We start from the raw sequence: 100,961 nt of genomic DNA, 5'->3' as shown, positions 1-100,961 counted from the left end.
ACCTGGTGATCGCGGTCAACAAGATGGACCTGGTCGACTACTCCCAGGCGCGCTTCGACGAGATCGTCGCCGAGTACCGCGAATTCGCCGCCAAGCTCAACGCCCGGGACATCCACTTCGTGCCGCTGTCCGCGCTGGAAGGCGACAACGTCGTCAACAAGAGCGAGGCCATGAGCTGGTACGAGGGCCCGGCGCTGCTCCATCTGCTGGAGACCGTCGAGGTCACGCACGACAAGAACCTCACGGACCTGCGGCTGCCGGTGCAGTACGTCAACCGCCCGCATCTGGACTTCCGCGGCTACTGCGGCACGCTCGAGGCCGGCATCCTGCGGCCCGGCCAGCGCGTCAAGGTGCTGCCCTCGGGCAAGGCCTCCACGGTGGCTCGCATCGTCACCTTCGACGGCGACCTCGAGGAGGCCTATCCGGGGCAGGCGATCACCGTCACGCTCGACGACGAGATCGACATCTCGCGGGGGGACTGGCTGGTCGCCGAGGACGCCGAGGTACCGCTGGCCGACGCCTTCGAGGCGGACATCGTGTGGATGCACGACACCGCGCTGGAGCCCGGCCGGCTGTACGACCTCAAGCTCGCCACGCGGGACCTGGCGGGCAAGATCACGCGGATCGACTACCAGACCGACGTCAACACGCTCGAGCACCACGCCGCCGAACGGCTGGCGCTCAACGCCATCGGCCGCTGCCGCGTCGAGGTGGCGGGCACGCTGCCGGTGGACGACTACCGCGTGAGCCCGGGCACCGGCAGCTTCATCGTCATCGACCGCATGACCAACGTGACCGTGGGTGCGGGCATGGTGCATCGCATGCTGGAAAGCGAGCCGCCCTATGAATACCGCACCCACGACAGCAAAGCCGAGGTGGTGTGGAACCGCTCCAGCGTGACGCCCGAGATGCGCGCGCATATCAAGGGGCATGCCGGCAAGTGCATCTGGTTCACCGGGCTTTCCGGCTCGGGGAAATCTACCCTGGCCAACGCACTGGAAGTCGAGCTCAACCGGCGTGGCTACCACACCATGCTGCTGGACGGCGACAACATTCGCCACGGGCTGTGCAAAGACCTCGCCATGAGCGAAGCCGACCGCACCGAGAACATCCGCCGGGTGGGGGAGATCGCCAAGCTGTTCGCCGATGCCGGCATCATCGTGATTACCGCCTTCATTTCGCCGTTTCGTTCCGACCGGGCGGCCGCACGCGAACTGTTCGCAGAGGGCGACTTCATCGAGGTGCACGTCGACACACCGCTGGCGATCTGCGAGCAGCGTGATCCCAAGGGACTTTACGAGAAGGCTCGCCAAGGCAAGATCAAGGATTTCACGGGGATCAACAGTCCTTACGAGGCCCCGTCGAATGCTGAAATCACCGTGGATAGCACGAGCCACAGCCAGCAGGAACTGGTCACCCAGATACTGAAAGCGGTCATCTGATGGGCGGACTCGTGCATTAAGCGTTATGGTGAAACTAACGTCGTGCCGGCCAGGAAGCCGGCAGCCACATCACTGCCCATTGGCTCTCTTGTATGAGTGGAGAACAGGGCAGGACGTGCCTGACAGAGAAGGATGAGATGATGGGCCAAAGACGAATGCACCAATCAATTGCGGGTTTGAGCCGTGCCAAGAAGCGCTTGATCATGGTGACAGCGGACCTCGTGGTATTGCCATTGGCCCTCTGGTCCGCCTATGCGTTGCGTTTTGCCGAATGGTGGCCGGCGCGCTACATAGAACCCTTTTGGTGGCTGTTCCTCGTCGTGCCACCCGTTGGCGTGTTCATTTTTGCCCGCTTGGGGCTTTACCGCGCCGTGGTGCGCTTCATGGGCCCTCAGGCGCTATGGGCCGTGGTCAAGGGGGCGCTACTCCTGGCGCTATTGATGTGGGCCTCGGCGTTTTTCTATCGCTGGCAGACATTCCCCCGTTCGGTACCGGTGAACTTTGCCCTGGTGACCCTGGTATACGTGGGCGGTACCCGGTTGTTGGTACGCAGCTATTACCAATGGCTGCTTAAGCACTATACCCAGAAGGAGCCAGTAGCTATCTATGGGGCCGGGGGGGCCGGCGCGCAGTTGACCCTCGCACTGGCCAATAGTCGAGAGTTCTACACGGCGGCCTTCATGGACGATGACCCGGCTCTCTGGAATTGCACCATCAAGGGTGTGAAAGTGCACAATCCTGCCCGATTCGAGACGGTGGCGGAGGAACTCGGCATCAAGCGTGTGCTGTTGGCCATGCCCAGCGCCACTAAGGCGCAGCGTAAGCAGGCGCTGGACAAACTCGGCGATGTTGCGGTGCGGGTACAAACGGTACCTTCCATGCCGGAGATCGTTTCCGGTTTGGCGAGCGTCGATCAACTGCGCGAGGTGGAGCTGGAAGATTTGTTGGGACGTGACCCGGTTCCGCCACAGCTCGAGCTGGTGGATGCCAGCATTCGTGACAAGGTGGTCATGGTGACGGGCGCCGGGGGCTCCATCGGTAGCGAGATGTGTCGTCAGGTGGTTCGCGGTAGCCCCCAGGCGTTGATCCTGTTCGAGGTGAGCGAGTTCGGGCTGTACGCCATCAACCAGGAGCTGGAAGCCATGCGCCTGGAGATGGGCGAGAGCTTTCCTATCGTGCCGCTGCTGGGTAGCGTGTGCGATCGCAATCGCGTGGAAGTGGCGATTCGCCACTACGGTGTGCAAACGCTTTACCACGCAGCGGCCTACAAGCATGTGCCCATTGTCGAGAACAACGTGCTGGAAGGTGTGCGCAACAACGTGCATGGTTCGCGCGTGGTCGCGGAAAGTGCTGCCTTGCTGGGCGTGGAGCGCTGCGTGTTGATCTCCACCGACAAGGCGGTGCGCCCCACCAATGTGATGGGGGCGACCAAGCGCATGGCGGAATTGGTGCTGCAAGACCTGGCGACGCGCTATGCCCTGAAGGATGGGCATCGCACCATTTTCTCGATGGTACGCTTTGGCAACGTGCTGGGCTCCAGTGGTTCGGTAGTGCCGCTGTTTCGGCGCCAGATTGCCCAGGGTGGGCCGATTACCGTGACCCACCCCGAGATCACCCGCTTTTTCATGACCATTCCCGAAGCGGCGCTGCTCGTGATTCAGGCGGGCTCCATGGCCGAGGGCGGCGATGTGTTCGTGCTGGACATGGGCGAGTCGGTGAAGATCATCGACCTGGCGCGTCGCATGATCCAACTGAGCGGGCTGGAGCTGAAAGATGAAGAAAACCCCGATGGCGACATCGAGATCGTCTACACGGGGCTGCGCTCAGGCGAGAAGCTGTACGAAGAGCTGCTGATCGGTGACAACGTGATTGGCACCAAGCACCCCAAGATTCTCCGCGCCCAGGAGGAAACCCTGCCGCATCAGGAATTGATCGCGTTGCTTGGAGAACTGCAGGATGCGGAGTGTACTCTCGACAGCCAGCGAGCATGCAGATTGCTGAAACGGGGAGTCAACGGTTTCGCGCACAGTGGTGATATGGTCGACCTGTTGCCCAAGACGTCGGCAGGGGCGTCGAGTATTTCGGTACCGACGGGGACGGCCAAGCACTAGCAAGGCCTTCTGGCGCTATCTGCAAGCTGACCAGTTGGCTCTTTTGTCGTATGACCCAGTTCCATCATTGGGGCTTGAATGAGGCGCCCGGTCCATCACAGGGTCGGGCGTCGCTGTGTCTGGGCTTCTGTGAATTGGATTCCAGGCGTGGTTGGCGGATGTGCGGTTTTATGAATTTTCCCGGGTATGCGGCATCTGGTACTCTTTTGCGCCTTTGAACAGACTGGCATGGCCGCTCTTCGCTGTAGCGTATAAACCAGGTGGAACTTGACGTAGAGGTGAGTCGTTGGATGGATAGTCGCAGGTGGATGCCACGGGCCGACTGGCGGAAGGTGAATCGAGCGGTTGGTTGGGTGGCCTTATCCATCTATGCCTTCTTCTGGTTGATCAATTTTGACCTCTCCCGGGCGGGTGAGTCTGTCTTCATTCTTTGCTTCGTGATCGCTTGGTGCATGGAACCGGAGCCGTCGATCAAACGGCACCGGGTCTTTCTACTGCTGCTGTCGTTCATCGTGTTGCAGGTCGGCGTGTATTTCTTTGCAGTAGAGCGCTTCCCGGACTTTGCCGACGAGCAGGTAAAGGCCGCCCGACACTTCAGCAAGCTGTTCTTATGCATCGCGGTGGCCTGGTGGCTGCGGGGTTCCAAGCGGGCCACCAGGTATCTGCTGGGTGTCTTGCTGGTGGGCTTCCTCGTATCCTTGCCACTTCATTCCACCACTGCCGAGTGGTTGAGGGCCCTGTCTGGGCGCCGGGTGGATTTCGGCTATACGAACGCCCAACACACCGCCTTCTTCATGGGCCTCGTAGTGATCGTGGGTGGCAGTTGGCTTGCTCGGTGCTTACAGCGCCCCGTTCGAGGCATCGAGTGGGGGCTGGCATTGTGCTTGGCGATGCTCGGTTTAGTGGGCGTCGCCGTGACCCAGACACGCGCGGTCTGGTTGGCTATGGCGATTGTGTCGGCTGGCTTGCTGCTCGCGGGATTGTTTTATCTGTGCAAGCAACGCCATTACAAAGTGTTGAGCGCCAAGGGCGTAGGAGCCGGTATCGTCGTGGCTGGTATATTGGCGATGGTTGGCTATGCGCTGGCGCCGGCCTTCGAGAAGCGGCTACAAGCCTCGCAAGCAACCTTCCAAGCGCTCGAAGTGGGCGATGTCGAAGATATCCAGTACAATAGCGTCGGTATTCGCCTCCATACTTGGCTATATGCAGTGGACAAGATAGCCGAGCGCCCCTTGACGGGATGGGGGGCGGAAAGCCGCAAGCCATTGATCGATGAAGGCCCTTTCCCGGAATCGGTAAAGCATCGCTTTGGGCATTTCCATAACTCCTACCTGGAAATCCTGCTGGCGTACGGTGCCTTGGGGATGTTGGCGTTGGCGGCTCTCACCTGGATGATCCTCAAGGGAACCGCTCGACTGCTTCGCTCCGATCATCGTTATTGGGGCGTGGGGCTATTATCGGCCTGGGCGTTCTTTTTCATCATCAACATGTTCGAGTCATACCTGATTTTCAATTCCGGCATGTACTTCTACATCATCGTCGGCGGCGTAGGCATGTCTTACTACCTGTTCGGTGAGCGCGATGAGAAAGAGGTGGTGTCGACATGAACGTGGTGCTGTGTGCCGATGAGGGCTATGCGCGCTTCGGTGCCGTGGTCATGGCATCGGCCATTGCCAACGCTTCCCACCCCGAGCGGCTGCGTTTTTACGTGCTTACTCCGGGTCTGGAAGACGACACTGCAAAACGCTTGCGGGAGATGGTGAGCAATAGCGGTGCTGCCCTGCATATCATCGACGTCGATGTGCAGGCGCTCCATGGGCTCCCGGCTGGCCGTTTCGGGATCGCGTCCTTGCTGCCCTTGTTGATGCACCGCTACCTGCCAGAGGATTGCGAGCGTATCATCTATCTGGATTGCGACGTGTTGGTGCTCGGTGATCTCGAGAGCTTGTGGGAATTGCCGCTGGAAGGCCACGTCGTCGCGGCAGCCATGGATCTTTGCAACCCCTCCAGCAAGCATACCCGGCGAGATCCCGATAACTACTTCAATTCAGGTATGATGCTGGTGGACCTGCAGGCCTGGCGTCGCGAGAGCGTCGCAGAAAGGGCGCTGGAATATCTGCAAGTGAGTGAGGCGGCTCGTTATCCGGACCAGGATGCCTTGAACGAGGTGCTGGAAGGCAAGTGGTACCGGCTTGAGCCGGAATGGAATTTTCAGCCCACCGCCTATTCGGCCGTGGAGAAGCGGTACGCCCACCTGACCGAGTATCTGCCGGCCCTGAAGGCCGCCATTCGGTACCCTCGCATCGTGCATTTCATCGGGGCGGTGAAGCCATGGCATGCACGCTGCGTTCATCCCTTTCAGGATGACTTTATCGTTTACTCGACGCTTACCCCCTGGCCTATCGAAAAGTCCGCGTTGAGGTCGACATTGCCGTGGGGTAGGCGTATTCGTATGTTATTGAAACAGCCCAAGATTCGGCGTCGCCGCCGGTTGGCGCGCTCATAGGCTAGGCATTATTTCGGAGTGCAATTGATGCTCATCTTTTATCGTTTCGTCATGTCCTCGACCCCCGGCGCTGGCTCCATTAACGCCATCTCATTGGAGTCCTGATGCGCACGCTGGTAGTCGTGCGCTCCCTGAAGATGGGGGGCATGGAACGGGTGGCGATCAACCTGGCCGACGCCTTTGCCGAGGCGGGGCACGAGAGCCATCTGGTGGCGCTCCGCCGTGTGGATGATCCGTTGACCTCTTCCCACAGCCGGGTGCGGCAGCATCAGCTGGCGTTGAGCCGCTGGGCCCGGCTGACCGTTGTCGGACTGCTCGCGGAGTTAGTGGCGCGCTGGTTGCTGAACCCCCTTCTCAAGCGGGCGTTGTTCCTGGGCACGGGGTTGATGGGCGGCGTGGTGTTCCGCCTGTGGCTCAAGCGTTTTGAGCGTCGCTACGGTCGGGTGGATCGCATCGTCTTTAGAGGGATCGGCACCTTCGAGCTCGTGTGGACGTTTCGCGATGAGCGGGCCTGCTACGTACTGGAAAACATTTTCCACCCGAGGGGACCTTGCTGGCGTCGGCGCTTGTTCGCGCGCTGCCTGTACCAGGGGCGGGAATTGGTAGCGGTCTCCCAGGGCGTGGCGGAAAGCGTCAAAAAGGCGATGCCTCATTGGCGGTTCATGCCCGGCAGCTTGCGGGTCATTGCCAACCCATGCCCGATTCCGGGAATACGCGAGGCGATGCAAGCGCCCGAGCCGGATCTGCCGGCGGGGCCGTATATCGTCAACGTGGCACGCATGGTGCCCGCCAAGGATCACGCCTTGCTGCTGCGTGCCTATGCGCGCTCGGGCGTGACCTTGCCGCTGGTTCTGGTCGGGGACGGCCGGGAGCGCGAACGCCTGGAGGCGCTGGCGGGGGAGCTGGGTATCGCCGAGCGGGTGATCTTCGCGGGGCAGCGGCAGAACCCGTACCCATGGATGCATCATGCGCGGCTGTTCGTGCTCAGCTCACGCTTCGAGGGCATGGGCATCGTGCTGTTCGAGGCGTTGGCCTGCGATACGCCGGTGTTGTGCGTGGATTGCCCCGGCGGCATTCGCAGCATCCTCAAGGGCGGGCTCGAGGGCAGTGTCGTTCCCCATGACGAGGAAAGTCTGGCGCGCGGCCTGCAAGCCGCATTGGAGGGAGAGCCGCCGCCGGTGCAGGAGTCGTGGCTGGATGACTTCAAGCCCGAGACGGTGGCCGCACGTTTCATGCACAAACCCGAAAGGAGGTCGGCGTTTTCTTCATGAGCGTGTAAGACGTTAGTACTACGTTTCTCAGGCGTTAATTGATACCATGCTAATTATTTAACCGGCATGTTGCTGAACGAGGTGAACGCATGGGACCAATGCCAGCGGGAAACGTCCCTGAGCCGACATCAAGGGGCGTGAAGCAAAACAAGCATGACATGTGGCGGATGCAAGGGCAGCGGGTGTGATCTTTGGCCGACGTAAAGAATGGCGCTTGCCCAAGGCCCCTGCCGGCGACCCAGCCTTCGCGCCCTTGGAAGACCCTCGCATGTACTGGCCCGTGCAGCGTGCCAGGCTGGAAAAGCTGGGGCGCGAGGGGCTGGAACGTCTGCTCGGCGTGCCGGTCGAACGTGGGCTCATGCAATTGTGGCGTCATGAGTTGCCAGGCTCGGCCTGGGTGGAACGTATCGGGCTGCCACGGCGTGCCGTGGAATGGCAGCTCGGGCAGGGGCTGGTGCTGCACGTCGACCCGTGCCGGTTGATTTGCGGCACCAACTGGAAGGGGTACCCGCATAAACTGCGGCCCACATCCTCGGCCTTCATCTGGGATGGCGAATGGGATTTGCTACGCGGTGATCTACGCGTGAGATCCCGTGCGCTTTTCATCGCGGATCTCGCGGCCCACCGAGACGATCTCACCCAATCCGATGCCTTTGCCACGTATATGACCCGCCTGAAGGCCGGCAAGCCCTGGAAGTCGCATCAGCAAGGCATCCTGCTGGATAGCGAGGCCCGCATTCTGACCTTCCTGCGCGTCTACCTGAGTTTCATGGACGACATGGCCGTGCGCGGGTTCGATTCCACCCGGGGCAAGGACATGCTGGGCGTCGCCGTCAGCCGCGAGGGCACGCTGATCAAGATCAATCGCGGCCTGCATCGCCTGGCCATGGCGCAGCATCTGGGCCTGCCGAGCGTGCCCGTGGCGGTCAAGGCCGTGCATCGGCAGTGGTGGGAGCGCGTGACCCAGGGCGCGCGTGGCAAGCATGCCCTGGCGATGGTGAAGAAGAACCTCGCCGATTGTATTCCGGAAACAACGGTTTCTTAGCTTGGCGAGCGAGTGGATGACACTCCCGGTTACTGAATATCGAGTCGAAACATGCAGATCAATACGATAACCCTCCCCGAGGGCCTGGCCCTGGAACGGCTCTCGAGCCCTCGCAGTAGCCTGGAAGAGGACGAGAAGCCCTTTTTCGATGCCAGGACCGTCTTTTACGACGTGTTCGTCGACAAGCAGGCCGGTTGCCTGGTGGCCGTGGGGCCGCCGGCACTGAACCTGGAAAGCTATTTGCAGCGGCTCGTGCTTCGGGTCAATGGCACCGCCACCCCGTTTCAATTCCACGAGTACGGCGAGTACAAGCTGTCGATCCTGAAGGCGCCCATCCCCGAGAGCGACGAGTACGATGTCGAGTTCGCGTTTCCGGATTTCACGCCGACGTTCAAGCTGACGGCCCTTGAGCTGCCGAAGCGCAAGCGCGTGCTGGCTGCCATCTCGAAGAACAACGATATCGAGTGGATAGTGTACTGGGTCGACTTCTACAAAAGCCGCTACGGCGTCGAGGATGTCTACATCTACGACAACGGAAGCGACAACGTCGTCGAACTTGAGCAGGCCCTGGCGGGCAAGGCCCATGTCATTCGCTGGAACTTCCCCTTCGGCCCGTCTCGCAAGACGGTGAACATGTTCGCCCAGGTTGGAGCGCTCAATCACTGCCTGCACCGTTTCGCTAAACACGGTGTGCTGTTCAATTTCGATATCGACGAGTTGCTGATCGCGGATAGCGCGGCCATCGATGCGCGTTTGCAGAAGAAGGGCGTCGTCTATTTCAACAGCTTTCTCGTGCCGTACCGCAACCCCGGCAAGGCGCGGTTCACGCACGCGGACTTCCTTTATCGCTCGCCGAAGGTGAAGGAGACTGCGCGCAAGTTCGTGTGCCGGGCGGATGCCGTCGATGTGATCTCCTATCACAACACCTGGGCGTGGTGGCGCGTGCCGTTCTTGAACAAGCTGCGTCGCAACAAGGCGGAGAAGCTGCTGTTGGAGGATGCATACTTCCTGCACTTCATGGGGATCAGCAACAAGCAGGAGCCCGGCCTGCAGCGGTTCAAGGAAGAGTCGACGGAAGGCCTCGTGTATGATGACGCGCATGTCATGACGCCGCAGACGGCGCATTGAAGGGCGCTGACCGGTGGCGGTGCCATATGGCCAAGGGATCGAACGAAAAGGGGTTGAATGAAGATGGAGCGAGCGGTTGACGGTTGAACGCAAGGGGACCTTTCTATTCGTGTCCGACCACCTGGGTGGCGGCGGCGCACCGATCTCCATCCTGAACCTGGCCAGGGCGCTGGCGGAACGCGGCCATGAGGTCACCATCGCCGTGCTCAGCGACAAGGTATGGCATGACATACCCGAAGGCGTGACGGTCAAGACGCTTCCCTTCCAGTACGCGAATGCCTGGCAAAAGCTGCGGCGCTTTCGCTTGCACGCCGAGAAACTCGATGCCTGGTTGCACGACGAGGCGAGAACGTACGATGTCGTCATCGCGAACCTGTATTACGCGCACCGGGTCGTCACCGAGTCCTCGCTGGCGGCGCGGGCGTGGCTGTGCATTCGCACCGACCCTACGGAAGCCTTGCTGGGCAAGCGTGGCTCGCGGGCCAGGGCGATACGCAAGATCCGCAGGCTGTACGGCGGCCGGCGGGTCATCGCCATTTCCCACGGCATCCTGGCATCGCTGGATGCCTACGGGGCGACGCCGGCCCATGGCGAGGTGATTCACAACATCATCGATGCGGACGACATCGAGCGTCGCATGCATCAGGACGTCGAGGTAAGCGATTATATCGTCAGCGTGGGGCGCCTGGGGCTGCGGCAGAAGCGCTATGACCGCCTGCTGCGCGCCTACAAGGCGAGCGGCATCGCGCAGAAGCTGGTCTTCGTCGGCGAGGGTGAGCTGGAAAACGCCCAGGCGCTGGTCCGTGAGCTGGGGCTCGAGTCGCGCGTGGTGTTCCTCGGTCAGAAGGCCAACCCCTATCCGTACATTCGTCACGCCGACCTGCTGGTACTGGCCTCCGACTACGAGGGCTTCGGTCGCGTGATCGCAGAGTCGCTGATCTGCGGTACGCCGGTGGTGAGCACCGATTGTCCCTCGGGGCCGCGGGATATCCTGACGGGAGAGCTGGCGAACTATCTGGTGGCCTGCGACGACGAAGCTGCCCTGGCCGAGAAGATCGCCAGTGCCGTCGCGGCCCCCCCACGTATCGACCCGAGCCATTATCGGAGCTTCTCGCCGCGCGCCATCGCCGAGCGCTACGAGGCACTGCTATGAGCTTTGTATAGGGCGCAATGAGTCGCCATGAGCCCCAACAGGTCATGATCGAAAAAGCCCCGGTTCGGGGCTTTTTTCATTTCACTGACCCGTCCTGAATAGAGTTGACACGTTTCCCTTCTCACTTTGGGAGAATGTGATGAACCAACGAGTTAAACGCACCCAGCGCGATTACACCCTGGCCTTTAAGCAGACAGTGGTAGACCAGGTGGAAAGCGGCGAACTGACTTATAAGCAGGCTCAGGCCCGCTATGGTATCCAGGGACGATCGACGGTACTACAGTGGCTACGTCGCTACGGTCATCAGGACTGGAGCCCCGGCGCCACAGAGCGTCCTACCAGGAGCCCCGTCATGCCGACGTCACCTCCGACCCCGGAGCAACGCATCAAGGAGCTTGAGGAGAAGCTGCGGCTGGCTGAGCAGAAAGCCCAATTCTTCGAAGCTGTTGTCGATGTGATGGAGAAGGATCACGGGGTTTTGGTAAAAAAGCGGTCCGGCAAGTCCTCACGCAGGAACGCGTTACCGGATTGACCATCAGCAGGGCATGCCGCTTTCTGGGTATCAGCCGCCAGGCTTGGTATCAGGCGGAGCGGGCGATGCAAAAGCGCGCTGACCGGGATCAGCGAGTGATCGACTTTGTCCGTAAGATTCGCCTTTGCCAGCCCCGGCTCGGTGTGCGCAAGCTCCATTATCTGTTGCACGAGCAGGCTGACGTGAGCCTGCACCTGGGGCGTGATGGTCTGTTCCAGCTACTGCGCACCCACCGGCTGCTGGTGCCACGTCGCCGGGCTTACCACAAGACCACCCACAGTCATCATCGGTTCCGGCGCCACCCCAACCTGCTCAAGCCTGGCGCGCACCAAGTGGTGGCCAGTCGCCCCAACCAAGTCTGGGTGGCGGACATCACTTACCTGCCGACCCGCTCGGGCATGAGCTACGTGAGCCTGATCACTGACGCTTACTCGCGCAAGATCGTAGGCCATCATGTGCATGAGAGCTTGCGTAGCGAAGACGTGGAGCAAGCCTTGCGCAAGGCGTTACGCCAGCGGCCGGATCAGCAACCGCTGATTCATCATTCAGACCGCGGCATCCAGTATTGCTGTGATCGCTACCAGCGACTGCACGCGCGTCACGGTATCCAGTGCTCGATGACCGATGGCTATGACTGCTACCAGAATGCCTTGGCAGAACGGGTGAACGGTATTCTGAAGACGGAGTTCCTGCTCACGCGCCCTCAGGACTTGGATCAAGCACGCACGATGGTCAACGAATCGGTCGAGATCTATAACCGGGACCGGCCTCACCTGGCCCTGACATACAAAACGCCCGATGCCGTGCACCGGGCGCTTTAAACGCGAAATAAGTGTCAACCTATTTCAGGACTAGACACACGGCGTCGTGTGCTTGTTACGCCCCAGGGCCGCACGCACGTATTTCGACATGCTCCGCAACAGCCGCTTGCGGTCCCCGGTTTTCAGGGCGTGTTTCAGGGTATCGGCGAGCAGCGGGAAGGGGATGCGGCAACCGTTCTTGAATAGGGCGTCGAGTCGCTTGTAGCGGCGTGCCGACAACAACCGTTCCCGCTCCGCCGGGCGCAACTGGCGCCGAAGTTCGGCTTCTTCCTCGTCGATGATCGCGTAGATGCGGTCGATCTCGTCGCACGCGAACCGCTTCTTGGAGAGCCGGAAGCCAGGGTGTACCCGATAATTGAAGAGGGGCTGCGGTATCGAGCCGATGGCGGCGCCGTGACTGAGTGCCCGTGTCACCAGCATGAGGTCTTCCCGGTAGGCCAGCGATTCGTTGAAGCCGCCTATGCGCTGGAAGAATGCCCGCTCGATCATGATGGTGGGTGCATGCGGGGAGGGATCGCCGAAGAGCACATCCTGGGCGCATGTCAGGGGGGGCTGGATGGCACTCGCCGGTTGCGTCTCGCCGTCCGTGTCGAACCGGTCGAAGGAGCAGATGCTGATATCCAGCTTGTGGTCCAGCATGTGCTGCAACTGATGAGCGACCTTGTGCTCGTAATACAGATCGTCATCGTCCAGAAAGGTGACGTACTCGCCCCGGGCCAGTTCAACGCCTCTGTTGCGCGTCGCGGAGACGCCGACATTGGTGGGGTTCGCCCAGTAGCAGACGTTGGGCCCCAGGAAGGGCGCGATCTGCTCGTGCGTCGCCAACTGGTTGGCGGAGCCTTCTCCGTTGTCGTCGACCAGTATCGTCTCGACCCGGGGATGCGTCTGGGCGATGACGCTGCGCAGTGCCGCTTCGATGAAGTGGGATCGCCCATGCATGGGAATGATAACGGAAACAAGCGGCACGTCGGTCATAGGGGAAGCGGGTCGGTGATGTCGTGTGAAGCCGGATGGTAGCATGGCGGCTTCTCCGGTTTGTATGACGCCTGCCTTTTTTCCGCCGGCCCCGCCGGCGCCTCCAGACAAGCACCATCTGCCTCATTTCGACGACGCCTTATCTCTACGACGCGCCGCTCGGCCCCGGATCATCGGCGACGCAGGACCCCAGAATTTTGTAACGACAGCGATAGCTGTATAGGGTGGGTGCTCATTTCGTGTCGAACGTCGATGCCGGCGATGGGGCTCGGCGCCTCGGCAACGCCTGACAATCTGACACACAACTTCAATATTATAGGGTGATCGAATTGAGCAACCAGCTACTGACCGGACGCAGCGCCCTGATGTGCAGCACGGCCTTGGCCGCATTGCTTCTGGCAGCGCCTTCCTTGTCGGCCAGTGAGGCCGAGCAGGAAGCGTCGGCCAGCAAGCACGGGCCGGAAACCATCGCCAACCAGTTCGTGTTCGGCTCCGGCAAGGAGTGTCCTCATGAGCCGTACTGCCTGCCCGCGCTCGAAGAAGAGTACGGCTTGCGCTTCGCCGATTTCGTGGTCACCGACCCCGGGGGGCCGCGCACGCGCGAGGCGCTTCTGAACGGAGACATTCAGATCGGCGTGCTCTTCACCACCAATGGGTATCTTGCCACTGACCGCTTCGTCCTGCTGGAGGACGATCGTAACGCCCAGCCGGCGGAAAACGTCATTCCGGTGGCCCACCAGGCCATCGGCGACGCCTACCCCGAGCTCGGCGAGGTGCTCGATCCACTCAGCGCCGCCCTGACGACCCCGGAGCTGACCGAGATGAACCGACGCTTCGCGCTCGACGGGGTGGACGCGGAGACCATCGCCCGGGAGTGGCTCAAGGAGCACGGCGCGCCCGCGCCTGCGGAGAGTGCGCCGGAAAAAGAGGGCCCCACCATCGTGGTCGGCTCCGGTAACTTCGCCGAGAGCATCATCCTGGCGGAAATGTACCACCAGGCGCTCGACCAGGCGGGATATCCCACCCGGCATCGGCAGGAAATCGGCAACCGTGCCACTTATCTGCCTCTGCTCGAAAGTGGCGAGATCGACCTGTTCCCGGAATACACCGGCAGTCTGGGTGGCTGGCTGAACACGCTCGCCGACACGAGCGGACAACCCCTGTCGGCATTGCTGCCCGAACACGACCTGGTGGGCTTCGAACCAGCCCCTGCGCAAGACAAGAACGGCTTCGTGGTCACCGCCGAGACCGCGCAGCGCTACGATCTCGAAAAGATCAGCGATCTGGCGAAGCCCGCTCCCTGAAGCCTGTTCTCTCCTGAAGTACGTTCTCTAGAGGAACGCTGCATAAAGCCCGCTGCAGCGCACTAACGTCACGATAGGGCGTTGCGCTAGTAGCCACGTTCACCGACCATTGATCAACGCGGCGAGGCATGGCGCCCACCCAGGTTGTGAGAATGTATTAGTAGGAGCGAATTTATTCGCGATAGCCCCTGTCCCAGGTGCCCGCAACGCGGTAAGCTTCCAGCATTGGGACAGGAGCACGTATGGCGAGTCAACCCCACCACCCTCACGACCACAGCTATAAGTTGCTGTTCTCACACCCTGAGATGGTGAGAGATCTATTGACCGGGTTCGTCAAGGAAGCCTGGGTGGAACAACTCGACTTCTCGACACTGGAGAAGGTCAGCGGCTCCTATATCACCGAAGATCTGCGAGATCGCGAGGACGACGTCATCTGGCGAGTGCGCTGGGGCGACGACTGGCTCTATGTTTATTTGCTGCTCGAGTTTCAGTCGAGCGTCGATAGATTCATGGCCGTGCGAGTCATGACCTACCTGGGGTTGCTCTATCAGGACTTGATTCGTCAGGAGGCCTTTACCCCCAACGGCAAGCTACCGCCGGTATTGCCAATTGTGCTCTACAATGGGGAGAAGCGCTGGACGGCGGCACAAAACGTGGCGAACCTGGTCGAACAGGTACCCGGAGGGCTCGAACGCTATCGGCCGGACTTGGCCTATCTGCTTCTCGACGAAGGAGCGGTCATCAGCGATCCTGAGTGGTCGGATCACATGCGCAACGTGGCTGCTGCGCTCTTTCGATTGGAGCACAATCGCGACGAGCAAGACATGCTGGAGGTGCTGGGCACGCTGGTCGAGTGGCTCAAGGCGCCCGAGCAAACCGGGCTACGACGGGCCTTCGTGGTGTGGATACGCCGCGTACTGCTGCCCAACCGGGCGCCGGGGATGGAACTGCCCGAGTTCAACGAGTTGCAGGATTTACACGAGGTACACGACATGCTGGCAGAACGCATCAAGCAATGGCCTGAACGGTGGGAAGAGAAAGGCCGTCAGGAAGGCCGTCAAGAAGGGCGTAAAGAAGGGCGTCAGGAAGGCGAACAACGGGGCATCGAGAAGACCGCCCGCAACCTGATCAAGCTGGGTGTACTCAGTGATGAACAGATCGCCGAGGCCACGGGGCTGACGGTGGCCGAGGTGGAAGGGCTGCGCGAAGAAGACACGCAGTGATCGCGCGACGCTTGCGTTAACACAATCATGACTGAAGGCCCTCTGGCAAGAGCACTCCGCAAGGCATCCCGCATTACTCGACCCCACCAATGATTACGTCTTCAAGCGGCGGTAGACCTGCGGGATCGCGCGCACCGAGATGGACGCACAACTGATTGCGGAGATGACGGGGCCGGCCGTTTTCGTTGGCGGCCGCGACATGAGCGTGGCCATGCCTGATGGGCGAGACTTTTCATCTTTCCGGCGGGGGCGTGGGGCCGCATCATGGGGCATTGAATCCTGTCGCGGGAGCGTGTGTTTGTCATGTTCGAGCGTATTCTAGTGGTGTGCACCGGAAACATCTGCCGAAGCCCGGTGGCGGCGGCGTTGCTGCAGGCGAGCATGCCCGGCAAGTCGATTGCCACGGCCGGGTTGGGCGCTCGCGAGGGCGAGGGTGTCTCGCCGCGCGCGCGTGAACTGGCGGGGGGGGAAGGGCGCGATGTGGCGAATATCCTGTCGCGTCATGTGGCACGCCAGCTCGACAAGGTCATGCTCCGCGAGGCGGATCTGGTGCTGGTCATGACGGAAGGCCAGCGGCGCGCGGTGGGCGAGATGCTGCCCGCGGCCCTGGGCAAGACCATGCTGTTCGGCCGCTGGCTCGACAACCCCGAGATCGGCGACCCCTACGGCAAGAGCGTCGAGGCGTATACCCACGTGCATGCGCAGTTGGTGAAAGCAGCGCGGGCGTGGGAAGGCAAGTTGTGATCTTGTAGTGAACAGAGCATGACACGTCAATGCTGACGGCCCCTTTCTGGGGCCGTTTGCGTTTCTGGGGTTTTTTCGTCGCGGATGGGACACGTCATTCGCCTCGAGTCTTCAGAGGAACGAACAGCATCAGGGGATTGTCAGGGCTTCCGACGAAGCCATGCTTCTTATAGAAAGCCGCCACGTCCTCGTCGAGGGCGTCGACGACCAGGGCACGCGCTGCAACATGTCCAGCCGCGAGCAAGGATCGCTCGATAGCTTCGGCCAGCAAGTCCTTACCGAGCCCCGTCCCCTGGCAAGGATGGTCTACCGCCAGCCTTCCCAGCTTGATGACAGGGAGTTCGGTGGGCATGTTGCGCCGCATGCTCTTGGGGGCTTCTTCCCGCAGCACCGATCCCGTCGCCAACGAGATATAGCCCGCCACTTGGTTCGTTCCCGCGTAACAAACGACATATGTCGTCGTGGCTTGGCGCTTGGTGTTTTTCAGGCCCCGAGCCTTCAAGAAATCGTTGAGGCTGTTACGGCCACAGTCAAATTTATCGACGTCGTGATGCTCATTGATAACGACGGGAGGCTCAATATCCGCCACCTCGATTACGTCTTGTCCCAGCGCTTCTTGCGATTCATCAGTTTCATGACACACGGATTTTCCTCGATAGGGGTCTCTAGTGCTCTCTCGAAGGCCTCAAACGAGCGGTCATCCATCACATACATGCGCCGATCCATTAGAATTTCCTCGGCTCGACGGCATGCAGCATCCAGCACGAAGCTGGTCCGATCACCGCCACATTCTGCAACGGCCCTGTCGATGAGGGCGCGTTTTCTACTCTCAACGCGCATATTGAGAGGCAACAATTTAGTGCGCGCCTCTACAACTTGGCTCATGTTCATTACCTGTATGATGAAGATATGAATTACTGCCTGAACAAGCACATTCTGGCATGGTGTAACGCCCCTGTCTACACTGTAACGCTATAAGCTATACATGGGGCGAAAGGCTCGTTCTTGGTCGTATGAATGCACATAGGGGGCTAGCATGTATTTCAGCCTTAGACCGCTTCCCGTCGCTGATCCTCAGGTTGCTCACGCGTGGGCACGAAATCTGCCGTGACGCCAGGTTCGTCGAACCAGCTATCCCATGATTCTCCTACCGGGGTGATGATGCGTGTCCGGCCGACGGAGATGACCTCGACACGCTTTACCCCTTTGGGGAAGGCGCTTTCCCTGGGTAGTCGTATGGTTTGATGGCGTTGGGAGTGAAAGACGGAACCTTGTGGCATGACAGTCACCGTAGGGTGTTTTGTATGTATATTTGATCATTTAAGTCTAGCCTACCTGCCAACCCGAATGAATCGCGGCCCCTTTCTGGGGCCGTTTGCGTTTCTGGGGCGGGCGTCGGTGCCAGCGTGGCGGTGACGGCGATGCCTGACACTGAGATACTGTCGTTTGCGTTCTGTCAGGCAACCGATCGGGCTGTGAGCAATGGATATCCCCCACCAGCGGCTAGTGTACTTCCAGGTAACGATCGAGGCGGGCTCGGTGCGTCAGGCGGCAGTGCGGCTGGACATTGCGCCGTCGGCGGTCAGTCGTCAGCTTTCCTTGATCGAGGAGGCGCTGGGTGCGCCGCTGCTGGAGCGTTCGCGACAAGGCGTGGTGCCGACACCGGTGGGGGAGATGCTGCTGGATTACTGCCGCAAGCGCGCGGCACTCGACGATCGTTTCAGCGAGACGCTGGATGCCTACCAGCGGCTGGAAACCGGTCATCTCTCGCTGACGGTCGGGGAAGGCTTCGTCGGGGATCTGCTCGATACGCCGCTGCGCACCTTTACCGAGCGCTATCGTGGGGGGCGTCTGGATGTGAATACCGGCAGTACCAGCGACATCATCGAGGCAGTGGTCGAAGACGAGGCCCATATCGGCTTGATGTACCACGAGCGGCTGCATCCGCAACTGCGTTTCTGGCATTCCAGCCGTCAGCCGCTGGTGGCGTTGATGTCGCCCTCGCATCCCCTGGCGGCTGTCGAGAACGAACTGCCTCTCGCCACGCTCAGCGAACATCCCATGGCGTTGTGGCGCACCGGCCACGGGGTGCGTCAGCTGGTCGACGAGGGCTTTCGCGAGGCGGGGCTGGGGCAGCACGTCACGATGCAGACCAACTCGCTTGCGGTGCTGCTGCATGCGGCCAGGTCGGAACTCACCCTCACGCTGCTGCCGGCCTTCGCGGCCGCCCGGGAGCTGGAGGACGGGGCGCTGGTGGCGCGGGCCGTCGATTGCGCACGCTTTCGCCAGGCGCATGCGCACATCATCACCCGGGTGGGGCGGCGCATGCCGAAGGCGGGGCTGCAGCTGTTGCGCCACCTGGAGCGCTGGATGCGGGCGTTCAATTCACGGCACGGCACCAGTCAGTGAGGCCGGCCGCCGCCCAGGCGAATGGGCGGCAGCCGGTTCGTCGGCGTCAGCCCACGCTGCTGCCATAGCCCATGGCGACGCTGGCGGTGGGGGCGGTTTCCACCCAGACGCTCTGGGCCACGGTGTATTCCTTGAGTCCTTCCAGGCCGCTGGAGCGCCCGAAGCCGCTGTCGCCGAAGCCGCCGAACGGCGACATGACATTGATCGCCTTGTAGCTGTTGATCCATACCGTGCCCGCCCGCAAGCGCGCGGCGACGCGATGGGCGCGTGCCGGGTCCTGGGTCCAGACGGCGCCGGCCAGGCCGAAGCGCGTGGCGTTGGCCAGGCGCACGGCGTCTTCTTCGCTGTCGAATGGCATGACCACCACCACCGGGCCGAACACTTCCTCGCGGGCGATCGCCATCTCTTCGGTGACATCCGCCAGCACTGTGGGCGCCAGGAAATAGCCCTCGGCGTCCGCCGGCAAATCCGCCGGGCGCTGGCCGCCACACAAGAGACGCGCGCCGTGCTGGCGGGCCGTGTCGATCATCGCGGTGATGTGCCGGTACTGCTTGGCGTTCTGTATCGGGCCCATCTGGGTCGCCTCGTCGCTGGGCAGCCCCACGCGGATCTCGCTGGCGGCGCGTGCCAGCCGCTCGCAGACCACCTCGAACATCTCGCGCTGCACCAGCAGGCGCGACCCCGCGACGCAACTCTGCCCGGCGGCGGCGAAGATCGCGGCCTGCGCGCCGGCCACGGCATCGTCGAGCCGGGCGTCGTCGAACACGATGTTGGCCGACTTGCCGCCCAGCTCCAGCACGCTGGGCACCAGACGCTCGGCGCCGGCCTGGGCGATGCGGCGGCCGCTCTCGGGGGAGCCGACGAACACCAGCTTGCTGATGCCGTCATGCCCGGTGAGTGCCGCGCCCGTGGTGGGGCCGACGCCATTGACGATGTTGATCAGCCCCTTGGGCAAGCCGCTGCGCTCCAGCAGCATGGCGATGGCCACCGACGAGAAGGGCGTCATTTCCGAGGGCTTGAGCACGACCCCGTTGCCGGCGGCGATCGCCGGGGCCAGTTGCCAGGCGCAGGTGAACATGGGGGCGTTCCATGGGGTGATCTGACCGACCACGCCATAGGGCACATGACGCACATAGTTGAGGTGCGAGGTGGGGACGGGAATTACGTCGCCGTGCTGCTTGTCGCACCAGCCGGCATAGTATTCGAACATCTCGCGGACCTTGTTCACCTCGCCCCGGCAGTCGCGAATGGGCTTGCCCGCGACCACGCTTTCCAGCTGGGCGAGAGTCTCTTCGTGGCCGCGTAGCGCCCAGGCCGCCGTGGTCATGCGGCGGCCGCGCTCGCTGGCCGTCAGCGACATCCATTCCTGCTGGGCGAGGGTGGCCGCTTCCACGGCGCTGGCCACCCGCTCGGCGCCGGCATCGCGATACTCGATCAGCGGCAGCCCGGTCACGGGATCGAGCAGTTCGATGCGCTCGCCCTGGCCGGGTGCGAGTTCCCCCCCGACCCAGTTGCTCAGGGGGGTATTAATATTCATGCCGGCCTGCATGCCCAGCGTGGCCAGCAGCTCGGTGAGGCGATCGACGGCCGTGGTGTTGAGGGCATTCATTGCGTTTCCTCCTGATTCGGGAAGGGGGCATCCGTCCGTGCCTGGGCCAGGATGGTGTCGGTGATGCGATTGAAGTCGGCGGCGTCGGGCAGGTTGACGGAGTCGTCATGCCAGCGCGTCACGACCCGTTCCAGCAGTTCCAGCGGCAGCCCCATGTTGCTGGCGGCGTCGCGCGCCAGGCGCAGGTCCTTGCGCATCAGGCCGGTGGTGAATCCCGAGTCGAAGGCGTCGGAGAGAATCCACTTGGGGAAGTTGACCTCGCTGACGGCACTGCGCCCGGAGCCACTGTTCAGCCCGGCCAGGCAGGCAGCCGGGTCGACGCCGGCGCGGGCCGCCAGGGTCACGGCCTCGGCCGTGGTCAGAAGATGGGCCGCGCAGAGATAGTTGTTGGCCAGCTTGACCACATGGCCGCTGCCCGCCGGGCCGACGTGGGTATGGCGTGCCGACATCGCCTCGAGCATGGGAGCGAGCCGTTCGATGGTGGCCGACTCACCGCCCAGCAGCATGCCGAGGGTGCCGGATGCCGCGCCCGCCGGGCCACCGCTCACCGGCGCGTCGAGCCATTCGAGGCTGGCCTCGACCACCTTTCCGGCCAGCTCGCGGGTGACGGCCGGGTCGCTGGTCGAGGTATCGACGATGACGCTGCCCTTCGGGGCCCGCTGCAGGAGCCCGGGCGAGGCTTCGATGACCTCGCGGACATGAGCCGAGGTGGGCAGCGAGAGCAGGTAGACGTCAGCCTCGGGCAGGGCGTCCAGGGGCGCGACGGAAAGCCCACGGGCTGCCAGATTGTCCCGCGCCGCGTCGGTGACGTCCGTCCCCGTGACGGTGAAACCGGCGGCATGCAGGGTCATCGCCATGTTGCCGCCCATTTGTCCTAAACCGATCACGACGATGTTCATGTCATCTGTGTTCATGCCAACTTTGTTCATGCCAGCTCCAGGTTTGTCGTTGTTGCGAATGGGTTGCTCGCGTTGTTGTTGATTGCATAGCGGTCGTTCGTATCGTGCTCGTTCGCGCCGCCGGCGCCGAAAACCGGCATCGGGGCGCCGGGCCATGCCTCGGGAGGCACGGCAAATGGCATGGAAAACGTGGTGTTCGCTGGGTATGGACGCCTCGTCAGGGCGCGTCTCGTTCACCGTTGCCGAGCAGTGTTCTCGCCAGCGCCGCCCAATACGCCACCCCGATGGGCGCCAGGGCATCGTTGAAGTCGTAATGCGGGTTGTGCAGCGACGCGCTGTTCTCGCCGTTGCCCAGCCAGATATAGGCGCCGGGGCGCTGCTGGAGCATGAAGGCGAAGTCCTCCGATGCCATGGAGGGTGGCAGGTCGCGATGAACCCGGCGAATGTCCGGCAGCGTTTCCAGCACCTCGGCACAGCGCGCGGCGTGCGCGGGGGTGTTGAAGGTGGCCGGGTAGCGCGATTGGTAGTCGATGTCGGCCTCCAGGCCATGGAAGGTGGCCATGGCCGCGATCGCCTGCCGAAAACGCGTTTCGAGGTGGTCGCGCAGCTCGGGGTCGAAGCAGCGCACGGTGCCGCACAGCTCCACGGTTTCGGGCATGACGTTGTAGGCATCCCCGGCATGGAACTGGGTCACGCTCATCACGGCGGTCTGGTGCGCCGGGGTTTCCCGGCTGACGATGCCCTGCAGCTGATTGACCAGTTGGCAGGCCGCCAGTACCACGTCCTTGCCCAGGTGCGGCATGGCGGCATGGCAGCCGTGCCCCATGAGTTTCACGCGGAAGACATCGAAGGCCGCCATGACCGCCGTGTCATGGACGGCGGCTTCGCCGACCGCCAGGCCCGGCCAGTTGTGCACGCCGTAGACGGCTTCCATCGGGAAACGCGTGAACAGGCCTTCCTCGACCATGACGCGTCCGCCGCCTTCGTTTTCTTCCGCCGGCTGGAAGATGAAGTACACCCGGCCGGCAAAGTCGGGCGCCTCGGCGAGGGCACAGGCCGCGCCCAGCAGCATGGTGGTATGGCCGTCGTGCCCGCAGGCGTGCATCTTGCCGGGCGTCGTCGAGGCATGGGGAACGTCATTGGCTTCGAGCACGTCCAGGGCGTCGATATCGGCGCGCAGCCCGATGGCGCGCTCGCCGCCATGGCGACCGTCCACCCAGGCGACGACACCGGTGCCGCCGCCGAGGCCGGTGACCTTCTCGATACCGGCGTCCTCGAGAACCTCGACGATGCGCGCGCTGGTGCGATGTTCCTCGAAGGCGGTTTCCGGCCGGCGATGAAATTCATGGCGCCATTCGCGCAGCAATGTGGGGGTGACGGTCGTCATAAGGGCCTCCTTGTCTTCCTTCATGCCGTTACAAAAGCGCCTGGGCCACGACCGCCGAGCCAATGAAGGTGCCCGTGAACACCAGCAGTGACACGATGATCAGCTTCCAGCCCACCTGGCGGAACATGGTGAACTCGCGGGGCGAGAGCGCCAAGCCGGCATAGGCGAGTACCGGCGTCACGATGGCCAGGAAACTCACGGATTGAAGCTGCGCCACGATCCAGGCGTTGCCCGGGAACCAGGGCAGGGTCACGGCGATGCTGACCAGCGACACCCAGGCCACGCCGGGCAGGTAGAAGGGCGCGAAGCGCGTGATGAGCAGCCCCAGCATGGTCATGGCATACAGGATCACCATGCCCGGCAAGGCTTCCAGGAGGGAGCCACCGTTGATGGTGTTGCTGACCCAGGCCACCGCGCATACCACGGCCATCACGATGGCGGTCTGGCCGAGATGGCGCTCGGGGCGCTCTTCCGCGCTCGGGGGCGTGGCAAGGTCCGGCTCCACCGTCGCCTTGGCACCCGCGGATTGCGCCACGCGTCGGCCGGAGCACCATTTGAAGATGCGCTCCGCCAGCGGCAGGGCGATGAACAGCGAGATATACAGGCCGGTGGCGTAGGTCAGCAGGTTGCTGGCGCCGGCGAAGGCCAGCAGCTCATCCCGCATGGCCGGCAAGGCCCCGGCGATGGCGCCCGAGCAGGCCGCTACCATGCTGCCGCTGCCCACGCCGCAGGCCATGGCCAGGGCGCGGGGATCGAAGATGTCGAGCGTCGTCAGATACCCGGCCATGAGGGCGAACCACAGGGTGCCGAACATGGTGCCCACGACATAGACGCCCATGACCCCGATGCCCTCGGGGCCCTTGAGCCCGTATTTGTCGGAGATGATGGCGATGTTGGGCTCGCGTGCGATGGAATACGTCGCGCCGATGGCCTCGCGTCCCATCTTCAGGACGAGCACTGCGAACGGCATGGCGATCAGCATGGTGCCCAGGTTCCCCAGTTCCTGAAGGATCAGGGCGGGGCCCGCGCTGAGAATCTGTTCGATGGCCGGGCCGATCGTGGAGCCGAACCGGGCGATGAACGGCATGATCGACAGCAGGATGATCGGCGCCGCCGCCTCGCTCAGTTTCACCGGCACCACTCTTGAGGTCGCCGAAAAGAGGTGAGGGTTGACCAGCAGGCCGATGATGAAGGCGTAGAACAGCGGCAACAGCAGCAAACTGCCGGGTCCGAGAGGGATCTTGATGATGCCGATGGCTTCCGAGATCAGGGAGGCCACCGCCACCAGGACGTGCAAGCGCCAGTCGAGGAGCAGGGAGAGTTTCATGGTGTTGTCCTGTTGTTGTAATAAATGAGGTTTCAATGAACCAGGTTTTCATGAACGCCGTTGTCATGGCGGGCATGATGAACAATCGCCACCGGGGACTGTTCATCTCCGTCATCTGGAGTATCGAAGCGGGTAGTGTTCGAATAAAAGAAGAAAAGCGTTCTAAATAACAGATCATGCAAGGCGGCCCCTGTCGGGGCCGTTTGCGTTTCCGGGGCTGGTGCGTCGCGGTGTTAGCCGTCGGCCATGAGGCCGTCGTCGAGTTCGAAGGCGGTCAGAGCGCCGATGGCGGCGTTCTTGCGATTGCCGTGCCCGGTCAGCGAGGCCTGTGGTGGGCGTTGCAAGGTTTGTATTGCGGGGGTATCGGTGGCGCTGCCGGTGTTCTCGAAGGTGCAGTTGTGGAAGGTGAGGTAGTTGCTCTCATCGGCCATGAAGACACCGGGCGCTGCGTCCAGAGTGATCATGCTGCCGTGCCGGGCAAGGTCTTTCTTGAAACGGCACTGCTCGAAGTGCACCACATGTCGTGAATTGCGCTTGTCGCTGTTGTGCAGGTAGAGGTGCCCGCCGCCGGGCGTGAAGTCGAACCGACAGTGACGGTAACGATGATGCTGTGTGGTATCGAAGATGTCGAAGCGGGGTACGCCGTCGCCGAGCCGGCAGGCATCCACGTCTAGCGCGTTGAAGGCTTTGACCCAGCCGCTGGGAATCTCGCAGTCGTGCAGGCTGATGCGCTCGGCGGGGACATGAAAGAGCTGTGCATGGGTGCCGCTCAGCGTGAAATCGCGCAGGTGCGATTGGCCAATGAGCTTGAAGCCTACGGCGGCGGGCTCATCGGTCTCGCCGTGTCGGCTCTGGAAATGGGCGAGATGCAAATCTCCTTTGAAGCCGTCGGCCGCGACGACCGATGCGTAGCTGGCCCGAATGCTCTCATGGCGACGAGGGTGGAACGTTTGCCAGGTTTCATCGAGATGGCGGATATCGATGTGCCCATCGCCGGTGAGCGACAGCGTGTTGCCACTGCGGCGTCTTCCGCGCAGGTGTGTGGTCAGGCGTTGCCCTGTGAAACGGCTGGCTGCGAGCCCCATTTCGATGCAGAACCCCCTGGCGACGTCGCGTGCGAGGCAGTCGTCGACGGTGTGACGCACGGGAATGCTGCGCAAATCGCTGAGGACGTATCCATCGCCCGTGGTCTCGGCGATGCAGCCGCGCAGGGTAAAGTGTCCGAAACCCAGCGTCGGAACGCGCCCGGTGGTGGCGACGAAGCCGTAATGCGTCGTATTGCGTGAGCGGCAATTGATAAAGCGCACGTTATCGCTGTTTTCGGCCCAGAAGCCGGCGTTGTATTCGTCATCGCCGTAATCGATGCTGGCGTGGTGGCCGTTCTCGGCAAGACAGTCGATGAAGTCGATGCGCTCGCTGAGGATGTACTCCGGGCTATTGCCATAGGTGTCGGAAACGAATCCGATCCGCGTGAAGTCGCGTGCCTGGCAGCGCTCGACCAGACCGTCGTGGGCGTCGACGATGAAGAAACCGTCCCCATAGTTGCCGCGCGCATGTTCTGCGACGACATCGCGAAGCACGAAATTCCGCGCCCCCGCACGGAGACAGGCAAGGGGAGAGCGGCGACAAACCACGTCGTGGACGGTGACGTCATGGCCAATGAGGTCCAGTGGCAAGGCGCCGGTAAAGGCGTCGTGGTTGGAGGTACTCCAGTGAGCGGGATCATCGCTGACATTGCCATCCAGCGTCATGCCGGACAGGGTGGCTCCGTCGTTGATTTCGACCAGCGAACCTCGAGTGTCGCGGGTGTAACGCACGGTCGTCCGCGTGGGGCCTGCGCCGGTCACGCGGATGCCTGTAAAGCGTAAGCCGGTCCCCGAAGAGGCATAGTCTCCCGCTGGAAAGACGACATCGCGCTGTTGGGCGCTTGCGGTGTCGGCAAGTTGCTTCAAGGCGGTGTATTGGTCGCTGCCATCCCCTAGAGCGCCGAACATGCCGGGCGTGAGTGGACCATCGAGGTCACGAAGAAAGCGCCCACTGGCCTGGTCGTGGGCACGAAAACAGGTGCCGCCGTCTTCCTCGCGCTGTTCATGGGCAAACCAGGTGAAATGCCCTCCACCCAATGTATTCCCCGCGTAGTAGCCGGCCACTTCGATGCGCTGCCCGTCCTGAAGACGGGCGACATCCAGCGCTTGCATGTGGGTGATGGCCTCGACACGTAGCATGCCTTCCTGTCCTGTAGCTTCCCTGCCTTCCCGTATTGAATGAGTGCCGGCGCCCGTGTCTTGCGCATGGCTGGGCAGCACGTGCGAAATCGTCAGAAACGCGCTGCCCTGCAGTAGGCGAGTCAAGAGTCGTCTTCTCGAAGTGCCCATTACATTCTCCCCGATATAATCGTTTAGCGTAGAGAGATTCGCTCGGGCGTTAAGCTGAAAGTTGCCCGACTGTGTGTCTTAATTTTCTCATTTTATTGTTTTTTGTGGTTGTTGTAGAAGTATTGTAAGGGGCAGTTGATGCGCACTGATGATATTTGGTGAAAATCCTGGTGCTAGTGGCTGAGAGTGCATTGCGCGTATTTTATGACTGGTTTTTTACCTGCGATTTTGTCTTCTTTTGTATGAATAATATGGGGCGTATTTACTATTAAAATCGTCTGGCTATAAATATGAACGCTTTGTAACTTGTTTGGCGAATACCCGGTTGCTTCATGCTCTTTGAAGGGCATTTCGGGACCCTAAAAAAGGTGGCGTCAATCATGTTAAATAAGCATAAAGTGTTCGAGAAGCTGGATCGTTCTGCCTGGGGGGGCGGTGAGTCGTTGGCGGCGAGTGGCCAAGCGCTAGACACGCGTTACGAACGTCGCCACTCACGCTGGTACGAGCAGTGCCTGATGGGCATGCCGTTTCACTTCATCGTGGGCTTGCCATCGGTCGTGATGGTGCCGCCGTTGGTGGTGCACGGCGAGGGCTTCTGGCGCGACCTCCCGCCGGGCCTTGCCACGACGCTATGGGCGGTGGGGGCGGCATTCCTGATCACATTGTTCGTCTTGAATCGCATGACGCGTTTCCCCGGGACGCAGGCAGCTGTCTATGTCGTGCCGCTGGTCAGTGCAGTATTTGCGTTGACCTGGGCGTTGCTGCTTGGCGTGGCGCCTGTCGACGAACGTGTGCTGTTGGGCGGCTACGCGGCAAGCCTGCTGTGGTTCCTGGTCGGCTATGCGGCGGCACAGCGATTAAGGCGCCCGCGCTTTGCCGTGGTTCCGCTGGGCGAGGCGCGCGACCTCACCGAGACCGAGGAGAGCCGACTGTACCGGCTTGAAGTACCGCGCCTGGGCGCACAGCGTATCGACGGCATCATCGCCGACCTGCGCAGCGATGAACTCAATCAGGAGTGGGTGCGGTTTCTCACCAAGTGCACCTTGCACGGCATTCCCGTGTACCAGATCAAGCAGATCGATGAGTCGCGCACCGGCCGCGTGAAGTACGAACACCTGGCGGATACGGAGCTGGTCTCCTGGTTGCCCTCGCCCTTTTATAGCGCCTGCAAGCGGGGTCTTGATATCTGCGGTGCCATGCTGCTGTTGCCGTTGCTGGCGCCCATCATGCTCGCCACGGCATGGGCGATCCGCCGCGACAGCCCGGGGCCGGTGTTTTTCTTGCAATGGCGGATGGGACATCGCGGCCGGCCGTTTCGAATCTACAAGTTCCGCAGCATGTACTGTGACATGAAGGGAAAGGAGTTCGCCTCCGGTGAGGATGATCCGCGCATCACGCCAGTGGGCAGGGTGATCCGCAAGTACCGCCTGGACGAGCTGCCGCAACTGCTCAACGTGCTCAAGGGCGACATGAGTTTCATTGGTCCGCGTCCCGAGCCGGTGGATCTCTCTCAGTGGTACGAGCAGGACATACCGCTTTTTAGCTACCGGCGTGTCGTCAGGCCGGGGATTTCGGGCTGGGCGCAGGTCGAGCAGGGCTATGCGGCGGAAGTCGATGACATGGCCATCAAGTTGCAGTACGACTTCTATTACATCAAGCATTTCTCGCTTTGGCTCGACGTGCTGATCTTGCTGCGCACGTTGAAGACGATCAGCACCGGGTTCGGGGCTCGCTGAGGCGTGCCCGCACGATAATCGAAAAGGGTTTCTCGCCTCCGTCTTACGCGGAGGCGTTTTAATTTGAGAATGAGTTTTCTCATTCTCGTGCGAGGTTGATTATTCGTACTTGATGATGGGTTTGGTGGTTAAAAGGCACGGTCCGGCAACCAGTAAAATCCATTGTAAACATTGTGTAAATTCAGACTATACAGAGTTACACAGTGAATAGAATGAAAATCAGGAAACGCGCAATGTCTTTCCGGTAAATGCCCCCTTTTTTAAAGGGAAGTACCTGTAAAAGCAGTGCGGTTTTCTTTCGGTGCACCCTTTTTGGATTGTAGTGAGTGCGCCGCGCCGAAACGTTTTGTAAAGGCGCTTTTCGGCGGGAAGCGTTTTGGCAACAAGCGGTTTAAAAGAAGCGTCGAGTGCGAGAAGCGTTTTCCTGAAAAAGCGTGTTCAAGAGAGCGCGTTTTACAACGAAAAGCGTTTCGACAAGACGTTTCGACAATTGACGGTTATGGCCCAGGAGATTCGGTGTCGCTCCAGGGCGGTAGCGTGGCCAAAACAATTATCTGATCACATTGAGTGAGGGAATCGGCATGACTGTACGCCGCAACGAGTCTCGTTCGGGATGGAGAAAGCCGCTGCTGGGGCTTTCTTTCATGGTGGCGCTCTCGGGCTGTGCGTTCGCACCCGGTGGGCATATCGATTATGACACGCAGGGGGAGGACCTTTCCGAGAACATCGAGGTCAAGCCGATCACGCCGAGCCTGGTCAAGACGCTGGCCGCGACGGAGGATGAGCTGAGTGAATCACTGCGCGAATACACCGAGAATGCCGTGCCTGAAAGCATTCCAGGCTATGACTATATGATCGGTCGTGGCGATGTGCTCAGTGTGGTGGTGTACGATCACCCAGAGTTGACCATTCCGGCCGGTAGTGAACGCAGTGCGGAAGAATCCGGCAACGTGGTGCACTCGGACGGCACCATCTTCTATCCCTACATCGGCACCGTGGATGTCGCGGGACGCACCGTGCGTGATGTCCGCAGCGAGATTCAGCGCCGCCTCGAAGGCTATATCGCTCAGCCCCAGGTGGACGTGAAGGTCGCCGCCTTCAATGCGCAGAAGGCGTACGTCACCGGCCAGGTCGAGCGTGCCGGTGCCCAGCCGATCACCAACATTCCGCTCACCGTGCTGGATGCCTTGAGCAATGTCGGTGGCCTGACCCAGGGCGGCGATTGGCACGACGTCGTGCTGACGCGTGATGGGCAGGAAATCCACCTGTCGGTATACGACATGCTGGTCAACGGCAATCTCGAGCAGAACCTGTTGCTCCAGGACGGCGACGTGCTGCATGTGCCAGTGGTCGGCAACCAGCAGGTTTACGTGATGGGCGAGGTCAATACACCGACCGCGGTACCGATGCCGAGCGAGCGCCTGTCGTTGACCAATGCCTTGGCCCAGGCCGGCGGCATCAACGAGAACAGCGCCGACGCCTCGGGGATCTTCGTGATTCGCCGCAATCACGATGTCGAAAGCGACACCTTCGCCACCGTCTACCAGCTCAACGCCAAGAACGCGATCTCCTTCGTGCTGGGGTCGGAATTCATCCTGCAGCCCACCGATGTGGTGTATGTCACCGCCGCACCGATCGCTCGCTGGAACCGCGTCATCAGCCAGATCCTGCCCAGCGTGACGGCGATCTACCAGCTGACGCAGGCCACGCGTGACATCCAGGACATCGAAAACAACGAGTAAGTCGTCATTGTTTCGAGGCCACCGCTTGTCGCTAGGCGCCAGCGGTGGTCCTCGATACCCACATTCTCATGGAGTGGGAATTCTATGAATCTCAATGTACCTGCCCCACAAACCAGCAAGTCCGACAACGACATGGAACTGGGACGCATCCTGGGCCTGTTGTTCGACGCCAAGGGAATGGTGATCAGTCTGATCGTGCTGTTCGCGCTCGTGGGGACGGCGTATGCCTTCTTCTCGAAGCCAATTTTCCAAGCCAAGTCGCTGGTCCAGGTGGAAACCAAGACCCCCAAGAATCCGCTCGCGGACGCCACGGCGTCCGCCATGATGCCACAGCTGCCGCCCTCGCGCGCGGAAATGGAAATCATGAAATCGCGCATGGTACTTGGCCGCGCGGTGGATTTGCTCAATCTCGACATCCGCGTCGAACCGGTGCGCGTACCGGTCATCGGCGGGTTCCTGCAGCGCCATCAGATCGCCGCGCCCGCGTTCGCCGAGGATTGGGGCTACGCCTGGGGCGACGACAGTATCAAGCTCGCCGGCATGCCGGTGGCCGATGAGTATCTGGGCAAGACCTTTACCCTCGAAGTGCTCGACGAGACCCGCTTTGCCCTGCATTACCGCGGCGAGCGCCTGGGCGAGGGCGTCGTCGGCGAGGAGACGAGTTTTCTCGGTGGGTCGGTGGGCGTGGAAGTCGAGTCGATCTCGGCGGCACCGGGGGCGACCTTCAAGTTGACCCATGCCCAGCGCGTGGTGGCCGTCGATCAATTGCGCAACAACTTCGGCGTCGCCGAGCAGGGCAACGGCACCGGCATCATCGCCTGGAGCCTGACTGACCCGTCGCCGGCCCTGGCCGAGCGAGTGCTGGCCACCATCGGCGACATCTATGTCACACAGAACATCCAGCGCCAGTCCGAGGAGGCGCGCAAGAGCCTGGAGTTTCTGAGCAAGCAGGTACCCGAGGTGCGTGGCGAGCTCGCCGCGGCCGAGCAGCAGCTCAATGCCTATCGCTCCGAAAACGATAGCGTGGACATTTCCATGGAGACCCAGTCGGTGCTCGACCGCGTGGTCAATCTGGAAAGCCAGCTCAACGAACTCGAATTTTCCGAAGCCGAGATTTCACGGCGCTTCACGCCCAGCCACCCGACCTACGCGGCCCTGCTGGAGAAGAAAGCGCAGCTCCAGGGAGAGCTGAACACGCTGGAAGAGCGTATCAACAGCATGCCGGAAACCCAGCAGGAAGTGCTGCGCATGCAGCGCGATGTCTCGGTCAATCAAGAGATCTACGTGCAGTTGCGCAACAAGGTTCAGGAAATGCAGATCGCCGAGGCCAGCACGGTGGGCAACGTGCGGGTGCTGGACGACTCCGAGTCGTTCCCGCGGCCGGTCGCGCCCAACAAGATCATGATCATCGCCTTGGCGACGGTGTTGGGCGCGGCCTTCGCGGTGGCGGTGGTGATGCTGCGCGCGATGTTCAATCGCGGTCTGGAAAGCCCCGACCAGCTCGAGCAACTGGGCCTGCCGGTCTACGCCATCGTGCCCAAATCCGACGACCAGAGCCGTCTCAGCCGTCGCATTCGTCGCGGCGGGCGTTCGCAGAGCGTGCCGGCCGGGCTTTTGGCCTGGCATCGCCCGCTGGATGTCTCCGTCGAGGCGCTGCGCAGCCTGCGTACCAGTCTGCACTTCGCGATGCTGGACAGTACCGACAACCGCTTGATGATCACCGGCCCCAGCCCGGCGGTGGGCAAGAGCTTCATCACCGCCAACCTGGCGGCGGTGTGCGCCCAGAACGGCCAGCGCGTGCTGGTGATCGACGGCGACATGCGCAAGGGTCAGATGCACAAGATCTTCAAGGGCCCCTCCGAGGATGGCCTGAGCGAGATTCTTGCCGGCCGCCATACGCTGGAAGAAATGGTGCGCCCGGTGGAGAGCATCGAGGGTCTCGAGTATCTGGCACGCGGCGTGGTACCGCCGAATGCCTCGGAACTGCTGGCCTCAGAGCGTTTCACCGAGCTTCTGGCCAAGGCCAGCGAGCGCTATGACCTGGTGATCGTCGATTCGCCGCCGGTGCTGGCGGTGACGGATGCCACGGTCATCGGCAAGCGTGTGGGCACGACGCTGATGGTGGCACGCTTCCAGCTCAATCCTCCCAAGGAAATCGAGCTGGCGATGCGGCGGCTGGATACCGGCGGGGTGCGCGTCAAGGGCGCGATCCTCAATGGCCTGGAGCGCAAGGCGGCCACGGCGTACACCTATGGTTATTACAACTATTCCTACCGCTAATTCTTTCCTGACGCTGACCCTGCGTTCCGCCGATCGGCCCTTGAGGGCCGTGAGGCATGCGAGACGCGTTCGAGGAGTAAACCTTGCTGATTCGCTATACCGCTTATTACGGCTTGGCGCGGGGTGTGCCGGGGTTGCTGAATTTCCTGGCGATCGCGATCTACACCCGGCTGCTGTCGCCCAGCGATTACGGGATCTACGCCCTGGTCGTGGTGTGGGTGGGGCTGGTCAATGTGGTGTGTTTCCAGTGGATCCGCTTGTCGTTGCTGCGGTTCTTCCCGGCCAACCTGGACGATCCTCGGCGTTTGCTGAGCACGTTATTGCTGGCATATGCCAGTGTGGCGTCGCTGACCGGGGTAGCCGGCGTGACGGTCTGGCTGGCGCTGTCGGACGAGGCGCTGAGAACCCTGGTGCTGATCGCGGTGCCGCTGATCTGGGTGCAGGCGGGCTTCGAGCTCAGCCTCGAACTGATGCGCAGCCAGCTCAACCCGCTGCGTTATGGCCTGATGACAGGTCTGAGAGCGGTCATCGCATTGGGCCTTGGGGTGTTGCTGATCACCTGGGGGTTCGGGGCCTTCGGGCCTCTAGTAGCGATGCTGGTGGGCATGCTTGCCGCCGTGGTCGTACTGGGAGCCTCCATGTGGCGGGGAACGCGCGTTTCGCTGGGGCTGATACCGGACTTGAAGCCGCTGCTGGTCTACGGGCTGCCGTTGACCGCGACCTTCGCGCTGGAGTTCGTGGTCTCCAGCTCGGACCGCTTTCTGCTCGCGGCACTGCTGAACAACGAGGCGGTGGGGGTCTACACCGCCGGCTACGACCTGGTCGCGCAGGTCATCAGTCTCTTGCTGGTGACGGTGAACCTGGCGGCGTATCCGCTGGTGGTGCGCGCTTTCGAGCAGCACGGACGCGAGGCGGCCCGCGAACAGCTCGACCGCAACGGCAGTCTGCTGTTGTTGATCGCGATCCCGGTGACGCTGGGCTTTGTGGTGCTGGCGCCGCAGATCGTCGCTCTGATGCTGGGCGAGGCGTTCCATGCCGGAGCTACACCGCTGGTGCCGTGGGTCGCGCTGGCGATCTTCATGTGCGGCATTCGCGCCTTCCATTTCGATCTCGCCTTCCAGTTGAGCGAGAAGACCTTCTATCAGGTGTGGATCAGCGGCGGGGCGGCGCTGGTCAACGTGGCACTCAACCTGTTGCTGATTCCGGCATTCGGCCTGGTGGGGGCGGCCTACGCCACGGTGATCGCGTACGGCGTGGCGCTGGCGCTGAGCGTGTTGCTGGGGCGGCGGCTGTTCGCGATCTCCCTGATCACGCGTGACAACCTCAAGGTGCTGCTGAGCGGCGCCATCATGGTGGCCTGCCTGTGGCCGCTGCGCGAGGCGAGCGGTGCCTTGGCCCTGGCGGAGCAGGTCCTGTGGGGAGCAACGGTTTATACCGTTAGCGTGTTTTCGATGAACGTGGCGAACGTGCGCGATCGTGTTTTCGCCAAGCGACGGACGGCCAAATGAAAGATGACGACAAGCGTATTGCAGTGTTTTTGCCTTCGCTGGCGGGCGGCGGCGCGGAACGCGTGATGGTGACGCTCGCCAACGGGTTCGCCGCAAGCGGTGTGTCGGTGGACCTCGTCGTGGTCGCCGCCGAAGGCGCGTATCTGGAGGATGTCTCGCCGCGCGTGCGCTTGGTGGAACTCGGGGCTTCTCGCGTGTTGTTCAGCCTGCCGGCGCTGGTACGTTACCTGCGTCGCGAGCGTCCCCACGCCTTGTTGTCGGCGCTCAATCACGCCAACATCATCGCACTTTGGGCGCGCAAGCTGGCGTGCACACGCACCCGGCTGGTGGTCTCGGAGCGCAATACGCTGTCGCGCGATCTGTCGAGCGACCGGTACGAACGGGTAGTGCCGTGGCTGATGCGTCTGAGCTATCCCACGGCGGACGCCATCGTCGCGGTCTCCGGCGGGGTGGCAGATGATCTTGCACAGACGGTGCGTCTCCCCCGGGAGCGCATCGATGTGGTCTACAACCCGATCAACTCCAATCTGCCCCGGTTGGCCGAGGCGCCGATCGTGCATCCCTGGCTGGCCGAGGGCGAGCCGCCGGTGATCGTCGCGGCGGGGCGGCTCACCGTGCAGAAGGACTTCGCCACCCTGGTCGAGGCCTTCGCGAGAGTGCGTCGAACTCACCGCGCCCGGCTGGTGATCCTTGGCGAGGGTGAACTGCGCGCCACGCTCGAGGCACGTATCGCGGAACTAGGCATCGCCGAGGACGTGGCCTTGCCCGGCTTCGTCGACAACCCCTATTCGTGGATGCGCCAGGCGTCGCTGTTCGTGCTGTCATCGGCCTGGGAGGGGTTCTGCAACGTGCTGGCCGAAGCCATGGCTTGCGGTACGCCGGTGGTGAGCACCGATTGTCCCAGCGGCTCGGCGGAAATTCTCGAGAACGGCAAGTGGGGCCGCCTGGTGCCGGTGGGTGATGCCCCGGCATTGGCACGGGCCATTGCCGCGACGCTCGATGACGAGACGCATCCCGACGTGCGCCAGCGCGCACGAAGCTTCGATCTGCATCAGGCACTGCGCGGCTATCTTCGCGCGTTGCGCGTTCCCATGCCCATCTCTCGGAAACAACACCTTGGTTAGTCTGCTGCAGCAACGACTCGCGCGTCGCGTGGATGCCCGTGACGACGAGAGGCCGGGCGACGTGGCGATCACGCTGTTCTTGCCGTCGCTTGAAGGCGGCGGGGCCGAGATCGTGATGGTGACGCTGGCCAACGGGCTCGCCGCGCAAGGCTGGCGGGTGGACCTGGTGGTGGCGAATGCCACCGGCGCCTACGTGAGCCGCGTCTCGCCAGCGGTGCGTTTGGTCGATCTGCACGCCCCGCGCGTGCTCTACAGCGTGCCGGCGCTGGTGCGTTACCTGCGCCGCGAGCGCCCGCCGGTACTGTTATCGGCTCTCAACTACGCCAATGTGGTCGCGCTGTGGGCCAACCGGCTGGCGGGCGTGGGCACGCGGGTGGTGATCTCCGAGCACAATAACGTGACGCGTGACATGAGTGCCGAGCCCATGGGGCGTTCATGGTTCATCCCGTTACTGATGCGTCGTTGCTATCCCTGGGCGAGCGGCATCGTCGCTGTCTCCAACGGCGTGGCGGATGAGCTGGCCAAATCCTTGGCTTTGCCACGTGAGCATATCGATGTGATCTACAACCCGGTGGTCACCGAGCGCCTGCGCGAGCTGAGCGTCCTGCAACTGACGCATCCTTGGCTCGCGCCGGGCGAGCCGCCGGTGATCCTTGCCGTGGGACGGCTGACCGCCCAGAAGGATTACCCCACCTTGATCCAGGCCTTCGCCGCCTTGCGCACGCATCGCGATGCACGGCTGGTGATTCTCGGCGAGGGCGAGTTGCGCGGCACGCTGGAGGCGATGGCCGCACGGCTGGGCCTGGCGGATGTCATCGCCTTTCCAGGCTTCGTCGACAACCCCTATGCCTGGATGCGCCAGGCCGCGCTGTTCGTGTTGTCGTCCGCCTGGGAAGGCTTCGGCAACGTGCTGGCCGAGGCCATGGCCTGTGGAACGCCGGTGATCAGCACCGATTGTCCCAGCGGGCCGGCGGAGATTCTGGAAAACGGCGCCTGGGGTCGGCTGGTGCCGGTGGCCGATGTCGAGGCATTGCATGAGGCGATGGCCACGGCCTTGCAGGGGAGCGAGCGTCCCGACGTTGAACGTCGTGCACGCGCCTTCGAGCTCGACCAGGCCGTTCAATCCTATTTACGTGTCATGCAGCGCCGATCCCTTTGAGTTCATGCGCACCACATCGAGGCGAACGATGAAAATACTGATTCCCACTGATGGCTCGTTTGGTTACAAGGTGATGTGCCTGGTGTTGGCCGGACTTTATGCCTGGTTCCTGATGGGGCTGGATATCGACGGCTATATCGACCGTGCCAATTATCTCATCTATGCCCAGCATTCTGATGAGATTTTCGTCATGTACGCAGCCAGTAGCCTCAAGACGATTCTCACCAATGAACCGGTCTGGCTGTTGTTCAATATCTGGGCGTCGCGGCATTTTACGCCTGAAGACACGCTGCGCATCATTATTTTCTTTTCGTCGTTTGTGGTTACGTTTCTCGTATTGCGGAGCTACCCGAAATACGCCTTTTTGTTGATTCTTTTCATTCTTATGCCGCAAGTCATGAAAAACAATATTATCCATTTGCGACAGGGAGTGGGGATTACGCTTTTCTTCCTGGGGTGGTGGTGCCGTTATTTACCGCTGCGTGTTTTCTTTATCGGACTGGCGCCGTTCGTGCATGCGTCGTTCTTTTTCATCGATGCTTTGCTGCTGCTCAATATTGCCTTTTCGACGTTCAAGATTTCGACCATCTGGCGCATGGTATACATGGTGGGTATTGGCGTCGTGCTGGGGGCGCTGGGGATATGGCTGGCCGGCGCGCTTGGTGCAAGACAGGGGGAAAGTGACGAGTACAGTGCCATGGGCTCGGGTGGATCGGGGCTAGGATTTGTGTTCTGGGTCGTATTTACCGTGGTTTTTTCCATGGAAGGAAAGGAGTTTCTTCGTAACAACTTTTTTGCGGCCTCTATTCTGGTCTTTTACTTGTCGACTTACTTTCTGCTTCCCGTGACGGCACGCGTTTTTGAAAGCGGCATGCTGGTGGTGTTACTGGCCTCGCTGGGATTGACCGATTGGCGGCGCTACGCGGCTTATTCGCTCTACGCCTTTTATTTCTGCATGCAGTGGTACCCGGTATTGGGATTGCCGGGTTTTGGATGGGCCACCGAAAACACGCTATGACGTCGTGACAAGGTAACGTCATACCCGGCGCCGGTGGACCGGATTTCAAGGCGTTTCAGGGTTCGAGGGAGGGAGAAATGCAGCGCAATGTCTCGTTGGATGTACTCAAGTTGACACTGGCCGTAATCGTGGTCATCTCGCATGCCGGTGTGCTCTGGGGGTACAGCGATCTGGGCTATCAGCTGACCGTGCAGGGTCTGTTTCGCATCGTGGTGCCCATTTTCATGATGGTCAGCGGATACTTTTTCATCAGCGTGATTCGCTCGCGTTCATTGATGATATGGCTCAAGAAGGTCGTGGCGATGTACGCCTTCTGGATGCTGGTATACGCCTATTTCTGGATCGACGTACCGGCGTTGACGCCTTATGAGCTGCTCAAGATGCTGCGTGTCGCGGTCATGGGGTATCACCATCTGTGGTTCCTGTCGGCGCTGATCGGTGCCGCGATCATGCTGTATGCGTTGCGCCACCTGCCCCTTAAGGTGCTGTTCGGCCTGGCGTTGAGCCTGTACGGCATGGGCATGTTCTTCATCTACGCCGGTCATTATCACTTGTTTGCCGGTACACGGCTGGATGCGCTGTTCGGCGAAATCTGGTTCTACCGCAACTTCCTGTTCTTCGGCTTTCCCTTCTTCTGTACCGGCTATCTGCTGCGGCAGTGGGAGGCCGGCCGCGGCGACTCTGAATCTCGCCACTACTATCGCCGCTACTACGCGATCTGGAGCCTGCTGGGCGCGCTCCTGCTGCTGGGAGAGTCCTATCTCAACTACGTCGGGCTCGAGGGGCTGCCGGCGTTCGACATGTACCTGAGCCTGCTGGTCTTTTGCCCGGGCCTGTTCCTGTGGGTGTCGTCGATGCATGTCCCCGGGGACAGCACGTCGCTGGCGTATTACGCCACGGCGTTGTACTTCATCCATCCGCTTTTCATCTCGCTGTTCGAGGCGCTTTCGTATCGCCAGGGCAACATGCTGGCGTTGCTGGCGCTGACCTCGTCGCTGGCGGCCGTGGTGCTGCTCAAGGGAAGCCGCAAGCGCCTGGGCTTTGCTTTCGGGGGATGAAGACCTTCGGACAGCTGACACTTTTTCAAGCTCATATCCGCTGCTCCGGCGTTGTCGGGTCGCGGCCAATAGAGGGGATGCAACCACTTATGTTATCCAAACCGCTGAATGTTCTGCATGTCATCACCGGCTTGACCGATGGCGGCGCCGAGGACTCGCTCTATCAGCTTTGCCATAACGATCGCCGCAACGTGCATCGCGTGGTGTGCATGATGGATGCCGGGCAATACGGTCCACGTTTCGCTGCGTCTGGGATCGAGGTCGTGTATCTGAACATGCCGCCTGGCCGTGTCACCTTTGCAGGTCTGTGGCGCCTGTGGCGGACCATTCGCGACCTTCGGCCGGATGTGGTGCAGACCTGGATGTATCACGCCAACCTGGTTGGCGGTGTCATGGCGCGGCTGGCGGGCGTCAAGGCTATTTGCTGGGGGATTCACAACAGCAACCTGATGCCGGGGGTTACCAAGCGCAGCACGATCTGGGTCGCCAAGGCCTGCGGGACGTTATCTCGGGTGGTGCCGAGCCGCATCGTGAGTTGTTCGCAACATGCGGTAGAAGTCCATCGCAAGCTGCGTTATGCAGCCATGAAATTCGTGGTGGTGCCCAACGGCTACAATCTGGCGCTGTTGACGCCGGACGCCGAGGCGCGGACGCGGGTACGTGACGAATGGGGAGTCGATGCCGACATGCCTCTGTTCGGCATGGTGGCACGCTTCGACCCGCAGAAAGACCATGCCAATCTGATCGCTGCCCTGGCGCAGCTCAAGGGCCTGGGGTGGGATTTTCGTTGTGCGCTGATCGGTGCAGGTCTGGATACCGACAACACCGAGCTGGTTCACCTGCTCGAAGACCATGGCGTGCGTGATCGAGTGCTGCTGGTGGGGCGGCGCAGCGACATTCCAGCGGTAATGAACGCGCTCGACGTTCATGTGCTGTCGTCCAGTTTCGGTGAGGCGTTTCCCAATGTGCTGTCCGAGGCGATGGCGTGCGGCACGCCGTGCGTCTCCACCGATGTGGGCGATGCGGCCTTCATCGTCGGCGATACCGGCTGGATCGTCCCGCCCAGCGACCCGCGAGCGCTGGCCGATCAACTGGCCATGGTACTCGGCGAGCACGCTGATGCCACGACCTGGCAGGCTCGCAAGCATCGTGCACAGCAACGTGTCGTCGACTCCTTCAGCGTGCAGCGCATGATCGACGGTTATAGCGACTCTTGGCATCAGGCGTACCACGTATGAACGCAAACTGGATGACGCACCTGGCTCGCGCCGAGGGCGAGCCGCTGCGGCCGCCGGCCTTCGTGATCTCCCTGGATTTCGAGCTGCACTGGGGGATGTCGGATATCGTGACCACGCCCGAGCACCCCTATGTACGTCGTTTGCTCGGGGCGCGACGCGCGGTGCCGGCGATGCTCGATCTGTTTCGCGAACGCCATATCCACGCCACCTGGGCTACGGTGGGCTATCTGTTCGCCGAGAATCGCGAGACGCTGACACGTTTCTCGCCACGGCGGCGGCCGCGCTATACCAATCCGGCACGTGACAATTACCGGCTGGAGATCGGTGACGATGAAGCCAGCGATCCTCTGCATTATGCCCGTTCACTGATCGATTTGATCGCGCGGACGCCGGGACAGGAAATCGCCTCGCATACCTTCTCGCATTACTACTGTCACGAGGACGGTCAGACACCGGAGGACTTCAAAGCCGATCTCGAGGCGGCGAAGGCGATCGCCGAGCACGCCGGGCACCAGGTGACCTCATTGGTGCTGCCGCGCAACCAGGTCGATGAGGCCTATCTGGCCCCCATGCGAGAAGCAGGCTTCCGCTGCTATCGCGGCAATCCGCAGCGAGCGGGCTTCCAGAGTAAATATCACAATGCCGCGCCGACCCGTGCACTGCGCCTGCTGGATAGCTATATCGATTTGACAGGTCATCACGGAACCAAATGGCGTGATCTCGAGGGTGATCCTCTGAATATCCCGGCCAGCATGTTCCTGCGACCGCGCTGGGGGGTGGCGCAATTGGACGCGCTACGGCTGCGCCGTATCAAGATGGCCATGCGCCGTGCCGCCAAGCGTGGCGAGATCTTCCACCTGTGGTGGCACCCGCACAACTTCGGCGGCGATACCGACGCCAACCTGCGCGATCTTGCCGTCATCATCGGATATTTTCAGGCGCTTTCCATCGAATACGGCATGCGCTCGATGTCGATGGGAGAAGTTTTGATGCGCCATGAACAGGCCAGGGCGACCCCCTCGACGACCTAGCCCACACCGTTGATCGGATAGCGGCGCCGACTTCAAGACACTCGATCAAGGCTTGCCAACGCGCTCTGACGCGAGGGCCAGGGGGCTTTGTCTTCAAAAAACGGGCTTTCAACAACGGGTCTTCAAGAGCGGATCTTAAAAACGCGCCCCACAGACGATCTCCACCGTAGAGGAGTTGTTTCCATGAACGATAAAACGATCGTGTTGGTCTCCAACACGTCCTGGTCTCTCTATAACTTCTGCCAAGGGTTTTTGAGGGCGCTCGAGCGACGCGGTTTTCGTGTGGTTTGCCTGGTACCCGACGACGATTATTCGCAGCGCTTGATCGATGAGTTCGATGTCACGCTTTACAGCATGCCCATGGATGGCAAGAGCACCGGCCCCGCGCGCGAGGGTAAGTGTCTCTTCTGGCTATATGGACAGCTACGCGCCTTGCGTCCCGCCTTTGTCTTCAACTTTACGATCAAGGCCAATATCTACTCGGGGCTGGCCTGTCGCGCGCTGAGAATTCCGTATGCCAATACCGTTACAGGCCTTGGGACAGCCTTCCTGCATGACAGTCATTTGTTTCGCCAAGTGCGACGGCTTTACGGCTTCGCCAATGCCGGCGCGAGAAGGATATTTTTCCTCAATCCCGACGACCGCGAGGTCTTCGAGCGTCAGGGCATGCTGCAGAAGGTCGATTGGGACATGTTGCCCGGCGCGGGAGTGGATGTAACGCGCTTTGCCTTCACGCCTTTGCCTCAGGAGGGGCCTTTCACCTTTGTGTTGATTGCCCGGCTGCTGGGCGACAAGGGCGTGCGCGAGTACGTGGCCGCAGCCGAGCAAGTGCGTCTGGACAATCCTGAAACACGCTTTTTGATCGTCGGCCCCAAAGGGGTCAGCAATCGCACGGCGATCGGTGAAGACGAAATCGAGATATGGCATGCGCGAGGCGTCGTCGAGTACGTCGGTGCCCAGGACGATGTGCGGCCCTGGCTCGCCCAGGCGCATGTGCTGGTACTGCCGTCCTATCGCGAGGGACTGCCGACCACCGTATTGGAGGCGAGTGCGATGGGCCGACCGACCATTGCCACTGATGTACCGGGATGCCGGCATGCCGTGACCGATGGCGAAACCGGCTGGTTGTGTCGCGTCAAGGATGCCGAGTCGCTGGCGGCACGTATGCGTGCATGTCTGGTAATGACGCCGTGGGCGCTGTCCCGCGTGGGAGTCGCGGCGCGTCGGCGTGCGGAAAAAGAGTTCTCGCAGGACATCGTCGTGACGGGATACCTGGCCTGCCTGGAAAGCGGCCTGATGAGTCACCAACGTGTGAAAATGGAGGCATGATGACGATTTTAGTGACAGGTGGCGCCGGTTACATCGGCTCGCATATGGTGCTGCGGCTCATCGAAGCCGGCCACGAGGTGGTCGTGATCGACAACCTTTGCAATGCTTCGCGGGAATCGCTGGAGCGCGTCTCGGAGCTGACCGGCAAGGAGGTGACCTTCATCGAGGGCGACATCCGCGACCGTTCGCTGCTGGATTACGTGTTCGCGGACTTCGAAATCACCGATGTGCTGCATTTCGCGGGCCTCAAGTCGGTGGGCGAGAGCGTCAATGAGCCGCTGGCGTATTTCGAGAATAACGTGGCGGGTACCATCACGCTGTGCCAGGCGATGACGGCGGCGGGCGTGCACCGCCTGGTGTTCAGTTCCTCGGCGACTGTGTATGGCGACGCCACGCGCATGCCGTTGAGCGAAAACGCGCCCACCGGGCAACCGACCAACGCCTACGGGCATTCCAAGCTGATGGTCGAGGAGGTGCTGCGCAAGCTGGCGCGGTCCGACCCACGCTGGTCGATCGCCTTGTTGCGGTATTTCAACCCTGTGGGAGCGCACCCCAGTGGCATGATCGGCGAGGATCCTGCGGGCACGCCCAACAATCTGCTGCCGTTCATCTCGCAGGTGGCGATCGGTCGGCTACCGGCGCTTTCGGTCTTCGGCGACGACTATCCGACGCCCGATGGCACCGGGGTGCGCGATTACATCCATGTGATGGATCTGGTCGAGGGACACCTGGCGGCGATGCGCGTGCTGGCGGATCGTGCGGGCGTGAACGTCTGGAACCTGGGTACGGGGCAAGGCTACTCGGTGCTTGAGATGGTGCGTGCCTTCGAGCATGTCGCTCAGCGCGACGTGCCGTATCGCATCGTGCCGCGCCGCGACGGCGATATCGCCGCGTGCTGGGCGGATGCCTCGCTGGCCGCGCACGAGTTGGGCTGGAAAGCTCAGCGCGGCCTGATGGACATGATCGCCGACACCTGGCGCTGGCAGTCGCGCAACCCCGAAGGCTACCCGCGCAAGCGCGTCATCCGGCGCGAGACCGCCGGGGCCGCGCGTGCCGTGGGCGCCGGCTTGCCGCGGATCTATCTGATCGATACTGCGCGGGCCAATCGCGCTGCTTCATGACGGCTTGACCAGAGAAGGTTTGGTACGTTTAGCCACCCTCTGTGCCACCAGATAGCGGAAGGAAGGTCTGCCTCGGCTTCTTGGTTGCCCTGCCGCATTCATCGGGGCGTTGCACCTGATACGTCTGGTGGCTTTCTTTATAACGCTGTACTGAAAGCACGCTTGCTTTATATCGGGCCGGCAGTGACTGTTGCTCACTGTTCACCAAAAATAAAAACCAGGAGGAGGTATGACGTTCAGGGAATATAAGTTTCTCGTGTTCTCGGACTTATACAGAATTACAGGTAGCGCCAAGACGGCAACTCTCTTGCGGTATATTGTAATGGGTGGGACGTTCAAGTATAACTTCTGGATGCGCACCTGTTGTTATGCTAGAAGTAATTTTCCTTTGAAATACGTGGTTTATCCGCTTGCCAAGGTATTTTTGTATCGGCTTACTTATAAGTTTGGCATATCGGTCCCACCAGGGACGAAAATAGGAAGCGGCTTTTACATCGGGCATTTCGGCGGCATCATCGTCAACGAAGGAAGTGTGATTGGAAAGAATTGCAATATTTCCCAAGGAGTGACTTTGGGTCAGGCCAACAGGGGGAGAAATAAGGGGTGCCCAGTGCTTGGAGATAATATCTATATTGGCCCAGGAGCAAAGATCGTCGGTGCAGTCAAGATTGGAAACAATGTAGCGATTGGTGCCAACTGTGTCGTGACGAAAGATATACCTTGCGACTCTGTAGTCGTAGGCGTTCCGGGAAAGGTCATATCCCAGGAAGGGGCGAAAGGCTATGTCAATAAAACGGATTATGAGTAGAATGGGATATGAGTAGAATATAGCGGGTTATCGGGCCCCTCGTCATTGACGTCTTTGACGGCGAGGGGCACATGGCAGTCCTGCTGCACTTTACCCTGACGCCGGTGCTTCGTGCACCGGCGTTTTTTTATGCCCTCGCGTCGGCGCGGTACGAGTGAATGCCAGTCACGACGCCCGTGCAACGAGACGAATCGGGGCACGGGGTTTGCTCGCGACAGTCGCTGGGATAGGCTTGTCACTTTTACATTCCTGACCTACCCCGGCGCCGCACAATGCGAAGATGGCCCTATCGTGCAAGACGGTTCTCCACGCTACTGCCCAAGACATTGCCCAGGGCGCTGCTTCCGGACACGCTCTTCGGTCGTCTTGTCATGGGCATCGGCCTGGGCTGGCTCGTGCTGGTGGCCGCCATTCTCTGGGTATCGCTGCGCGGCGGCAGCGAGCTGGCGGACGAGATCAACCGCTCTCATCTGGACTACGAAGCCTCGCTGATCGCGCGCGACATTCGACAATCGATCACGCTTCGGCTCGATACGCTGGAAACCCTCGCGACTGCCCAGGCCGGGCGATTGCGGGCACGCGGTGAATCGCTCGACGAGGCGGATGTCGAGGATGTGCAACGGCGTCTGAGCCGTCATTCGGCCTTGCTCGAGCTGTTCGATTCCGCTTTCGTGACCGACGCGCAAGGCGAGGTCAAGGCTTTCATGCCGTCGTTGTCGGGCGCCGTGGGCCTGAATGTCGCCGAGCGTGAGTATTTTCGTTTCCTCCATGAGGTCGGGCGCCCCTTCGTGGGGCGTCCGATCATCAGCAAACTGCACGATCGGCGCCCCCTGGTGGTGATGGGCGTGCCCCTGCGCGACGCCGAAGGCGACTTCGCCGGCATGCTGGGGGGCGTGGTCAACCTGCGCGATGGCCGCTTCTTTCTCGATCTGCGCAGCCTGCGTATCGGCGAGCAGGGCTATGCGGTGTTGATGACCAGTGACGGGACGATACTCAGTCACCCCGATCAGAACCGGGTCATGCAGCAAACGCCGACGGCATGGGAGGGGCCGTTGCTCGAGAAGGCGCTGGACGGCTGGCAGGGCACGGGTATCGGGCGGCTGGTCAACGGCGAGCCTGCGCTGATGAGTTTCCATCAGGTCTGGCAGCCGGGTTGGGTCGTAGGCGTCTTCCTGCCGGAAGGTCAGGTGCGCCAGCCGATCCTGGATTACGTGCGTCGCCAGGGGTGGGTGGCCGCGGTGGTGGTGCTGTCGATGCTGCCGCTGTTGTGGTGGCTACTGCGCCTGGGATTGTCGCCCTTGCGGCGCCTGGCACGGCAGATTGCGCTGGTGGGGCAGGGCGAGATCCCGCGCATCACCCTGGATACGTCGCTGGATGAGTTGCGCCGTATCGCACGGACGTTCAACGATGTCGAGCATGAGCGAGGCCTCGAGCGTGCCGAGCGCCATCGTCGGCAGGCGTATCTCGACGCGGTGCTGCGTTCCTCGCCGCTGCCGATGTTCCTGGCGAGCCTCGATGGCCGCATCACCTATGTCAATCCGGCCCTGGAGAGCTTGACGGGGCTGTCGACGCCGGCCTTCCAGCGTCGCGAATGGCTGCGCCGTCTGCATCCCGAGGATCGCCCGGTGCTGTTCGCGCTGTGGCGCGATGCGGTGAACGGCGGTCACGAGCTGCACCGACAGATGCGCTTCGCCTGCGGCGAACGCGGCATGATGTGGCTTGAGCTCTACACCAGCCAGGTCATGAACGACGGCCGGCCCCAGGGCGTGGTGGGCTTCGTCAAGGACATCACCCACCTGCGTGAACAGCAGAAACGCCAGCTCTGGGAGGCCGAGCACGATCCACTGACGGGGCTGCTCAACCGCCGCGGCTTCGACCGGCGCCTGGACGATACCTTCATGGCCTTCAAGGAGCGCGGCGATGTGGCAGCGTTGATCCTGTTCGACCTGGACAGCTTCAAGCCCATCAACGACGACGGCGGTCACGCCCTGGGCGACGAGATGCTCGATGCCATCGCCCGTTGCCTGGAAGGCTGCGTGCGTCGCGACGACCACCTGGCCCGGCTCGGCGGCGACGAATTCGCGATTCTGCTCCCCGGCTGCGGCCACGAGCAGGCCGTGCGTATCGCCGACAAGGTGCGCCATGCGGTGAGCGAGCTTTCCGTGATGCACGATGGCAAGCGTTATCGCGTCACGGCGAGCCTGGGAGTCTCGTGCCTGGGGAGCGACGATGACGAGGCCCAGGCCGTGGTCAAGCGCGCCGACGCGGCGAGCTACGAGGCCAAGGCGCAGGGCAAGAACCGGATGGTGGCCGATGCGCGCTGCGGATGATGCCACCGGCCGTCGAGGCGACAGCGCCCGGCGACATCATGGGGAAGCACGATGACACAGGATACCCTGGTACTCGGGGCCGGCATGGTCGGCGTGGGCGTGGCCTATCATCTGGCGCGTCGTGGTCGCCGGGTGGCACTGCTGGACCGCCGCGAGCCGGGCCGTGAAACCTCCTACGGCAATGCCGGTATCATCCAGCGCGAGGCGGTAGCGCCGCATGCCTTTCCGCGCGAGATGGGCGAGCTGTGGCGCGTGCTGGGCAACCGGGGCGTCGATGTGCGTTACACCCCGCGCGGCATCGCCCAGGCGGGGCGGGCGTTGTGGCAGTACTGGCGACATAGCGCACCCGAGGCCTATGCCCGCATCGTGCCCGAGTATGCCTCGCTGATCGCGTTGTCGGTCGATGCGCATGCCGAGATGATCGAGGCGGCGGGGGCCGAGGCCTTGATACGCCGTGAAGGCTGGCTGGAGGTGTATCGGACGCCGGCGGCGCTGGAGGCGCGCCAGGCCGAGGCTCGAGCGCTGGCCGAGCGCTACGGACTGACCTTTGACGCCCTGGATGCCATGGCGCTGCGAGCGCGCGAGCCGCATCTCGACGCCCAGGCCCTGGGCGCGGTGCACTGGCGCGATCCGTGGACGGCGGCGGATCCCGGCGCCCTGGTGGCGGCCTACGCGCGCGCCTTCGAGGCCGAGGGCGGCGAGTGCCTGCGTGGCGACATTCGCGACATCGCCCGCCACGGCGAGGGCTGGCGGGTGACCACCGCGGAGGGAACATTCGAGGCACGCGACGTGGTGCTCGCGCTGGGGCCCTGGGCGGATCATTGGCTGGGTACGCTGGGGTATCGGCTACCGCTGTTCGTCAAGCGGGGCTATCACATGCACTACGCCCCCCGCGAGCAGGCGCCGTTGCATCACTGGTTGCTCGATGCCGAGACCGGCTACCTGTTGTCGCCCATGCAGGCAGGCATTCGTCTGACCACGGGGGCGGAGCTGGCGCCGCGCGACGCACCGCCCGGCCACGCACAGCTGGAGGCGGCGGAGCGCGTGGCACGGGGCCTGTTCCCGCTCGGCGAGCGTCTGGAGTCGCGTCCCTGGAAGGGTGCGCGCCCGTGCACCCCGGACATGAAGCCCATCATCGGCCCGGCGCCGCGCCACGCGGGATTGTGGTTCGCCCTCGGCCACGCCCACCAGGGGGTCACGCTGGGCCCGGCGACCGGCCAACTGCTCGCGGCGATGATGGCGGGCGAGGTGCCGGCCATCGACATGGCGCCGTTCCGTGCCGAGCGCTTCCTGTGAGATGACGCTGCCATCCCGGTGATCTGCCCGCCGGGTTTCTCGATTCAACTTTTCTGATTGACTGCCGATAGTGGTTCCAACGGCGTCGCGGGTTCTCCCCGCGACAGCGCGAATCACGTCTGAGCGCGGCTAACGATAACGCGCGAATCACGATAAAGAGGTAGGGATCATGAAGATTCAACGCAGGTGGCTGGCGGGCGCATTGACGCTTGCCCTGGTCGCCATGCCGGCCTGGGCGGAGATCAAGGTCGGGATGGTGGCTCCGTTCAGTGGGGCTGCATCGTCATTGGGCGAAGGCATGAAGCGGGGCATCGAGGCGCGTTTCGCCGAGGTCAACGAGGCAGGAGGCGTGCATGGCGAATCGCTGACTCTGGTGACCCGCGACGACGGCTACGAGCCGCTGCGCTCGGCCAAGGCGACACGCGAGCTGCTGGACGACGACGAGGTGCTGGCCATGCTGGGCAACGTCGGCACGCCCACGGCCATCGTCAACCTGCCGATCCTTCTGGAACACGAGATGCCGCTGATCGGGGCGCTCACCGGCAGCGGCGTGCTGCGTCAGTCTCCACCGGATCGTTATGTCTTCAATTATCGCGCCAGCTATGCCCAGGAAACCGCGACGATGATCGAGGGCCTGCTGCTGGCGGGCATCGCGCCCGAGGAAATCGCATTCTTCACCCAGGCCGACGGCTATGGCGATGCCGGCTACCGGGGCGCACTGCGTTCCCTGGCCAATCATGGCTATTCCCACCCCGAGCGTCTGGCCCACGGCCGCTACACAAGGGGCACGCGCAACGTGCATCGGGGGGTGGCCACCATCCTGCAGGCGCCGGTCACCCCCAAGGCGGTGATCATCGTGGGCACCTACGGGCCGGCGGCGGATTTCATCCGCGAGGCACGCAAGGACCTGCCCGACGCGCTGTTTCTCAACGTCTCCTTCGTGGGCAGCCAGGCGCTGCTCGACGAGCTGGGGGATGCCGCCGAGGGCGTGATCGTCACCCAGGTGGTGCCGCCTCATACCTCGGATCTGCCGGGTGTCGAGGCGTATCGCGCCGCCTTGCAGGCCAATGATGCCGACAGCGGCGGCGATTTCGTGTCGCTGGAGGGCTACATGGCGGCCTCGCTGTTCGTCGAAGGGCTCCAGGCGGCGGGCGCCGACCCTGACCGCGAGGCGCTCGTCGACGGGCTCGAGGGCCTCGGCAAAGTCGATCTCGGCCTGGGCGAGCCCCTGACGCTGGGGCCGAAGGATCATCAGGCGAACGATGCCGTGTGGGCGACACGGATTCATGACGGCCGCTTCGAGCCCGTCGATTGGTTCACCCTGCTCGATGAGCGCACGGCCGAGGAGTAATTCCATGAAGAAGAGTTTGAGCCTGCGGGCGATGCTGATCGGGCTGTTCGTGGCCGCCGTGCTGGGGGCGTTGATTCCGGCCGCGGCGGGGTTTCTCTCCAACCAGCGGTTGATCGAGGCGCAGAGCCTGTTCACCGATGAAATACTGCCGCAGCAAGCGGCCAGTCGTGCCATGAGCGATGCACTGACGCGCTACCGCGAGCGCCAGACGGACCTGCTCGCCGCCGAGAGCGAGGCGGCGCTGGAGGCCGCGCCCACCCAGGCCAGTGCCGACGAGCGCTTCATGGCAGGCCGCGAGCGTCTGGCATCGTTGATGCCGGACGACGATCAGGCGCTGCTGGACGCCCTGGAGGCGGACTACGCCGACCTGAAGCAGGCCGATGCCGCCCTGGAAACGGTGCGCCGCGAGGACGTCGACTTGACCGCCTCCATGCGCACGCGCATCGCCGAGATGCAGGAAAAGATCGCCGAGGTGTTGACCGACGCCGAGTCCATGGCCGGGCGTGCGACGCTCGCCGAGGTACGCCAGCAGCGGGCCCTGGCGCAGCGTATCCAGCGCATGCAGGAGCAAGGGCTGTCGATGGTGCCGATGTCGATGCTCGACTCGTTGATGGGGGAGCGCACCAATGTCGCGAGCCTGAGCGGCGACGTGCAGATGCTGGTGGCGCAGCTGGCCGACCAGGGGCGTCAGCTGATGCAGGTGGACAGCCACGATGCGCTGGTCGATCTGCGTTACAACCAGATCGCCCAGCAGATCTCGCGGATCGATCAGGCGCTGGCCGGCATCGAGGACGCGATGAGCGCGACACCTGCCCAGCAGGAAAGCGCGGCGCAGCTCGGCGAGGTAATCGAGGAACTCGACGCCTTGATGCTGACCGACGACAACGCCGTCTATGCCCTGCGCGACCGTCAGCTGGCCTTGCGCGAACGCTCGAAGGAGGCGCTGGCCGGTGTCTCCCAGGCGATGGATGGCATGCGCGAGAGTCTCGGACGCGTCGAAGCCTATGCCACCCAGCGTGCCGACGCGGCGGCCGAACAGGCCACGGCCACGGCCCAGGCGGGACGCGTGCTGCAATTGGTGGTGCTGCTGATCGTCATCGTGATCCTGGCGGCCGTCGGCTGGCGCGTGATGACGCGGGTACTCAAGCCCATCGGTGAAATGCGCCGCCAGATGGAAAGCATCAGCGGGGCCGCCGGCCAGACCGGTGATCTGTCGATGCGCCTGAAGGTGCGCCATGGCGACGAGATCGGCCATACCGCGCAGGCCTTCAACCAGATGATGATCACCTTCGAACGGCTCATCGCGCAGATCCGCGACGGCGCCGAGTCGGTGGCCTCGAGCAGCCGTCAGATCGCCTCCGGCAATCAGGACCTGGCGCAACGCACCGACCAGCAGTCCTCGTCGCTGGCGGAAACGGCGGCGAGTCTCGAGCAGATCACGGCGACCGTGAAACAGACCGCCGACTATGCGCATCAGGCCCGCGACATGAGCCAGCAGGTCGGGCAGCGTGCCCGCGATGCCGGGGACGTGGGCGAGCGGACGCAGCGTGCGATGCAGGAGATCCGCGAGTCCAGCGACAAGATCTCCACCATCGTGGAGGCCATCGATGCCATCGCCTTCCAGACCAATCTGCTGGCCCTCAACGCCTCGGTCGAAGCGGCACGGGCCGGCGAGCACGGGCGCGGTTTCGCGGTGGTCGCCGACGAGGTGCGCCGTCTCGCCAGTCGCAGTGCCGATGAAGCCGAGCAGATTCGTGATCTGGTCAAGGACAGCATGACCAAGGTCGGCGAGGGCGCCGAGCTGGTCGAGGAAACCGGCGGGCATCTGCGCGAGATCGTCGGCAGCGTCGACAAGGTGACGCAGTTCGTCTCCGAGATCGCCGAAGCCACGCAGGAGCAGTCCTCGGGGATCGACCAGATCAACCAGGCCATCGCGCAGCTCGATCAGGTCACGCAGCAGAACGCTTCCCTGGTGCAGGACGCCTCGTCGGCCAGTCAGTCGCTGGACGCGCGCGCCAACGACATGCACGTACTGGTGGGACGCTTCAAGGTGAGCGAGGCGGCGTACGACGACGAGGACGAGACCCCGCCGCGAGCGTTGCCCGCCACCTGAGCGTGGCTTGCGGGGCGCGAGAGGCGCGCGCCCCGATGATGCATAAAAAGACGGCCCCGCGGCCAAGGCAAGATGCCTTGGCCGCGGGGCCGTCTTTTTTGGTGATGTCGTCTCCTGGAGAGAACCGCTTCGGGCTTGCGACAAGCGCCGTCTCAGGCGGGTGATGCGAAGGTCGGGGCAGGCGCGCCGTGGGTCAGGGTGTCGAGCGCGAACAGGGCGCCGGCCTCGGGTTGCTCGGCCAGGGCGTCATCGTCGAGGCCCTTGCGGGCGGTGGTGATGTACAGCGTGGCAAGCTCGGGGCCGCCGAAGGTGCAGCTGGTGATGTTGGCGACGGGCATGGGGATTTCCTGACGCAGGCGTCCACGGGGATCGAACACGCTGATGCGCCAGCCGCCGAACTGACAGACCCACAGGTTGCCCTCGCGGTCGGTGGTCATGCCGTCGGGAAAGCCTTGATCCGTGGGCAGCCGCGTGAAGAGCTCGCGTTCGCCGAGCTGGCCCTGTTCGTCCACGGCGAACCGGTAAATGCAGCGTGCCAGGGTATCGGTGTGGTAGAGCACGTCGCCCTGAGGCGAAAAGACCGGGCCGTTGGTGATGATGTAGCCGCGATCCTGCTGCCGGCAGTCGCCGTCGGGACGCACGCGATACAGCGCACCGCTGGCCTGGCGCTCGGCGTCGTCCATGGTGCCGCACCAGAGATGTCCGCGCGTGTCGACGACGGCATCGTTGAAGCGGTTGCCGGGACGATCCGGCTCGGGGGTCAGCCATTTTTCCAGTGAGCCCTCGGGCAGGTGCAGGCGCGCGATGGCATGGCGAAGCGTCACCACGAAGCCACCCTGGGCGTGGCGGTGGATGCTGGTGATCTCTTCGTCGAATTGCCAGTACCGGGTGCCGTCGCCGGCCAGCCGGTAGAGGCGGTGGCGCTTGATGTCCACCCAGTAGAGGGCGTTTTCCAGCGTGTCCCACAACGGGCCTTCACCCAGCAGGTTGTCGGCGAGATACACGGGACGCGGAACGGCGTCGGCGGGAATGAGGGATGACATCGTGCTTGACCTCTTGTGTGGCGGGCGCTGGCGCCGGGGGAGCCCCGGCGCCGATGACGCGATCATACGTAGGCCATGTCCTCGAGTTCACGGCCGTTCGTTTCGCGGACGAATTTGATGACGAAGAAGATCGAGATGACCGCACAGATGGCGTAGAAGCCATAGGCGCCGGTCAGGCCGATCGAGGCGAGCATGATGGGGAAGGTCATGGTGATGGCGAAGTTGGCGACCCACTGGAACAGGCCGGCGACGGCGAGCCCCGAACCGCGCACCTGGTTGGGGAACATTTCCCCGAGCATGACCCACATCACCGGGCCCCAGGAGCTGTTGAAGAAGAACACGTAGGCGTTGGCGGCGATCAGTGCGAGCACGCCGTTGCTGTCGGACAGTTGCAGGCTGCCATCGACCATCTCGGCGGTGGAGAAGGCGTAGACCAGAATCGCCAGTGTCACGGCCATGCCCAAGGAGCCGCCCCACAGCAGCGGCTTGCGGCCGATGCGGTCGATCAGGGCGATGGCGCCCAGGCAGGCAGCGATGCTCACCGCGCCGCTGATGACGTTGATCAGCAGGGCATCACCCTCGGAGAAGCCCACGGCCTGCCAGAGCACGGCCCCGTAGTAGAAGACCACGTTGATGCCGACCAACTGCTGGAAGACCGCAAGGCCGATCCCGACCCACACCAGGCTGAGCACCTTGCCGGTCTTGGGATTGATCAGGTCGCTGAAGCGCGGCTTGCGCTGCTCCGAGAGAGAGTCGCGGATCTGGGCCAGGCGCTCCTTGGCATCGCTTTCGTTGTAGATCATGTGCAGCACGCGTTCGGCACGCTCGTCGCGACGCGCGCTGACCAGGTAGCGCGGGCTTTCCGGAATGAACAGCAGGGCGATCAGGAAGATACCGGCGGGGATCAGTTCCATCCAGAACATCCAGCGCCAGGCGGTCACGCCGAACCACAGCTCGGAGGTGGAACCGCCGGCGAGGTTGGCCAGGATGTAGTTGTTCAAAAACGAGAAGAACAGCCCCGAGATGATCGCCACCTGCTGGATGGTGGCGAGTCGGCCGCGCAGGTGCGCCGGAGCGATTTCACTGATGTAGGCCGGCGCCATGACGCTCGCCGCCCCCACGGCCAGGCCGCCGAGAATCCGGTAGATGACGAATTCCAGCGAGCCGTCGGCGATGCCCGAGCCCCAGGCGCTGACGATGAAGAAGACGGCGGCGACCAGCAGCAGGGTGCGACGACCGTACTTGTCGGCCAGGCGGCCGGCGAAGAAAGCCCCCACTGCACACCCCAGCAGCATGGACGCGACATTGAAGCCGGTGCCGACGCTGTCGGAGTTGAACGAGGACTGCAGGCCGTCGACCGTGCCGTTGATGACACCGCTGTCGAACCCGAAGAGGAAGCCGCCGATGGCGGCGACGCAGCAAGTGAGGAAAACGATCAGGGACCGTTGCGAATCGCTATAGGTTGGCATGGTGTGCTCCGTTGTTGTTGGTGGCGGCGGGCGCCGGAGGCTTTGGCTTACAGCCAGCCGGCATCGACCCAGTAGTTGTGAGCGGTACAGGCAGCGGCATCGTCCGAGGCCAGGAACAGCGCCATCGCGGCCACGTGATGCGGATGGATGCGTACCTTGAGTTTTTGCTCGTCGACGATCTGCGCTTCGTCCTCGGGGCTGTACCAACGCGATTGACGCGGCGTCTTGACGTTGCCGGGGATGATGCAGTTCACGCGAATGCCGTCGCTGCCCAGGTCGCTCGCGAGGGCCCGGGTCAGGCCCTCGATACCGGCCTTGGCGGTTTCGTAGAGCAGCATGTCGGGCTGCCCCAGGTGCCAGCTGATCGAGCCGAGATTGATGATCGCCCCCTGACCCTGTCGGCGCATGCTCGGGGCGACCTCACGGGCGGCGAGCACCAGGTGGCGCAGGTTGACGTTCATGCGGTCTTCCCAGTACTCGGGCGTGACGTCCTCGAGCTTGTGGCGGTCGTCGTTGGCGGCGTTGTTGATCAGCACGTCCACGTGGCCGATCTCGCCCAGCGTGGCGCGCAGCTGGTCGGGCTGGGTCAGGTCGCAGTGGTGAAACGTCGGGGCACCGTCACAGCGCTCGACCAGCTCGTTCGCGAGCGTCTCGGCGACATCGAGGAAGTGGACGTTCGCGCCCTGGGCGACGAAGGCCTCGACCAGCCCGGCGCCGATGCCGGAGCCGCCGCCGGTGATGACGACCGTCTTGTCCTTGAGGCTGGGATAAATCGCTGTGCTCATGCAGAACCTCTGTTGCCGAGTGAGGTATCCGAGCGGATACGCTGCTTTAGTTAATAGATTTTACTAAGCGAATGATTCTTCAGATGGCTGGCTTTTTCCATGCGACGATAGTCACACACGCTTGCACATGCCTGTCCGAGGGCGCCAGGGCGCAACGTGAGCGACGCCTGCCGGGGTCGCGTGACGCCAGGTGTCTCGCGGGCGGTGGGGCGCGGAATAGGTTCAGCGCGTTTATTAACTCACTCCGCGGAACGCACGACGAGCCGTCACGGCGCAGAGAGGCGTTGAATAATTTGATATATTGGCCGACTCGACACGACGCACAGCGAGGCACCCCGAATCGCCATGGTCAGCACCTTTGCCCCTCAAGCCGCCGGTGATCTCAACTTTCTCAAGAAGCTCAACCGCAGCTCCATCCTGGCGACCGTACGCCGCTATCCCGGCGCCACGCGTGCCGACATCGCCTCGCGCACGCAGCTGACCAAGGCCACGGTGGGAGGCGTCGTCCAGGCGCTGCTGGAGCGCGGCTGGCTACGCGAGGGCGAGTTGCAGCCCCGTGGCGGCGGCCGTCCCGGCCGGGCGCTGTATCTCGACGACTCCCACCATGTCCTGCTGGGGGCGGATATCGGGGTGCGCGGCTTGCGCGTGGTGGCATGTACCCTGGGGGGCGAGGTGCTGCTCCAGCGTTACGTCACCGAGCCGCCCACCACGCCCGAGGCCACGGCGGTGCGTCTGGCCGCCATGCTGCGTACCCTGCGTGACGATCCGGCCATCGCCGGGCGCCATTGCCTGGGGTTGGGCGTGACGGTGCCGGGGCCGGTCTCGCCGGTGGATCCCATCCTGCGCCTGGCGCCGAACCTGGGCTGGGTGGATGTCGCGTTTCTGGACGTGCTGCGCGAGCATCTGACGGATCTGGACGGTATCTGGCTGCTCGACAACGAGGCCAACGCCGCGGCTTTCGGGGAGTTCTACTTCCACGACGGCATCCCGCCCGAGTCCATCGTCTATATCAGTGCCGCCAGCGGTATCGGCAGCGGCCTGGTCACGGGAGACAACTTCCCGCTGGTGCCGCGTGGCGGACAGGGCCTGGTGGGCGAGATCGGTCACACCATCGTGCAGCCGGGCGGCCTGTACTGCCATTGCGGCAACCGGGGGTGCGCCGAGACGCTGGTCAGCGGCTGGGCGATTCGTGCCGCCCTGGGCATCGCCGACGACGAGAACCTCGAGGCGGCGATCGTGGCTCGGGGCAACGATGCCGAGGTCGATGTCACGCTGCGGCGCGCCGGCGAGGCGCTGGGGATTCTCATGCTCAACCTGCACCACACGCTCAATCCCGCCACGCTGGTACTCGGCGGGTCGTTGATGCGGCTCGGCGAGCGGCTGATCGAACCGGCGCTGTCGTACTTCGAGGCGCATCAGAACGATCTGCTGCGGGGCACGCAGCGGGTTCCCGTCAAGGTCATTCACGACAGTACCTTCACCGCCGCGCGGGGAGCCGCCGCCCAGGTCATGGCCAAGGCGGCGTTGGAGGCGTGAGGCGGCGGTGCCGGTGTCAAGACGGGGGTAAGAGAAGCGCCGGTGTTCAGAAAATCAGGTCGGGCAGTGTCATCGACACGGCGGGCACGAAGGTCACCACCAGCAGCAGGCCGACCAGCAACAGCCAGTAGGGCATGATGGCGCGGATGAAGTCGGGCACCTTCACGCCGGTGATGCTGCAGGTGGTGAACATCACCGTTCCCAGGGGCGGGGTGATCGTGCCGATGGAGGCATTGAGGATGAAGATGATCCCGAAATGCACCGGGTCGATGCCGAACTGGGCCGCCACCGGCGCCAGCAGGGGCGACAGTACGATGAGAATGGCGTTGCCTTCCAGGAACATGCCCAGGGCCAGCAGGATGACATTGGCGAGCAGCAGGAACGCCACCGCGCTGCCCACCTGGGACGAGAGCAGCATGGCGATGTCCTGAGGGATGTGCTCCCAGGTCAGAAAGCGCGCGAATCCCGAGGCCACGGCGATGATGAACAGCACGTTGACCGAGGCGAACAGCGACTCCCGCGTGGCCACGGCGACGTTGCCCACGTTCATTTCCTTGTAGACGAACATCCCCACGATCAAGGCGTACAGCACGGCCATGGCGCCGGCTTCGGTCGGCGTGAAGACGCCGACGCGAATGCCGCCGATGACCACGACCGGCAGCAGCAAGGCGATGATGCCGGCGCGCGTCACGCTGATCCATTCCTGCCGCGAGACCCGCTCCTTGCGCGGCGGCTGGTAGCCCAGGCGACGGCACTGACGCGATACCAGCAGCATCATGCACACCGCCATCAGGATCCCGGGCACCACACCGGCCAGGAACAGGCGACCGATGGAAACGTTGTTGACGTAGCCGTAGACGATCAGCGCGATCCCCGGCGGGATGGTCGAGGTCACCAGCGATGAGGCGGCGGTGACGGCGGTGGAGAACGGCTTGGGATAGCCGCTGGCCGTCATGCTGGGCACCAGCAGCTTGGCGTTCATGGCGGCATCGGCGATGTTGGAACCGGAGAGTCCGCCCATGAAGGTGCTCAGCAGCACGTTGGCCTGGGCCAGTCCGCCGTGCAGGCGCCGGGTCATGAGCTCGGCCAGCTTGAGCAGGCGGTCGGTGATGCCGGAGTGGTTCATGAACACCCCCGCCATGATGAAGAACGGGATCGCCAGCAGCGAAATGGACTCCAGCCCCCCGGCCAGGCGCTGAATCAGCAGCATGGTGGGCTGGTCGGCGCCGAACAGGAAATACAGAAACGTCGACAGAAACAGTGCGAAGGCGACGGGAGTGCCCAGCACGAAAAGAAGCAACAGCGCTGCGAGTGCTATGCCTACGGCCATGGGTAGTATCCTTTAGGTATCGCGAGCCAGTCGGACGAGGCAGTGGTAGGCCATGATGACGGCACTGACCGGAATGGCGACGTGAATCCACATGTACGGGATCTGCAGCATGGGCGTGCTGCGGAAATTGGAATAGGGCAGCAGCTGCAGGCCCCAGTAGCCGAGCACGATGGCGGCGATCAGCACCATGCCGACATTGAAGAGGCGGTCGTTCCAGCGGACGAGCGACGCCGGCAGGTTTTCCGACAGCATGCCGATGAGCACGTGCTCGTTGCGCCGTACCAGGGCGCTGGCGCCGAGGAAGGTGGCCCATACCATGAGCAGTTGCAGGACCTCCTCGGTCCAGGCCAGCGGCGTGTCGAAGAGATAGCGCATGAAGATGTTGCCGATGGCGACGAGAAAGATCGCGAAGAGCGCCGCGCTGGCCAACACTTCATCGAGACGCATGATGCGGTCGATCCAATGGAATACGCGTTTCATGTGAGGCTCCTCGGGCACGGCAGCGCCTGGGCTGCCGTGCGTGATACGCGTGCCGGCGCCACAGGGGAGTGCGGCGCCGGCGGTCGGTCAACGCTTATCCGTTGATGATCTGACGAACCTGCTCGTACAGGCCTTCGCTCCACTGCGGGAAGGCGGCGGGCACTTGCTCCGCGGCGCGTTCGCGGAAGGGCTGCGTATCCACCTCGTGGACCTCGACGCCGGCATCCTTGAGCTTCTGCAGGGCGATGTCGCTTTCCTTCTCGACCAGTTCACGCAGGTGCGCGGCCATGTCCTGGCCGGTCTCGGTCAGGATCTCGCGGTTTTCCTCGCTGAGCTGGTCCCAGAATGCCTTGCCGGTGACGAACGGCGCCACGGTGTTCATGTGGCCGGTCAGGTTGAGGTGCTTGACGACTTCGTGGAACTTGCCGCCGAACAGCACCGGCGTGGGGTTCTCGACCCCGTCGACCATGCCCTGGGCCAGCGCCGGATAGACGTCGCCCAGCGACATGGGCGTGGGCGTGGCGCCCATCGAGCGCATGGCCTCGACGTACATCGGCGAGTTCTGCACGCGGATCTTCACGCCGTCGAGTTCCTCGGGCGTGGTGGCGGGCTCGCGGGAGAGCAGGTGGCGCGTGCCGTACACGGTGTTGGGAATGACGATGTGATAACCGGCTTCCTCGACCTTCTGGCTCTGCTCGGCGAACCACTCGGAGTCGAAGACCTTGAGCTTGTCGTCGAAGCTGTCGGCCAGGTAGGGCGCGTCGAGCACCGACAGGTCGGGTACCGAGCTCATGAAGTTGCTGTAGGCGGTGATGGTGATGATCGGCGAGCCGAAGCGCGCCTGTTCCATGACATCGGTCTCGGAGCCGAGCTGGCTGGCGGGGAACGCGCTGAGCGTGAGTTCGCCGTCGCTGGCCTGTTCGACGTTTTCCGCCCATTCCTTGACGGCCACATCGACCGGCTCGCCGGGCTGGTTGCCGTAGGCGACGCGGATCTCGGTGGCGGCCTGGGCGAGATTCAAGCTGCCGAGGCCGGCGATGGAGAGGCTGGTGGCGATGAGCGTGAGTTTCTTGAAACGCATTGTCGTGCTCCTTGGTTGTTGTCGATCGTGCAGTCGGGTTACCGGGAATGCGTCGTGGATTGTGCGCTCGATATGGCCTCATCGAGTCGCGGCGTGGCGATGCCTCGTCGGCGCGCCGATTCGACCACGGGTTGCAGGCGTCGCTGGCACTTCGTGGCATGGTGCTGGGCGATGTCCTGCAGGGCGTGGTCGAGATAAGGGTTGGCGAAACGCTCGAGCGTGGCGTCGCGATAGGCCTCGAGAGAGGGCCGCTCGAGGTGTTCCGCCAGAGTGGGCAGCACTTCGTCGTCGAGTACCTGGCGCAGCTCCGCCGCCCATGCCGGGTCGTCCATGGCCTCGCGCACGAAGCGGATGTGCGATCGAGGCTCGCGCTGCCAACGGTGGACGAGATAGGTGTGCGCCAGGTTGAGGATGTGCAGCTTGCGCATCTCGTAGGGAGCCAGGGAGGTCACGCGCTGCACGTCGGGATGACGGCAGGGCAGTTCGAGGCCGGGCTGATCCTCGATGGCCCAGAGCCCATACGGCTCGGCGACGGCACCCACCGGTTCCAGGGCCGCCGAGACGATGCGGTCGACGAGGGTGTTGGCCCATAGACAGCGGGTCGTCAACCAGGTGTCGAAGTCGGCATCGGCGTAGGCGCGCTGTGCCAGTTCCCGGACTAGGGCCAGGAGCTGCTCGCCGTTGCGGCTGACCAGCTCGCAGGGCAGCACGGTGAGGCCCTCGCGTCCCGCGCGGTAGCGCGCGTGCAGCAGCTTGGCGAGCTTGCCCGGAAAGCTTTGCGGCACCGCTGCCAGGGCGCTGTCGTCATCGACGCGGTAGCCGCTGTCGCCAGTGTTGGACACCACGAAACGGGCGTGCTCGACGACGTGTCGTTCCAGCGCGTCCCACTGTTCGTCGGCGATCCAGCAGCCGGCGATGCTGGTGACGGTCTCGCGGGTGTCGATGTCGCGGCCGTCGCGACGACCGCGAATCGCCAGCGGATACTGCCGATGCGTGTCCAGGTCGCGGGCTTTTTGCTTGCCGGCCTCGCGCGGCGAGGTCTGGACCACGAGGATGCCGTCGCGCGTGTGGCCGGCCTCTCGCGAGGCGTGCACGAACGCGGCCACATGGCCCAGCAGGAAGCGGCTGGTGCCGAACTGCACGATGCCGGCCTCGGCGAGCGTTGGCGCTGTCACAGGGAGACTCCGCGTTTCCAGGGAATGAAATCGAGCTGCGAGAGGCGCATGGCCTTGGTGCGGTAACGCCCCGAGGCGGTGTCGATGCACAGGCGCAGGAGTTCGTCGGCGAGCTCGGCGATGTCCGCCTCGCCGCGAATGATGGGCCCGGCGTCGAAGTCGATGACATCGTGCATGCGCTGCGCCAGCTCGCTGTTGCTGGCGAGCTTCAGGACCGGCGTGACGGGGTTGCCGGTGGGCGTGCCGAGGCCGGTGGTGAACATCACCAGGTTGGCGCCGGAGCCGACCAGAGCGGTGGTGGACTCGACGTCGTTGCCCGGCGAGCAGAGCAGGTTGAGGCCTTTGCGCACCTGGGGCTCGGTGTAGTCCAGGACATCGACGATGGGGCTGTCGCCGCCTTTCTTGGCCGCGCCGGCGGATTTCATGGCGTCGGTGATCAGGCCGTCGCGAATGTTGCCGGGCGAGGGATTCATCGAGAAATGCGCGCCCACCGAGGCGGCATGACGCTGGTAGGCCTCCATGAGCTGCCGAAAGCGCGAGGCCGTGGCGTCATCGCGGCAGCGCGCCACCAGTTCGTGTTCGACACCGCACAGCTCGGGGAACACGCTCAGGATGCCGCTGCCGCCCAGCGCCGCCAGGCGGTCGATGACGGCGCCCACCAGCGGATTGGCCGAAAGCCCGGAGAAGCCGTCGGAGCCGCCGCATTCCACGCCGATGGTGAGCTCGGACAGCGGCGCCGGGCGCCGTTCGACGGCGTTGGCGACCTTGAGGCCGTCGAAGATGCTGCCCAGTGCCTGGCGAATCAGCTCGGGCTCCGTGTCGGTGGCCTGTTGCTCGAAATAGTGAACGGGGCGCAGGCCCTCGGGGTCGCGCTTGGCCACCGCCTCCTTGAGCATCTCGATCTGGGCCTTCTGGCATCCCAGGCTGAGCACCGTGGCGCCGGCCACGTTGGGATGGCAGATGTAGCCGGCGAGGAGTTGGCACAGTGCCTGGGCGTCGTGGTCGGTGCCGCCGCAGCCCAGCGTGTGGGTCAGAAAGCGCACGCCGTCGATGTTCGGGAACAGAGAAGCATCGGGCGTCGCGGCCGGCGCCGCCTGCGCATCGCCGTGGAGCATGCGACGGGCCATGTGCTTGTAATCCCGGTAGGGGTCGTCGCCGATGGCATCCTCGACGCACTGGCGCAGTACCTCGATGTTGCGGTTCTCGCAGAACACCAGGGGTACGACCAGCCAGTGGTTGGCGGTGCCCACGCGTCCGTCGGGGCGGTGGTAGCCGTCGAAGGTCTGTCCGGTGAAGGCACTGACGTCCGGGGCATCCCACTGCGCGCGGCGGCCTTGGGGCTCGGCGTCGGCGGTGGCGTGTTCGACGTTGGCCGTGGTGATGGCGGCGCCTTCGGCGATGGGCGCCACGACGCGTCCCACGGTCACGCCGTACATCACGACGAGATCGCCGGGCTGCATGGCGTGCAGGGTGAACTTGTGCTTGTGGCGCACGTCCTCGGAGAGCCGCAGACGGTGGCCGTTGTCGTCGATCTCCAGACCGGCGGACAGATCGCGCAGGGCGACGCGGACATTGTCGCGGTCGTGCACGCGCAGGCTGGGCTGCCGGTACTGGTCGGACACGATGGTCTGGGTCATGCCGGACGTCCTCCCTGGGCGCTGGCGTCATCGAACGTCACCATCGCCTTGATGACGCCGGTGGCCGGGTCGCACCACTGCGGCATCAGCGTCGGCAGCTCGTGGTGCGGGCCGCGGTGGGTGATCATCGCCGTCGATTGCAGGCGGCCTTCCTCCATCAGGCGGGCCACCGTCTCGAAGTCTTCCCGCGTGGCGTTGCGACTGCCCAGCAGGCTGAGCTCGCGCTTGTGGAAGTCGGGGTCGTTGAAGGTGATGTCGGCCTTGACCACACTCACCAGCACGTAGCGACCGCCATGGCCGGCGAAATCGAAACCGCGATTCATGGCGGCGGGATTGCCGGTGGCGTCGAACACCACGTCGGCCAGGGCGCCGTCGTGATGGCGCGCGATGGCGGCCTCCACGTCGTCGTCCAGTGCATGCAGCACGTCCTCCACGCCCAGGGTGTCGCGGCAGAAGGCCAGGCGCTCGCGGTTGGTGTCCACCACCAGCACCCGCGCGCCACGGCTCTGGGCGATCTGCACGATGCCGATGCCGATCGGCCCGGCGCCGACCACCACGGCCAGCTCGTCGGCTTTGATGGCACTGCGGCGCACGGCGTGCGCGCCGATGGAAAGACACTCCACCAGCGCCAGCTGTTCGGCGTCGAGGGTGCCCGAGGTGACCAGGTGATCCACGGGCACGCTGAGGTATTCCGCCATGCCGCCATCGCGATGCACGCCGATGACCTGCATGTGCTGGCAGCAATTGGTCTTGCCCTGACGGCAGGCGCGGCATTCACCGCAATGCAGATAGGGGATCACGTAAGCGCTGTGACCGACGAGCGCCTCGTCGACGCCTTCCCCGACGCCGACGATATCGCCGGACAGCTCGTGGCCCAGCACGCGGGGATAGGTGAAGTAGGGCTGATTGCCGCCATAGGCGTGGATGTCGGTACCGCAAATACCCACGCGACGAATCCTGAGCATGGCCTCGCCGGGCGCGCACTGCGGCTCGGGCACGTCGCGCAGTTCCATGTGTCGGGGTTGGGTACAGACAAGCGTTTGCATAAGGGTTCCTTCGCGCATCGCCAGGCAGGATGGTCAGGCCAATCACCTAGCGGTCTTTTGATCTAGAGGTCAGGCCAATGGGTTAACAAGATGCCCAAGCGAGGGTCCCGACTTCAAGCGTTTTAATGGTGGAGGGGGTTAGACATAAGTTGTGGCCGTTCCCCCTGGAGGAAGAAGCGAGACCGCCGCGTGGGCGGTCTCTGGCGCGATCACGCCTGCTTGGTGCGCTGGCACTGCTCGCCGAGGCCTTCGATCCCCAGGCGCATGGTCTGGCCGGGCTTGAGGAAGACCTGCGGCTGCTGGCCCGCGCCGACGCCCGGCGGCGTGCCGGTGGAGATGACATCGCCGGGCTGCAGGCTCATGAAGCGGCTCAGGTAGGCGACCAGGTAGGGGATCTGATAGACCATGGTGCGGCTGTTGCCGTCCTGATAACGCTTGCCGTCGACTTCCAGCCACATGTCGAGCGACTGGGGATCGGCGATCTCGTCCCGCGTGACCAGCCAGGGGCCGAGCGGGCCGAAGGTGTCGCAGCCCTTGCCCTTGTCCCAGCTGCCGCTGCGCTCGAGCTGGAATTCCCGCTCGGAGACGTCGTTGATCACGCAGTAGCCGGCCACGTGGTTCATGGCATCGGCTTCGTCGATGTAGCGTCCGCCCTTGCCGATGACGACACCCAGCTCGACCTCCCAGTCGGTCTTTTGCGAGTCGCGGGGGATCTCCACGTCATCGTTGGGACCGCAGATGGCGCTGGTCCACTTGTTGAAGACCACCGGTTCCGGCGGCACCTCGGCGCCGGTCTCTGCCGCATGGTCGGAGTAGTTGAGGCCGATGCAGATGAACTTGCCGACTCGACCCACGCAGGGCCCCAGACGCGTCCCTTCGGGGACTTCCGGCAGGCTCTCGTGATCGGCTTGGGCGATGCGCGACAGGGCGGCGTCATCGAGCGACTCGCCGGCGACGTCCTGGATCAGCGATGAGAGGTCGCGAATCTTGCCGTTGGCATCCAGCAGGCCGGGCTTTTCCTGGCCCGGAGGGCCGAAGCGTAGCAGTTTCATGCGATTTCCTTTTATGTACCACGTTAGTGAGTTGCGTCTGATGGTCAGCGAGCACCAGCGCTGCGCCGGTGTCGGGGCGCTGCGGACGATCGCGCCGCGATCAGTTGGCCCAGCCGCCGTCGATCAGCTGCGCGGTGCCGGTGATGAACGCCGCCTCGTCGGAGGCCAGGAAGGTCGCCAGCGCGGCGACTTCCTCGGGGCGTCCCAGGCGACCCATGGGCTGGCGGTCGATGAACTCCTGGAATACCGCGGCCTTGTCGCGCCCCTGTTGTCGGGCCTGGTCCTCGATGCGTTGATGCAGCGAGGGCGACTCGACGGTGCCGGGGCAGATGGCGTTGCAGCGAATGCCCTGGGTCATGTAGTCGGCGGCCACCGACTTGGTCAAGCCGATGACGGCGGCCTTGGTGGTGCCGTAGGCGAAGCGGTTGGGCACGCCCTTGATGCTCGATGCCAGCGAGGCCATGTTGACGATGCTGCCGCCGCCACGTGCGAGCATGCCGGGAAGAAACGCCTGGATCATGTGGAACATGGCGGTCACGTTGAGGGCGAAGCTGCGCTCCCAGGTGGCGTCGTCGCATTCCAGTATCGAGCCGCCCGGCACCATGCCGGCACAGTTGAAGAGGATATCGATACCGCCGATCTCGTCGGCCAGCGTCTCGATGTCGGCATGCCGGGTGACGTCCAGCCGGTGTACCCGGACGTCGTCGAGGTCGTCGAGCAGGCCGGGGTCGATGTCGGTGGCGATGACACTGGCGCCCTCGGCGAGAAAGCGCTCCACCGTGGCGCGGCCGATGCCCTGTCCTGCGGCGGTGACCAGTGCGGTCTTGTGTTGAAGTCTCATGGTGTGGCGAATCCCTGCTGAACGTGGGAACATAGCGCGGCCAGCCATTCGAAGATCCAGAGGCCTGACCAATGGTCGAGCCATCATCTACTGGGCTAGGTCTCGGCGGCAAGCCAATTGCCATCAACTTTAGTCGCAACGCGGTGCGGAGAGACGACGCGATGCCGATTCAAACCATTCGCTCACAGCGCCTGTACCGGCAGATCGCTGATCAGTTGCAGCAACTGATTCGTGACGGCGAGTTTCCTCCGGGAACCTTGTTACCGCCCGAGCGGGATCTGGCGCAGCAACTGGGCGTCAGCCGCGCATCGGTGCGCGAGGCGCTGATCGCCCTGGAAGTCGTGGGCATCGTCGAGGTGCGCGTGGGACACGGGGTGCTGGTCAAGGAAGTCGACGCCATGCCGCCGGGCTCGGTGATGCAGGCCGCGGCTCGCAAGGAACCGTGGGCGCTCGACCCCGAGTTCGCCAGCGAGATCGAACTCAATCTCGACGAGGAGATACCGCCGTTTTCGCTGCTGCAGGCGCGGCGTTACCTGGAGCCGGAGAACGCGGCCCTGGCGGCGATGAACGCCACCGACGAGGATCTCAGCGCCATCCGCGCGGCGCTGGAGCGCAACATCTACGACAACAACCATGGCGGCGGCAACCTGGCCGGCGACCGGCTGTTGCACATCCGCATCGCCGAAGCCTCGGGCAACGCGGCCTATGCGCTGCTGATCAAGCACCTGCTGGGCCACCAGTACGGGGTCATGTTCCGGCGCCTGCAGGAATTGTTCATGGAGACCGGCATGCCACAGCGCTCGCAGGAAGATCACGAGCGCCTGGTGGCGGCGATCGAGGCGCGTGACCCGGCGGCGGCGCGTCAGGCCATGGAAGTGCACCTCGATCATGTGCTGCGGGTGTTTTTCGCGGAGTGACGGTCCGGCGGCTCGCCTCCCTGCCATCTACCAGGCGAGCACCGCGCCGTCGGCGCGGGGTTCGGTGCCGCCACTGAGCACGCCGCTGTCGGGGTCCCGCAGGATCACCTGACCGCGCCCGAAGCTCAGCGAGTCGTGGCACTTGACGATGTCGTGGCCGCGCCGCTGCAGCGCCTGGGCGAGGTGGTCGGGAAAGTGCGGCTCCACCTCGACGGTGCGTCCCGCGACCCACTTCCAGCGCGGTGCGTCGAGCGCCGCCTGCGGGTTGAGGTGTTCGTCGAGCAGGCCGGTGACCACCTGGACGTGGCCTTGCGGCTGCATGTAGCCGCCCATCACGCCGAAGGGCCCCACCGCGCGTCCCCGGTGGGTGATGAAGCCGGGGATGATGGTGTGGTAGGGACGCTTGCCGGGCGCCAGGGCGTTGACGTGCTCGGCCTCCAGCGAGAAGGACTCCCCGCGATTCTGCAGGCTGATGCCGGTACCCGGCACGACGACCCCGGAACCGAAGCCGTGAAAGTTGCTCTGGATGAACGACACCATGTTGCCCTCGGCGTCCGCCGTGGCGAGATAGACCGTGCCGCCGCGGGGAATATCGCCCGGTTCGGGATCGAGGGCGCGGTCGCCGATCAGCGCGCGCCGGCGTGCCGCGTACTCGGGCGAGAGCATGGCCTCGGCGGTGACCGGCATGTGATCGGCGTCGCCGATGTAATGCAGGCCGTCGACATAGGCGAGCTTGAGCGCCTCGATGCGCCGGTGCAGGGTGTCGAGGTGAGCGTGCGGCGTATCCTGGGGAGGCGGGGCGTCGCCGTTCAGCGTATTCAGCGCCATCAGCGCGATCAGGCCCGAGCCGTTGGGCGGGATTTCCCATATGTCGTGGCCGCGATACTCGGCACTCACGGGGGTGACCCATTCCGGGCGGTAGGCGGCCAGGTCCTCGGCACGCAGGAAACCGCCATGGTCGCGGGAATGGGCATCCATGCGCTGCGCCAGATCGCCCCGATAGAACGTCTCGGCGTGGGTCTCGGCAATGGCGCGCAGCGTCCTGGCGTGATCCGGGGCGTGCCAGAGCTCGCCCACCCGGGGGGCGCGGCCGTCGACCGAGAAGGTCTCGAACCAGGGCGCGAAGACGGCATCGTCGTAGGCGGCGTAGGTGGCATGGGCTTCCGCCCACAGTTGCTGCACCACCGGCGACACGGGAAAGCCGTCTTCGGCCAGGGCGATGGCGGGCGCCAGCAGGTCGGCGAAGTCGAGGACGCCGAAGCGGGCCGACAGCTCGGCCCAGGCACCCGGTGCGCCTGGCACCGTCACCGGCAGCCAGCCGTGTTCGGGCATGGCATCGAAGCCTCGGGCCCTGACGGTTTCCCGTGAAATGCCCTGGGGCGCGCGACCGCTGGCATTCAAGCCATGGAGTTCGTCGTTGATCCACACCAGGGCGAAGGCGTCGCTGCCCAGGCCGTTGGAGGTAGGCTCGACGACGGTCAGCGCGGCGGCCGTGGCGATGGCGGCATCCACGGCATTACCGCCTTGCTTGAGGATGTCCATGCCGGTTTGCGCCGCCAGCGATTGCGAGGTGGCGACCATGCCGCGCCGGCCGTAGGTCGTCATACGGCGCGAGGCGGTGGGGTAGTAATGCGGATCGAATTGCATGGCGGCTCCAGAGGTTGTTGTGGTGAGCGGTCAGCCGAGGAACAGGCCCCCGTAGACCAGGGCGCCGAGTACCACGAAGGCGGGGTGAATGCGCAAGAGGATCAGCGCCACGGCGGAGACGGCGGCGATCAGCAGGGTGTGCACGAGGCCGGGGCCGGCGAGGCCTTCGCTGAGAAAACCGAACGTCAGTTCGGCCATCAGCAACGCGATCACCGGGCGAACCCACTGGCTCATGCGCTTGACACGCGGCGAGTCGCGGAAGCGATAAAGCAGCCCCAGCGCGCCCAGCATCAGCAGCAGCGTGGGCACCACCGTGGCCAGTACCGCCACCGTGGCGCCCAGCACGCCGGCGACCTCGAAGCCGATGTAGCCGGCCATCTTGGTGGCGATGGGACTGGGCAGGGCGTTGCCCAGGGCCAGGACCTCGGCGAACTGCTGGGCGCTCATCCAGCCGTAATGATCGACGACCTCGGTCTCGATCAGGGGGATGATCGCCGGGCCCCCACCATAGCCGATGATGTTGGGAACGAAGAACGCCAGGAAGAGATGCCAGTAGATCATCGCGGCGTCTCCCGGGAGGATGTTGGCCGTTCAGCCGCTGACGATGACGCCGGCGCGGCCTCCGATGGAGGCGGCCTGCGGCGGACCGGCAGCAGCCAGGCGGCGACCAGCAGGGCGAGGATGACCCAGCCGGGATGTACGCCCAGGGCGAGGATCAGCCCCGCCGCGACGGCGATCATGACCAGGCTGACCCAGACCCCGATGCCGCGTCGCGACTTGTTGAAGAAGTCCCAGGTCAATTGCGCCATCATGACCATGACCACGGGAAGGACGCCTTGCCCCATGCCCTGTATCCAGTCGACATGGCGATAGCGACTGAACAATCCCAGCAAGGCGATGAGCGCGATCACCATCGGCAGCACGATGGCGAGCACGGCATTCAGGCAGCCCGTGACGCCGCCGATGCGATAGCCGATGTAGCCGGGCATCTTGGTGGCGATGGGGCCAGGCAGGGTGTTGGCGATGGCCAGCACGTCGGCGAAGGCGTCGTCTTCCATCCATTGACGGCGCTTGACGACTTCGGCGTGGATCAGCGGGATCATCGCGGGCCCGCCGCCGAAGCCGAGCAACCCGATGCGCAGGAAAGTGGTGAAAATGGCGCCCTGGCTCGCCGGTACCGAGGAAGTGGGCTGTGGCATCGTCTGGCGTCCTTGTCCGTCGTCTCCGTCGTCGAGATGCCGGCCCTACGGGGCGGACAACGGTTGTCTTGATCGTTTGTATGTCGGAAAATCGATTTTATGTCGACTATAGAGCCGTCCGGCGAGAAGCGTCAACCTCACGGGGGTGGCCGTGTATCGTCTCGGCATGGGCAGGGAAGGAGCAGTGCATGAGGGACAAACCCGAAAGTGCCACGGCGGCCAGCACCGTCTTCGAGACGTTGCGTCGCGACCTGATCAACGGGCGTTTCGCGGCGGGAGAAAAGCTGGCCATCAACACGCTCAAGGCCCATTACCGGGTCGGCCTGAGCCCGCTGCGAGAAGCTCTCAACCGGCTGGCCGCCTATGGCCTGCTGCAACAGGAGAACCAGCGCGGCTTTCGGGTGCCCGGCGTCTCGCGCGCCGAACTCGACGACATCGCCGGCATGCGTCGCGAACTCGAGGGCATGGCTCTGACGCGCGCCATGCAGCATGGCGATGCCCAGTGGGAGTCCGAGCTGCTGGCGGCGGCACACCGGCTCAAGCGTGCCGACGAGCAGCCCACGCCCCTCGAGGAGTGGGAGCTGTTGCATACGCGTTTTCACCGCACGCTGGTGGCGCCCTGTGGCTCGCCCTGGCTATTGCGTTTCATCGAGCAGCTGCATGACCAGTTCGATCGTTATCGGCGCATGGCGCCGGCGGTTCCCGGCGTGCGCGCCGAACTCGATGCCCAGCATCAGGAGCTGGTGTCCCTGGCGCTGGCACGTGACATCGAGGGGGCGCGCGCGTTGCTGCAGTCGCATATCCGCATTTCCCATGACGTGGCGCTGGGCGCGGTACCCGACGCATGAGCGCCATGTGCGGCTCGGCCGCGACATGGCGCTCGTCGTCTCGCGTGTGGTCCGGAGAGGGGGTGGAAGTTAGCGGGGCAGGATGCGTCCGGCGGCCATCAGCCCGTGGGGGTCGAACAACCGCTTGAGACCGCTGAGCAGGCTGTACTCCAGTTCTCCGAGGTCCTCGAGGAACGGTGCCTGCTTGACGCGGCCGATGCCGTGCTCGGCACTGATGCTGCCGTGATGCGCGTCCACCAGGTCGAACAGCAGCGTTTCCAGCTCATGCAGCAGGGTCTTCTTGGCCTCGAGGTCGAGCGCCGGCGGCGGCAACAGGTTGAAATGGAGATTGCCGTCGCCGATGTGACCGTAGGCGATGATCTGCGTGTCCGGCGAGCGCTGTGCCACGGCGTGACTGGCGGCCTCGAAGAACGCGGTCAGGCCCGAGATGGGCAGCGAAACGTCGGTGCGCAGGTGCTCGCCGCGCATTTGCTGACCTTCCAGCATGCTTTCGCGGATCTGCCATAGCTGGGCGGCCTGTGCCTCGCTGCTGGCAAGCACGCCGTCAAGCACGTGCTCCTGTTCGGCGCCGGTCTCGAAGAGGTGCTCGATCATGGCGTCGAGATCCACCGGGCCGCTGGCCGAGACCTCCAGCAGCACATAGACCGGATGCGCCTCGTCCAGCGGGTCGGGCAGGTCGGGTGCCGCCTCGAAGGCCAGTTCCATGCATACCCGGGGAATCAGCTCGAAGGCCGACAGCAAGTCGCAACAGCTGCGTCGCGCCTGGCCGTACAGCGCCAGAGCCGAGGCAATGTCGGGGACGGCGATCAGCGCGGTGCGACTCGTCTGTGGACGCGGAGCGAGCTTGAGCACTGCGCCAGTGACGATGCCCAGCGTGCCCTCGGCACCGATGAACAGCTGCTTGAGATCGTAGCCGCGATTGTCCTTGTGCAAGGCGTGCATGCCGTTCCACAGACGACCGTCGGGCAGCACCACCTCGAGGCCCAGCACCAGCTGACGCATCATGCCGTAGCGCAGCACGTTGAGGCCACCGGCGTTGGTGGAGACGTTGCCGCCGATCTGGCAGCTTCCCTGCGCGCCGAGGGCGAGCGGAAAGTAGCAATCCGCGGCCTCGGCGGCGTCCTTGACGGTCTGCAGGATGCAGCCGCTGTCGACGCTCATGCTGAAGTTGATGGGGTCGATGTGGCGGATCCTGTTGAGCCGTTCGAGGCTGATCAGGAGTTCGCGACACTCGGCATCGGGCTGCGCGCCGCCCACCAGGCCGGAATGGCCGCCCTGCGCCACCATGGGAATGCGATGGCGGTGGCAGAAGGCGACGATGTCGGCGACCTGTTCCGGGGTGCCGGGGCGGGCGACCATCCAGGGGTCGCTGCCCTTGTCGCCCGCCCAGTCGGTGGTGTAGCGGCCGAACTCCGCGGGGTCGTCGATGACCCCGCCGGCGCCCAGCAGCTCGGTCAGGAAATGATGTAGCTCGGTGGTGTCGATCGGCATCGTGTCGTCTCGTTGTCCTTTCGTGTCACTCATGTCACTTGTACCAGAGCACCAGGCCCGGGAAGGCAAGGAAGGCGATGAGCAGCAGGATGAGCGTCAGGTAATAGGGCATCAGGCTCTTGACCAGGTCTTCCAGGCTCACCTTGCCGACGCCGCACCCGACGTAGAGCACGGTGCCCACCGGTGGCGTGATCAGGCCGATCCCCAGGATGAACGACATCATGACGCCGAAGTAGACCGGGTCGATGCCGAGCTTGACCACCACCGGGGTCATCAAGGGCGCCAGGATGACCATGGCCGGCGTCAGGTCCATGAAGAAGCCGACGATGAGCAGGAACAGCATCAGCACGCCCAGGATGATGTACTTGTTCTGCGAGAGCTCGGCGAGCATGACCACGATCTGCTGGGGCACCAGGTTGGCGGTGAGCAGCCACGCCAGCACGCTGGCGAAGGCCAGCAACAGCAGCACCACGCCGGTCAGACGGCCGGTGGAGATACACAGCTCGAAGAAGCCTTTGAGACTCAGGCTGCGATACACGAACATCGACACGCCCAGTGCGTAGAGCAGGGCGACGGCGGCGCTTTCGGTCGGCGTGAACACGCCGCTGAGAATGCCGCCGACGATGATGATCGGCAGAAGCAGCGCGAGTACGGAATCCTTGAGGGCGGCCAGCAGCTCCTGGAAGTCGAAGGGCTGTGCGGCGCCGGTCTTCTTGGATTGAAGGTAGGTGGCCATTGCCAGCCCGATGGTGATCAGGATGCCCGGCACGATCCCCGCCATGAACAGCTGCGAAATCGAGGTGCCGGTCACGACCCCGAACAGGATCATCGGAATCGAGGGCGGAATGATGATGCCCACTACCGAGGCAGCGACGACGATGGCGGTCGCGCGGGGCCCCGAGTAGCCGTGCTGCTTCATGGGGTTGATCATCATGCTGCCCACGGCGGAGGCGTCTGCCACGGCGGAGCCGCTGATGCCGCCGAAGAACATCGATGTCAGCACGGTGACCTGACCCAGGCCGCCGGCGACGAAGCCGACCATGGCGCTGGCCAGGCGGACCAGGCGCTTGGCGATGCCGCCCGAGCTCATCACCTCGCCGACCAGGATGAACAGCGGAATGGCCAGCAGGGGAAAGGAGTCGAGCCCGTTCACGGCCTGCGAGACCAGGGTCGTCAGGCCGTAATCGGCGTAGAAGAAGATGAACAGGCAGATCGCGGCCAGGCCGAACGAGATCGGCATGCCGATCACGATGCAGGCGAACAGGCCCAAGAGAATGCTCCACAGGATCATGCCGCACCTCGTTTGAACACGTTGTAGAGGAAAATGCTGTTGCCGATGACGGTCAGTACCGCCATGACCACCATGGCGCTATAGAGCACGGTCTTGGGAATTCCCAGGAAGGGCGTCGAGCTCACGTAGCCTGAAATGATGCCGTCGAAACCGACGAAGATGCTGATGCAGACCGCATAGATGATCAGCGCCGACACCAGTCCGAAGATTTTCTTCAGGGTCGGGCTCGCTTTGTCCTTGAAAAGCGTCACGGCGACGTGCTCGTTGGTCAGGCTGGCGATACCGGCACCCAGCAGCACCATCCAGATGAAGAACAGCCGCGAGATCTCGGCGGCCCAGGCAAAGGAGTAGCTGAACAGGAAGCGACCGAAGACATTCATCGAAACGGTGATGACCACGCCGACGACGAGGAGCCCGATGATGATGTCCAAGCTTCTGATCAGTTTGTTCAAGTAGGCGTTACCCGAACGTGACTTCATGAAGCCTCCAGGGAAGGAGCTTGCGTATTGATACTAAGCGGGGAAGACCGCCATTGGCCTTCCCCGCGGGCTTGAAGGTCTTACTCTTGCGCTTGTTCCACCTGGGCGCGGATATCGTCGATCAGCTCACCGCCGATCTGGTCGCGCCAGTCTTCATACACCGGCTCCAGCTTGTCCTGGAAGACCTTGACCTGCTCCGGCGTCAGCTCGGTGATCTGCATGCCGGAATCCTTCAGATCCTGCTTGATCTGATCGTTCAGCGTGCGGCTCACTTCGCGCTGGTAGTCGCCCATCTGGGTTGCGGCGTCACGCAGCAGCTGCTGGTAGTCTTCCGGCAGACGGTTCCAGAAACGCGCGGAGACCAGCGTGATGAACGGTGTGTAGACGTGGTTGGTTTCGGTGGCGTAGTCCTGCACCTCGTTGAACTTGGAGGATTCGATGGTGATCCACGGATTTTCCTGACCGTCGACGACCCCTTGCTCGAGCGCCGTGAACAGCTCCGCGAAGGACATCGGCGTCGGGTTGGCCCCCAGGGTGCGCCAGATATCCAGGTGGAGGTCGTTCTCCATGGTACGGATCTTCAGGCCGTCGAGGTCCGCCGGCTCCTCGACCGGGTGCTGGCTGTTGGTCAGCTGACGGTAACCGTTTTCACCCCAGCCGATCGCCACCAGGCCTTGCGAGGACGCGTCCTCGAGCATCTGCTGGCCGATCTCGCCGTCGAGTACCGCATCCGCCATTTCAGGCTGCGGGAAGAGGAAGGGGAGGTCGAACACCGCGAATTCCGGGAACATGTTCACCAGCGGAGACGTCGACGGCATGGTCATTTCCAGCGTGCCCGACTGGAGCGCACTGGTGGCCTGGCGGTCATCGCCCAACTGGGCGCCCGGGAACAGTTCGACCTGAATGTTGCCGTCGCTGCGTTGTTCGACGATCTTCTCGAAATATTCGAGGCCGCGGTATTGCGCGCCGGATTCCGTGGTGCCGATGCTGAACTTGATCTTGAAATTGCCGTCGGCCTCGACCTTCTCACCTGTGACCTCCGGCAGCGGAGGCATTTCGGTCGCCGCAGAGGCGCTGAACGCGGTCAAGCCGAGAACGGCGCCGCCCACGACGGAAACGAAGCGTGTCGTTGTGGTTGTTGTCATCCTGTCCTCCTGGAACTGATGGTAGTGCTGGCATGTGTGTCACTTATGACACCGGTATCATCGCGATCCCCGGCCTCTTGGCGAGTCGATCCGGGAGTCGCGCGATTCCCTTCGGCAGACGCCGTGTCTGCTCTTGGTCATCTTAATGTTGAACATACACCGAGATGCCTGCCGATGAGACTTCATCGTTAGTCGTAGACGGCCTCTCAATTTTCCGCCGAACCCTCCTGCCAGGCCGCGCCGTCGGGGTACTGATGACGCTCGAGCGCGTCGTCATGCAGGGTGATGCTGTAGCCCGGCGCCTCGGGCACCTGGTAGCGTCCTTGCCGGATCCGTACCGGATCGACGAAGTGCTCGTGGAGATGGTCGACGTATTCCAGAATGCGGCCGTCCAGCGAGCCGGAGACTGCGATGTAATCGAACAGCGAGATGTGCTGGGTGTACTCGCACAGGCCCACGCCGCCGCCGTGCGGGCAGATGGGAACGTCGTACTTGGCGGCCAGAAGCGTGACGATGATCACTTCGTTGAGCCCGCCGAGACGCGCGGCATCGAGCTGACAATAGTCGATGGCACCGGCCTGCAGGAGTTGCTTGAACATCACCCGGTTGTGGCAGTGCTCGCCGGTGGCGACGCCGATGGGGGCCAGGCGGCGGCGAATCTCGGCATGCCCGAGGATATCGTCCGGGCTGGTGGGCTCCTCGATCCACAGCGGATCGAATTCCGCCAGGTCGCGCATGTTGGCGACGGCTTCGTCGACTTCCCACATCTGGTTGGCGTCCATCATCAGCGCCCGTTCCCAGCCGATTTCCTCGCGCAGGATGCGCGCGCGCTGGCGGTCTTCCTCGAGGTTGCCGCCGACCTTCTGCTTGAAGTGCGTCCAGCCCTCGGCCAGAGCTTCGCGCGCCAGGCGGCGCATCTTGTCCTCGGAATAGCCGAGCCAGCCGGCGGAGGTGGTATAGCCGGGATAGCCCTCGGCGCGCATGTGCGCTTCGCGCTCTGCCTTGCCGGCTTCGCGACGCTTGAGCAGGCCGATGGCTTCCTGCGGGGTCAGGGCGTCGGTGACGAAGCGGAAATCCAGGCAGCGGACCAGCTGCTCGGGCGTCATGTCCACCAGCAGCTTCCAGACCGGCTTGCCTTCTCGCTTCGCCCACAGGTCCCACACGGCATTGACGATGGCGGCCGAGGCCAGGTGCATGACGCCTTTTTCCGGTCCCAGCCAGCGCAATTGGCTGTCGCCGCTGGTGAGATCGCGCCAGAACGTGCCCATGTCGGCGGTGATGGTCTCGAGATCGCGACCCACGATGCGCGACGCCAGGGCCTCGACGGCCATGACGCAGACATCGTTGCCGCGCCCGATGGTGAAGGTCAGCCCGTGCCCCTGGAGGCCGTCGTCGGCGTCGGTGGTGAGCGTGACGTAGGTGGCCGAGTAATCCGGTGCCTCGTTCATGGCGTCAGAGCCGTCGAGCTGGCGTGACGTGGGGAAGCGGATGTCGCGTGCTTGCAGGTGGGTAATCGTGGTCATGCCTGTCGTCCTGATGGTGGGAGCGGCCTGTGCCGCGTTCACGAGTGGTTCTCGGAGTCAGGCTACGGCGAATCGATAATAACGTGCCAATCGCAATTTTGTTGTGCTGATTCTTTCTGGTTATCGCAATGCAGCGGGGACTTGCAATGCCAGGGAGACACCGCCAAAGTTATAATTGAACATTGTGTGCAATATTCAATATTGTGACGTTAGTCGAATCCGCGCCCTTCGCGCACGCCCTGACGGTCAACGGTTACCGAGGTCATTATGCAGCTCATCAATACGACGCCGCCGGTCATCCGGCTCAACGATGCCGACAACGTGGGGGTCGCGACCCGGGCCCTGCCACAGGGGCTGCCGCTGGACGGCGACGGCGAGCGGGTGGCGCGTCACAACATCGATGCCGGTCACAAGGTCGCCCTGACGGCCATCGCCACGGGCGACGCCATCATCAAGTACGGCCAGGTCATCGGGCGGGCGAGCCGCGACATCGACGTCGGCGAGCACGTGCACACCCATAACGTGGCCATGCTCGAGCGGGACACGACGCTGACGGACTTTCAGCCGTTCCCGCGTTCGCCGACGCAAGACTCCGATCGCACCTTCATGGGCTACCATCGGCCGAACGGCCAGGTCGGGACCCGCAATTACATCGGTATACTGTCGACGGTGAACTGCTCGGCGACCGTGGCCAAGGTGGCCGCGGAGCAGCTCAATGCCAATCCCGAGATCGAGGCCCTCGGCTTCGACGGCGTGGTGCCCATCACGCATGGCTCGGGATGCGCGATGAACACCGAATCCGAAGGCTTCGCGTTCCTCGAACGGGTGATCGCGGGCTATGCACGGCATCCCAACTTCGCGTTGGTGGTGATCATCGGCCTGGGATGCGAAACCAACCAGGTCAAGCAGCTGGTGGAAAGCGCCGGGTTGAGCGACGAGCGTCGCCTGGCCTATTTCAACATCCAGCAGGTCGGCGGTACCCGGGCCAGCATCGGCAAGGCCTACGAGCAAGTGCTCGACATGGCGCGCGCACATGGGCGCGACGAGCGCCGTCCCGCGTCGCTCAAGCACTTGAGCGTGGCCCTGCAGTGCGGCGGTTCCGACGGATATTCGGGGATCACCGCGAACCCCGCCCTGGGCCACGCCGCCGACTTGATCGTGCGTCACGGCGGCAGCGCCATCCTGAGCGAAACGCCGGAAATCTACGGCGCCGAGCACCTCCTGCTGGACCGCGCGGTGGACGTGGAGGTGGCGCGCAAGCTGCTGGCGCGGATCGCCTGGTGGAAGCACTATACCGAGATCAACGGCGCCGAGCTCAACAACAATCCGTCGCCCGGCAACAAGGCCGGCGGCCTATCGACCATCCTCGAGAAGTCTCTGGGTGCCGTGGCCAAGGGCGGCGCCTCGAGCCTGAACGACGTGCTCGAATACGCCGAGCCGCTCAAGGTCCCCGGGTTCAACTTCATGGACAGCCCCGGGTACGATCCGGCCTCGGTCACCGGTCAGATCGCCTCCGGTGCCACCCTGGTGTGCTTCACCACGGGACGGGGGTCGGTCTCCGGCTTCAAGCCGGCGCCGTGTCTCAAGCTGGCCACCAACACGGCCATGTATGAGACCATGCACGAGGACATGGACATCAACTGCGGCGCCATCATCGATGGCGAGATGAGCGTGGAGGCCATGGGCGAGGCGATTTTCGAGAAGATTCTCGCGGTCGCCTCCGGCGAGGCGAGTGCCAGCGAGTCGCTGGGCTATGGCAGCAACGAATTCGTGCCGTGGATGGTCGGCGCCATCACCTGAGTGCCGTGTCCCTCGGTGCCGAAGCCGTACGAGAAGACGCAGGGAAGACAGTCCAGGAGGAAAAGACAGCCCCATGGCCAGATCGCTGAAAGAGCAGCTCTACCGGGTGTTGCGTGACGCCATCGACGCCGGACGTCTCGAGCCCGGACTGGTCCTGCTGGAAGGGCATATCGCTGAGCATTTCGGCATGAGTCGTTCGCCGGTGAGGCAGACGCTGTCGCGGTTGCATGAGGAGGGAGCGATTTGCCGTTTCGAGGGGCGCGGTTATCAGGTCGGGCCGCGCCCGGGCGAGATCGTGAGGCGTTCGCTGGGGGCGGGAGATTTCAGTGCCTCGCGCATCGAGCGCACGGATACCTGGCGAACGTTCGCGGAGGGCGTGGAACGCGATGTGGTGCTGTGCTCGATGAAAGGTCGCTTCGAGCTCAACGAGCTGCAGCTGGCGCGGGCGCTGTCGGTCAGTCGCTCCCTGACGCACCGCATCCTGCTCTATCTGCAGAGCATCGGCGTGGTGGAAAAGGTCAAGTACAGCAGCTGGACGGTCGTTCCCCTGGACGATGCACGACTGCGCGACCTGTATCAGGCGCGTCGCCAGCTGGAGCCGTACATGATGACGCGCGCCGCCAAGGCGCTCGAGGAAGCCGAAATACGCCGCTATCTCCAGCGTCTGGACGATGCCGCGCGTGCCTACCCCCAGGTGCCCAGTGCGCGCCTCGACGCCCTGGAGAACGACCTGCACCATGAAGCGCTCGCACGTGGCAACAACGCCGAGATCATGACCATGCTGCAGCGCACGCGGCCGATCCTGCTGATCAGCAAGCACCTGTTGGGGTCGTCGATCGCGCTGCCCAGCGTGGCGCCGTTCTTCGACGAACACCGCCACGTGTTCGACAAGGCGCTGGCGCGTGACGGCAGGGCGGCGGGGCGTGCCCTCGACGAGCACCTGGCCCGCTCGGAAGCGCAGGTGCAGGCACGCCTGAGCGACTTCCGCGAGGCCGGCGCGATCGACGTGCCGGACTATCTGCGCGAGGTCGCGCCTTCCTGAGTGCGCGACAAAACAAACGCCTGGAGGGCTCGGTGTCGATCAGCCCGGGCGCTCGCCGTTGCGCCGGCGCAGCTCGCGGATCAGCGCGCTGTGGTCCAGGTCGCCGTTCGCCACCAGGTCGCCGAACAGGCCGTCCACCAGCCGCGACACGGGCAGGTCCAGTGCCAGGTCGTCGGCGAGCGCCTGCGCGGTTTGCGTATCCTTCCATTGCCACTTGGCCGGGCCGCCGGGACGGAAGTCCTCGTCGAGCATGCGTTCGCCGTGCACCTGCAGGATCGTCGAGTCGGCGAAGCCGCCCATCAAGGCCTCGCGCACCTTGCGGGGATCGGCGCCGCCGCGTTCGGCGAGCAGCAAGGCTTCGGCGACGGTGGCAATGGTATTGGCGACGATGGACTGGTTGGCGAGCTTGGCGAGTTGCCCGCTGCCGGCGGGTCCCACATGGACGGCACGGCCCAGCGGGGCGAACAGGTTCCGGTGACGCTCGAACGTGGCCGGATCGCCGCCGACCATGATGGCCAGGGTGCCGTCGATGGCGCCGCGTTCGCCGCCGGAGACCGGCGCGTCCAGATAGCCGATGCCACGGGCCTTGGCCGCCTGCGCCTGCCGCTGGGCGGTATCGACCGGGATGGAACTCATGACCACCAGGGTGGCATGCGGGACCATGTGGGCGATCACGCCCTCGGGGCCCAGCAGGATGTCGTCGCATACCGGACCCGAGCTGAGCATGACCACGACGATGTCGGCGCCGGCGACGTCACGCGGATTGTCGGCGATGTCGATGCCGTGCGCGGTCAGGGCCTGGGCCTTGGCGTTGCTGCGGTTCCAGGCGCGCACCGCGTAGCCCGCCTCCGCCAGGCGGCGGGCCATCGGCGCTCCCATGAGCCCGGTACCGATGACGCCGATCGTGGTCGTGTCCTGCATGTCGCGATCCTCCCGCGCTGTCGTGTCGTCTTTGTCGTGCCCCGTCGCACGGTTGCTCATGAGCCCGGTCGTCGATTCGGTCACAGCCCTAGGGAGCGGCTCAGGTCACCCTCCGCCAGGGAGGAGCCGGCCACGGCCTCGCGCAGGGCGTCGACGACGTCGCCGGGCAGCGGGATGCCGTCGCGCAGATAGCGCTGACGCTTCGCCAGGCCCGACTGGCCGGGGAGACGCACCGGGACCTCGGGGTCGACGCGCTCGGAGTCGAGGCATTGCCGGGCGAGGAAGTCGGTTTCATCCAGGAAGGCCTGCGTGCCGCCGAAGCGTGCCGGGTCGATGACCATCACCGTGGCCGAGGCGCCCCATTGCGTGGGGGCGTCCTTGCGTCCAAAGCCGCCGAGCGCCGAGGTCAGCGCCTCGACCATCAGGCCCAGGGCGAACCCCTTGTGGCCGAAGGCCTGGCCGCCGAGGGGCAGGATGCTGCCGGGCGGCGTGGTGAAGAAGTCCTCGGGGTCGTCGCTGACCGTGCCCCGGTTGGTGAGGATGGCGGGGTGTGCGAGCTTGCCGCCCTCGGCGCGGGTCTTGTTGACGGTGCCGTTGGTGATGCTCGACATGCTGACATCGATCAGCAGCGGATGTTCGCGTCCCGGAATGCCGATCGCCAGCGGGTCCGGCGTGTACACCGGCGTGGTGCCGCCGTAGGGCGCCACCGAGGCCACCGCGGGGTCGGAACTGAGCACGATGGGGACCAGACCCTGCTCGACGAGCGGGCGCAGGTAGGCCGCCAGACAGGCGATATGATGCGAACGCTTGAGCGTGACGATGCCGATGCCGAAACCGTCGGCCGCCTGACGCGCATGCGCCAGGGCCCGCGTCACGAGATACGGCCCCAGCACGTAGTGCCCGTCGATCGTGGCGGCGACGGGGCTGCTTTCCGTGAGCGCCAGTTGCCGGTGATCGCCGCAGGCATTGCCGGCCCTGAGATCGTTGAGGTAGCCCTTGGCCAGCTTGACGCCGTGGGTGTGATGACCGAGCAGGTCACCCTCGACGAGTATCGAGGCGGTGGTCTCGGCGACCTCCGCCGTGGCGCCGGCCTCCGTGAAGAGCGCGGTCAGCAGGTCGGTCAGGGGAGTGGACGCGTAAAGGGTCATGGAGTCCTCGGCGATTGGTCACGAGAGGCGCCGCAGTAGCGACGATAGAGGCGAACGAACAGCGGCAGCAGCCAGATCAGGATGACCATGATGCCCAGGCCCGCACTGATCGGGCGCGAGAAGAAGCTCAGCAGGTCGCCGTTGCTCTTGAGCATCGAGCTCATGAAGTTGTTTTCCAGCGTGCCGCCCAGCACCAGGCCCAGAATGGCAGGGGCCATGGGGAAGTCGTTGCGTGCCAGGATGAAGGCCACCAGGCCGATGATCAGCATGATCCACACATCGGTGATGGCGTTGTTGATGGCGAAGGCACCCACGATGCAGAAGCACAGGATGATCGGCATCAACACCTTGCGCGGGGTCAGGATGAACACCTTGGCCGAGCGAATGGCGATGTAGCCGATGGGCAGCATGATCAGGTTGGCGATGAAGAACACCGTGAACAGGGCGTATACCAGCCCGCCGCCCTCCATGAAGATGGTGGGGCCGGGGTTCATGCCCTTCATGTACAGCACGCCGATGACGATGGCAGTGATCGAGTCGCCGGGGATACCGAAGACCAGCGCGGGCACCCAGGCGCCGCTGATGCCGGAGTTGTTGGCCGAGCTGGCATCGACGATGCCCTCGATGTGCCCGGTGCCGTAGGCGTCCCGGTTCTTCGAGCGGCTCTTGCCCATGGCATAGGAGATCCACGCCGCGATGTCCGCGCCCGCGCCGGGCAGGGCACCGATCAGCGTGCCGGTCGAACTCCCGCGCAGCAGGTTGCGCCAGTAGCGCTTGAGATGCTGGGGGACGCTGCCGAAGACCTTGTCCTTGTGCACGGCGGGGACGTTGCGCCCCTCGTTGCTCGAGCCGTAGAACATCATCAGCTCATTGAGCGCGAACATGCCGATCATCACCGGAATGAAATTGACACCGGCCATCAAGTCCGGAATGCCGAACGTGAAGCGCGGCGCGCCGCTCATCATGTCGAGGCCGACGGTGGAAAGCAGCAGGCCCACCAGCAGCGACAGGAAGGCCTTGGTCTTGGAACCGATGGAGATGAAGATCGAGCAGCTAAGACCCAGCAGCGCCAGCCAGAAATACTCGAACGAACTGAACTTCAGCGCGACCTCGGCCAGTGAGGGCGACACGAAGACAAGCACCAGGGTGCCGAACAGACCGCCGAAGATCGAGCACACCAGGTTGGTGCCCAGCGTTTCCCGCGCTCGCCCTTGTCGCGCGAGCTGATGCGACTCGCCGACGTAGGCGGCCGACGCGGGGGTGCCGGGGATATTGAGATAGGTGCCGGGAATGTCGCCGGCGAATATCGCCATCGCCGAGGTGGTCACGATGGCCGCGATGGCGGGGGTGGGGTCCATGTAGAAGGTGATGGGCACCAGCAGCGCCACGGCCATGGTCGCGGTCAACCCGGGCACGGCGCCCACGAAGACCCCGAAAATGGCCGCGGCGGCGATGACGAGCAGCGTCTGAAAATTGAAGACCAGCGTCAGGCCTTGCAGGAATGCATCCATGGCTTACTTACCCCCAGAGGCTCAGCAATCCCTCGGGGAGGGGAATGAGCAGGTAGCGAGAGAACACCAGGTCGATGACCAGTGCCGCGACGATGGAGATCCCGAGCGCGAGAATGGGCGAGGTGCGCCGTGCGAGCATCATGACGAACATGATCACGGCCAGGCACAGCATGGTCCCCAGCCATTCGCTTGCCAGGATGTAGAAGACGATGGCCAGCGCGGGCAGCAGGGAGAGCAGCAGATTGCGCATGCGCTCCGGGGCCGGTCGCCAGGCGATGCCGTGCGCGATGCCCTTGAGCGCCCCACCATGACTGATCGCAAGGATCAGCCCGCCGATCATGAACCCTCCCCCGATGAGAGAGGGAAACAGTGAGGGCCCGTACTGCAGGCTCGGCATGGTGGGGAACCCCTGGGCCACGACATAGACGATGGCACCCGCCGCCATGAACGCGAGGCCGAGCATGAAGTCTTTCATCGTGGCCTCCGGGTTACTTGGCCAGGCCGACTTGTTCGACGATCTCGCCGAAGCGCTCATCCATGTCGGCCATCAGTTGACCGAAGTCCTCGGCGTTGCGCCACTCGGTGCCGAACCCTTGCTTGGCCATGAAACCCTGATAGGTGTCGCTGTTGTAGGCGGCTTCCAGGGCGTCTTCCAGGGTGGCGACGATCTCGGGGTCCATGCCCTTGGGACCGGCGATGCCGCGCCACTCACCGATCTGGTAGTCGCTGCCGATGGCTTCCTGAACCGTGGGCACGTCCGGGAAGCTGTCGATGCGCTCGGGAGCCATGACCCCCAGGCTCTTGGCGCGGCCGGACTCGATCATCGAACGCCCCTCGGGGACCGAGCTCGGCACGATGTCGATGCCACCGGCGGCGAGCTCGGTCATGGCAGGGGCCGCCCCTTGGCTGGGAATCCAGGTGACCCGGTCGGGTTCCATGCCCTGATCCATCAGAAAGCCGGCGAAGGCCAGGTGCCAGACGCCGCCCTGGCCGGTGCCGGAGGCGTTGAAGGTGCCCTTGGGTTCATCGCGCACGGTCTGCACCAGGTCCTCGAGATCGCCGAAGGGACCGTCGGTGGCGACCTGGACGCCCGCGTAGTCGTAGTTGATCTGGGCGATGGGGGTGTAGTCGCGGTAGGTGAGATCGGTGAGGCCCTGCCAGTGCATCATGTTGATCTCGCCCGTGACCAGCCCGAGCGTGTACCCGTCCGGATTGGCGTTGGCGATGGCGCTATGGCCCACCACGCCGCTGCCCCCCGTGCGGTTGACGACGTTGATGGTTTCCCCGAGCTCTTCTTCCATCGCCTTGGCGATGGTGCGTGCGGTGGCGTCGGTGCCGCCGCCGGCGGCCCAGGGGACGATGATGGTGATGGGTTTTTCCGGATACTCGGCGAAGGCCGGGCCGGCGATGGCGGTCAGCAGTACGGCGGTGCTGGCGAGGAGCGTTTTGTTGTGACGTTTGAGCATGATCGATCCTTGTTATTGGTGTGTCATGAAGCATGACGTCTAGCGGTATGCATCTTTCAAGCTAGTGTTAATGAACATTGCGCGCAATATACATTTATCTAGACTTTGGTCTAGAAAGTGCTTTGAAACCTCCTTTTTTTCAATTAGTTGAAAGTGTTGACGAGAAGCGTCTCAGAACGCTTCTTCCAGGAGACGCTGGAAGTCCTCAAGGGTGGGCGGCCGTGGATTGGTCGCGGTCGAGTGATCCTCGAGCGCCCACTGGGCGACCGGCGCCAGGCGGTCGCGCGTCACGCCCAGCTCGCTGAGGCGCATGGGCAGCGACAGATCGCGGTTGAGCTGGATAAAGGCCTCGGCGAGATCCGTTCCCGGGGCGAGCCCCATGGCCTGGCGCAGCCGGTCGAACTTGTCTTCGCAATGCGGCTGGTTGAAGCGCAGCACGCACGGCATCAACAGCGCGTTGAGCGTGCCGTGATGAAGCTTGAGGTCGTGAAAGCCGCCCAGCGCATGAGACAGCGAGTGCACCGCGCCGAGCCCCTTCTGAAAGGCCAGGGCGCCCTGGGTGGCGGCCATCAGCATTTCGCTGCGGGCCTCGAGGTCGTTGCCGTCGTGAACGGCGGTGCGGATATGACGCGTGGCACGCTGCAGGCCGTCCAGCGCGATGGCATCGGCGGGCGGGTTGAAGCGCGGGCTGAGGAACGTCTCGACGCAGTGCACGATGGCGTCCATGCCGGTGGCGGCGGTGAGGGTGGCCGGCAGCGAGAGGGTCAGCACGGGATCGCAGATCGCCACATCGGGGATCAGGTGCGGCGACAGGAAGCCGAGCTTGCGCTCGTCGCGCATGCTGATCAGCGCGGCGCGTCCCACCTCGCTGCCGGTGCCGGCCGTGGTGGGAATGGCGACCAGCGGCAGCACCTCGCTGCCGATGCGTGCCGCGCCACCCTCGATCACCGCATACTGACGCAGAGGCGCCGGATGGCTGGCCAGCAGGGCAACCCCCTTGGCCAGGTCGATGCTGGAACCGCCGCCCAGCGCAACGATGCCGTCGCAGCCGTGTTCGCGGTAGCAGGCCACGGCCTCCTCGATGGCGACCTCGGTGGGATTGGCCGGCGTTTCGTCGTAGACCGGCGCCGGATGCTTGCCGCCGATGGCGGCCTGCACGCGGTCCACCAGTCCGCTGGCGGTCAGTCCGGCATCGGTGACGATCAAGGGCCTGGCGACGCCGAGGAGCGAGAGTTCCTCGGCCAGGTCGTCTAGGGCATCGGCGCCGAAACGTATCTTGGTCAGATAATTGATGATCGAACTCATGGCCGCTCCTCATGGCCCTGGCGCTGCCAGGGCGGTGATTGTTGTTGGCGTTTCGCTCAGGCTATGGCCGCATTGAAATCACAATCCAATCGAAGTTTGTGGCATTGTGATTCCTCTGGGTTATCGGCAAGTCGAGCGGGCATGCGCCATGGGCACGCGCCGCTCGTGACGACGAGGATGTTTTCACCATGACGACGGGCAAGCTGTCCCACGCGCATCTCTGCGGTTGGTTGCGTTTCAAGCATCTGACGCTTCTCACCACGCTGGCGGAGAGCCGCAACATGCACGCCACGGCGCGGGTGATGCACCTGAGCCAGCCGGCCGCGAGCAAGATGCTGCGAGACCTGGAGGTATACTTCGGATTCGCGCTTTTCGAACGCCTGCCACGTGCCATGCAGCCCACCGAGCTGGGAGAGCAGGTCATCCGCCATGCCTGGATCCTGCTCAACGACATGGAGCGCCTGGTCGACGACATCAACGATCTGCGCGAGGGCGGCTACGGCCAGCTGCTGATCGGCGCGATCGCGGCGGCCGCGCCGGAGATCCTGCCGGCGGCCATCGCACGTCTCAAGCAGGCTCGGCCGCGCCTGTCGGTGAGTCTGCAGGAGCAGACCAGCGACAGGCTGCTGCTCGAGCTGGAGCACAAGCGTCTCGATCTGGTCATCGGGCGCTTGACGCATGTCAGCCAGCACAACCTGTTCGATTTCGAACCGCTGCTGGACGAACCGCTGCGGGTCGTGGTGCGTCGCGATCACCCTCTGACCCGGCGTGGCGAGGCGCCTTCGCTGGACGAGCTGAGTCACTGGCCCTGGATCCTGCATCCCTTGTCGAGCCCCATGCGCGGCGTGTTCGAGTCGGCGCTGGCCGAGGAAGGGATCGCGACGCCGGCCAACGTCGTCGAAACCACGTCCATCCAGGCGACGCTGCAGCTGCTGCAGTCCTCGGACATGCTCGCGGTGCTGCCGCGCTCCGTCATGCGTCGTCCCCTGGCGGGAGGCCAGTACGTGGTCCTCGAACGCGTGATCGGCAAGCCGCTGGACTACTACGGCATCATCACCCGCCGCCAGGAGCCGTTGTCGCCCGCGGTGGAGGAACTGGTCGTGCACTTGCGCCGGCTGGCCGCCGAAGCCGACGGTCGCTGACATGGCTCGTCCTTAAGTCTAATGCCGGTCGGCCCCGCAATCTGGAATCCTGACACGCACTTAGTGTGATGTATGACAGCATGCCCTGTCGGGTGCTGTCTCCACCGGCTTGGGAGCAATCACCATGTTCGATGAGTTTCAGGGCAAGCGCATTCTGGTCACCGGGGCGAGCACCGGCATCGGCGCCGCCGTGGCCAAGCGCTTCGGCGCACTGGGCGCGCATGTCGCCGTGCATTACAACACCAGCGAGGCGCCGGCACGCGAGGTGGTCGAGGCCATCGAGCGCGCCGGTGGCCAGGCGTTCACGCTTCAGCAGGACGTGAGCACCGCCGAGGGCGCCGTCGACGTGGTGGACCGGGCCGCCGAGCGCCTGGGGGGATTGGACATCCTCGTCAACAACGCGGGCGACATGCTGGGGCGCGTACCGGCGGGGGACATCGAGGCGGCGCATTACGCACGCGTGATGGACCTCAACGTGCGCTCGGTGACGCTGGCCACGCGCGCGGCGCTCGCCCATTTCCGCCGCCAGGGCGAGGGCGGCAACATCATCAATACCACTTCGGTGGCGGCCCGCAACGGGGGCGGCCCCGGGGCGTCGCTGTATGCCTCGGCCAAGGCCTTCGTCAGCTCGTTCACGCGGGGCATGGCCAAGGAACTGGCCGGAGACGGGGTGCGGGTCAATGCCGTGGCACCGGGTGTCATCGTGACGCCGTTCCATGATCGCCACAGCAGCGATGCCCAGCTCGAGGCCATGCGCGCCGGCATTCCCATGGGGCGCCTGGGGACGCCCGAGGAGTGCGTCGGGGCGTTTCTGTTCCTGGCATCCGACGCCATGAGCGGGTATGTCACGGGGCAGATCCTGGAGGTCAACGGCGGTCAGCTGATGCCCTGAGCGTCAAGCGGAGCATGACACGGTCGAGCGCAGACGCGAGATCGGCCGTGGGTGCCTGAACCGCGAGGCCATCACTGGTATCCTTGTCTCGTGATGCTGTCATCACCGAAAGTCCATCACCGAAAGACAACGGGACTCCATGGCCTCGCTTTCCTTGTTCCTTTCCATCCTCATCTCTGCGGTGGCGCTGACCGCGGCGGCGACCATGCTGGTCTATCGCTGGCTGAACCGCCGTGGGGCATCGTCCGGCAAACGCGGCGGGCAGGCTGCCCGCAAGCGTTCCGCGTCCGACAAGCGGCGCTCCCGCGGGGGAAGCCGCTCACCGAAGACCGCCACGAAGACCGCATCGAAGCAGGGCGCCACAGGTCCGCGCGTGGCGTTTCCACGTCCACGCCTGCCCGCCTGGCTGCGCGCCGCCTTGCCGCTGGGCATGATGCTGACGCTGATCGCCGGGTCGGGCCAGCTGGCGCTGCAGGGTATCGACAATGCACACCGCGCGTCTGCCGGCGACCCGCGTCTGCCGGCGCTGGAAAACGCGGTGGACGGCCTCTCACTGTTGGCATTGGCGTTCCTGCTGGTGGGGATCGCCGCATGGCTTGCCCGTCGTCAATGAAGCGAGATACATGGATCGGCGCGTTTGCAGCGCCATGCTATAGTCCCCGCCATCACACGCAGATGACGCTAGCCACATGAATATCCTGATCACCGGCATGGCCGGCTTCATCGGTCATGCCGTCGCCAAGCGCCTGGCGGCCGAAGGGCATGACATCGTCGGCATCGACAACCTCAACGATTACTACGACGTGTCGCTGAAACAGGCCCGCCTGGACGACCTGGCGGGATGGCCGAACGTGCGCTTCGAATGCCTGGACCTGGCCGATCGCGCGGGCATGGAACGCCTGTTCGCCGACACGCGCTTCGAGCGTGTCATCCATCTGGCCGCGCAGGCCGGGGTGCGTTACTCCCTCGACAACCCGCACGTCTACGCGCAATCCAACCTGGTGGGTCACCTCAATGTCCTGGAGGGCTGCCGCCACCAGCAGGTGCCGCACCTGATCTATGCCTCCTCGAGCTCGGTCTATGGCCAGAATGCCCAGGTGCCGTTTTCCACCGCCGATGCCGTGGACCACCCCATCAGCTTGTATGCCGCCACCAAGAAGGCCAACGAGCTGATGACGCACAGCTACTCGCATCTGTACGGGATTCCCGCCACCGGGCTGCGTTTCTTCACGGTCTACGGCCCCTGGGGACGTCCGGACATGGCCATGTTCAAGTTTACCCGGGCGATTCTCGCGGACGAGCCGCTGCCGGTGTTCAACCATGGCGATCTGTCCCGGGATTTCACCTATATCGACGATATCGTCGAGGGGGTCGTGCGCATCATGCAGGCGATTCCCGAGGCCGACCCGGACAGTCCGGGCGCACGCCCCGATCAGAGCACGGCGCCCTTCGCGTTGTACAATATCGGGCATGGCAGTCCGGTGGCCCTGATGGACTTCGTGCACGCGCTGGAACGGGCCACGGGACGCACGGCGCGCTGCGACTTCAAGCCCATGCAGCCCGGCGACGTGCCGCGCACCTGGGCGGATACCGACGCGCTCTTCGAGAAGGTCGGCTATCGTCCGCAGGTTGGCGTCGACGAGGGCGTGACGCGCTTCGTCGAGTGGTACCGCAGCTTTCACGGGATTTGATGCCCACGATTTTTTGGTTAACGAGCGTAAAGGACGACATACGATGAAAATCAGTATCTTCGGTACGGGATACGTGGGCCTGGTCACCGGGACTTGCCTGGCGGACGTGGGGCACGAGGTCATGTGCATGGACGTCGACGCCGACAAGATCGCCCGCCTCGAGCGCGGCGAGATTCCCATCTACGAGCCGGGGCTGGACGCCATGGTGCGTCAGAACGTGAGCGAGGGCCGGCTGCGGTTCACCACTGATGCCGCCACCGCCGTGGGCTTCGCGCCGCTGCAGTTCATCGCCGTGGGCACGCCCCCCGACGAGGATGGCAGCGCCGATTTGCAGTACGTGCTGGCCGTGGCGCGCAGCATCGGCCAGCACATGCAGGACGACAAGGTCGTCGTCGACAAGTCGACCGTGCCGGTGGGCACCGCGGACAAGGTGCGCGCCGCCGTTCAGCAGGAGCTCGATGCCCGTGACGCCGCGCTCACCGTGGATGTCTGCTCCAATCCCGAGTTCTTGAAGGAAGGCGCCGCCATCGAGGACTTCACGCATGGCGCGCGGATCATCGTGGGCACCGATGCCGAGCGGGTGCGCGAGATCATGCGCGAATGCTACGGTCCCTATAACCGACACCATGAGAAGTTGATGTTCATGGATATCCGCAGCGCCGAGCTGACCAAATACGCGGCCAACGCCATGCTCGCCACCAAGATCAGCTTCATGAACGAGATCGCCAATCTCGCGGAGCGTCTCGGGGCGGACATCGAACAGGTGCGGCGCGGCATCGGCTCGGACCCGCGCATCGGGTATCACTTCATCTATCCGGGATGCGGCTACGGCGGCTCCTGCTTTCCCAAGGACGTGCAGGCACTGGCGCGCACCGCCGGCGAGATCGGCTACCACGCCGAGCTGCTCGAAGCGGTCGAAGGCGTCAACCAGCGCCAGAAGGCCACGCTGTTCGCCAAGCTCTCGCAAGCCTTCGACGGCGACCTGGCCGGCAAGACCATCGCGCTCTGGGGGCTGGCCTTCAAGCCCAACACCGACGACATGCGCGAGGCCCCGAGTCGCGCCTTGATGGAGGCGCTGTGGGAATGCGGTGCCCGGGTACAGGCCTTCGACCCGGAAGCCATGGACGAATGCCGACGGATCTACGGCAAGCGCGACGACCTGGCACTGGTCGATAATCGCGAGCAGGCCATCGAGGGGGCCGACGCCCTGGTGATCTGTACCGAATGGAAGGCGTTCCGCAGCGTGGATTTCGCCTGGCTCAAGCAGTCGCTGAGCACACCGGTGGTCGTCGACGGCCGCAACCTGTTCGATCCGCAGGCGGTCAAGCGCGCGGGATTGTTGTACTTCGCGGTGGGGCGCGGCGATTCCTTGCGTACGCCATGAGCCCCGCTCACGACGAAACGGCGCCCTCGCAGGCTGTGTCAAAACACAGCCTCGGCTGGCACACTGCCCATCAGGTTTCCTGATGGGCAGTTTTCGTCATGGCACGCTATATCACCGGCGCGTCTCGCGAGCAGCTCGACCTGCTGCCGCCTTCTCTCGATGACCTGATTCCCGACGATCACCTCGTTCGCGTCATCGATCTTTATGTCGACTCCCTCGATCTCGATGCCCTGGGCTTCGAGCGGGCTCGACCCGCTGCGACCGGGCGCCCGGGCTACCATCCCGCGGATATGCTGCGCCTCTACCTGTACGGCTATCTTCAGCAGATCCGCTCGTCACGCCGGCTGGAACGCGAATGCCAGCGCAATATCGAGCTGATGTGGCTACTCAATCGGCTGACTCCCGACTTCAAGACCATCGCCGAGTTTCGGCGCAAGCATCCGCGCGCGTTTCGTCAGCTGTGCCGTCATTTCGTGCGTTTCTGCCGTGACGCCGGCTGGCTGGCGAGCCGCGAAGTGGCTATCGATGGCAGCAAATTCGGGGCCGTGGCTAGCAAGAAGCGTGTGGTAAGCCGCCAGGCGCTGGTCCGTGAGGAACAGGCGTTGAACGCGCGTATCGACGCCTGGCTGGAAGGCCTCGATGAGACCGACCACGAGGAAGCCCACCGGGATGGGCCCGACGATGACCAGCGTCGCCGTTCACTCGAACGGCTCAAGGCCCTGCGTGATCAGACCCGAGACAGCCGCGAGCGCATGGAACGGCTCGGGATCCAGCATCACGTCACCGGTGAGCCTGAGGCCCGGCTCATGCGCTCGCCACAGGGAAACCGCACCGCCTATAACCTGCAGACGGCGGTGGATACCGACACCCATCTGATCGTGCACCACGAGACGGTGCAGGACGGCGATGACAGTCGCCAGTTGCAGCCCATGGCGGAAGCGACCCAGACGGCGCTGGAAAGAGGGAATTTATCGATACTGGCCGATGCCGGCTATTCCAACGGTGAACAGCAGCAGCGCTGCGAAGAACGCAACCTGGCCTGCCATATCCCGCCCCGGCGGACCGTCAACAATCAGGGAGGCGGCCAGCTCTATCAGGCCGATGCTTTTCACTACGAACCGGCCCGGGATGCCTACCGCTGTCCGGCCGATCACTGGCTGCCACTGAAGCAACGCAACGCTTCCCAGAAGGTTCTTTACTACGCCAACCCTTCGGCGTGTGCCGGTTGTAGGCTCAAGCCACGCTGTACGGCGGGGCGTTGGCGAACGGTCACCCGCCATCAGTACGAAAGCGCCTTCGAGACGTCGCGACAACGCCTGACAGAGGACCCCAAGGCGATGACACGTCGCCGCGCCACCGTCGAGCATCCCTTCGGCACGCTCAAGGACACGCTGATGGGGAATGCCGGACGTCTGCTGGTGCGTGGGCTCGATAAAGCCCGAGGGGAGATCAGTCTGGCGGTACTGGCGTACAACCTTAAGAGACTGATGCGACATATCGGGGCCGAGGCGCTGATGACCCGGCTGAGACAAGCCCCGGTCTGAGGCTGGATCCTTTATCGAGGTGACATCGACAAGGCTGCAACGACATCGCCCCGCAAAAGCGGGGCGATTTGAGCAACCTCCAGCAAGCCGTTTTGACACGGCCTGCTCGGGCGCCGTTTTGCGTTGGGGGCTCAACGTTCAGTGCATGAGCCAGGGCGTCACCCAGCCACCGCCGATCAGCAGCAGCAGGAACAGGATCAGGGCCAGCAGCATGGGCCTGACCCCCAGCGCCTTGAGCTTTTCCAGGCGGGTCTCGAAACCCAGTGCCGCCATCGCCATGGCCAGCGCGATCTGCCCGCCCATTACCAGCGACTGGTGCAGGGCTGCCGGCAGGGCGATGATGCTGTTGAAGATCACCATGGCCAGAAAGCCGAAGGCGAACCAGGGAATCACCAGGCCGCCGCGGCCGGCTTCCGAGTCGTCTTCCGCCTGCCGATGACGGAGCCACCACTGGCCGACCACCAGCAGAAAGGGCACGAGCAGCATCACCCGGACAAGCTTGACGATCACCGCATTGGCCAGCGCCTGGGGACCGACCGCGTCGCCGGCGGCGACTACCTGGGCCACCTCATGCACGGTGGCGCCGATGTAGATGCCGAACAATCCCTCGTCCATGCCGGTGAGAGGATAGAGCAAGGGATATACCAGCATCGCCAGCGAGCCGAACAGCACGACGGTGGCCACGGCCATCGAGGTGGCGGCCGGCTTCGAACGGATGGTGGTCTCGGTGGCGAGCACGGCGGCGGCGCCGCAGATGGCACTGCCGGCACTCGTGAGCAGAGCGGTCTCGCGATCGAGCCCCAGCAGACGTGTGCCGATCCAGTACCCGGCGGTCAGGATGGTGCAGATCACCAGGGCATCGAGCATGATGACCTTGGGGCCTAGGCCGAGAATCTGCTGTAACGTCAGCGACAGGCCGAACAGCACGATGCCGCCGCGCAGCAGCCAGCGGGTCGCGAACTGTAGCCCGCGGCCTGCCTGAGGCAGGCGCCCGCTGACGGGCAGGTTGCCGATCACGAGACCCAGCAGCAGCGAGAAGACCAGTGGACTGATGCCGCTTTCGCGGATGCCGGGCAGGTGAGCCAGGGTGAAGCCCCCCAGGGTCAGGCCGGCGCAGAGTATCAATCCCTGCCACATGAGACATTCTCCGATGATGGGCGGTACCGCCATGGATGTGTCTCTTCAGGCTAAACCGGAATAGAATTATGTGTTATGTGGTAATAACGAAATGACAGTTAAGTAAAACCGATATGTCGACCCATGTGACCTTTCGCCAGCTCCAGGTATTCGTTGCCGTGATTCGTGGCGGCGCCGTCAATGCGGCCGCGCGGCAATTGCGTCTCTCCCAGTCGGCGACCAGCCAGGCACTGGCCGATCTGGAACGCCAGCTCGGCGTGGTGCTCTTCGAACGGCTGGGGCGTCGTCTGGAGCTCAACGATGCCGGACGTCGATTGCTCCCGTACGCCGAGAAAGTGCTCAACGGGCTCGATGAGCTGGTCGATGCGGCGCGCGAGCCCGACGGCGAGCTGCGGGGCACGCTGCACGTCGCGGCCAGCGCCACGATCGGCACCTATCTGCTGCCGATGCTGGCCGGACGTTTCATCGAGCAGCATCCCGCCGTCGACCTGCAACTGCGGCTGCGCAACACCGAGGACGTGATGCGCGACATTCAGCGCTTCGACGCCGACCTGGGACTGATCGAGGGGCAGTGCAGCGAGTCACGGCTGGTGAGCGAACTCTGGTGTCAGGACGAGATGGTGGTGGTGGCCGCGCCCCAGCACCCGCTGGCGGCACGCGAAGGCCTCGGGGTCGAGGAGCTGCAGGCAGCGCAATGGATCCTGCGTGAACCGGGCTCGGGGACGCGGGCGATCTTCGAGGCGGCCATCCACCCCCACGTCGAGCGTATCCGCGTGCGCATGGAGCTCGATCAGCACGAAGCGATCAAGCAGGCGGTGCGCGCCGGCTTCGGGTTGGGTTGCCTGTCACGGCTGAGCGTGGCGGGCGAGCTCGAGCGGGGCGAACTGGTGGCGTTGAAAAGCCCGCTGCAACTGACCCGTTCCTTTTCGCTGGTCTGGCATCCCGAGCGCTACCGCAGCCCGCTCTGGCAGGCCTTCAAGGTCTTTCTGCATGAGGCTGGTCTGAGTGTGAACACAAGAGAATGAGGGCACTATTTCGATAGCGCCTCGAACTGCGGCAGCACGGTCTCCTTGAGGAAGGGGCGGTAGTGCGCTTCGGTGACGGTGATGGGCGCGGCATCCATGCGAGCGATGGCATCGGCCAGGGCCGCTTCATCCTCGCGGGGGACGAGGAAGTCGGCAAGTTCGCCGGCGAGTATCTCGCGGGGGCCGGAGGGGCAGTCGACGCTGACCACGGGCGTGCCCAGCAGCAGCGATTCGATGAGCGCGCGTGGCAACCCTTCGGCGTCCGAGGTCAGGATCAAGGCCTTGGCATGGCGAATGAACGGATAGGGGTTGGTCTGGTAGCCGGGCAGGATGACGCGCTCGGCGAGCCCCATGTCCTCGATCATCTTGCGAAGCCTGGCTTCTTCGTCGCCCTTGCCCTTGCCCAGCAGAACCAGCGGGGTCGTCACGCCGCTGGCCTTGTAGGCGCGCAGCAGGCGGTCATGACGCTTGCGGGGCTCGTAGGTCCCGACATTGATCAGGTACTCGCCCTCCGGCACCGGCGCCGGTTCCTCGGCCAGGCGCAGGAAGGGCTCTCGCTCGTAAGGGTTGTAGATGGCGCGAATCTCGGCGGGCCGGAGGCCGATGACGTCGAGCAGGTTATCCTTGACGCCCTGGGAGACGGCGACGACATTGCGCCCGGTATAGAAGCGGTGCACCTTGGCGAATGCCTTGGCGCGCTGGTCGGGATCGCTGAATTTCGCCGAGATGTCGCTCTTGATCCAGAACCACAGATTGGGGTGGCGCAGGTGGCGAGTGATCTTGTCGCACGAGCAGGAGAGCACCACGTCGGCGGCGAAGGCGTCGAGGGTCCTGGCGATGCGCGCGGCCTGCCATTTCTCCACCAGCGGCGTCGAGAACATCTTGCTGAAACGGTTGATGAGCGCGAGGTTCTCCACCGTGACGCCATCCGGAATCGGCTGCTCGATCCTGTCGCGCAGGATGAACACCTTGACCGTGTGGCCGCGTTGATGGAGACCGGCGGCCGTGTAAAGCAGCGATTTTTCCGCGCCGCCGCCGTAGAGGTCGGCGATGACGAAGGCAAAGCGTTTGGGCGTCATGGCATCATCCTTGAATCGGGAGAAGACTCACGCGGGCCGACCGAGTCGCTCGTGAAGGTAGCCGTGCGCGAAACGGCGGTAGCGATCGCCTTTCAGTTTGCTGGGGCTCAGCATGGCATCGATGGCCTGGCGTCGCCGGTCGGCACGGCGAGGCAGGCGCTTGACGTGGGTGTCGATCCACACGATGTCGCCCTTGGCATCGACCCAGACATTGCCATAGTGAAAATCGCGATGGCAGTAGCCGTGGTGTATCAAGACGGCCGCGTCGTCGCATAGCCGGCGTATGAACGCCAGGCGCGCCGTTTCGTCGAGGCGCAGGAAATGGGTTTCGCCGGATTCGCCGCTGGCCAGGTATTCCATGGCGAGCAGCGAGCCCAGGGGGTTGAGCGGATTGATCGCCAGTCCCACACCCCGGCAGGCCACGGCCTTGAGCCCCGCCCGCCGGATGAGGCGGTTCGAGCGCCATTCCTTGAGCGCATCGAAGCCGCCCAGCAGCCGTTTTTCGAGGATATCGCGCAGCCACCAGTTGAGTGGCTGACGCTTGGCCGTGAATTTGTCGGCGATCAGCTTGAACAAGGTGTTCGAGCGCGGCTCCAGGTAGAAGCGACTGCTGCCGACGGCCTCCATGTGTCGAGTCGTCTCGGGCTGCTGCAGTGCGATGCGGCCGGGAAACGGAAAGCGTGTGCGCAGGTAATACCAGCGCGGCACACCGTTCAGCGAGACTCGATACAGGGGCATGATGGGGTGGCGACCTTCCGCAATAGGTTGGGCGCTAATCCTCGATAAGCGCTCACCGCTTGTCAAGGTAATGACACATTGAGACTGGCGACATGCGCAAGCGCTGCGTAACGTGATAGCCGCGCGTTCGATCATTTCGCCCGAGGAGCTTTGCATGTTGACGCCCGTGATTCTCGCCGGAGGTAACGGCACACGCCTGTGGCCGCTGTCGCGACGGGATACGCCCAAACAGTTTCTTCCCCTGCTGGAACGACGCAGCATGCTGCAGGCGACGCTGGCGCGACTCGCCGGCCTGACGACCGCGCGGCCCATCGTGGTCTGTGCCGACGCCCACCGGTTCCTGGTGGCCGAGCAACTGCGCGACAGCGGGGTGGAGGCGGATATCGTGCTGGAGCCCGAGGGGCGTGACACGGCGCCGGCCATTGCCCTGGCGGCGCTGTGTCAGCAGGCACGCGAAACAGACGACGCCGATAGGGGGCCACTGCTGGTGCTGCCCGCCGATCACCACATCGCGGATGTGGCGGCGTTTCGCGAGGCGATTGACCGGGCGCTGCCGGCAACGGAGCAGGGCGCGTTCGCCACCTTCGGCATCGTGCCGCGTCATCCCGAAACCGGCTACGGCTACCTGGAAGTGGACGACATTTCCGCAGGCCTGCAGCCACTCAGACGTTTCGTGGAGAAGCCCGATGCCACGCGGGCCAAGGCATTCCTCGAGGCGGGACGGTATCTCTGGAACAGCGGGATGTTTTTGATGCATGGCGACCGCTATCTGCAAGCGCTGGCGCGCCTGCGCCCTGCGATGCACGACGCGGTGACCGCGGCCTGGGCGGCGCGACGGACGGATCTCGATTTCCTGCGCCCCGATGCCGCGACGTTTGCCGCCTGCGAGCGCGAGTCGGTGGATTACGCGGTCATGGAACATGTCGACGATGCCGTGGCGGTGGCCCTCGATGCCGGCTGGTCGGACGTGGGGTCGTTCCAGGCATTGTGGGACATCGCCGAGAAAGATGCCGACGGCAATGTGTTGCGCGGGGATACCCTGGCCGAGGCGACGCGCGATACCTGGGTGCAGAGTCAGTCGCGCCTGGTGGCGACGCTCGGCATCGAGGGGCTGGTCGTCGTGGAGACCGCCGACAGCGTGCTGGTGGCCGACCGGCGCCATGCCCAGGACATCAAGACCCTGGTGGCACGGCTCGATGCCCAGGGCCGCCGCGAAAGTGCGGCGCATCGCTGCGTCTATCGTCCGTGGGGCAGCTACGAAAGCCTGGAAAACGGGCCGCGCTTTCAGGTCAAGCATATTCGCGTACATCCTGGCGCCCGGCTGTCGCTGCAACGCCATCATCATCGCGCCGAGCACTGGATCGTGGTCTCGGGCACGGCGCGTGTTACTCGGGGGGACGAGATCTTCCTGGTGGGTGAAAACCAGTCCGCATACATTCCTCTGGGCATCGCCCATCGTCTGGAAAACCCCGGTCGCATCGAGTTGGAACTCATCGAAGTGCAAAGCGGCGCCTATCTCGGCGAGGACGATATCGTGCGCCTCGATGACGATTATCGGCGCGGCTGATAGAGAACGTTTTGTATCAGAATCCATGATCTAGCGGAGAGACTTAATCAGCCCTTAAGGTATCGAGTCTAACCTAGTGGCTTCTTTGTAAACTTGGGCGTGTTGACAAAATGGCTGATCTAGATAAATGGAATGGAACAGGTCTCGTACGTTTAAATAAAGCTCTTTTTTGTTCTCTAAAGGGCTTGAGTGCTGCCTGGGTGCATGAATCGGCATTTCGTCAAGAATTAGTTTTCCTTGCATTGTTGATGCCAATTCCTATCTTTGGGAATTACTTACCTATAGAAAAAGTGATGATGGGGGCATCTCTCATCTTGCTATTGGTAGTGGAGCTTATAAATTCAGCTATTGAAGCTGTTGTGGATCGCGTGGGAACGCAATGGCATATATTAAGCGGCCGAGCCAAGGATCTTGGGTCAGCATCGGTTTTTATGACATTTTTGCTTGTTGTTTGGGTCTGGTTTAATATTTTAATGAAGTGATTTTAGTCATCTAGTGGTCGTTTGAAGTGTACCTTGTTACGTCATTTTGAAAGACTTTAAAGGAGTGAAGCGGCCATACTGTTAAAATGCTTGCAATAAGTATTACGAAGTAAATGGAAGAGCTTTTATTGGTTTGGTGCTGAGAAAGTTGGTGCAAAAATAGATAGAAAAAAAGGCAAGCCCATCCTATCCCTAAAAACACCCCACCGACAATATCAGTTAACCAGTGCGCATTCAGATAAACTCTATAAAAGCATATAAGGAACAGTAATAAAAAGGTGGTGAAGCTAGTCAATATCCTGTGTTTAAAATTAAAGTGATGAGTAAATAGGAGGAGGATGCACAAGTAGAGCGTTATATTTAATGTGGTGTGACCACTCGGAAAAGAAAAAGTCTCCCAGTTTTCATACAGCCCCTCCATCGGGCGGCTTTTATGTATTAAAAACTTCAGTAGAGGAACCGTTAAAGATATGCTGGTCATGGTTAAGGCTAAAAGTATAGCGGGTGCTTTTTCTTTCCTTACGAGCATGGATAGTACTATTGCTGAGGATATTATGCCCACTACGATGCCATCACCAAGTTCAGTGATGATTAGCATGAAGTTGAATAGAAAAGAACTCTGGTGCTGTGCAAAGAGGTTGTGTATGGTTCCATTTATTCCAGCAAACCAATTAGTAGTTTTAACTATCAATGATAGTATCAAGAAGAGTGAAAAGCATATTGCTGAAAGTATCAAGAAAGATCTTGGTGACCTTGATGAATTGCCAGATACAGCGATTGTCTTTTTCATTTTAAAGCTCAGGTTGGAGGTATCAAGGGGGTTTATTTCTATAATGTTAAGAGAGGCTTAAAGCCTCTCTTTGACGGGATTTTAGGGTGGTGATGACTATTTTGTCGTGGGAGCTTCGTATAGCGGCGCAGATTTTTCATTTCCTGGGCACTGAGAAAAAGCGCTTCCGGGAAGAAGCCACCAATGATCACTGTTTTGAATACCCAGATCATGTTTTTCGGATTGATCGATACAAGCTTCCCCTTTTGCCTGATTTGCTCGTGTTAATATCCAGCGCTCATCGGGAGACTGTTTAACCCATGCGTAAGCACGTTGTAATTGTTTTTCTAATGGGGTTTTAAAGCCGAATTGCACGACGGGTTGTTGTGCTTGTAGCACAAATTCTTCATCGAAATCCGGGAGCGCCAATGAAGCGTTTTTTCCTGTTATGCGCTGAACATTCTGCATCATATCGTGAGGCGACCTGGCCGTATTCATTAGTACATAGCCCCATGTAGACCATGAAACCCAGAAGGCCAGCATCCATATTACAAATATCAACATTCCACGGTGCGGTTTTAACCAGAGGATGAGGGGGATAGACAGCGCACCAATCGTCATCCACCAATTCCAAGGCACTACTCCATAGTGCTGCGATAATTCGTTTAGGCTACTGACTCCATAACCACCTAAGACTCCTGCAGTTAGTAAAGTGCCTGAAATGGCAATGATAGTAAATGTTGCCAGATAATTGAGACCCTTTTGTTGCAATAGGCCGGGTATGGACGGCGCGACCGCCCATATTAACAATGGTATTGTAGGCAATATATAAACGCCTCGTTTGCCTGGCGACAACGAAAAAAACAGAAGGATCAGCAATATTGCGCTTAAAGGCATCCAAATCTTAGCATCGCGTCTTCTCAATCGACGCTGCCAGTGTTTAATAAGCCATGGGAAGGCCAGTATTAGAGGTAGCCATGCCCAAGGAATGACACTGGCTAGATAGTAATACCAAGGGTTCAAGTGATGCCATGAATTGGCATATCTTTCGCCCGTCTGTTTGAAAAGGATATTATCCCGATAAGCTGTGAGACTTGAATCGTCTCCAAATGTGGCGATCAAGACCATGGGCACGACCCACAAGCTAACCGTCAAGATAAGTAATGAAAAACCCTTTATATACTGTTTCCATGCAGGGTGATGCACTACTCCTTGTTTATAGAATAATATCCAGCCGGGTATTAACGCCAAGGGCAGAAAGCCTACCCCCTTGGTCAATATACCGATGCCCATTGCGATCCAACTGACATACCACCAGATATTCTTGGCGTCAATTAATGAATAGCGTAGAAACCCGTAAGCCCCTAACGTAGTAAAAAAAGTGAGAGACATATCTATTTGTGCCGTCCGAGCTTGAAGAGCAAATTGGAACGTGCTCAACAGGGCAACGCCGGCTAATAGTGCGATGCGTATACCGTAGAGTCTTTTCGTTAAATCTGCTACTAAAAAGAGAGTTCCGAAAGCAGCAAGTAGAGACGGGAGCATGAATCCCCAACGTACCGAGCCAGTTAGAGCAATACCTATTGCCATTGCCCACATGAAAACAGGGGGTTTGTCGGGATAAATTTCGCCGGCGCGATGAGGAAACCAAAATTGACCCGTCTTAAGCATTTCGAGTGCGTTGAGTGCAAAGCGTGGTTCATCTGCTGGCCATGGATCACGTAACCCCAGTCCAATCGCTAAAATCACAAAACCGCCCAGAAAAAAAAGGCACCAAAAAAATCGGGTATGGCGAACCACCGTTATTGGCAAGAGCGAAAAAGGCATAAAGCTATTCACTTTTCGTTGATTTCCGGTGTGTTTCATTACGGATTAAAATCATATTACGCATGTAGATAAAAAGCCCTGCTCCTTGGCCAACGATAAACACGGGGTCTTGTCGATAAATTGCATAAGCAAAAAGCGTAGCGCCTCCGCCTAGACTTAATATCCAAAACGCGTTGGGCACGATACTACGTCGCGCCTTCTCACTTGCAATCCACTGGACCAAGAAACGGGCCGAAAAAAAGCCTTGTCCAAGAAATCCAATAATCATCCAGATTAAGTCGGGTTTAAACATGTTTGCCGGATTCGTTGTCAGTAGGGTATGAATCCACCAGCGGCATTAAATTTGCCGGTAGTCGTGATCGGCGGCGCAACCACATGACACCTAGAATATCTATAATTCCTACCCAAAGTCTGTCATGTAAACCATAGTGTGAGTGTCCGTTTTGACGTTCTCGGTGGTTTACATTCATAGAAATACAGGTCCCTCCCTGCGCTTGAATAAGCGCAGGTATAAAGCGGTGCATATGGTTAAAGTATGGCAGTTTAAGAAACGCATTTTTGTTTATTAATTTAAGGCCACACCCGGTGTCGGGTGTTGAATCATTCAGTAGTTTGCTCCTGATACGGTTGGCGATTTTTGAAGAAAACCTCTTATGCCAAATATCACGTCTTTTATTGCGGTGCCCAGCAATTACCGTGACTGTGTTAGTGCTCGCATATTGATAAAGGATAGGTATGTCTGCCGGGTCGTTTTGTCCATCGGCATCGATAGTCGCCAACCAATCCCCTTCCGCTAGCCTTGCCGCTTGCCAGATAGACGTGCTTTGTCCGGAGCTTTTGTGGTGGCGGTATGCGCGTAGCCGTGGATTTTTCCTGGCTTCATTTGCAAGCCAATTTTGGGTGTCATCTATAGAGCCATCATCGATAACGATGATTTCGTGTTCAATTGAAACAAGTGCCTGATCAATTTCATCAAGCAACGTTGGTAAGTTTTCAACTTCATCTTTTGCAGGAATGATGACTGATAGTGTTTTTGGTCGCATGATTGCATATATAAAGTAGTGGCTTTGTCTTGATTATAAATATTTTTTCTTAAGGTATTCTTAAGCCTTTTGATGAATTTATTTGTTGCGTGTAAGCATGACTTAAGAAGTGGGGTGACATCATGAAGTATCCTTGTTAGATATAAAGTTGATGTGCACATGCTCCCCAGAACTTTTTTAAAATACAGTGAATCACCTTGGGTGCCCTTGTTGAAGATGTGGGGTTTATTCACCCTGTTAATTATTGCAATAGCTTATTTTGAATTAGATTTTAGGACGGCTGATGCCGTTTACACGATGGAGGGAGGTGATTGGACGTTATCGGATTTCTGGCTGACTAAGTATGTTCTGCATGATATAGGGAAACGCTTTAGTATATCTATAGGTGTAGTGGTCTTGGTGGCAATTGTTGCAACCTTCTTTGTAGGGGCAATGAAAAGTCTGCGTCGTCCTTTGGTGTATCTCTTTGTATCAGTTGCACTTTCCGCATTAATAGTTTCTTCTATAAAGAACAGCATTAATGTGGCATGTCCTTGGGATTTAGTACGCTACGGAGGGAATATTCCTTACGTTGGTTTTTTCCAAGAGTGGCCTTCTAAGTTTCCAGATATTGCATGCTTTCCTGCCGGGCATGCTAGTGCGGGTTATGCCTGGATTGCCTTGTACTTCTTCTTCGACTACCTCTTTGTCTCTTCTAAGTGGAGACGTTTAGGTGCAGGGGTTGCTATGTCTATGGGCCTTCTTTTTGGTATTGATCAGCAAGTTCGTGGGGCTCATTTTTTGTCGCATGATTTGTGGACATTGATGATTAGTTTTAGTGTTTCCCGAATATTGGCGTATCTGTTTTTTGGTTTAATTAAAAATCAAAAAGTCGCTGTTGGTGATCTTGTTAATTCTTGAGGTGAGGTCGTTTATGTATAATTTATTTTC

General features: G+C 62.8%; 86 protein-coding genes and 1 pseudogene (1 of these 87 running past the window's edge). 47 read left to right on the top strand and 40 right to left on the bottom strand.

Annotated features, from left to right (window positions below; genetic code table 11):
• The 9 genes and pseudogenes from cysC to ABGX75_RS00955 all read left to right on the top strand — a co-directional run.
• On the top strand, positions 1-1,442 hold a 1,442-nt coding region (gene cysC / locus ABGX75_RS00995; RefSeq protein WP_347411441.1), incomplete at its 5' end, for an adenylyl-sulfate kinase.
• Between the two features lie 203 nt (positions 1,443-1,645).
• Positions 1,646-3,553, top strand: a complete 1,908-nt coding sequence (locus ABGX75_RS00990; RefSeq protein WP_347411152.1) for a nucleoside-diphosphate sugar epimerase/dehydratase — start codon at positions 1,646-1,648, stop codon at positions 3,551-3,553.
• A 308-nt stretch (positions 3,554-3,861) separates the two neighbouring features.
• Entirely contained in the window at positions 3,862-5,160 is a 1,299-nt protein-coding gene (locus tag ABGX75_RS00985; protein ID WP_347411153.1) for an O-antigen ligase family protein, read from the top strand.
• Positions 5,157-6,059, top strand: coding sequence for a glycosyltransferase family 8 protein (locus ABGX75_RS00980; RefSeq protein ID WP_347411154.1), 903 nt, complete (start codon positions 5,157-5,159; stop codon positions 6,057-6,059). Before ABGX75_RS00985 ends, ABGX75_RS00980 begins: the two co-directional genes overlap by 4 nt.
• A 104-nt stretch (positions 6,060-6,163) precedes the next feature.
• Positions 6,164-7,330 carry a glycosyltransferase gene (locus ABGX75_RS00975; protein ID WP_347411155.1) on the top strand — a complete coding sequence of 389 codons (1,167 nt, stop codon included), beginning with the start codon at positions 6,164-6,166 and terminating at the stop codon, positions 7,328-7,330.
• Between the two features lie 268 nt (positions 7,331-7,598).
• The gene (locus ABGX75_RS00970; RefSeq protein WP_347411156.1) at positions 7,599-8,375 is read left to right on the top strand and encodes a hypothetical protein; all 777 of its coding nucleotides are present in this window, start codon (positions 7,599-7,601) and stop codon (positions 8,373-8,375) included.
• Positions 8,376-8,426: 51 nt separating this feature from the next.
• On the top strand, positions 8,427-9,503 hold the full coding sequence (locus tag ABGX75_RS00965) for a glycosyltransferase family 92 protein (RefSeq protein ID WP_347411157.1): 1,077 nt from the start codon (positions 8,427-8,429) through the stop codon (positions 9,501-9,503).
• Positions 9,504-9,579: 76 nt separating this feature from the next.
• A complete protein-coding gene (locus ABGX75_RS00960) occupies positions 9,580-10,656 on the top strand; it encodes a glycosyltransferase (protein WP_347411158.1) in 1,077 nt (358 codons plus the stop codon).
• Positions 10,657-10,795: 139 nt separating this feature from the next.
• A pseudogene (locus ABGX75_RS00955) lies at positions 10,796-12,043 on the top strand (IS3 family transposase).
• On the opposite strand, the gene ABGX75_RS00950 reads toward ABGX75_RS00955, so the two are convergent.
• The gene (locus tag ABGX75_RS00950) at positions 12,040-12,984 is read right to left on the bottom strand and encodes a glycosyltransferase family A protein (protein WP_347411440.1); all 945 of its coding nucleotides are present in this window, start codon (positions 12,982-12,984) and stop codon (positions 12,040-12,042) included. The pseudogene ABGX75_RS00955 and the gene ABGX75_RS00950 overlap by 4 nt on opposite strands.
• A gap of 329 nt (positions 12,985-13,313) precedes the next feature.
• Here ABGX75_RS00950 and ABGX75_RS00945 point away from each other — a divergent pair, with 329 nt between their 5' ends.
• The 3 genes from ABGX75_RS00945 (at position 13,314) to ABGX75_RS00935 (ending at position 16,255) form a co-directional block, all read left to right on the top strand.
• Positions 13,314-14,288 carry a glycine betaine ABC transporter substrate-binding protein gene (locus ABGX75_RS00945; RefSeq protein ID WP_347411160.1) on the top strand — a complete coding sequence of 325 codons (975 nt, stop codon included), beginning with the start codon at positions 13,314-13,316 and terminating at the stop codon, positions 14,286-14,288.
• 242 nt (positions 14,289-14,530) lie between these two features.
• Positions 14,531-15,511, top strand: coding sequence for an Rpn family recombination-promoting nuclease/putative transposase (locus ABGX75_RS00940; protein ID WP_347411161.1), 981 nt, complete (start codon positions 14,531-14,533; stop codon positions 15,509-15,511).
• A gap of 303 nt (positions 15,512-15,814) precedes the next feature.
• The gene (locus tag ABGX75_RS00935; protein ID WP_347411162.1) at positions 15,815-16,255 is read left to right on the top strand and encodes a low molecular weight protein-tyrosine-phosphatase; all 441 of its coding nucleotides are present in this window, start codon (positions 15,815-15,817) and stop codon (positions 16,253-16,255) included.
• A 94-nt stretch (positions 16,256-16,349) separates the two neighbouring features.
• Here ABGX75_RS00935 and ABGX75_RS00930 read toward each other — a convergent pair whose 3' ends face one another.
• From ABGX75_RS00930 to vapB, 3 genes are all read right to left on the bottom strand, one after another.
• Positions 16,350-16,898 (bottom strand): GNAT family N-acetyltransferase, encoded by a 549-nt coding sequence (locus tag ABGX75_RS00930; RefSeq protein ID WP_347411163.1) that lies wholly within the window; start codon positions 16,896-16,898, stop codon positions 16,350-16,352.
• Complete coding sequence (locus tag ABGX75_RS00925; protein WP_035412682.1) at positions 16,850-17,140, bottom strand: DUF1778 domain-containing protein; 291 nt, start codon at positions 17,138-17,140, stop codon at positions 16,850-16,852. Before ABGX75_RS00925 ends, ABGX75_RS00930 begins: the two co-directional genes overlap by 49 nt.
• A gap of 164 nt (positions 17,141-17,304) precedes the next feature.
• A complete protein-coding gene (vapB, locus tag ABGX75_RS00920) occupies positions 17,305-17,535 on the bottom strand; it encodes a type II toxin-antitoxin system VapB family antitoxin (RefSeq protein WP_110062659.1) in 231 nt (76 codons plus the stop codon).
• Between the two features lie 202 nt (positions 17,536-17,737).
• Here vapB and ABGX75_RS00915 point away from each other — a divergent pair, with 202 nt between their 5' ends.
• On the top strand, positions 17,738-18,664 hold the full coding sequence (locus ABGX75_RS00915) for a LysR family transcriptional regulator (RefSeq protein ID WP_347411164.1): 927 nt from the start codon (positions 17,738-17,740) through the stop codon (positions 18,662-18,664).
• Positions 18,665-18,710: 46 nt separating this feature from the next.
• On the opposite strand, the gene ABGX75_RS00910 is transcribed toward ABGX75_RS00915, so the two are convergent.
• The 5 genes from ABGX75_RS00910 to ABGX75_RS00890 form a co-directional block, all read right to left on the bottom strand.
• Positions 18,711-20,273: an aldehyde dehydrogenase family protein gene (locus ABGX75_RS00910; RefSeq protein WP_347411165.1), complete on the bottom strand. Its 1,563-nt coding sequence runs from the start codon at positions 20,271-20,273 to the stop codon at positions 18,711-18,713.
• Positions 20,270-21,202: an NAD(P)-dependent oxidoreductase gene (locus ABGX75_RS00905; protein ID WP_347411166.1), complete on the bottom strand. Its 933-nt coding sequence runs from the start codon at positions 21,200-21,202 to the stop codon at positions 20,270-20,272. The genes ABGX75_RS00910 and ABGX75_RS00905 overlap by 4 nt, the downstream gene beginning before the upstream one ends.
• 187 nt (positions 21,203-21,389) lie before the next feature.
• Complete coding sequence (locus ABGX75_RS00900; protein ID WP_347411167.1) at positions 21,390-22,559, bottom strand: M20 aminoacylase family protein; 1,170 nt, start codon at positions 22,557-22,559, stop codon at positions 21,390-21,392.
• A gap of 28 nt (positions 22,560-22,587) precedes the next feature.
• Entirely contained in the window at positions 22,588-23,886 is a 1,299-nt protein-coding gene (locus ABGX75_RS00895; protein ID WP_347411168.1) for a DUF3100 domain-containing protein, read from the bottom strand.
• A 233-nt stretch (positions 23,887-24,119) separates the two neighbouring features.
• Complete coding sequence (locus ABGX75_RS00890) at positions 24,120-26,111, bottom strand: right-handed parallel beta-helix repeat-containing protein (RefSeq protein WP_347411169.1); 1,992 nt, start codon at positions 26,109-26,111, stop codon at positions 24,120-24,122.
• 530 nt (positions 26,112-26,641) lie between these two features.
• On the opposite strand from ABGX75_RS00890, the gene ABGX75_RS00885 reads away from it, so the two are divergent.
• The 17 genes from ABGX75_RS00885 (at position 26,642) to ABGX75_RS00805 (ending at position 50,503) form a co-directional block, all read left to right on the top strand.
• Entirely contained in the window at positions 26,642-27,997 is a 1,356-nt protein-coding gene (locus tag ABGX75_RS00885) for an exopolysaccharide biosynthesis polyprenyl glycosylphosphotransferase (RefSeq protein ID WP_084075689.1), read from the top strand.
• 581 nt (positions 27,998-28,578) lie between these two features.
• On the top strand, positions 28,579-29,739 hold the full coding sequence (locus ABGX75_RS00880; RefSeq protein ID WP_084075691.1) for a polysaccharide export protein: 1,161 nt from the start codon (positions 28,579-28,581) through the stop codon (positions 29,737-29,739).
• An 84-nt stretch (positions 29,740-29,823) separates the two neighbouring features.
• Positions 29,824-32,019, top strand: a complete 2,196-nt coding sequence (locus ABGX75_RS00875; protein WP_347411170.1) for a polysaccharide biosynthesis tyrosine autokinase — start codon at positions 29,824-29,826, stop codon at positions 32,017-32,019.
• An 83-nt stretch (positions 32,020-32,102) separates the two neighbouring features.
• A complete protein-coding gene (locus tag ABGX75_RS00870) occupies positions 32,103-33,527 on the top strand; it encodes an oligosaccharide flippase family protein (RefSeq protein ID WP_347411171.1) in 1,425 nt (474 codons plus the stop codon).
• A complete protein-coding gene (locus ABGX75_RS00865) occupies positions 33,524-34,651 on the top strand; it encodes a glycosyltransferase (RefSeq protein WP_347411172.1) in 1,128 nt (375 codons plus the stop codon). Before ABGX75_RS00870 ends, ABGX75_RS00865 begins: the two co-directional genes overlap by 4 nt.
• Positions 34,644-35,810, top strand: a complete 1,167-nt coding sequence (locus ABGX75_RS00860; RefSeq protein WP_347411173.1) for a glycosyltransferase — start codon at positions 34,644-34,646, stop codon at positions 35,808-35,810. Before ABGX75_RS00865 ends, ABGX75_RS00860 begins: the two co-directional genes overlap by 8 nt.
• A 28-nt stretch (positions 35,811-35,838) precedes the next feature.
• Positions 35,839-36,828: a hypothetical protein gene (locus ABGX75_RS00855; protein ID WP_347411174.1), complete on the top strand. Its 990-nt coding sequence runs from the start codon at positions 35,839-35,841 to the stop codon at positions 36,826-36,828.
• A gap of 77 nt (positions 36,829-36,905) precedes the next feature.
• Complete coding sequence (locus ABGX75_RS00850) at positions 36,906-37,886, top strand: acyltransferase (protein WP_347411175.1); 981 nt, start codon at positions 36,906-36,908, stop codon at positions 37,884-37,886.
• An 89-nt stretch (positions 37,887-37,975) separates the two neighbouring features.
• On the top strand, positions 37,976-39,124 hold the full coding sequence (locus ABGX75_RS00845; protein ID WP_347411176.1) for a glycosyltransferase: 1,149 nt from the start codon (positions 37,976-37,978) through the stop codon (positions 39,122-39,124).
• Positions 39,121-40,155: a polysaccharide deacetylase family protein gene (locus tag ABGX75_RS00840; protein WP_347411177.1), complete on the top strand. Its 1,035-nt coding sequence runs from the start codon at positions 39,121-39,123 to the stop codon at positions 40,153-40,155. Before ABGX75_RS00845 ends, ABGX75_RS00840 begins: the two co-directional genes overlap by 4 nt.
• A gap of 183 nt (positions 40,156-40,338) precedes the next feature.
• A complete protein-coding gene (locus ABGX75_RS00835; RefSeq protein ID WP_347411178.1) occupies positions 40,339-41,484 on the top strand; it encodes a glycosyltransferase family 4 protein in 1,146 nt (381 codons plus the stop codon).
• The gene (galE, locus tag ABGX75_RS00830) at positions 41,484-42,605 is read left to right on the top strand and encodes a UDP-glucose 4-epimerase GalE (RefSeq protein ID WP_347411179.1); all 1,122 of its coding nucleotides are present in this window, start codon (positions 41,484-41,486) and stop codon (positions 42,603-42,605) included. The genes ABGX75_RS00835 and galE overlap by 1 nt, the downstream gene beginning before the upstream one ends.
• A 229-nt stretch (positions 42,606-42,834) precedes the next feature.
• On the top strand, positions 42,835-43,413 hold the full coding sequence (locus ABGX75_RS00825) for a serine O-acetyltransferase (RefSeq protein ID WP_347411180.1): 579 nt from the start codon (positions 42,835-42,837) through the stop codon (positions 43,411-43,413).
• Between the two features lie 272 nt (positions 43,414-43,685).
• Positions 43,686-45,743: a diguanylate cyclase gene (locus ABGX75_RS00820; protein WP_347411181.1), complete on the top strand. Its 2,058-nt coding sequence runs from the start codon at positions 43,686-43,688 to the stop codon at positions 45,741-45,743.
• Positions 45,744-45,794: 51 nt separating this feature from the next.
• Positions 45,795-47,039 (top strand): FAD-dependent oxidoreductase, encoded by a 1,245-nt coding sequence (locus ABGX75_RS00815; RefSeq protein WP_347411182.1) that lies wholly within the window; start codon positions 45,795-45,797, stop codon positions 47,037-47,039.
• A 169-nt stretch (positions 47,040-47,208) separates the two neighbouring features.
• Positions 47,209-48,390, top strand: a complete 1,182-nt coding sequence (locus ABGX75_RS00810) for an ABC transporter substrate-binding protein (protein ID WP_347411183.1) — start codon at positions 47,209-47,211, stop codon at positions 48,388-48,390.
• A gap of 4 nt (positions 48,391-48,394) precedes the next feature.
• Entirely contained in the window at positions 48,395-50,503 is a 2,109-nt protein-coding gene (locus ABGX75_RS00805) for a methyl-accepting chemotaxis protein (RefSeq protein ID WP_347411184.1), read from the top strand.
• Positions 50,504-50,655: 152 nt separating this feature from the next.
• Here the strand turns inward: ABGX75_RS00805 and ABGX75_RS00800 are convergent, their stop codons facing one another.
• The 3 genes from ABGX75_RS00800 to ABGX75_RS00790 form a co-directional block, all read right to left on the bottom strand.
• Positions 50,656-51,546 (bottom strand): SMP-30/gluconolactonase/LRE family protein, encoded by an 891-nt coding sequence (locus tag ABGX75_RS00800; protein ID WP_347411185.1) that lies wholly within the window; start codon positions 51,544-51,546, stop codon positions 50,656-50,658.
• A 62-nt stretch (positions 51,547-51,608) separates the two neighbouring features.
• The gene (locus ABGX75_RS00795) at positions 51,609-53,015 is read right to left on the bottom strand and encodes a sugar porter family MFS transporter (RefSeq protein ID WP_347411186.1); all 1,407 of its coding nucleotides are present in this window, start codon (positions 53,013-53,015) and stop codon (positions 51,609-51,611) included.
• Positions 53,016-53,062: 47 nt separating this feature from the next.
• Entirely contained in the window at positions 53,063-53,800 is a 738-nt protein-coding gene (locus ABGX75_RS00790; RefSeq protein WP_128690648.1) for an SDR family oxidoreductase, read from the bottom strand.
• 345 nt (positions 53,801-54,145) lie between these two features.
• Between ABGX75_RS00790 and ABGX75_RS00785 the strand changes: the two genes are divergently transcribed.
• On the top strand, positions 54,146-55,336 hold the full coding sequence (locus ABGX75_RS00785; RefSeq protein ID WP_011507028.1) for an ROK family transcriptional regulator: 1,191 nt from the start codon (positions 54,146-54,148) through the stop codon (positions 55,334-55,336).
• A gap of 46 nt (positions 55,337-55,382) precedes the next feature.
• Here ABGX75_RS00785 and ABGX75_RS00780 read toward each other — a convergent pair whose 3' ends face one another.
• From ABGX75_RS00780 to ABGX75_RS00745, 8 genes are all read right to left on the bottom strand, one after another.
• Positions 55,383-56,666, bottom strand: a complete 1,284-nt coding sequence (locus ABGX75_RS00780) for a TRAP transporter large permease (RefSeq protein WP_347411187.1) — start codon at positions 56,664-56,666, stop codon at positions 55,383-55,385.
• A 12-nt stretch (positions 56,667-56,678) separates the two neighbouring features.
• Positions 56,679-57,146, bottom strand: a complete 468-nt coding sequence (locus ABGX75_RS00775) for a TRAP transporter small permease (protein ID WP_347411188.1) — start codon at positions 57,144-57,146, stop codon at positions 56,679-56,681.
• 94 nt (positions 57,147-57,240) lie between these two features.
• Complete coding sequence (locus ABGX75_RS00770) at positions 57,241-58,227, bottom strand: C4-dicarboxylate TRAP transporter substrate-binding protein (protein ID WP_347411189.1); 987 nt, start codon at positions 58,225-58,227, stop codon at positions 57,241-57,243.
• Between the two features lie 38 nt (positions 58,228-58,265).
• On the bottom strand, positions 58,266-59,402 hold the full coding sequence (locus ABGX75_RS00765) for a mannitol dehydrogenase (RefSeq protein WP_347411190.1): 1,137 nt from the start codon (positions 59,400-59,402) through the stop codon (positions 58,266-58,268).
• Positions 59,399-61,039 (bottom strand): altronate dehydratase family protein, encoded by a 1,641-nt coding sequence (locus tag ABGX75_RS00760; protein WP_347411191.1) that lies wholly within the window; start codon positions 61,037-61,039, stop codon positions 59,399-59,401. Before ABGX75_RS00760 ends, ABGX75_RS00765 begins: the two co-directional genes overlap by 4 nt.
• A complete protein-coding gene (locus ABGX75_RS00755) occupies positions 61,036-62,085 on the bottom strand; it encodes a zinc-binding alcohol dehydrogenase family protein (RefSeq protein WP_347411192.1) in 1,050 nt (349 codons plus the stop codon). Before ABGX75_RS00755 ends, ABGX75_RS00760 begins: the two co-directional genes overlap by 4 nt.
• A gap of 209 nt (positions 62,086-62,294) precedes the next feature.
• The gene (locus ABGX75_RS00750; RefSeq protein WP_347411193.1) at positions 62,295-63,137 is read right to left on the bottom strand and encodes a fumarylacetoacetate hydrolase family protein; all 843 of its coding nucleotides are present in this window, start codon (positions 63,135-63,137) and stop codon (positions 62,295-62,297) included.
• Positions 63,138-63,237: 100 nt separating this feature from the next.
• Positions 63,238-63,978 carry an SDR family oxidoreductase gene (locus ABGX75_RS00745; protein WP_110062339.1) on the bottom strand — a complete coding sequence of 247 codons (741 nt, stop codon included), beginning with the start codon at positions 63,976-63,978 and terminating at the stop codon, positions 63,238-63,240.
• A 161-nt stretch (positions 63,979-64,139) separates the two neighbouring features.
• Here ABGX75_RS00745 and ABGX75_RS00740 point away from each other — a divergent pair, with 161 nt between their 5' ends.
• Positions 64,140-64,895, top strand: a complete 756-nt coding sequence (locus ABGX75_RS00740) for a FadR/GntR family transcriptional regulator (protein WP_128690657.1) — start codon at positions 64,140-64,142, stop codon at positions 64,893-64,895.
• A 27-nt stretch (positions 64,896-64,922) separates the two neighbouring features.
• On the opposite strand, the gene ABGX75_RS00735 is transcribed toward ABGX75_RS00740, so the two are convergent.
• The 3 genes from ABGX75_RS00735 to ABGX75_RS00725 are packed head-to-tail and all read right to left on the bottom strand — an operon-like array spanning position 64,923 to position 67,741.
• The gene (locus ABGX75_RS00735; protein WP_347411194.1) at positions 64,923-66,542 is read right to left on the bottom strand and encodes a gamma-glutamyltransferase family protein; all 1,620 of its coding nucleotides are present in this window, start codon (positions 66,540-66,542) and stop codon (positions 64,923-64,925) included.
• A 30-nt stretch (positions 66,543-66,572) separates the two neighbouring features.
• Positions 66,573-67,103 (bottom strand): chromate transporter, encoded by a 531-nt coding sequence (locus ABGX75_RS00730; protein ID WP_347411195.1) that lies wholly within the window; start codon positions 67,101-67,103, stop codon positions 66,573-66,575.
• Positions 67,100-67,741 carry a chromate transporter gene (locus ABGX75_RS00725; RefSeq protein WP_347411196.1) on the bottom strand — a complete coding sequence of 214 codons (642 nt, stop codon included), beginning with the start codon at positions 67,739-67,741 and terminating at the stop codon, positions 67,100-67,102. Before ABGX75_RS00725 ends, ABGX75_RS00730 begins: the two co-directional genes overlap by 4 nt.
• A 188-nt stretch (positions 67,742-67,929) precedes the next feature.
• Here ABGX75_RS00725 and ABGX75_RS00720 point away from each other — a divergent pair, with 188 nt between their 5' ends.
• Entirely contained in the window at positions 67,930-68,589 is a 660-nt protein-coding gene (locus tag ABGX75_RS00720; RefSeq protein WP_110062336.1) for an FCD domain-containing protein, read from the top strand.
• A gap of 69 nt (positions 68,590-68,658) precedes the next feature.
• On the opposite strand, the gene ABGX75_RS00715 is transcribed toward ABGX75_RS00720, so the two are convergent.
• The 5 genes from ABGX75_RS00715 to ABGX75_RS00695 form a co-directional block, all read right to left on the bottom strand.
• Positions 68,659-70,080, bottom strand: a complete 1,422-nt coding sequence (locus tag ABGX75_RS00715; protein WP_347411197.1) for an FAD-binding oxidoreductase — start codon at positions 70,078-70,080, stop codon at positions 68,659-68,661.
• Between the two features lie 34 nt (positions 70,081-70,114).
• Positions 70,115-71,371: a TRAP transporter large permease gene (locus ABGX75_RS00710; RefSeq protein ID WP_110062334.1), complete on the bottom strand. Its 1,257-nt coding sequence runs from the start codon at positions 71,369-71,371 to the stop codon at positions 70,115-70,117.
• Positions 71,368-71,850, bottom strand: a complete 483-nt coding sequence (locus ABGX75_RS00705; RefSeq protein ID WP_011507044.1) for a TRAP transporter small permease — start codon at positions 71,848-71,850, stop codon at positions 71,368-71,370. Before ABGX75_RS00705 ends, ABGX75_RS00710 begins: the two co-directional genes overlap by 4 nt.
• An 80-nt stretch (positions 71,851-71,930) precedes the next feature.
• Positions 71,931-72,995 carry a TRAP transporter substrate-binding protein gene (locus ABGX75_RS00700; RefSeq protein WP_347411198.1) on the bottom strand — a complete coding sequence of 355 codons (1,065 nt, stop codon included), beginning with the start codon at positions 72,993-72,995 and terminating at the stop codon, positions 71,931-71,933.
• Between the two features lie 206 nt (positions 72,996-73,201).
• Positions 73,202-74,518 carry an L-fuconate dehydratase gene (locus ABGX75_RS00695; protein WP_287123937.1) on the bottom strand — a complete coding sequence of 439 codons (1,317 nt, stop codon included), beginning with the start codon at positions 74,516-74,518 and terminating at the stop codon, positions 73,202-73,204.
• 267 nt (positions 74,519-74,785) lie between these two features.
• Between ABGX75_RS00695 and ABGX75_RS00690 the strand changes: the two genes are divergently transcribed.
• Positions 74,786-76,318 carry an altronate dehydratase family protein gene (locus tag ABGX75_RS00690; protein ID WP_224114523.1) on the top strand — a complete coding sequence of 511 codons (1,533 nt, stop codon included), beginning with the start codon at positions 74,786-74,788 and terminating at the stop codon, positions 76,316-76,318.
• A 73-nt stretch (positions 76,319-76,391) separates the two neighbouring features.
• Entirely contained in the window at positions 76,392-77,360 is a 969-nt protein-coding gene (locus ABGX75_RS00685; protein ID WP_347411199.1) for a GntR family transcriptional regulator, read from the top strand.
• Positions 77,361-77,399: 39 nt separating this feature from the next.
• On the opposite strand, the gene ABGX75_RS00680 is transcribed toward ABGX75_RS00685, so the two are convergent.
• The 6 genes from ABGX75_RS00680 to ABGX75_RS00655 all read right to left on the bottom strand — a co-directional run bounded on the left by ABGX75_RS00680 (position 77,400) and on the right by ABGX75_RS00655 (position 83,711).
• Complete coding sequence (locus ABGX75_RS00680; protein ID WP_347411200.1) at positions 77,400-78,341, bottom strand: NAD(P)-dependent oxidoreductase; 942 nt, start codon at positions 78,339-78,341, stop codon at positions 77,400-77,402.
• 20 nt (positions 78,342-78,361) lie between these two features.
• Positions 78,362-79,429 carry an Ldh family oxidoreductase gene (locus ABGX75_RS00675; protein ID WP_035412782.1) on the bottom strand — a complete coding sequence of 356 codons (1,068 nt, stop codon included), beginning with the start codon at positions 79,427-79,429 and terminating at the stop codon, positions 78,362-78,364.
• On the bottom strand, positions 79,426-80,940 hold the full coding sequence (locus ABGX75_RS00670) for a tripartite tricarboxylate transporter permease (protein ID WP_035412785.1): 1,515 nt from the start codon (positions 80,938-80,940) through the stop codon (positions 79,426-79,428). The genes ABGX75_RS00675 and ABGX75_RS00670 overlap by 4 nt, the downstream gene beginning before the upstream one ends.
• 7 nt (positions 80,941-80,947) lie before the next feature.
• On the bottom strand, positions 80,948-81,415 hold the full coding sequence (locus ABGX75_RS00665; protein ID WP_011507052.1) for a tripartite tricarboxylate transporter TctB family protein: 468 nt from the start codon (positions 81,413-81,415) through the stop codon (positions 80,948-80,950).
• Positions 81,416-81,428: 13 nt separating this feature from the next.
• A complete protein-coding gene (locus ABGX75_RS00660; RefSeq protein WP_035412787.1) occupies positions 81,429-82,406 on the bottom strand; it encodes a tripartite tricarboxylate transporter substrate binding protein in 978 nt (325 codons plus the stop codon).
• A gap of 171 nt (positions 82,407-82,577) precedes the next feature.
• The gene (locus ABGX75_RS00655; protein WP_347411201.1) at positions 82,578-83,711 is read right to left on the bottom strand and encodes an iron-containing alcohol dehydrogenase; all 1,134 of its coding nucleotides are present in this window, start codon (positions 83,709-83,711) and stop codon (positions 82,578-82,580) included.
• Between the two features lie 188 nt (positions 83,712-83,899).
• Between ABGX75_RS00655 and ABGX75_RS00650 the strand changes: the two genes are divergently transcribed.
• The 6 genes from ABGX75_RS00650 to ABGX75_RS00625 all read left to right on the top strand — a co-directional run bounded on the left by ABGX75_RS00650 (position 83,900) and on the right by ABGX75_RS00625 (position 90,364).
• Positions 83,900-84,853: a LysR family transcriptional regulator gene (locus tag ABGX75_RS00650; RefSeq protein WP_011507055.1), complete on the top strand. Its 954-nt coding sequence runs from the start codon at positions 83,900-83,902 to the stop codon at positions 84,851-84,853.
• 124 nt (positions 84,854-84,977) lie between these two features.
• The gene (locus ABGX75_RS00645; RefSeq protein ID WP_011507056.1) at positions 84,978-85,745 is read left to right on the top strand and encodes an SDR family NAD(P)-dependent oxidoreductase; all 768 of its coding nucleotides are present in this window, start codon (positions 84,978-84,980) and stop codon (positions 85,743-85,745) included.
• Positions 85,746-85,884: 139 nt separating this feature from the next.
• Positions 85,885-86,358 (top strand): hypothetical protein, encoded by a 474-nt coding sequence (locus ABGX75_RS00640; RefSeq protein ID WP_224114515.1) that lies wholly within the window; start codon positions 85,885-85,887, stop codon positions 86,356-86,358.
• Positions 86,359-86,434: 76 nt separating this feature from the next.
• Positions 86,435-87,436: an NAD-dependent epimerase gene (locus ABGX75_RS00635; protein ID WP_110062322.1), complete on the top strand. Its 1,002-nt coding sequence runs from the start codon at positions 86,435-86,437 to the stop codon at positions 87,434-87,436.
• Between the two features lie 43 nt (positions 87,437-87,479).
• Positions 87,480-88,820: a UDP-glucose/GDP-mannose dehydrogenase family protein gene (locus ABGX75_RS00630; RefSeq protein ID WP_128690671.1), complete on the top strand. Its 1,341-nt coding sequence runs from the start codon at positions 87,480-87,482 to the stop codon at positions 88,818-88,820.
• Positions 88,821-88,918: 98 nt separating this feature from the next.
• Complete coding sequence (locus ABGX75_RS00625; protein WP_035414808.1) at positions 88,919-90,364, top strand: IS1182 family transposase; 1,446 nt, start codon at positions 88,919-88,921, stop codon at positions 90,362-90,364.
• Between the two features lie 138 nt (positions 90,365-90,502).
• Here the strand turns inward: ABGX75_RS00625 and ABGX75_RS00620 are convergent, their stop codons facing one another.
• Positions 90,503-91,534 (bottom strand): YeiH family protein, encoded by a 1,032-nt coding sequence (locus ABGX75_RS00620; RefSeq protein WP_224114751.1) that lies wholly within the window; start codon positions 91,532-91,534, stop codon positions 90,503-90,505.
• Between the two features lie 80 nt (positions 91,535-91,614).
• Between ABGX75_RS00620 and ABGX75_RS00615 the strand changes: the two genes are divergently transcribed.
• Positions 91,615-92,526 (top strand): LysR substrate-binding domain-containing protein, encoded by a 912-nt coding sequence (locus ABGX75_RS00615; protein ID WP_224114752.1) that lies wholly within the window; start codon positions 91,615-91,617, stop codon positions 92,524-92,526.
• 5 nt (positions 92,527-92,531) lie between these two features.
• On the opposite strand, the gene ABGX75_RS00610 is transcribed toward ABGX75_RS00615, so the two are convergent.
• Positions 92,532-93,605 (bottom strand): glycosyltransferase, encoded by a 1,074-nt coding sequence (locus ABGX75_RS00610; RefSeq protein WP_035412804.1) that lies wholly within the window; start codon positions 93,603-93,605, stop codon positions 92,532-92,534.
• 27 nt (positions 93,606-93,632) lie between these two features.
• Positions 93,633-94,343, bottom strand: a complete 711-nt coding sequence (locus tag ABGX75_RS00605; RefSeq protein WP_287123928.1) for a hypothetical protein — start codon at positions 94,341-94,343, stop codon at positions 93,633-93,635.
• Positions 94,344-94,497: 154 nt separating this feature from the next.
• Here ABGX75_RS00605 and ABGX75_RS00600 point away from each other — a divergent pair, with 154 nt between their 5' ends.
• The 3 genes from ABGX75_RS00600 (at position 94,498) to ABGX75_RS00590 (ending at position 97,243) form a co-directional block, all read left to right on the top strand.
• Entirely contained in the window at positions 94,498-95,910 is a 1,413-nt protein-coding gene (locus ABGX75_RS00600) for a mannose-1-phosphate guanylyltransferase/mannose-6-phosphate isomerase (protein WP_347411202.1), read from the top strand.
• Positions 95,911-96,020: 110 nt separating this feature from the next.
• Positions 96,021-96,392 (top strand): diacylglycerol kinase, encoded by a 372-nt coding sequence (locus tag ABGX75_RS00595; protein ID WP_084075701.1) that lies wholly within the window; start codon positions 96,021-96,023, stop codon positions 96,390-96,392.
• A 470-nt stretch (positions 96,393-96,862) separates the two neighbouring features.
• Positions 96,863-97,243 carry a hypothetical protein gene (locus tag ABGX75_RS00590; RefSeq protein WP_347411203.1) on the top strand — a complete coding sequence of 127 codons (381 nt, stop codon included), beginning with the start codon at positions 96,863-96,865 and terminating at the stop codon, positions 97,241-97,243.
• 35 nt (positions 97,244-97,278) lie between these two features.
• On the opposite strand, the gene ABGX75_RS00585 is transcribed toward ABGX75_RS00590, so the two are convergent.
• Genes ABGX75_RS00585 through ABGX75_RS00575 form a run of 3 tightly spaced genes read right to left on the bottom strand, consistent with a single transcriptional unit; the run spans position 97,279 to position 100,031 of the window.
• The gene (locus ABGX75_RS00585) at positions 97,279-99,027 is read right to left on the bottom strand and encodes a glycosyltransferase family 39 protein (RefSeq protein ID WP_110062428.1); all 1,749 of its coding nucleotides are present in this window, start codon (positions 99,025-99,027) and stop codon (positions 97,279-97,281) included.
• Positions 98,993-99,280 (bottom strand): lipid-A-disaccharide synthase N-terminal domain-containing protein, encoded by a 288-nt coding sequence (locus ABGX75_RS00580; protein ID WP_075368761.1) that lies wholly within the window; start codon positions 99,278-99,280, stop codon positions 98,993-98,995. Before ABGX75_RS00580 ends, ABGX75_RS00585 begins: the two co-directional genes overlap by 35 nt.
• Positions 99,273-100,031, bottom strand: a complete 759-nt coding sequence (locus ABGX75_RS00575) for a glycosyltransferase family 2 protein (protein ID WP_084075708.1) — start codon at positions 100,029-100,031, stop codon at positions 99,273-99,275. The genes ABGX75_RS00580 and ABGX75_RS00575 overlap by 8 nt, the downstream gene beginning before the upstream one ends.
• Positions 100,032-100,190: 159 nt before the next feature.
• Between ABGX75_RS00575 and ABGX75_RS00570 the strand changes: the two genes are divergently transcribed.
• Together ABGX75_RS00570 and ABGX75_RS00565 are read left to right on the top strand one after the other, a co-directional pair.
• The gene (locus tag ABGX75_RS00570) at positions 100,191-100,931 is read left to right on the top strand and encodes a phosphatase PAP2 family protein (protein WP_347411205.1); all 741 of its coding nucleotides are present in this window, start codon (positions 100,191-100,193) and stop codon (positions 100,929-100,931) included.
• A 13-nt stretch (positions 100,932-100,944) separates the two neighbouring features.
• Positions 100,945-100,961, top strand: partial view of a phosphoethanolamine--lipid A transferase gene (locus ABGX75_RS00565; protein ID WP_347411206.1) — the 5' portion only. Its footprint extends 1,636 nt past the window's final position; the window shows 17 of its 1,653 coding nt (coding positions 1-17); the start codon lies at positions 100,945-100,947; its stop codon lies beyond the right edge, outside the window.

It is taken from the genome of Chromohalobacter sp., from assembly GCF_039830575.1.
In the GTDB taxonomy this organism is placed as follows: Bacteria; Pseudomonadota; Gammaproteobacteria; order Pseudomonadales; family Halomonadaceae; genus Chromohalobacter; species Chromohalobacter israelensis.
Note: the sequence above shows the minus strand (reverse complement) of the source record. Positions and strands in the feature narration are given on the sequence as shown.

Bases quoted from the DNA above. Each gene is read 5' to 3' on its own strand.
- ABGX75_RS00910 (WP_347411165.1), bottom strand. From the start codon at position 20,273: ATGAATGCCCTCAACACCACGGCCGTCGATCGCCTCACCGAGCTGCTG.
- ABGX75_RS00925 (WP_035412682.1), bottom strand. From the start codon at position 17,140: ATGAGCCAAGTTGTAGAGGCGCGCACTAAATTGTTGCCTCTCAATATG.
- ABGX75_RS00590 (WP_347411203.1), top strand. From the start codon at position 96,863: ATGCTGGTCATGGTTAAGGCTAAAAGTATAGCGGGTGCTTTTTCTTTC.
- ABGX75_RS00635 (WP_110062322.1), top strand. From the start codon at position 86,435: ATGAATATCCTGATCACCGGCATGGCCGGCTTCATCGGTCATGCCGTC.
- ABGX75_RS00620 (WP_224114751.1), bottom strand. From the start codon at position 91,534: ATGGCGGTACCGCCCATCATCGGAGAATGTCTCATGTGGCAGGGATTG.
- ABGX75_RS00670 (WP_035412785.1), bottom strand. From the start codon at position 80,940: ATGGATGCATTCCTGCAAGGCCTGACGCTGGTCTTCAATTTTCAGACG.
- ABGX75_RS00720 (WP_110062336.1), top strand. From the start codon at position 67,930: ATGAGGGACAAACCCGAAAGTGCCACGGCGGCCAGCACCGTCTTCGAG.
- ABGX75_RS00730 (WP_347411195.1), bottom strand. From the start codon at position 67,103: ATGATCTACTGGCATCTCTTCCTGGCGTTCTTCGTTCCCAACATCATC.
- ABGX75_RS00645 (WP_011507056.1), top strand. From the start codon at position 84,978: ATGTTCGATGAGTTTCAGGGCAAGCGCATTCTGGTCACCGGGGCGAGC.
- ABGX75_RS00965 (WP_347411157.1), top strand. From the start codon at position 8,427: ATGCAGATCAATACGATAACCCTCCCCGAGGGCCTGGCCCTGGAACGG.
- ABGX75_RS00630 (WP_128690671.1), top strand. From the start codon at position 87,480: ATGAAAATCAGTATCTTCGGTACGGGATACGTGGGCCTGGTCACCGGG.
- ABGX75_RS00970 (WP_347411156.1), top strand. From the start codon at position 7,599: ATGTACTGGCCCGTGCAGCGTGCCAGGCTGGAAAAGCTGGGGCGCGAG.
- ABGX75_RS00825 (WP_347411180.1), top strand. From the start codon at position 42,835: ATGACGTTCAGGGAATATAAGTTTCTCGTGTTCTCGGACTTATACAGA.
- ABGX75_RS00715 (WP_347411197.1), bottom strand. From the start codon at position 70,080: ATGCCGATCGACACCACCGAGCTACATCATTTCCTGACCGAGCTGCTG.
- ABGX75_RS00795 (WP_347411186.1), bottom strand. From the start codon at position 53,015: ATGCCAACCTATAGCGATTCGCAACGGTCCCTGATCGTTTTCCTCACT.
- ABGX75_RS00950 (WP_347411440.1), bottom strand. From the start codon at position 12,984: ATGACCGACGTGCCGCTTGTTTCCGTTATCATTCCCATGCATGGGCGA.
- ABGX75_RS00800 (WP_347411185.1), bottom strand. From the start codon at position 51,546: ATGTCATCCCTCATTCCCGCCGACGCCGTTCCGCGTCCCGTGTATCTC.
- galE (WP_347411179.1), top strand. From the start codon at position 41,484: ATGACGATTTTAGTGACAGGTGGCGCCGGTTACATCGGCTCGCATATG.
- ABGX75_RS00695 (WP_287123937.1), bottom strand. From the start codon at position 74,518: ATGACCACGATTACCCACCTGCAAGCACGCGACATCCGCTTCCCCACG.
- ABGX75_RS00625 (WP_035414808.1), top strand. From the start codon at position 88,919: ATGGCACGCTATATCACCGGCGCGTCTCGCGAGCAGCTCGACCTGCTG.
- ABGX75_RS00835 (WP_347411178.1), top strand. From the start codon at position 40,339: ATGAACGATAAAACGATCGTGTTGGTCTCCAACACGTCCTGGTCTCTC.
- ABGX75_RS00770 (WP_347411189.1), bottom strand. From the start codon at position 58,227: ATGCGTTTCAAGAAACTCACGCTCATCGCCACCAGCCTCTCCATCGCC.
- ABGX75_RS00615 (WP_224114752.1), top strand. From the start codon at position 91,615: ATGTCGACCCATGTGACCTTTCGCCAGCTCCAGGTATTCGTTGCCGTG.
- ABGX75_RS00840 (WP_347411177.1), top strand. From the start codon at position 39,121: ATGAACGCAAACTGGATGACGCACCTGGCTCGCGCCGAGGGCGAGCCG.
- ABGX75_RS00985 (WP_347411153.1), top strand. From the start codon at position 3,862: ATGCCACGGGCCGACTGGCGGAAGGTGAATCGAGCGGTTGGTTGGGTG.
- ABGX75_RS00915 (WP_347411164.1), top strand. From the start codon at position 17,738: ATGGATATCCCCCACCAGCGGCTAGTGTACTTCCAGGTAACGATCGAG.
- ABGX75_RS00570 (WP_347411205.1), top strand. From the start codon at position 100,191: ATGCTCCCCAGAACTTTTTTAAAATACAGTGAATCACCTTGGGTGCCC.
- ABGX75_RS00575 (WP_084075708.1), bottom strand. From the start codon at position 100,031: ATGCGACCAAAAACACTATCAGTCATCATTCCTGCAAAAGATGAAGTT.
- ABGX75_RS00685 (WP_347411199.1), top strand. From the start codon at position 76,392: ATGGCCAGATCGCTGAAAGAGCAGCTCTACCGGGTGTTGCGTGACGCC.
- ABGX75_RS00655 (WP_347411201.1), bottom strand. From the start codon at position 83,711: ATGAGTTCGATCATCAATTATCTGACCAAGATACGTTTCGGCGCCGAT.
- ABGX75_RS00725 (WP_347411196.1), bottom strand. From the start codon at position 67,741: ATGCCACAGCCCACTTCCTCGGTACCGGCGAGCCAGGGCGCCATTTTC.
- ABGX75_RS00935 (WP_347411162.1), top strand. From the start codon at position 15,815: ATGTTCGAGCGTATTCTAGTGGTGTGCACCGGAAACATCTGCCGAAGC.
- ABGX75_RS00880 (WP_084075691.1), top strand. From the start codon at position 28,579: ATGACTGTACGCCGCAACGAGTCTCGTTCGGGATGGAGAAAGCCGCTG.
- ABGX75_RS00690 (WP_224114523.1), top strand. From the start codon at position 74,786: ATGCAGCTCATCAATACGACGCCGCCGGTCATCCGGCTCAACGATGCC.
- ABGX75_RS00600 (WP_347411202.1), top strand. From the start codon at position 94,498: ATGTTGACGCCCGTGATTCTCGCCGGAGGTAACGGCACACGCCTGTGG.
- ABGX75_RS00675 (WP_035412782.1), bottom strand. From the start codon at position 79,429: ATGACCCTTTACGCGTCCACTCCCCTGACCGACCTGCTGACCGCGCTC.
- ABGX75_RS00610 (WP_035412804.1), bottom strand. From the start codon at position 93,605: ATGACGCCCAAACGCTTTGCCTTCGTCATCGCCGACCTCTACGGCGGC.
- ABGX75_RS00850 (WP_347411175.1), top strand. From the start codon at position 36,906: ATGCAGCGCAATGTCTCGTTGGATGTACTCAAGTTGACACTGGCCGTA.
- ABGX75_RS00845 (WP_347411176.1), top strand. From the start codon at position 37,976: ATGTTATCCAAACCGCTGAATGTTCTGCATGTCATCACCGGCTTGACC.
- ABGX75_RS00780 (WP_347411187.1), bottom strand. From the start codon at position 56,666: ATGGCCGTAGGCATAGCACTCGCAGCGCTGTTGCTTCTTTTCGTGCTG.
- ABGX75_RS00885 (WP_084075689.1), top strand. From the start codon at position 26,642: ATGTTAAATAAGCATAAAGTGTTCGAGAAGCTGGATCGTTCTGCCTGG.
- ABGX75_RS00640 (WP_224114515.1), top strand. From the start codon at position 85,885: ATGGCCTCGCTTTCCTTGTTCCTTTCCATCCTCATCTCTGCGGTGGCG.
- ABGX75_RS00700 (WP_347411198.1), bottom strand. From the start codon at position 72,995: ATGACAACAACCACAACGACACGCTTCGTTTCCGTCGTGGGCGGCGCC.
- ABGX75_RS00900 (WP_347411167.1), bottom strand. From the start codon at position 22,559: ATGACGACCGTCACCCCCACATTGCTGCGCGAATGGCGCCATGAATTT.
- ABGX75_RS00865 (WP_347411172.1), top strand. From the start codon at position 33,524: ATGAAAGATGACGACAAGCGTATTGCAGTGTTTTTGCCTTCGCTGGCG.
- ABGX75_RS00650 (WP_011507055.1), top strand. From the start codon at position 83,900: ATGACGACGGGCAAGCTGTCCCACGCGCATCTCTGCGGTTGGTTGCGT.
- ABGX75_RS00820 (WP_347411181.1), top strand. From the start codon at position 43,686: ATGCGAAGATGGCCCTATCGTGCAAGACGGTTCTCCACGCTACTGCCC.
- ABGX75_RS00790 (WP_128690648.1), bottom strand. From the start codon at position 53,800: ATGAGCACAGCGATTTATCCCAGCCTCAAGGACAAGACGGTCGTCATC.
- ABGX75_RS00810 (WP_347411183.1), top strand. From the start codon at position 47,209: ATGAAGATTCAACGCAGGTGGCTGGCGGGCGCATTGACGCTTGCCCTG.
- ABGX75_RS00680 (WP_347411200.1), bottom strand. From the start codon at position 78,341: ATGAGCAACCGTGCGACGGGGCACGACAAAGACGACACGACAGCGCGG.
- ABGX75_RS00890 (WP_347411169.1), bottom strand. From the start codon at position 26,111: ATGCTACGTGTCGAGGCCATCACCCACATGCAAGCGCTGGATGTCGCC.
- ABGX75_RS00585 (WP_110062428.1), bottom strand. From the start codon at position 99,027: ATGAAACACACCGGAAATCAACGAAAAGTGAATAGCTTTATGCCTTTT.
- ABGX75_RS00875 (WP_347411170.1), top strand. From the start codon at position 29,824: ATGAATCTCAATGTACCTGCCCCACAAACCAGCAAGTCCGACAACGAC.
- ABGX75_RS00805 (WP_347411184.1), top strand. From the start codon at position 48,395: ATGAAGAAGAGTTTGAGCCTGCGGGCGATGCTGATCGGGCTGTTCGTG.
- ABGX75_RS00595 (WP_084075701.1), top strand. From the start codon at position 96,021: ATGGCTGATCTAGATAAATGGAATGGAACAGGTCTCGTACGTTTAAAT.
- vapB (WP_110062659.1), bottom strand. From the start codon at position 17,535: ATGCCACAAGGTTCCGTCTTTCACTCCCAACGCCATCAAACCATACGA.
- ABGX75_RS00760 (WP_347411191.1), bottom strand. From the start codon at position 61,039: ATGACCCAGACCATCGTGTCCGACCAGTACCGGCAGCCCAGCCTGCGC.
- ABGX75_RS00745 (WP_110062339.1), bottom strand. From the start codon at position 63,978: ATGAGACTTCAACACAAGACCGCACTGGTCACCGCCGCAGGACAGGGC.
- ABGX75_RS00905 (WP_347411166.1), bottom strand. From the start codon at position 21,202: ATGAACAAAGTTGGCATGAACACAGATGACATGAACATCGTCGTGATC.
- ABGX75_RS00580 (WP_075368761.1), bottom strand. From the start codon at position 99,280: ATGTTTAAACCCGACTTAATCTGGATGATTATTGGATTTCTTGGACAA.
- ABGX75_RS00815 (WP_347411182.1), top strand. From the start codon at position 45,795: ATGACACAGGATACCCTGGTACTCGGGGCCGGCATGGTCGGCGTGGGC.
- ABGX75_RS00895 (WP_347411168.1), bottom strand. From the start codon at position 23,886: ATGAAACTCTCCCTGCTCCTCGACTGGCGCTTGCACGTCCTGGTGGCG.
- ABGX75_RS00605 (WP_287123928.1), bottom strand. From the start codon at position 94,343: ATGCCCCTGTATCGAGTCTCGCTGAACGGTGTGCCGCGCTGGTATTAC.
- ABGX75_RS00740 (WP_128690657.1), top strand. From the start codon at position 64,140: ATGCCGATTCAAACCATTCGCTCACAGCGCCTGTACCGGCAGATCGCT.
- ABGX75_RS00755 (WP_347411192.1), bottom strand. From the start codon at position 62,085: ATGCAAACGCTTGTCTGTACCCAACCCCGACACATGGAACTGCGCGAC.
- ABGX75_RS00750 (WP_347411193.1), bottom strand. From the start codon at position 63,137: ATGAAACTGCTACGCTTCGGCCCTCCGGGCCAGGAAAAGCCCGGCCTG.
- ABGX75_RS00775 (WP_347411188.1), bottom strand. From the start codon at position 57,146: ATGAAACGCGTATTCCATTGGATCGACCGCATCATGCGTCTCGATGAA.
- ABGX75_RS00785 (WP_011507028.1), top strand. From the start codon at position 54,146: ATGGTCAGCACCTTTGCCCCTCAAGCCGCCGGTGATCTCAACTTTCTC.
- ABGX75_RS00710 (WP_110062334.1), bottom strand. From the start codon at position 71,371: ATGATCCTGTGGAGCATTCTCTTGGGCCTGTTCGCCTGCATCGTGATC.
- ABGX75_RS00705 (WP_011507044.1), bottom strand. From the start codon at position 71,850: ATGAAGTCACGTTCGGGTAACGCCTACTTGAACAAACTGATCAGAAGC.
- ABGX75_RS00940 (WP_347411161.1), top strand. From the start codon at position 14,531: ATGGCGAGTCAACCCCACCACCCTCACGACCACAGCTATAAGTTGCTG.
- ABGX75_RS00975 (WP_347411155.1), top strand. From the start codon at position 6,164: ATGCGCACGCTGGTAGTCGTGCGCTCCCTGAAGATGGGGGGCATGGAA.
- ABGX75_RS00990 (WP_347411152.1), top strand. From the start codon at position 1,646: ATGGTGACAGCGGACCTCGTGGTATTGCCATTGGCCCTCTGGTCCGCC.
- ABGX75_RS00855 (WP_347411174.1), top strand. From the start codon at position 35,839: ATGAAAATACTGATTCCCACTGATGGCTCGTTTGGTTACAAGGTGATG.
- ABGX75_RS00660 (WP_035412787.1), bottom strand. From the start codon at position 82,406: ATGCTCAAACGTCACAACAAAACGCTCCTCGCCAGCACCGCCGTACTG.
- ABGX75_RS00735 (WP_347411194.1), bottom strand. From the start codon at position 66,542: ATGCAATTCGATCCGCATTACTACCCCACCGCCTCGCGCCGTATGACG.
- ABGX75_RS00980 (WP_347411154.1), top strand. From the start codon at position 5,157: ATGAACGTGGTGCTGTGTGCCGATGAGGGCTATGCGCGCTTCGGTGCC.
- ABGX75_RS00665 (WP_011507052.1), bottom strand. From the start codon at position 81,415: ATGAAAGACTTCATGCTCGGCCTCGCGTTCATGGCGGCGGGTGCCATC.